Genomic DNA, 112228 nt, shown 5'->3' with positions numbered 1-112228 from the left:
TACCAGGCGCCTCAGGCCGATTGGTCCGGTGCTTACATCGGTGCCTATGGCGGCTACGGCTGGAACAAGAACAAGACCAGCGCCGGCAAACTTGATGCCGATGGCTTCAAGGGCGGTGCTTACGGCGGCTACAACCTGCAGAACGGCCAGTTCGTGTACGGTGTTGAAGGTGACGTCGGCTATTCCGGTGCCAAGGAACGCAATTTCGGCTACCGGGCGAAGCAGGGCGTTGAAGGTTCGGTTCGTGCCCGTGCCGGTATCGCTCTTGATCCGGTCCTGCTCTACGGTACAGGCGGTGTTGCGATTATGGACAGCAAGCTCTCCGGTCCTCTGGGCAGCGAAAGCAAGACTCACATCGGCTGGACAGCCGGTGCCGGTGCAGAAGCCAAGATCACCCAGAACATCGTTGGTCGCGTTGAATATCGCTACTCCGACTATGGCAAGAAAGACTATGATCTCGGTGGCATCGATAGTGTCTCGAACAAGATCACCACGAACGAAGTTCGCGTTGGTGTCGGTTACAAGTTCTAATCAGAATTTGATCCAGAAAAGAGCCGGACAGGAAACTGTCCGGCTTTTTTGTTGGGTTGGATTCATTTCGGTAAAAGTGCGGCAAGCTCCGGGTGCAGTTCTTCAAAGCGTTTCTGCCAGCGCTTGAGTTTAGAACGGCCCTTTTCCCATTTGCCTTCAAAGCGCAATGTCGCATAGGCAAGGGCAGCAGCCAGCGCAATATGACCGCCATTAAGTTTTTTGCTCAGACGCGGCGGCGCTGCGTTCAGATAATCGAGCACACGAATCGCCTTCGCCCATTGCCAGTCGAGCCATGGCTGATGGATTTTCTCTTCCGGATGGAAACGGCGTTCATAGACATGGGCGAGCAGGACATCGCACAGACCATCCGCAATGGATTCCAGCTGTTCCGCCTCAAGCCGTTTTTCCGCATTGCGCGGAAAAATCTTGTTGCCGGAAATGCGGTTGAAATACTGGGTGATGACGCGGCTATCATAAATCGATCGGCCATCGTCGAGAATCAGTGTTGGAATCTTGCCCAGCGGATTGGCATTGATCAGGTCGGCTGGGGCGGCATTGGTGTCTACAAGAATACTTTCAACCGGTATGCCAGCATAATGAGCCGCCATGCGCACCTTGGTGCTGTAGGGCGAGGCGGGGGAATAAAGAACTTTCGTCACAATGACGCTCCAGAGTTGGCGATTCGATGATTGACGGTAAACCTGTGTCGGTTTTTAGCAAAGCGTTCAGAGCGCTATGTTCAGTGTGGCGGAGCTGTGGTTCGTGGTTCGACAAGCTCACCATGAGGGAGAGTGAGGATGCAACGCTAATCGCAAAGATTACAGATCGCAAAGGTTGCAGAATTTAGCGCCCCTCATCTTGAGCCTGTTGAAGGGCCTCATGGTTGTTATGTCGAACCACGAACCACGAACCACAGCTTCGCCACACTGAACGCAACCTATTGCCCCGGCATATCAACGGATCGTTTGCGGCAGGATGAGCGTTCCACCTCCGGACAGCCTCTGAACTGAAGATCCTTGGTCAGGCAGACACGCACCTCGCGCAGGTAATCCCTATCGCATGTGATCGAAACGGCATCGCTGCTCATACCGGGGTTGGCGGCAATGAAGGCCTGTTCCACCACCTGCGGATTAACTGGTGCCCGCTGGGTCGGCTGACTATAGGCGGAGGGAACGGAAACCCGTGATACCGCCTGTCGCATCACCGAAAAATAATCCTGCTGGCTCAATCCGGTACAACTGCCGTGCTTGCGCCACTCATAGGTGACAAGCCCTGTCGATGGCATGATGTCGGAGAGTTGCTTTGCCCGGCTGAACGGCACATCGCGCTCGGATGTGTCGCAATCCTGCGGATAACCCTGTTCATATTGCGGCCAAAGCCCGTGTACGACAAAACCATAGGGGCGGTTGGTCGAACATTGCTGCCGGTTGGCGTTTGACCCTTCCGAAGCGCAATAGCTTGGTGACCAGGAGAGGGCAAGAACGTAAAAATCAAAGCCCTTGCCAATGGGCACGGATGCCGTTGGCGATGCTGGTGTTTGCCGCTCGCTTGTCGCGACCGCCTCGGGCGTTTGCTGGTTAACAGCATTTTCCCGGGGCTGTTGTTCGCGCAGATACGTCAGCACGGACAGGCCAAGAAGGGCCGCAAACAGGGCGTAGCGGGCCAGCCTGCCGATCTGCATCAGTGATCACGGCTCATTTCAGGCTGCGGCAGCTGCCGTTGTAAACATTCCAGCGGTCGAAACCGGCAACGCAGAACTCGACATTGTTGCCGATGGACGCATAGCCCATGCCTTCTTCAACCACATACCAGACCGGACGCTGATTGCCATCGGAGAGATGTGCGGTCGCCTGGCAATAATAGCGTGAGACAGCCGACATTTCCGGATCGCGGCTTGGCTCATAGCGCTGCTGATGGACTTCGCTGAAATCCTGAATGGCTACCTGCTGCAGGCCGGGAACATGATGGACCTGATAGGAGAATCGGCTGGCGATGCGGTTGAGAACGCCTGAGCGGCCACATGTGTCGTCATAGGTCTGGCTGGGTGCGCGTTCGAGATAATCGGCTGATAATGCCGGAACGACGGATGAAACTGCCAGAGCAGCGCCCAGAGCGGTGCTAAAAGCTGTGGCGAGAAGGGTGGAAACGCGTGCCATCGGGGTCACTCTCCATAGGGTATACAAGGTATTAATTTGAGACCAATGTCGAACAGCCGGTGCCTGCGGTCAAGCACCAACTTGCTCGCCGCGGACCCAATCGAGTGTGAAACCCGCATTCTGTCCGTCACTGAGGACTTTCGACAACGCAGGTAAAACAGTTCTAAGCTCGTCGTCCAGTGTGAAAGGCGGGTTGACGATGATCATTCCCGTGCCATCCAGCCGCGGTTCGGGCGAGGGCGCACGAATCATCAATTCCGCGCGCAGGATTTTCGGAATGCCGGTGTCGTACAGGGCTGAGACAAAACGCTTCACCTCCATGCGGTCCTTGACCGGGTACCAGAAAGCATAGGTGCCGCCGGCGAAACGCCGGTGGGCTTTAACAAGGCCTTCAACCAGACGATCAAATTCGCCGCCCACTTCAAAAGGTGGATCAACAAGAATGAGGCCGCGCTTTTCCTTCGGCGGCAGATGCGCACCAAGCGCCAGCCAGCCATCAAGCTCCGTGACACGTACCTGCACATCGCCCTCGAAAAGGGCGGCAAGAGTTTGCGCATCATCAGGATGCAGTTCCAGTGCGGACAGACGGTCCTGCTTGCGCAACAGGTGCCGCACGAGCAGCGGCGATCCGGGATAATGGCGAATTGTGCCGTCGGCATTCTCGGCGCGGACAATATCGAGATAGGGTTTGATCAGATCGGCGACAGTTGCATCAAGCTTGGTGTCAAGCAGGCGGCCGATACCGTTTTGCCATTCACCTGTCTTGCCCGCTTCCGTTCCTTTGAGATCGTAGCGCCCGATACCCGCATGGGTATCAATAACGCGAAAAGCATGGTCTTTGCGCTGCATATACAACACAATCCGTGTCAGGATGATGTGTTTGACAACATCGGCGAAATTGCCGGCATGATAGGCGTGGCGGTAGTTCATGGCTCAGCTTCTGTCATGATGTTGGTGCTATCGCAAGCAACTCGGTTATGCTGATGACCCAAAATGATTCCCACTGCAAGGCCTTTCCATGACAAAGCTTCTCGCTATTTCCGGTAGCCTGCGTACCGTTTCCATGAACACGAGTGTTCTGGAGGCCTGTATGAAACTGGCACCTGCTGATGTGAGCATCGCTCTTTACAAGGGTTTGGCAGGTTTGCCGCCGTTCAATCCCGATCTCGACGGCGATAGTCCGCCTAAAAAGATAGTAGCGCTGCGAAAACAGGTCGGCGCCGCCGATGGCTTGATCATTTCCTGCCCGGAATATGCCCATGGCATTCCCGGCAGTTTCAAGAACATGCTGGACTGGCTGGTTTCATGTGTGGAATTTCCGGAAAAGCCGGTTCTTCTGATCAATACGTCGCCGCAGTCAGAGCGCATCACGCCGCTGCTTATGGAAGTTCTGATGACGATGTCTGCCCGCGTGGTCATCAATGCATCGCTCACCTTGCCGCTCAAAGGCAAGAAACTCGATGCTGACGGCATCGCCAAAAGCAAAGAATTCGGCGGCCAATTGCGCGACAGTCTTGCCGGTTTTGTGGACGCAATCAACGCCGTTTAGAACGACTGATGTTAAACGTCAGATTATCCAATTTGCCATCTGCCCCAGATGTGTCATTGAGCACATGGAACACGCAAATAGCTGGCGTGTCGGGGTTTGATCATGTCTGGAACTGTTGTTCTCATCGTCCTGTTTGCTGCGTTTCTGCATGCAAGCTGGAATGCTGTTGTCAAATCTGAGGGCGATAAGTTTCTCAATACGGTGGTTGTGGTCACCTCAGCTGGGGTGATCGCAGTTGTTTGCCTGCCGTTCCTGCCTGCTCCGGCGCGTGAAAGTTGGCCGTTTCTGGCTGGTTCCGCAGTCGTGCAGCTGGTTTATCTCGCGCTCGTTGCCGCCGCCTATCGCAGTGGAGACATGAGCCAGGCCTATCCGATCATGCGCGGTACTGCACCGCTGTTTGTAGCCATTGCCAGCGGGCCACTGGTTGGCGAGTTTCTGTCCGCGCAAAAATGGTCCGGCATCGCCCTGATTTGCTGCGGCGTGCTGGTGCTTGCTCTGGAGGCACGCAGGCGAGCAGGGGCCAATCGCGCCACAACGGTCTTTGCGCTGATCAATGCCTTGGTCATCGCCACCTATACGTTGATTGATGGTATCGGCGTTCGTCACTCCGGCGCACCAGCGGCCTATACGATGTGGGTTTTCACGCTGAATGCCGTTCCATTGTTCCTCTGGACCATCGTCACGCGCAAGGGGGAACTCTGGCCGCATTTTATCAAGCGCACACGGCTGGCAACCGTCGGCGGTGTGGGTACGCTCGGCTCCTACGGACTTGCCCTGTGGGCGATGACCATGGCGCCGGTCGCGGCCGTCGCTGCACTGCGCGAGACGTCGATCCTTTTCGCCGTGGCCATTTCCGCCTTCATTCTCAAGGAGAATATCGGTGCGAAACGCCTCATCGCCGTGGCTCTGATTGCCGCTGGCGCTGCCGTGATGCGCCTTGCCTGAGAACTATTCCGGCCGCATATCGAAATAGGGCGTTGCCTCTTCAATCGCGCGGGCAAAGGAAGGCCTATGCATCAGGCGTTCCAGATAACCGGTCAAATTTGGATATCCCTCACCAATAGGCACGTCAAAATTGGCATAGAAAAGTGCTGGGGAAGCGGCGCAATCGGCCATGGTGTAGTCATTGCCAATGGCCCATGTTCGGCCCGCCAGATGCTTTTCCAGAATATCATAGGCGGTACGCAGTTTTTGCCTGGCATATTCAACGCCGAGGGTGTCATTCTGGCCTTCAGGGCGAAAATTGTCCGTAACAATCTTCTGCATCGGAACCTGCACATGCAGATCGAAAAAGCGATCATAAAACCGGGTATCGAATGCCAATTCCTGATCCGATGGCAGAAGCTTTACCTTGCCGGGAAAATGCTGTTCCAGATATTCGATGATCAGGCTGGATTCCGGAATGGTCTTCCCCCTGGCTTCATCGCGTAGCACCGGAAACTGCCTGACGGGCCAGATCTTGGCAAAGTCGGCGCTTTCCTTTTCGTCCATGAAGTTGACAATGCTTGGCTCAAACGGTGTGTCGTTTTCATAAAGTGCGGTCAGCACCTTCATGCAAAAAGATGACAATGGGTGAAAATACAGTTTGAGTGACATGTCGGACCTCCCATCCAGCGTCGAATAAAAATACTAAAGTGATTGCTTAACTATCAATTCAACAGCCGGTCGTCAAGCGCTGTCGCGACATTTCGCGCGTCCTGACAGGGACAAGAAGGACAATGCAGGCCATTTCAGCGGCGTTCAAACTGCGCTATGCATAAAGCATGAACAAAGCTGTCATCCTTCGCACTGGCCATTCAGCCTGTCCTCACGATTGCCCGTCCACCTGCGCACTGGATGTCGAAATGCTCGACTCAGGCCAGATTGGGCGTGTGCGCGGTGCCAAGGAAAACACCTATACGGCGGGCGTCATCTGCGCCAAGGTTGCCCGCTATGCCGAGCGTATCCATCACGCGGACCGGCTGTTGAAGCCGCTTATCCGTGGCGGTTCCAAGGGTGAGGGCGTCTGGAAAGAGGCAAGCTGGGATGCGGCGCTCGATCTCGTCGCCGAGCGTTTCCTGAAAGCGGAAGCCGAATACGGCTCACAAAGCATCTGGCCCTATATTTATGCGGGGACAATGGGATTGGTGCAGCGCGACTCCATGCATCGCCTACGCCATGCAAAAAAATATTCCAACCAGTTCGACAGTTTTTGCACCAATATGGCGTGGACCGGCTTTTTCGCTGGTACGGGCAAGCTTGGCGGTGTCGATCCGCGCGAAATGGCCAAATCCGATTGCGTGGTTATCTGGGGCACCAATGCGGCGGCAACACAGGTCAATGTGATGACCCACGCGGTACGCGCCCGCAAGGATCGTGGTGCCAAGATCGTCGCCATCGATATTTATGAGAACGCCACCGTTCGTCAGGCTGATCTCGGGCTGGTGCTGAAGCCGGGAACAGATGGAGCGCTTGCCTGTGCCATCATGCATGTGCTGTTCCGCGATGGTCTTGCCGACTGGGATTATCTCAACCGTTACACGGACGATCCCAAAGGATTGGAGGCGCATCTTCGCGATCGCACACCCGAATGGGCCGCTGCTCTGACCGGTCTTTCGATTGCGGAAATCGAAGAGTTCGCCCGCCTTGTCGGTACGACGAAAAAGACATTCTTCCGGCTTGGCTATGGCTTTACCCGCCAGCGCAATGGTGCGGTTAACATGCACGCAGCACTGTCGATTGCGGCTGTGACAGGCGCGTGGAAGCACGAAGGCGGCGGCGCATTTCACTCCAATTCAGGCATTTTCCGCATGGATAAGCGGGAAATCGAGGGACAGGCGTTCAAAGACACCTCTGTTCGCCATATTGACCAGTCGAAAATCGGCCTTGCTTTGACCGGCGACAAGGAGACGCTTTATGGCGGCCCGCCCGTTATGGCGATGCTGATCCAGAACACCAATCCGGCCAATGTCGCGCCGCAACAGCGTCTGATCAAGCAGGGCATGGCGCGCGAAGATCTGTTCATGGTCGTCCACGAACAGTTCATGACTGATACGGCAAAGATGGCTGATGTGGTGCTCCCGGCCACCATGTTCATGGAACATGACGATATTTATCGCGGTGGTGGCCAGCAGCATATTGTGCTTGGCCCCAAGCTCATCGACGGCCCCGGCGAAACCCGCCCCAATCTTTATGTCATTAACGAACTGGCCAAACGCCTTGGCGTAGGCGATCTGCCGGGCTTTGATCTTGATGCCAAGACGCTGATCGACAACATGATGGCTTCCAGCAATCTGCCGGGTTATGACGTGCTGAAAGAAATGCGCTGGCTCGACGTTCAGCCGGATTATGAAACTGCCCATTACGAAAAGGGCTTTAACTGGCCCGACGGCAAGTTCCGCTTCAAGCCCGATTGGACCGGCAGTCCATCGCCAAACCGTCCGCCGCAATCCATGGGCACGCAAGGACCATTCGAATCCCTGCCGCAGTTCCCCGATTATTGGGGAGCCATCGAGGTAGCGGATGCAAAACATCCATTCCGCTTGGGCACTTCACCTGCCCACAATTTCCTCAATTCAACCTTTGCCGAAACGCCGACTTCGGTTCTGAAGGAAGGGCGTCCGGAACTGCTGATCCATCCTGATGATGCTGCTACGCTTGGCATTGAGGAAGGCGCACGTGTGGAAGTGGGCAATGAGCGCGGCGAGGTGGTGGTTCACGCCCGTCTGCACACGGGCCTCAAGCGCGGTGTCGTGATCTCCGAAGGCCTGTTCCGCAACTCCGCTTTCGAGCGCGGTGAAGGGATCAACGTGCTCACCGGCTCCGATGCATCAGCGCCCTATGGCGGCTCTGCCTTCCATGACAGCAAGGTATGGGTGCGCCCCGCAGTGAATTGATTTTATTGATATATTTTATATTTTTCTGAAATTGAAATTTTAAGTACCTATACATTTTGACAACTGTGGTTTACACTTTCTATGAGATTGATTGAGAAGACGGACACTTTTTTAAGCTGGATTGATGGCTTGAGAGACCAAAGAGCCAGAGCCAGAATTGCGATGCGACTTGATCGCTTGATCGACGGCAATCCCGGCGACATCAAACTTGTCGGCGACGGCGTCAGTGAACTTCGAATTGATTATGGTCCCGGTTACCGCGTCTATTTCATCGAGCGAAACGACGTCTTGATTATCCTGTTGTGTGGTGGAGACAAGAGCACTCAGGATCGCGATATCAGAAAGGCAAAGACAATGGCTGCTGCTTTAAGGAAAGTAAGATCATGATAAAGTTGAGCCCATACGATACTGCCCAGCACCTCGATTCCGAAGAAATGATCGAAGAGTATCTGTTGGCAACGTGCGAAGATGGTACTCCGTCGGAAATAGCCCGCGCTTTGGGTAACATTGCGCGCGCACGCGGTATCACCGAGCTTGCCCAAAAAACCGGCCTTACCCGTCAAGCGCTATACAAAGCTTTGAGCGGTGAAGGTAATCCTGGATTGGCAACGATTACTAAGGTGGCTGACGCATTGGGACTCAAGCTGTCTTTGGTGCCTGTGGCGACCAAAAAGCAGGATGCTGCTTGAACTCTATCAATCGCTGAAAATGGTGCGTCCGCCTTGCATCGTAGCCTTGCCTGAAGCAACCAGCGCAAGGGCACCGGCATAGGTTTCGTGCTCCACGGATAGCACCCGTAATGCAAGGCTATCAGCCGTATCGCCATTAAGCACCGGTACGGCAGTCTGGGCTATGATTGGACCTTCATCCATGCCCGCCGTGACAAAATGCACGGTGCAGCCATGAACGCGAACGCCCGCTTCCAGAGCCTGCTCATGGGTGTGCAGACCCTTGAATAGCGGCAGCAGGGAAGGGTGAATATTGATCATCCGGCCTTCCCACGCCTGAACAAATTCCGCTGACATCAGCCGCATGTAACCGGCAAGGCAGACGATTTCCGCACCAGCCACGTGCAGCGCTTCAGAAACAGCTGCTTCGTGTGCCTGTTTTGTCGGATAGTCGCGATGGGGGATGGCATGGGCGGCAATGCCGTGTGCTCTGGCCGTATCCAGCCCGCCGGCATCCGCCTTGTTGGCGATGACAGCGACGATCTCTGCCGGATAGTCGGCTGCTTTGGCCGCTTCAATCAAAGCCGTCATGTTGGAACCGCGACCCGAAATCAGAACCGCGACACGCTTCTTTGGAGTTTTGTTGCTCACAGCGCCAGATTGCCCTGATAGACGACGCCCGTGTCAGTGCGGGCGACCATGGTGCCAAGCCGCACCGCATCTTCACCCTGAGCCTTTAGCGCTATCAGTACGGCGTCGGCATGTTCAGGCGCGACAACGGCGATCATGCCGATGCCGCAATTGAATGTGCGCAGCATCTCGTCGCGTTCGACGCCGCCGACCTTTGCCAGCCATGAAAACACTGGCGGCACCTTGATGGCCGAAAGATCAACGCTGGCTGTCAGGTCTTTTGGCAGCACGCGGGGAATATTGTCAGGAAAACCGCCACCGGTGATATGGGCCAGCGCCTTGATCGCGTTGGTCTCGCGGATTGCCGCCAGCAACTGCTTCACATAGATGCGGGTGGGGGTGAGCAATGCCTGTCCGAGTGTTGTACCGGGTTTGAACGGCGCATCCGCATCCCAGCCAAGGCCTGATAGTTCAACAATGCGGCGAACCAGTGAAAAGCCGTTGGAATGAACGCCTGACGAGGCGAGACCCAGAATGACATCACCCTCGGCAATATCGCCTGATGGCAGCAACTGGTTGCGTTCCGCTGCACCAACAGCAAAACCAGCAAGATCATAATCGCCATCGCGGTACATGCCGGGCATTTCTGCGGTTTCGCCGCCGATCAATGCGCATCCGGCCTGCAGGCAGCCTTCGGCGATGCCAGTGACGATGGCCGCGCCCTGATCCGGATCAAGCTTGCCGGTGGCAAAATAATCAAGGAAGAACAGCGGTTCGGCACCCTGAACCACCAGATCGTTGACGCACATGGCAACGAGGTCGATGCCGACAGTGTCGTGTACGCCCGCATCGATGGCGATTTTGAGCTTTGTGCCGACGCCATCATTGGCGGCGACGAGAACCGGATCGGTAAAACCCGCCGCTTTCAGATCGAACAGACCGCCAAAGCCGCCAATCTCGCCATCGGCGCCGGGACGGCGCGTCGAGCGCACGATCGGCTTGATCTTTTCGACAAGCAGATTGCCAGCATCGATATCGACGCCTGCCTGCGCATAGGTGAGGCCATTTTTGATCGTCATTGTCAGCTCCGGATTATTGCTGGCGAAATGCCACGACTCCGCCGCCGCTGCAAGCTCTGAGTGCCTCATGCCGGATGAAAACACCAGATATCGACAGTTTGGCAGCCTGAAAAGGGTGTGTGTGTGTGGTTCGTGGTTCGACAAGCTCACCATGAGGGAGAGTGAGGATGCAACGATAATCGTAGGAATCGCAGATCACAAAGGTTGCAGAGTTTAGCTCCCTTTCATCACCAATCCCCCTCATGGTGAGCTTGTCGAGCCACGAACCATATTGATGCAACTTCTATTTTATAGAGTGTGCAGAACCATACGGCGTGGTTCGACAAGCTCATTATGAGAGGATGGATAGGTTGCAGGGCGCTCTATTCTGCAATGCTGGCGATTAGCCTTGCATCCACACTCTCCCTCATGGTGAGCTTGTCGAACCACGAACCACGAACCACACACTACCAACCAGACCCATAAACAGAAGAAAATGCCAGGAAGCCGATAGCGTGACAATTCCCAATTACATCACCATCTTTCGCTTTATCCTCGTTCCCTTCATCGTCATGGCTCTGCTTTCCGGTTATGTCGGCGCGGCGCTGATCGGTTTTGTGATGGTGTCGATGGCTATATTGCCCGTCGCTATAACCAGCGCACGGAGCTTGGTGCCTATCTTGATCCCATCGCTGATAAATTGCTGCTGGTGACGCTGTTTGTCGTTCTCGGTTTCCTCAATGAATTGCCGGTCTGGCTGGTTGTCATCGTTGTTTCGCGCGATATCCTCATTATAGGTGCCGTGCTGCTCTCGACGGTGATGGCCAATCCGGTGGAAATGCGTCCGCTTCTCGTCTCCAAGGCGAATACGGCCCTGCAGATCATACTGGTGGCCTTCACACTGGCAGACATGACGTTTGAATTTTCGTTCGGCGCAGGCCGGATGATTCTGGTATGGGTGGTTGCACTCTTGACCGCAGCGTCCTCCACTGCCTATCTCGTGGCATGGACAAAACATATGGCAGGCTATGAGCAAATCCGTAAGTAAGACGAAGACGATCACACCGGCCGAGCATGACATCCACGTCGATGTGCAGGTGAACACGCTTGCCACCAGTGTGCGCCGTCAGGCGGTTTTCTGGACCGGCGCTGTCGTGTTCCTCGCCCTGTTCCTCTACATCTTCTCATCCATCCTGCTGCCATTCGTGGCAGGGCTTGTGCTTGCCTACTTCCTTGATCCTGTCGCTGACCGGCTGGAACGCCTCGGGATGTCGCGCCTTGTCGCAACCATCGTCATCCTGATCCTGTTTGTGGTCACGTTCGCGCTGCTGCTGATGATCCTCGTGCCGATACTCGCCTCGCAGATGACCGATTTTATCGCCCGTCTGCCAAGCTATGTGGCGCGCTTGCAGGAATTGATCGCCAACCGCGATTCGCAATGGCTGAAGGATTTCATCGGCGTTGATGCTTCCGTCATCCGCAACAGCCTCGATTCCCTGTTGCAGCAGGGCGCGGGCTTCCTTTCCACTCTGCTCCAGTCGATCTGGAGTTCGGGCAAGACGCTGATTGACGTTGCCGCACTCTTTGTCGTGACCCCGGTTGTGGCTTTCTACATGCTGCTTGACTGGGACCGCATGGTCCAAAGCATCGATAATCTTACGCCGCGCGATCATGTCCAGACCGTGCGCGATATCGCCAATGACATGAACAAGGCGATAGCCGGGTTTGTGCGCGGGCAGGGCACTGTGTGCCTGCTGCTTGGCATGATCTATGCCGTGGGCCTCACCATAGTTGGTCTGAATTTCGGACTGCTCATCGGCCTTTTCGCTGGTCTCATCAGCTTCATTCCCTATGTCGGTTCGCTTGTTGGACTGGTGCTGGCGATTGGCGTGGCGCTGGTGCAGTTCTGGCCTGATTATTTTTATGTGGGCGCTGTCGCTGTCGTGTTCTTCGTCGGCCAGTTCTTCGAAGGTAACATTCTTCAGCCGAAACTCGTTGGCTCCTCGGTCGGGTTGCATCCGGTCTGGTTGATGTTTGCGCTGTTTGCCTTCGGTTCGCTTCTGGGCTTTACCGGGATGCTGATTGCGGTGCCAACAGCTGCGGCCATGGGTGTTCTCGTGCGCTTTGTTATCAGTCGCTACCGGCAATCCCCGCTCTACACAGGCGATCCCCGCAAAATCGAGCAATCCAAAGAAATCCGGTGACATCAGGGCGGTATTGACTGTATTTCACTGGCCATGACCGATACACCGCGACAACTGCCGCTCGATCTTGGCCATGAGCCCGGATATTCGCGCGACGACCTGATTGTCACCGCCTCCAACATGGCAGCGGTGGATATTGTTGATCGCTGGCCGGAGTGGATTTCCCCGGTCGTTATTCTCGCCGGACCGACGGGATCGGGCAAAACCCATCTGGCCGCTGTCTGGAAGGCCGAATCGGATGCCACAGTCATTGACGCCGCGCATATCGGTGACGCGTCGGGCAAAAGCGGGCCATTTCTCATCGATAACATCGGCGATGGCCCCATTGATGAGGCTGGCCTGTTCCATCTCATCAACACCGTGCGCCAGAGTGGCTCAAGCTTGCTCATGACCTCGCGCCGTTGGCCTGCCAACTGGCCGGTGAAACTGCCTGATCTTGCGTCGCGCCTGAAGGCGGCAACGACGATGGAGATAGGTGAGCCGGACGATATGCTGCTATCAGGGGTGCTCTACAAGCTCTTTGCCGACCGGCAGATCGCCGTTGACCCCAATGTCATCAGCTTCCTTGTCAGCCATATTGAGCGTTCGCTTTCCACAGCCAGCCGCATTGTCGATAAGCTGGATCGTGCGGCGCTGGAGAAAAAATCAAAAATCACCCGTGCGCTGGCTGCCAGTGTTGTGACCGCCATTGATGAGGGGCAGGCGACATTCGATCTATGAGGAGAGGAGATATAAGCCGGCAGCCGCAGCGGAGTATGAAAATTCGGGCCTGAGTCGCAACAATACTTACAATTTGGTGTGCGATTTCAAGGCAAAGGGCAAATCAGCAGGATTTTGCATGCGGCTTTTCGGCCCTATTTCACGCCTGCACAGCAATTATGCGATTTTCATAAGTTTTCCTATTTCTGGCTATTGCTTTCCCGGTTCCGACTCTCTATTGCACACAACGTTCAAGTTGGAACGGAGCGTAGCGCAGCCTGGTAGCGCATCTGGTTTGGGACCAGAGGGTCGCAGGTTCAAATCCTGCCGCTCCGACCACTTTGACCGATGATGCTGCTGGTACTGAACCGAAGCCTGTACTATATCGGGATTTCAGACAAAGGGATTTTTTCTGATGGCAGCACGTATTTACAGCCCCGCAAAAACAGCAATGCAATCAGGCAAGGCCAAAACCGATGGCTGGATGCTTGAGTTTGAGCCGGAACAGCCACGTAAGGTTGAGCCGCTGATGGGCTACACGTCATCGGGCGATATGAAGAGCCAGATTCGCCTGTCCTTCGAAACGAAGGAAGAGGCAATCGCCTACGCGCAGAAGAACGGCATTGCCTATTCGGTGCAGGAACCCAAGGAAACCAGACGGCGTGTTGTTTCCTATTCGGAAAACTTCCGCTTTGATCGCAAGCAGCCCTGGACTCACTGACTGTTTGCATTTTGTTCGGATTTGCCGGCGATACTATGATCGCCGGTTAAAAAGCTGGTCCCGTAGCTCAGCTGGATAGAGCACCGGCCTTCTAAGCCGACGGTCGCTGGTTCGAATCCAGCCGGGATCGCCACTCTCTTTCAAGCGCTCAACTGTGTTTTCAGAATCAGTTCGAACCACCCGCCATAGCCAGACATCAAAACCTGCTGAGTTCCGGCACAGCTTTAGCGAAAGAGACCGAGGTCGACCGCTTCCGCCATTGCTTTGTAGCCGGCGGCGTTTGGATGCAGATGGTCGCCAACATCGAAATCGGCGCGAAGACGCGTCGGATTCGCCTGATCGCGCACGGTTGCATCAAAGTCGATCACCGCATCACAATTGTCCGGAGTGCGTATCCAGCTGTTAACTGCCTGACGTTTTGTCTCGCCCTCCGGAGTGTAATAATGCGCGAAGACCGTGCCCTCATAGGGCGTCAGGGTGGCGCAATAGGCTTTCACGCCATGCGCACGCGTGCGGGCAACAATCTGTTTCAGTCCGCCAATGAGATCTTCAGGCGTTACTGTCTGTTCGGACAGACCTGCCGATGTTGAATGGCCAATATCGTTGATACCCTCCATGACAACCACCCAGCGCAGCCCGGGAACCGAGAGCACGTCCCGATCCAGCCGGGAGAGGGCGCTGGGGCCGAACATTGCCTCCGGTAAATCGTGCAGCACACGGTTGCCACTGATTCCGGCATTCACGACACCGACCGCCGGACCACCTGATTTGGCCAGCCGTTCAGCCAGAATATCAGGCCAGCGCTGATTGGTGTCAGTGCCCGAGCCATAACCGTCGGTAATTGAATCCCCAAGCGTAACCAAGGTGCCGCCTTCGGCCATCACTTCGACCCGTGAAAGCATGAACCGCATGGTTTGCGTGGTCGCTTCCGGTAGTGCAGGCGTATCCGTGCTGTCACCGGACATGGACAGATAAGCAGTTTGCTCCGCCAATGGATGCACCACGGAAGGTCCGGTCCAGCGTGGTAAAAACAAGCTGACCGCCAAAGTGTCCAGAGCCGATACTTTCAGATCAATCGGGTCCGAGACTGCCGGGGCACCCGGCGGAACAGTGATGGAATTTGCGCCGCCAAATGTTACCGTCAGGCTGCTGGCAGGATCGATGGAACCGGGTGCATTGCCGGGACGGGCGATGCGGGCCGCGCCGATAACCAATGGCTGCGTGCTGGTTTCATTGGAGAAACGCAAACGAACCTTTGATCCGCCTGCGCTGATGCGGACAAACTGCCGTATCGTGGCATTGCTGAGTTCAGGGCCGATTGGGAATGCCGGGCTGGCGCCCCAACTTCCCTGCCATGCTTCTTGCGCACTGGCGCCAGATGTTCCTGCAAACAACGTTATGAGGCATGCCGCAGCTATGCTTGCCCGCAAAGATTTTCTGTATCGATTCATGGGGTTTTTCCTCGGATCGGCCATTGTTTCATAACGACGTCTTATTGGAGGCGTGCCGGATTATAAGCAGAACAGAGATCGCGCAGCAACCGGCTTTGGCGGCGAAGTAATTGGGCCCGGCAGTTTGACCATGACTGCCGCGGCGCAGTTTCGCTATCGGATGGCAATGCCGACGATTGATGAGTGGTCAGAGTGACGAAATCTTGTCCGTGAGAGCGACCCAGCCGCCCGGCTCCATAATCAAGGCCAGAACATCGTAATGTCCGTAAGCGGCCAGTGCCGATCTTCGGGTGAAAAGTTCATTGACTATTTTGGTTGCATTACCCGCGTCCCGGTCGAAGTAGAAGTTTTGACGCGCCTTTCTGACGGTCGTCTCGAATTCGGATGACGGCTTTCGGTTGGATGGCGGGGAATGCTCGTCCAATGCTTGTCTGGCTGCTGCCAATCCCATCCCGGTCAAGCGTGGGGGGCGGGCTGCATTTGCCAGCGTCTCATTGGCAGCTTTAAGACCCATACCTGTCAGGCGGGGAGGCCGCGGATGGGCCAGATAATCCTCACGCGCAAAATATTCCTCGGTCAGACCATTCCTGCGGCAATACGAACGAAACTGCTCCTTGTAAGCGAGCCAATGAAGCATCATCGCAAGTCTTGCACAACTCTTGGCATGATAGGCTTTGTCAAACGTCTTCACTGCCGACGATGTCGCGTTGATCCCCGCGTTTACGCCCGCCGTAACGATCTCACCGAGCACAGGAATGGCGCTGGTTACAAGCTTTGATCCCTCAATTCCTGCCTTGTGCGCCTTCAGTTTAATGACTTGATTGATTAATGTGGAAATTCCTGCACTTTCCTGCTCGGCGGTCTGCCGGGTCTGCGGCCTCTCTGCTTCCAGCGAGGCTATTTCCTTTGCCAGCTGTTTCAGTTTTGTCAAATGCACTGACGTTGCGCCAACCGTGTTGGATTGCTTCAAAATGGATACGGGATTGACTGGCAGGTATCCGAGCGATCCTATCGAGGCCGCAGAACCTGCGATGCCGACGCCCGTTCCTGCAAGTTCTTTGTATTTTCGCCGTTGCAGGTATTTGAGGGTGGCGGGACTTTCGATTGTCAGATCACCGGTGCTGTGGCCATGGCTGACAAACAGGGGATTCGGGCGAACGTCGATTTTCCCGGTCTTTGCGCCGTGCGCCTTTTGCCCCGCATCAGCCCCGGAGTTTACCAAGGCTGCAAACCCATTATCGTGGCCGCCATTTGCCGAACCGAAAGCGACATCAAGACAAATGGCAGCAATCTCCGTTACGGAGAGCGGCGCATTCTTCCAGTCGTACTTCCCTTTCTTCTGGGCTTCTTGCTCTATTTTTGTATCTGTTGATGATCGACTGCGGAGGGGATTTGAAAATGAAAGTCTGTCGAAAAGATTCCGCATTTCCGCAACTCCAATTAAGACCAGCTAATCTGAGGGGAATGTAATAGTGATGGAACAGGCACCAATGGAACATAGGTGGCTCCTTCAATCAAGGTTTCTTGGCATCACTCAATAGTGTATTGCCGCAATACCACTCATGCCGTGCGAGAATTTCCAATGGACCAGTCATCCGTCGTAACGATATCACCTGTCACACCAGAGAATATCATCAGCTTTCACCAGGCGCTTGATATGGTGTCTCGTGAGCGGCGATATCTGACATTTCTTGAAGCTCCTCCATTGGATCGCTTCCGTGAATTCGTGACAACCATGATCGCGGACGGAAATCCTCAATATGTTGCACTGGCAGACCAAAGGGTCGTCGGCTGGTGTGATATTCGCCGGCATTTTCATGCCGCGCATGCACATCGGGGAACTCTCGGCATGGGAATCATTGCGTCATATCGCGGGCAGGGCCTCGGCTTCCGGCTGATTGATGCAGCCATGAAGCAAGCAAGAAAGGCGGGTTTCGTTAGGATTGAACTCGGTGTGCATGCTGACAATGAACGAGCCATCGCTCTTTATGAAAAGGTTGGTTTCATAAGGGAAGGGGTTGCGCGCGACGCAGTGTTTATTGATGGCAGATATGTGGATACCGTCAACATGGCCGTAATCTACAGGTAGATTCCGTTTCTTGGAACTTGAGATGCCTATTCAGGGTGAAATGTCAGTTCGACATTGCTCCACAGATCATATTTCTCCGGATCAAGCTTGAACGGTTGGGAACGGAGCACCGCTTGGAGTGCCCGTTCTTTGGCTTTCGCGACCACTTCGCTATTGCTGCCCTGACCGGAAACAACAGGTGAGCCCTCTATCGCCCCATCTCGGGTCAGTTTGAACCTTATAACGACGATCACGTCACGATTATCCTTAAGTTCCTCGTCTGTGAGTATGCGAACTTTGGTTCTCTCCATAGGCGAGGTATCCAAGGCAGTTCCGGCATTTTCCGCCATTGACGGCAAGGCCGCCAGCCCGAAGCACAGTGCGGCAGAAATAGCGATTCCCAGACGTTTGATTGACTTGGTTTGCATCGGTTTCCCCTCCAATTTACCCAAGTCCAGATAAGCAAAAGAACAAGCGGGAGTCGATGGGTTAGCCACCGCGACCGACAAGGTCGCGGATAATGTCCCGAACGTCGACAGTCCCGTGCAAGATCTCGCTTTTCGGATTTTCGAACCGAATCCAGCCTTCGTTAAAACCGTCGAGCATTTGTATTCTTGGCTCCGGGTTGCGCATGCCCTGTGCTCTGAACATCGCTTCCCACGTCTCCCGCGGCACGGTCTCGACCCGAACCGGCTGTGACAGTACCTCCGACATCGCATCGGCGATATCAACAGGCGAAACCCGCTCCGGTCCTTCGATCTCGACAATGCGCCGCCCGGTCCAATTCTCCTGAATGAGTTCCGCCGCGAAGTGGCCGACATCCACCGTTGAAATCATCGGAAACTTGTGGTCGGCAGGCTGAAGAAATGAATGGATGACGCCTTCTTCCCTTGCGGAAGCCACATCCCAGACGAGATTATCGAGAAACCAGGCAGGCCGCAGGATTGTCAGCGGGATCGACAGAGTGCTGAGCGCCTGTTCAAGAATGGTGCGCTGGCTCAGAAGGTTACTTTGCGTTACCTGACCACCAATGGTCGACAGGCAGACGATTTTATCAGGCTTGGCGGATTGCAACGCGTTGCGGATAATCGCGGCTTCCGCCTGGGCTTCGGGAAATCCGGGCAGGGGATCAAAATTCGAAGGCGGAAGGATGAACACACCCTCCACGCCGCTGAAAGCCTTAGTCAAAGCTGCTTCATCGCCCATGTCTGCGATGGCGAGTTCGCAACCAAGGCGCAGCCATTCCCCCGATTTGTCAGGGTTCCTCACGACAGCGCGCACCGGTTTGCCCGCCGCGAGAAGCGCGCGGGCCATCGCCCCACCGACCTTGCCGGTGATTCCTGATATTGCATACATATTATTGTTCCTTTGCGGTGAAGCCGATGGTCACGGCCATCCGGTCATTGCCATGGCGCAAAGGTACTGATTGAACGATGTTGACTGAAGTGCAAATTGATCACATCAGCAGTGACTGAAAATCACTGATCATTGCTGTTCACGCGGTTTGTCTGACAAACGCGTCTTTGCCCGGCGGAAGCTGCCCTACTAAGACGGTCAACATCCCCTTGTCAGGCATAAACCATCAAAGGATGCGCTTTACCTCCACCCAATCATTCATGTCGTTGATTTTCAGCTTTCCGACACCTTCAGCCGTGTCGAGCAATACTTCAGGCATGAACTGATGGACATATTCGTCATCATCACTTGTCTGCTCCCAGACCTGACCATTGGTCAGTTCGAATTTTGTCCCCAGCGAATAGCCATCGGTCGAGCCCTTGATTGTCTCCTTGTCATATTCCATTGGCTTCCCTTTCAACGTGAAAGACCCACTCTCAGCCAAGCCGGAGAGTTCGTCAATCGATTGGGGGCAAACCGCAGGCCGCAACATTGTGTGTTCAGAGGTGGAAACTGAATGGCCATTTTTGTTACGAATTGCGGCTGGCGCGCTGTCAGCAAATCATGCCCGCCAGCGAAGACAACCTTGTTTGCACGATCCGTGGAACCAGTTCCTTCCTCATGCATTTGGTCCTTATGGAGACAAATTTCTTTACCCATGTCACCATCAAATCACCTCGCAGCGGACGTATCCTTATTGTGCGCAACGTGCAGGATGCTTTGGCGGTGCTGACCCAGTCCTGGTTACGGCGGCAGAGTGAAAAACACGCTATTGCCTGTCAGGTCTGCCGGGATGCTCTGGGTGACACGCGATCACCAGACGAAGCGCGCGCGGCATTTGTGGAAGCGTCGCGTGAGGCAGGCATTTATGTCACCGAGCGCACGGGATCGCTGCTGGGCACTGCACCCGGTATTCTCGCCGACACACCCGAAAAACCCGTTGGCACCGCGTAGGACTTGCGGACGGCGCTTTGCGCCATCGGTTCCATAAATTTGGAATTCAATTTTAATTCTTTGTGATCGAACTTTTTCTTGCGCTCAAACGTATCTGTCCGGGCAAGGGGACCTCGACGATATGAATAACAGGTTTTTCAGACTGGAACCGTCAGTTGATTTTATGGGGCATGTGATTTGGGAAAGATCGAAAATACGCGAAACCTGCTGGGTACGGGCATCAAGTGAGCAGGACGCACGGCTGATTGCGTCCATCAAACTCAACAGTTCTGGTTCAGCCGGTAAATCCGCATCGGAGAGCCCATGGTTGAACGGTCTGCTGGTGCAATGCAATCAGGACGTTCCGCCATTGGATTTTGGCAACCGCAGTTTGATGACAGTCAGCGGTAAAACTTATTTATGAATGTCGGCCTCGGCGGCCTCAATCATCTTGAATAAGGGTGCTTCAAAATTATGAATTCAGGAAAGCAACAAAGGTCATTCAGGCCATGGATGAACACAGCTGGCTAATCAGCACGGCCAGAGCAAGTGCAAAGCCAAAGACGAGCAGATGACACCACGCCGGTGTGGTATAGTGCAGGTGCTGTTCTTCCTCATCATCTTCATACATTCGAATGTTCCCCTAATTCGTCTGCAGGTGCCTATTCCATCAACATGAAAGTAAAATGTCAAAGCATGTGCGTGAAAATAATTCAGAAAATGCACTGAAAAGCGACTGTAAGGGCAAATTGGGCCTTGAAACAGGCCATACAAACGTGATGGCGAGGCGTTAAGAACAATGATTCTCTCACGCGGCGCGTTTAGAGGTAGGTAAATATCCATTGTCCCGGCCAGTACGATGCGCATACGTGGTCAGGGCAAATGATCGTCGGTTGAAATCAAAATGGCACAACTTTAGGTTGTTATGCGAAGGCGCGCCCAAGCATCCAGATTCCCGCCAGAACAATGAGCATGATAATAGCGAGTCGCCACGAACCTGCGAATACGCCGGGTTGTTTATTATCGTCAGACATTGAAAGTTCCAGAGCACATATTTGTTTTGTAAAATAAATACAACTATTGCGCGAATAAGCAACGAGAACTTGTGTAATAATAAAAGGTGAAATGTTGCATGCCGTATTTGACGACAATCATTTCATGCCGATTCATCCAGACAATTGATCAGAAGAACTCAGAAAAATATATAAGACGATTGCACTAAGACGTAGGGCTATGATGCTAAAGTGCTTATCAGTTATTGCGAGATAACGATAAGTCGTGCTGACCACGGCTTTTCTTAGGCTTGGTGGTCAGTCGATCTTCGCAATGAAATGCCTATTTGGCCAGCATCTTGACTTTAAGCTTGCGAACCATGTTGCGCGACTTCAGCTTTTTCAGAAGCCGGTCTTCAAGCTTGACGCTCCGGGCGATAAGTTGGTCCCAGTTGGTCTTTGCAACGACTTTGGCTGGTTTGGCTTTCTTGATCTTTGTGTTTGGTTTTGAGTTTTCTGGGCGATGTGTCGCCATTGCGGTCTCGTGATTTGAATGGCCCGGATTACGATAGTCTTCCAAAAAGTACAGAGTAAGCACTCAGGTGGCCCCTTTCCGAATATCACCTGCCAGCGCAGTCGCAGGTTCCTCATCAGCAAATTGGAGGAGGGGGTGGAACACAAGACGATAACCGCCAAAAAAAGCCAATCAGCGACATCAAATAGAACTTTAGTTGTAATTCTCAATGCTCTCGCTGCTGCAACAGCTGTAAACGCGGCTCAATATCACAAAACCACATGATATCCGATAGATACAGCCTTTCATGACAGTGTGGTTTTTACCGATTGTGCGTAAATTACCGCGGTTTTTCCAACGCACAGAACTGCGGTCCGGACAATATGGTCCTTCAGGACAACAGGCCAGCAAACATGCGGATTGCCGGGAATTGGCCACGCTTGATAACGCGTTGTTCCATCCAGACGTATTGATCCTAAGGCGCTGATCGAAGAAGATTGTCGTTATATTTTCATTGTCGGTGGCAGGGCGATTGCAATCGTCAGGTAAATAAATTCTACTTAATCGGGAAATATTGGGAGTTTGTTCTACGAACTTGCGCCCACGGATTGCTAGCATGCGAAATGAACAAAGAAACCAGTGGGATAGATTAAATCCTACGTCAGCTCGCAGGGTATATCATGATTTTCAAAAGCGTCGCCTCCATGGGCATGGGGGTAATATTGGCATTGGCAGCGGCAACGCCGGGCTTTGCGCAAGCCGTCAAGATTGGCAGCAAGAATTTTACCGAACAGTTTGTGGTCGCTGAAATCTACGCGCAGGCTCTGGAAAAGGCTGGCGTCGAGGTGGAACGGCGTACGAATCTCGGTGCAACACTGATCGCTCATTCGGCACTGCTGAATGGCGAAATTGACCTTTATCCTGAATATACAGGCACAGCGCTTGCGGCCGTGGTGAAGGGCGATCTTTCCGGTTCCGCTGAAAAAATCTACGGCGAAGTCAAGGATTACTACGAGAAGAACCTGAAGCTGACCTTGCTCCAGCCGACGAACATCAACAATGGCTATGCGATCATCACGCTCCCGGAAACCGCCGAAAAATACAAACTCAAGACGCTCACGGATCTGGGCCCCGTTTCCAAAGATCTGAGTTTTGGTGCGGAAGGCGGTTTTGGCGAGCGCAAGGACGGCTTGCCCGGTCTCAAACAGACCTATGGCATCGTGTTCAAGGATTTCCGCATTTTTGCCAAGCTTGGTATTCGCTACAGCGCGCTGACCAGCAAGAACATTGATGTGTCCTATGGTTTTGCCACCGATTGGCAGATTGCCGACAACAAGCTGGTTGTTCTTGCTGACGATAAGAACCTGTTCCCGCCCTATTATCTCGTGCCGGTCGTGCGTCAGGATGCCTTGGCAAAGAATCCCAAGATCGCGGAAGTTCTGAACAAGGTCAGCCCGCTCCTGAACAATGAAAACATGCGCGAGCTTAATGCCGCCGTTGAACGCGACAAGAAGGAACCCAAGGAAGTTGCCGAAGCCTTCCTGAAGGAAAAGGGCATCTGACATCAGGGCTTACTGGGTTTCACGCACATATACAGGAAGCGGCGGAGATGAGGTCGTCTCCGCTGTTTCAATTCTGACCGATATGGAACGACGCATTTGAACTGGGCCCCCAAAAACATCCCTGAGATACTTACGGCAACCTGGCAGCATCTGATGTTGTCGGTTTCATCCGTTTTGATCGGGCTGGTCATCGCCTTGATCCTTGGGATCATCTGCGCGCGCCGTCCGCGCCTTTACGCGGTGGTTCTGACGATCACCGGCATCATCTTCGTCATTCCGAGCCTTGCACTGTTTGCGCTGCTCATTCCGTGGCTTGGTCTTGGCACCAAGCCGGCGCTGGTTGGCCTTTCCTCCTATTGCCTGCTTATTCTCCTGCGCAATGTCGTAACCGGCCTGCGCGGCGTCCCCGCCGATGTACTCGATGCTGCTGACGGCATGGGCTACAGCGCATGGCAGCGGCTGGCGCGTATTGAACTGCCGCTGGCCTTGCCGCTTATTGTTTCCGGCATTCGCATTGCCTTGGTCACGGTCATCGGCATTGCCACCGTTGCCGCCTTCATCGATGGGGGTGGGCTTGGGACCATTATCCTCATGGGTATCGACCAGAGCTATACGGAAAAAATCCTCGTCGGCGGTATTCTTACGGCGCTGATGGCCACGTTCTTTGATCTTGTTTTGAGCCAGGCTGAAAAAGCTCTGGTCCGCTGGCGGTGAGGGGCTGATAATGCTGATCACCGCTTTCAACTGGATCATTAATAATCAGCCGGAGTTTTTGCGGGCGCTTGGCCAGCATCTGGTGATGTCGGGCGTCTCGCTTGTGTTTGCGCTGGCCATAGGCCTGCCGCTTGCCATTCTCATCATCAATCGCGGCGGACTGGCCTTCACGGTCATCAACGCCATCAATGCGCTGCGCACCATTCCAAGCCTTGCCATTCTTGCCATCATGATGCCGCTGCTCGGTATTGGCCTATGGCCATCCATCGTGGCGCTCACAATCCTCGCTCTGCCGCCCATTCTGCTCAACGCCTTTATCGGCCTGCGTGATGTTGATCCTGATGCGGTGGAAGCGGCCATCGGCATGGGCATGAACAGGGGGCAGGTCTTGCGCAAGATACGCATTCCGCTGGCTGCCCCCGCCATGTTCGCTGGCGCGCGCACAGCCGCCGTGCAGGTGCTTGCCGGTGCAACATTGGCGCCTTTCATTGGCGGCGGTGGGCTCGGTGATTTTATCGCCGTCGGCATCAGCATGATGGATATGTCGCGGCTTCTGGTCGGCGCAGTGCCCATCGCCTTGCTGGCACTGGCCACGGAATTCACACTCGGCTTTGCCGAAAAATTCTTCTTCGCAGAAAGAACATCCTGATGATCAATATGCAGCATGTCACCAAGCGCTACACGGAAGGTAGTGCAGCTTCGGTTGACGATCTCAGCCTCATTGTCCCGGAGGGATCAACGGTCGCGCTGATCGGCCCATCAGGCTGCGGCAAGACAACCACCATGCGCATGATCAACCGGTTGATCGATCCAACCGAGGGCACGATTATTGTCAATGGCGAGGACGTTACCAAGGTTGATCCGGTGATCCTGCGTCGCCATATCGGTTATGTGATCCAGCAGGTAGGTCTGTTCCCGCATATGACCATCGCCCAGAATATCGCCGCCGTGCCAAAGCTTCTCGGCTGGGACGACGCCAAGATCAGGAATCGCACTGACGAGCTTCTGCATCTCGTTGGGCTTGATCCGGCTGAGATGCTGAAACGCTATCCGCGCCAGCTATCGGGCGGCCAGCGCCAGCGCATCGGCGTGGCGCGCGCCTTGGCGGCTGATCCGCCCGTTCTGTTGTTGGATGAGCCATTTGGCGCCATCGATCCGATTGCACGCGCACGCTTGCAGGACGAGTTCCGCCAGATATTGCAGCGCGTGCGCAAGACTGTCGTATTGGTGACGCATGATCTCGACGAAGCTATTCGTCTGGGCGACCGTATCGCCCTCATGAAAAGCGGCAAGATTGTCCAGTATGATACGCCGGATGCCATCCTGTCTCATCCGGCTGACGCATTTGTCGAAAACTTCGTCGGCATAGACCGTGCAATCAAGCGCCTGAGCCTGTTTACTGTCGATGATGCCATGACAACGGATAAGCCACGACAAGGGGCACACATGGTTGCTTCAACAAGCAATCTTCGCGATGCGCTGGCATTGATGGTGGCAGCCAATAGCGACGTGCTTGCTGTGACCGATGCATCAGGCGCCGTGAAGGGCCAACTGACCCGCGATGCGATTTTTTCCGTCTGATTGCGCTATGCGTTCGATCAGACATGTCGATAGAAACTCACCTTTGGAGAGTGCTTATGTCCATCAGCTATCGTTCCAATGAAATCCCCGCCATTCTGATTGAGCCGACCTATCGCCGCATCCGCCTCAAGCTCGGCGAAGAGGTGATTGCCGACAGTGCCAAGGCGATTGTCGTCTACGAGAACGGCGGCCATCCGGTTTACTACCTGCCGAAATCTGATTTCCGCGAAGACGCTCTTGAGCCCTCATCAAAGACCGGTGCGTCGCCGGTGCTGGGACCAAGGCGCTACTGGTCGCTTGCGGGTGAAGACAGCGCATGGAGCTACGAAAACGCACCCGATGGCGTGCCCAATCTCGCCGATTATGTAACCGTTGCATGGAGTGCGGTGCGCTGGTTTGAAGAGGATGAGGAAATCTTTGGCCATCCGCGCAATGTCCACTGGCGCATCGACACCATCAACAGTTCGCGCCTTGTCGAAGTCTTTGTGGATGGCAAGCTTGTTGCCCGGACAAACCGTGCGATTTTCCTGTTCGAAACCAGTCTTATCACACGATATTACTTCCCGGTGGAGGATCTGATCGCCGGAACATTGGTGCAAAGCCCGCTGCATAGCTATTGCCCCTATAAGGGCAAGGCCTCCTACTATCATTTCGAACTCGACGGAAAACGCCACGAAAATATCGTCTGGTACTATCCAGAGCCGCTTTATGAGGCTGGCAGGATCAAGGGATTCATCTCGTTCTACAATGAGAAGATCGACAATATCCGCGTCAGCGCCGGGGATGCGGAATAATGCATATCGGGCTATCGCTGACCCCGTTCGGACATCACCCCGCTGCATGGCGCAGAAGCAGCGCCGCCCGGGGCGCGCTTGAGTTTAGTCATCTGGCGGCGCAGGTGAAAAAGGCCGAAGAGGGCGGGCTGGATTTCGTCCTGCTCGCGGATCGCCTTGGTCAGAGACCCGAAAATGACCTGTCGCCTCTCACGGTGCCGTTTGAGCCAACGACGCTGGTCGCGGCTCTTGCAACGGCAACGGGCAAGATCGGCTTCATTGCCACCGCTGCCACGCACCAGCATGAACCTTATAATCTTGCCCGCCGTTTTGCCTCGCTGGATTCGATCAGCAAAGGTCGTACCGGCTGGAATGTCGTGGGCTCGGAAAAGCTTGAGCGCGATCAGGAGTATCTCGATGTGGTCTCGGGGCTTTGGGATAGCTGGGCGGACGACGCCTTTGTCTATGACAAGGCACTGGGCCGCTTTTTCGAACCGGATAAAATGCATGTGCTCAATCATAAAGGCACGCATTTCACCGTTCGCGGACCTTTGAACGTCAATCGTTCGCCGCAAGGCAGGCCCGTGATCAGCCATGTGTTGACAGCCAGTACATTTGAGATCGCAGCGCGCTTTGCCGATGTGGTTTTTCTGCCGTCTTCCTCATCCGAGGAAGTAAAGACCTTCTCGGCGCGTTTAAACAGCAGCCTTTCCGCCTTTGGCCGTCGCCGGAAAGATGTACGGGTTCTGGCGAATATTATCCCTATGGTCGGCAATTCATCGTCAGACGAACTGAATGCCATTCCCGATGCACTTGAGATTGTTGGCACACCTGCCGGGATTGCCGAGCGCATGCAGTCTTTGGCGGAAACGGCTGATCTTGATGGCTTTGTTATTCTGCCGCCCGTTGCCCCCGAAGGTGTGACCGGTTTCGTTGATCTGGTCATACCCGAATTGCGCCAGCGCGGACTTTTCCGGAATGCCTATGAGGAAATGACCTTGCGTGGCCATCTAGGGCTTGCTCATCCGGATCGTCTGGAGCGCGCATCATGAGCACGAAGCAGATGAAACTCGGTGCCTTTCTCATGGCTGGCGGGCACCATATCGCCGCGTGGCGTCATCCGGATGCCCACGCCAATGCCGGTATTGATATCGGCCATTTCATCGGATTGGCGCAGATGGCCGAGCGGGCCAGGTTCGATATGGTGTTCATCGAAGACGCTGCCGCGATCCGCGAGCGTAACCCTGAAATAGCCAGTCAGGCGGCGCGCTCCACCAGCTTCGAGCCGCTCAGCCTGCTGGCGGCGCTTGCGGTCAATACCACCCATATCGGTCTCGTTGCCACCGCTTCGACCACCTATAACGAGCCCTATGGTCTGGCGCGCACATTTGCTTCACTCGATCAGCTCAGTGGTGGCCGAGCCGGATGGAATCTGGTGACTTCGGCCAGTGATCTGGAGGCGGAGAATTTCGTTTCCAGTGGGTTGCGCCCGCATGGCCAGCGCTATGAGCGGGCGGAGGAGTTTGCCGAGGCTGCTGTTGCGGTCTGGGATAGTGTGGACGAGGGCGCCTACATTCTCGACGGTGCAAAGGGCATCTATGCCGATCCGGCAAAACTCCATCCTGTGGATCATCACGGCACGCATTTTTCCGTCAAGGGATTGCTTGATAGCCAGAGATCACCGCAGGGCAGACCGGTTATGGTACAGGCCGGGGCGTCGGATGTTGGCAAGGATCTCGCCGCGCGCACCGCCGATGTGGTTTTCTCCGCTGCCCAGACTTTGCAGGAAGCGCAGGCCTTTTATGCGGATGTAAAGGCACGACTGCCAAAATTTGGCAGGAGTGCCGATGATCTCAAGATCATGCCCGGTGTTTCACCCATTGTCGGTGAAACGGAGAGCGAAGCGCGGGCCAAATATGATGCCCTGCAGGAACTGATCCCCGATCAGGTCGGAGTGGCGCTGTTGGCGAGCTATCTCAGTATCAAAGACCTGTCCAACCACCCGCTGGACGGGCCATTGCCTGACATGCCGCAAACCGATGGTATCCAGAGCAGACAGCAGCTGATCATCGACCTTGGAAAACGCGAAAACCTGTCGATCCGCCAATTGGCCCGGCATTTCGCCGGTGCGCGCGGCCACTGGCAACTGATCGGAACGCCCGTTCAGATTGCCGATGCATTGGAGGAGCGGTTTTGCGGCGGAGCAGCCGACGGGTTCAATGTCATGCCGCCGCTGTTTCCCACCGGCCTTCAGGATTTTACCACCCTAGTGGTGCCGGAACTGCGCCGTCGCGGTCTTTTTCGCGAGAATTATGAAGGGCGCACATTGCGCGAAAATCTGGGTGTCAAAAAACCGGCGCGCCTATCATGAGCAGAGAGAACCGTATGAAACCGATCTATATCGACTATCTGAATGCCTTCGACATCGACGCTCTCGCTTTGACCGATGCGGAAATTCTCAGCGCCATTGAAACCTCGCTTAAAGCACAGGGCAATGGCGAGACCGTGATCGAGCCGCGTGTGCATCTGGAGCCGGATGAAACGTTTCATGGCCATTTTAACGTGCTGCGCGGCTATGTGGCACCACTCAATCTGGCCGGAGTAAAGATTGTTGGCGACTTCGTTGACAACTACAAGCTGAACTACCCTTCTGAATTCGGCGTCCTCAACCTGTTCGATCCGCGCACCGGCGCACCGAAAGCCATTCTTGATGCGACCGTTATCACGGATATGCGCACTGGAGCCATCACCGCGCTTGGTGCCAAACATCTGGCGCGCAAGAACTCAAAAGTGCTTGGCCATATCGGCGCGCGCGGCACCGCCTACTGGAATGTGCGGCTGCTCGATCATCTCTATGATTTCGATGAAATCCGCGTGCATTCGCGCCGCCCGGAAAGCCGCAATGCCTTTGCCGAAAAGCTCTCCAATGATCTCGGCAAGACAATAACCGTTGTCGATAACTGGCAGGCCTGCGTCGAAGGCGCGGATATTGTGGTTGAGGCATCGCGCCTGCCGGAACCAACGCCGATGCTGAAAACCGAATGGATCAAACCCGGAGCCTTTGTGGTGCCTTACGGGACCATGAGCGCTGTTGAACTGTCACTCACCGATATCATGGACAAGCTGGTGGTTGATGATTGGGGGCAGTGCAAGGGTGGCAAGTTTGGCTCGCTACGTGCCCATGTCGAGGCGGGAAAACTGTCCGAACAGACGCTGCATGCGGAACTCGGTCAGATCGTTGCCGGTCACAAAACGGGGCGTGAGAACGATAGCGAGACAATCCTGTTCTGGCATCGCGGCCTTTCGCTCAGCGACATCGCGCTTGGCTATGCCATGCTCGAGAAGGCCAAGGCGAACAATATCGGCCAAAGGCTGCGGTTTGCATGAGCACGCTTATTCTCCAAGGGGCAGGCGTCACGGTTGCCGATATCGAAGCCGTGGCGCGCAGGAACATTGCCGTTGAGGCTACGCCAGAGGTTTCGGCCAAACTTGTAAAAGCGAGAAGCGTTCTAGATCAGGTGGCGGCAACTGGGCAACAAATCTATGGCCTGAATACCGGTCTTGGTGCCAATCTGAAAACTTCAGTGGGCGATGAAACGTTTCATTTTCAGCAGCAACTGGTGCGTGGGCGCGGCGTCGGTGTTGGCCCATCCTTGCCGCGGGATGTGACCCGTGCGGTGATGGCCGCCCGGCTGTCCATGCTGGCGGTTGGCGGCTCCGGCATATCGCCTGATGTTTTTAATGATTTGCTGGCACTCCTGAACAGCAAAGTGCATCCCGTGGTGCCATCCATTGGTTCCATCGGTGCGGGTGATCTGGTGCTCCTTTCGGCTATCGCGCAGACCATGATCGGCGAGGGGTATGCAGAGTATGAAGGCGAGGTACTTGCCTCCACAGAAGCCCTATCGAGGGCGGGCCTTGAGCCTTCAACGCTTGGCCCCAAGGATGGCTTGTCGCTGCTCAATGCTTCTGCAGTTTCAGTCGGCAAGGGGGCACTTGCTGTTGTCGATACAACCGCCTTGTTTGAGTGGCAGCGGGATGCTGCGGCACTCAGCTTTGAGGGGCTCGGCGGCAATCCGCTGATCCTCGCGCCAGCCATCCAGCAGGCACGCCCTGCCGCAGGACAGGCGCAGGAAGCGGAAAAGCTTCTTAAACGGCTTGAGGGCTCGTCGCTGCATGAAGCGCGAGCCGTCATTCAGGACCCGCTCAGCCTGCGCTGTGTCGCGTCGATCCACGGTGCGCTGGCACAGGCCCTCGCAGCGGCTACGGAAGCGGTCGAGATTGAACTCAATGCAGCGGCAGACAATCCCTTGGTGATCGTTGATGAGAACAGGGTGCTATCAACAGGCAATTTTCACACGCCCTCTCTGGCACTGGCCTTTGAAACCCTTGGGCTTGCCGTTGCGCAGACCGCGCTTGCCAGTGCTGCCAGGTTCATTCAGCTGACCGGTTCAGGCCGCAATGGCCTGCCACGCTATCTTTCGCCCGTGGGCGGTGCATCGGCAGGGCTTGTCCCGTTACAGAAAACCGTTACGGCCCTCATGGGTGCGATCCGCCACAGGACCAATCCTGTTTTGCTGGATTTCATGCCCGTTTCGGAAGGTGTTGAAGACCACGCAACCCAGACGCTTCTGGCAGTGACAAAATGCGCTGAGATGCTGGATCTTTGGCGCCATGTCGTGGCGTGCGAAATGCTGGCGGCAGCACAGGCGGTTGATCTGCGAGCCGGGCATCATTGTGGTGACGGCACGCGCCAGACCTATGATCTGGTTCGCGCCATTTCCGAGACCCTGCAAGAAGATCGGTCGCTGGGCGAAGATGTTTCATGCCTCGTGCAGCGCCTGCAAATGGGGTAGCTCATCGGCCAAACTTGCGGCCGAGAACGAGAACAATAGGTATAATAATCATAAAAACAAAGAGATAGCCCCAGACTGGAGTCATGTAGGGCGCGTAATCATCTTTCTCTCTTCTCTCGTCGTCGTCCTCATCCATTGCCTTCTCCTGCATGGGCCGGGCCAAGCAACAGTCAACGGATTTGAGCCTGCAATCGGGGTGAGGACCAATTCACGTTCGACCGGCGTGGCAATTCGAGAACAATTCAGCAGGCTTATAATAACACTGACCCGAGCGGTGCGGGAGAGCTAATATTTCAGTTTTTTGAAGCAACATTCCGGCACCCGCACATTGGATGCCGGTACTGGTTTACACCAAGACGGGGCCGGAGCCGTCTGGCTACCATTCAATTAATCGGATTCAACCTCAACCTCGATGTAATCCTCATAGATGTCGATATGAATCAGCGGTGTGCCATTGATGATGGCACGCCGGGCTCCCGGCGTGAATCTGCCACGATTGAGCATGCTTTCAAGACGGGCGCGATTTTCTTTGCTGCGAAAGAAGCTGTCCCCGTGATCTTCGGCATCCCGATCGCCATAAACGTAATAATTGGCACGGTCCTGACGGATAATCGCCGCGGCGCTGTCCAGCCTTTGGCCGTTGGAATTGAAATGGTCGGTTGAACTAAGCCTTGCGGTGTAGCTGTCGATTGGCTGCGCGTGGCTCACGGTTTGCATGGCGAGCAAAAACGCCGCCGAAAGATAGATCGATTTCATAAAGAACTCCCCCAAAATTGCGGCCAAGATTTAATCGGTCTTTATGCCGCTGTCGAGCGTTTGGGGGAGTTTTGCACTACCGGATAATGGGATGGAAGCGGCGAAGCGATGCAAATCCGGCAATGATGAACAGAACAAACACAATCCCTTGAGCAATGGCGAAAGGTGGCTCCGTTCCGGTAGGGGCGAGTGCGTTGAGTGGGGGTATTTTCTGAAAGGATTGGGCGACCAGCACGAACACGTTGAGGTAAAGTGAGATGATTGCAGTCACAACATAAATCCAGCGCGCTGCGCCCACAAGGCGGTAGGGATAGCGTGCTGCAATCGCGGCGGCGAGAAAGACGATGGAAATGATCCCGACGCCAATGGCAGGCGTAAATCCATTATAGGGAAATCCAAATCCGGTCAGGCTGGTTGCAACGGTGGTAACGAGAAAGATCAGTGTCCAGCCATCCTTCCTATCGGAATTGAACAGGCCAGTGAGAACAACAAGTCCCGATATGATGCCGATAAGGCTGATAAGTACGTGGAAGAAAGTATAATAGGTCATGCCAAAGATCATGATGCCGTCCCCCAATCGGTTTTGTTCAGAGTTATTCTGAATTAAAACGGACAAACGAAACAAGCTTTTGTATCAATTGTAAATATTGATCTGTAAACAATATACTTGAGTAAAAATATCAATATTGTCTTGGGCTGCCCGCTTGGCAGGCAGCCCCAGATGCATGCTTATGGAACAGTTGCGCCGTCGAGCTTAGTGCTCAGTTTGGTGAACAATCCGTTGAGGCTCGTACCGAGCGAAGTAGCGCCAGCAATAATGCCGACGGAGATGAGGGCAGCAATCAGACCGTATTCGATCGCGGTTGCGCCGGATTCATCTTTGAGAAAACGTGTAAGAAGAGTTGTCATGATTTGTATCTCTGTTAAAGCGTTGCATCTATATGGTTCGTTGAACCGTTGTGAGCGATGCTCAAAGGGAAACGGGGCTGCCCACTTGGCAGACAACCCCGGATAAATGCTTATTTGACTACGGTAGCGTCGAGCTTAGTGCTGAGTTTGGTGAACAATCCGCTGAGGCTCGTGCCGAGCGAAGTAGCGCCAGCAATGATGCCGACGGAGATGAGGGCAGCAATCAGACCGTATTCAATCGCGGTTGCGCCGGACTCATCCTTGAGAAAGCGTGTGAAAAGAGTTGTCATGTTTATATCCCTGTTGAAGCGTTGCGTTTGACGCGGTTTCGTTGAACCGTCGTGAAATTAGGCTTTCAACAATTGCGGCTGACTTAAAGAAACTGGTTAGCAAATAGTCACCAGTCTTCTTGCTTAATCTCTGGTTACATTGTCTTGAAGATTTTATTAAAAATAGAATTTCAAATGTAATGTGCATAACTATTGCTGCTTCTGCCTTGCTATAGACCAAGCAATCGTCACTCTTTACCGGTGGTGACCAGAAAGAGCCTAGCAAGCTATTTTGCGAACACCCTCGTCACCGCACTGGTTCGACGTTATTGTTGGTCAAGTCTTCCGCTGGAGATATAAAGATATAGCTGCAGTAACGCGTCTTCAAGGCAAATATAATTTTCGTCGATTTTATGTACGTAATTGGTTTTATCGTTAAACAAAGCTTTGAATAGAAAATTCCATATAAATGAAACTAAGAAAATAAAAAACTCGTACCTGTTTCCTGAAGGCGACTGCCAGTCTCTGGTGTGCGTCGGATTCAGGAGGTGATCGCAATAACATAAGTATATATTGTCGATATAAGTACGAAATTTTGTTTATTTTTGCAATCTGCATTCGGCAGCTAAGGGTTTTTGTTCGATTTTTATTTAAAAGAAAATTGAAAATACAAAATGTAAACTACAGTTACAATAATTATATTGAAAAATATCAAATAATAATGCATATAGAAATATTCTAAGCTTCAGTTTTAATGCTTGGACAACATAAGAAAATGGGTAGGGAGGTTGTAATGAGTAAATTTTATAAAAAGACGAGCTGCATCGTCGCTAGCTCCTTAATACTTGCAGTTATTTCCACGTCAGCCCTCGCCGGAGGATTATCAGTAGGCGGTGTTTCGGTGGGAGGCTCGCAGAATGGCGGTCTTGGTGTTGGCGTTGGTGCTAACATCGGTGGCATCAAGGCGGGCGCGGATGCATCCATAGGTGGATCAAAAGGTATTGCAGCAGGAGCAGGAGCTTCGGTTGGTGGTGCAAATGGCATTAATGCCGGTGCAGGCGCGCAAGTTGGTAACGGCGTCAAGGCGGGCGTTGGCGCGAATGTGGGCGGTGCCAATGGTGTGACGGCCGGTGCTGGTGCAAGCGTTGCATCAACAGGCATCGGCGCTGGAGCAGGTGCCAATGTTGGTGGTACCAACGGTGTATCCGCAGGTCTGGGTGCTGGTATCGGTTCGAACGGTATTGGGGCAGGTGTGGGTGCCAATGTTGGTGGAACTGGCGGTATCGGCGTCGGTGTCGGCGTTGGTATTGGCGGCGGAACTAAGCCAGGCGGCACAAATCCCGGCGGCACAAATCCCGGTGGTACGAATCCGGGTGGTACAAATCCTGGAGGAACTAATCCCGGCGGTGGAATTATCGGTGGAGGCACAATGCCAGGCGGTGGTATCAAACCAGGCACTGGTGTGAAATCCAGTGTCATTTCAGCGAGGTTGGCAGGCCTTACTGCACAGGACCGTATGAAGTTGAGAATCCGTTGTGCTGAGATTTCATCCAATTCGATGAGCTACGACAGTTCTCTCGTTGCGCTATGCAAGATGCTTCGCGGCACATGAGGTCAAACGGATAAGACAGAAATGGCCCCGCAAGGGGCCATTTTTATAAACGGAACAGCGCCGTGCCTTCAGCCAGCGCATTTTCTTCTGGCGATCGAACGGGTCATGGAATCAACCTGACCTTGCAGCGCACCGGCCTTCTTCTGGTTGGCTGTGCGATAATCCGGGAGAATTGGCCCAAAACCGGTGATGACATCAGGGTCCTGATAACCCTTGCCATTGGTCAACTGGTTAATCTGTGCCATTGCCGCATTCTTCTGGGAAATCAGGGCAGGGCACTCGGTCGTGTCATAGTGCAACGACGAAATTTTTTCGCGGTCAAGCTGCCCCTGTATGTTGCCACAACCGGCAAGCAGTACCGCAAGAATAATCACCGGAAGGTGTTTTGTCGTCATGTGCCAATATCCTCGATCACGAATAGCGGGACATGAATGGGCCAATGACGCGGTTTTGGCAAGATGTCAGCTCGAATCTGTTGTTGCCGAACTGTCGCAAGCCCTGTGGTCGCGCCAGAGGCAGGGGAACGGCGAACGTTTCCAGCCAGACTTTAAACCGTTTGAATCATAAATAAATACTATCAATAGTTTGCAGGGTTTTTCATAATAAAGATATCAAGATTGATACTTAAAACTGTAGTGAAAACTCGATTTAATCAGAAATGTCGAGTTAATCGGTCTTGTATTAAAGTTTTGTCTTGCTGATCGAGCCTACTCACCCTTATGATTCTGTTTCCGGGAGCCCCCGGCAGTGCAACACAAGAGTGAGGAGACAGGAATGCCTGGTTTGCTGCACCCACTTCACGAGGGCCATGCGCCCTTCATATTGCATAGTGCCTTTCAGGACGCCATTGATGCTTTGGAGGACTGGGAGCTCGGGAGTGATGAGCCTCAGATTGAGGTCAATGACAGGCAGGTTGTAATCAGCGCCGTGTTCCGGCGTCTTTGGACCTGTACGGATATTCTTCCAGCCAGAACATTGGCCGTCGTGGAAGATTTGCTGCCATTGCGCTCAGCCGAATTCAGAGCTGGCACATCAACCTATGCCGATGCCGCCCATAGCCTATGGGAACTCAGCATGCAAAAACGCGCTGCCTCCTTCGAGATGCAGCATCACAACGCCTCCTGAGAATTATTGGAAGCTTTTAAATTACCCGCCGGACTGACCCGGCGGGTAATTTATTTGACGGTTAGTTGCCGTGCTTGGCGAGCCACGCTTTCATCTGCTTGATCTCGCCTTCCTGCGCGGCAATGATATCTGTTGCCAGCTTGCGGATTTCTTCATCCTTCCCGTATTTCAACTCCACCTTGGCCATGTCGATCGCGCCCTGATGGTGGGCAATCATGCCGCGGACGAAATCCTTGTCGGCTTCGCCGGTGAACTTGATGGTCATGTCTTTGTGCATTTTGGCATTTGCTTCAGCAAAGGCCTTCGATGACGGACCCTGATCGCCGGTTGGCTGCATGGCCATGGCATCGTGTTTCATCATCTTGTGGTCCTGTGCCAATGCAGGGGAGGCAATAGCCAGAAGCCCAGCGAGGATGGTAGCGGAGAAAGTAGTCATTTTCATTGGATTGATCTTTCCTTGGGTCAGACAGACAAGCACAGGCTATGACCCGTTCGCCTCTGCGTTAAATGGAAATGGAAGCGATCAATTTTGGTTTGGGAGGGGGTGACAGGGGCGCGCTGGCCTGTGCCACAAGCGGCAACTCCGTACCATGCGGAACCACCATTCGTGTGGATGGCGTCGTAATGGTGACGAGTGTGATAGCAGGAATGGCGATACAGGCGGAACAAAGGGCGGGATGGGGAACTTTGGCCATGCCCATGCAGTGTTTTTGTTCACCGGCGCAGGCGTGGGCATGGCCTGCCATCGGCTTTTGGTCTGTAACCTGTGCCGTCATTTCCGTTGCCAGCCGGACAGGCGCCGCAAATACGGGCACCCAACCGACGGAGAACGCCGTGAGGAAGGTCAGAAGAATGGCAAGCCTGCTCATGGCTTTGTCATAGCAAGAACGATCCCAAACGCGAAATCACCTTCTGTTTATTGTTATTGCGCCGCTTTGGCTGCCGCGAGAGCTTTTTCGAGATCAGCGATGAGATCTTTCGTATCTTCGAGACCGATCTGCAGGCGGATAAGCGCTCCCGCATATTTCTTGCCAGTCAGAACCCGGTCCGAAAGATTGACCTGAAGCGCAAGACTTGCATAGCCGCCCCACGAATAGCCGAGCGCAAAAATATCAAGCGCGTTGAGAAAGGCTCTGGCCTGTTTTGTTTCGCCCTTGATAACGATGGAGAAGACGCCCGCAGCACCGGAAAAATCCCGTTTCCACAAGGCGTGCCCGGCATGGCTCTCAAGAGCCGGGTGCAGGACTTCAATGACACCGGGCTGCCGTTCAAGCCAGCACGCTATTTCAAGCGCATTCTTGCCATGCTGATCCAGACGCAGCTTCATTGTACGCAAGCCGCGCAAAACATCATAAGCATCATCGCCAGCAACGCATAGGCCGATGGCCGTATAGGCGTCATCAAGCCGCTTGAAGCATTTTTCATTGGCTGAGATCGTGCCCATGAGAATGTCCGAATGGCCTGACGGATATTTTGTCGCCGCATGGATGGAGATATCGACGCCAAAATCCAGCGGCTTCAGATAAAGAGGTGTCGCCCAGGTATTGTCCATCATGACAATGGCCTCTGCCGCATGGACTTTTTCGACAATCGCCGGAATGTCCTGAATTTCAAATGTGTTGGAGCCCGGCGATTCAGTGAAGACAACTTTTGTATTGGGGCGGATGAGCTTTTCAATGTCTGCGCCAACAAGCGGGTCATAATACTCGACCTCGATACCCAAGCGTTTCAGCATCGTATTGCAGAAATAACGTGTGTTGCCGTAGACGCTGTCGACCATCAGCAAATGATCGCCGGGTGACAGGAACGCGAGAAGCGGAACGGTTACGGCTGCAAGGCCTGATGGGACGAGCAGGGTGCCGAATGAGCCTTCCAACTCGTCAATTGCCTGACACAGCGCATCGGTTGTGGGCGTGCCATGCGTTGCATAACCATATCTCTGCTTATGGCTCGCCATGGTTTCCGCATCAGGGAAAAGAACGGTCGAAGCGTGAACAACCGGCGGATTAACAAAACCGTGATAATCACGGGGATCATAGCCGCCATGGGCCAGACGCGTGTTGATCCCGAATTTTGCCATCTTATCAGACTCTTTGCCCATGGATATTCTCCGCATTGCGATGCATGACAATTGTAAGTGCTGCGAGAAGTCGATAATGCCACGACGTTCCCGTTGCAACAGTCGAGTAATGCCAGATGAGGAACAGTTAGCCTGTTTAGGTTCAGGCAATTGGAGAAACAATGACGGATGCCGCCAATTCACAATCCCTGTCAGGCATAAGACGCGCGGGCCGGTCGATCGTCAATTTTTTGCGACGCATGCGAGCGCCTGCCCATCCGAACACACCTGCCGTATGGACCGGTGGCATGTCGATGGCGGCGGTGCTGATATTTTTCTTCATTCTCCTGTTGCATCCCTTCGATGAACTCCTCTCACGCGAGTTGTCTTCCCATGAGGGGCCATTGAGTTCCATGCGGCTGCTGACCGATATCGGTCTGTCCCAGTGGTATCTGATCCCGGCGTTCTTCATTGCGGTGTGCCTGATTGGCATTAACTGGCGCAATCTGCCCCATGGGCGGCGCGTGCGTCTGGGCTTGATTTATTCACAGGCAACATTTGCTTTCTGGGCTGTGGCCCTGTCAGGAATCCTGACCAATATTGCCAAATTCTGTATCGGGCGTGCCCGGCCGAAATTTATCGATACTCTTGGCGCCAATGGGTTTTCACCGTTTCAGGCCGGTTATGATTTTGCGAGTTTTCCGTCGGGACATTCAACCACAATGGGTGCTGTCGGAGCCGTTCTCGCGCTATGGTTTCCGCGCTGGCGGGTACCGATCATTCTGGCAACCATGTTTATTGCCTTCACGCGCATCATCGCGCGGGCCCACTATCCGACGGATGTGGTTGCCGGTTATTCGGTCGGCTTCCTCTTCACCATTGCGCTCGCCAGATTCCTTGCCGGGCGCCGTGCCGCCTTTTTGTTCGACGGCACTCGATTCTTCCCGATTTTGCGTTTTCGCGACCGGTTTTGGCGCTGATTTGAGTTTTTGAACAAGAAATAATCGAAAACTTCAACAAGAAGCAGCTATTCGGCTGTTTCTGCAAAAATATTGGGCAAAGATTATCCCTTGACCAAACTCACAGAATGCCCTTCGATACAGGGGTGAATGGGAGACATGTTGGAGCCTTGAAAGGGCACGGGGGGAACCCGCCAATATGGAAGATTCCTCTCTGGGAACCACGGGCAACAATTAAAGGGTTTGGTAGTTATGAAAAATCTTGTTTTGAAGGGCGTATTGGGGGCATCTGCGTTGGTCCTGCTGGCTTCCGCTGCTTCCGCTGGCACGCTTGATGACGTTAAGAAAAAAGGCTTCGTGCAATGCGGCGTAAACACAGGTCTTGCTGGTTTCGGCGCACCAAACGACAAGGGTGAGTGGTCCGGTTTCGACGTTGACTATTGCCGTGCGGTTGCCGCCGCCGTTTTTGGCGATGGAACCAAGGTAAAGTTTACACCGCTTTCCGCCAAGGATCGTCTTCCTGCTTTGCAGTCGGGTGAAATTGACGTTCTGATTCGCAACACCACATGGACACTGAGCCGCGACACGCAGGGCTTTGATTTCCCCGGTGTCAATTATTACGACGGTCAGGGCTTTATGATCAACGCCAAGAAGCTGTCGGGTATCAATTCCGCATTGCAGCTTTCGGGTGCATCGGTTTGCGTTCAGGCCGGCACAACGACCGAACTCAATCTCGCCGACTACTTCAAGGCGAACAAGATGGAATACAATCCTGTCGTGTTCGAGAAGCTTGAAGAGGTCAACGCCGCCTATGATGCCGGCCGTTGCGACGTCTATACCACCGACCAGTCGGGCCTTTATGCCATCCGTCTGACACTTTCTGCGCCGGATGATCACGTTGTTCTGCCTGAAATCATTTCGAAGGAGCCTCTCGGCCCCGTCGTTCGTCAGGGCGACAGCCAGTGGGCTGACGTTATCCGCTGGACACATTATGCCCTGCTGACCGCTGAAGAACTTGGCATCACCAAGGCCAATGTTGACGAACTGACGAAGAGCGACAGCCCTGAAATCAAGCGCGTGCTTGGTCAGGAAGCCAACACCAAGCTTGGAACGGACCTTGGTCTGACCAATGACTGGGTTGTCAAGATCGTCAAGGCGGTCGGCAACTATGGCGAACTGTTCGAGTCCAATGTCGGTTCCGGCAGCAAGCTCAAGATTGCACGCGGCATCAATGCTCAGTGGAGCAAGGGTGGCCTGCAATACGCAATGCCGATCCGCTGATTTTTTAACTGATCGATTTGAAATCCGGGAAGGGGGCTCTGCCTCCTTTCCGGGAAAACAATTACAAAAATAATAAAAATAAAAAACGAACTAAAGAAATGAGGGGTCAATGGCATCGCAGGATATTACGCCTGTCGGTACAGATAGTGCCAAAGCATCACTTTTAAACGATCCGAAAATTCGCGGCTACATTTATCAGGTCGTGGTTCTGGTTGTACTGGTGGGATTGGTCTACTGGGTCGTCAACAATACAATCGCCAATCTGCAGCGCGCCCACCTGGCAACAGGTTTCGGTTTTCTCGACGGTCGCTCCGGGTTTGATATCAGTTCTCATCCGTTCACCAGCTATTCGAGCGACTCCACCTACATAAACGCGCTTTATGTCGGTTTTTTGAATACATTGCTGGTCGCCGTTGTCGGTATCATTACCGCCACCATTATCGGTTTTATTATTGGCGTCGGGCGGCTCTCGCACAATTGGCTTATTCGCAAGCTCTGTACGGTTTACGTCGAGGTTTTCCGTAATATCCCGCCGCTGCTGGTTATTTTCTTCTGGTACTCCGGTGTTTTGGCTGTTTTGCCGCAAGCACGACAGAGCATTGCATTGCCGTTCAGCACGTTTCTCAACAATCGCGGATTCTATTTTCCGGTTCCGATTTTTGGTGAAGGTGCCTGGCTGGCAGGTGCCGCATTTATCCTTGCCATCATAGGCACATTTTTTGTCCGCCGCTGGGCCTATAAACGGCAAATGGCGACGGGACAGCAGTTCCCTGTTCTCCTGACCGGCTTGGCCTTGATTGTCGGACTGCCGCTTCTGGCTTTTGCTCTCAAAGGTTTTCCGCTGACCTTCAACCGTCCTGTGCTCGGCTCATTTAATCTGAGCGGCGGTTCGCTTGTCGGCCCCGAATTCATGTCGCTCTATCTTGCGCTTTCCTTCTATACGGCATCCTTCATTGCCGAGATTGTGCGCTCCGGTATTCGCGGTGTGGGCAAGGGGCAGAGCGAGGCGGCCCATGCCCTCGGGCTGCGCGCCGGTACAACCACACGGCTGGTCGTCGTGCCACAGGCCCTGCGCATCATCATTCCACCACTGAGCAGTCAATTTCTGAATCTGACCAAGAATTCGTCTTTGGCCGTGGCGGTAGGATATCCTGATCTTTTTGCCGTCGGCGGAACGATCCTCAACCAGACTGGCCGTTCCATCGAAGTCGTAACCATCTTTATCATCGTATATCTCAGTCTGAGTGTGCTGACATCGCTCTTCATGAACTGGTTTAACGCGAAGATGGCATTGGTGGAGCGCTGATCATGGCTGATAGCAACAATCTGAGTTTCGTTCGTACCGAAATGCTGCAGGGCCAGACACCGCCTCTGGGTGAGCGGGGCGTCGTCCGCTGGATCAGGCTCAACCTCATGGCAACGCCCATTGATGCCATATTGACGGTCTTTGCCATTTTCCTTCTGGCGTGGTTCGTACCGCCGATGATCAACTGGCTGTTTATTCAGGCCTCATGGTCCGGTGCGGACCGGGCAGTCTGCTCGACTGTCGCGCAGGGCGGTGTCATGCCCGATGGCTGGTCGGGTGCATGCTGGGCTTACGTGAACGCCAATTTCAACCAGTTCATGTATGGCCGTTATCCGCTGGAAGAGCATTGGCGTGTCAATCTTGTTGGCATTATCTTTTCTTTGCTGTTGATTGCGTTGCTGACGCCAAAAGCTCCGTTCAAGACCGCCAATGCGATCGTGTTTTTCTTCATTTTCCCCATCTTCGCCTTCTTCCTGCTGGTTGGTGGCTGGTTCGGTCTTCCCTACATTGAAACGGCGACCTGGGGTGGCTTGCTTGTCACGCTGGTGCTTTCCTTTGTGGGTATTGCCGTGTCATTGCCGCTCGGTATTGTTCTGGCCTTGGGCCGGCGCTCGAAAATGCCTGTTATCAAGATGCTCTGCGTCATTTTCATTGAAATGGTGCGCGGCATTCCGCTGGTGACGGTGCTGTTTATGGCCAGCTATATGCTGCCACTGTTCCTGCCGCCGGGCGTATCCTTTGACAAGTTTCTGCGCGCACTGATTGGTGTGGCACTCTTTGCTTCGGCCTATATGGCTGAGGTGGTGCGCGGTGGTCTGCAGGCAATCCCGAAAGGACAATATGAAGGTGCTGACTCGCTCGGATTGAGCTACTGGCAGAAAACCGGCCTCATCATTCTGCCGCAGGCGTTGAAGATGGTGATCCCGGGAATCGTCAACACCTTCATCGGTCTGTTCAAGGATACATCGCTGGTTTCCATTATCAGTATGTTCGATCTGCTCGGAACCGTGCGCCAGCACTTTAACGATGCAAATTGGGCATCACCACAAACCCCCATCTCCGGCCTGATTTTCGCCGGTTTCGTCTTCTGGATTTTCTGTTTCGGCATGTCGCGATATTCCATCTTCATGGAACGCAGGCTGGACACAGGACATAAACACTAAGGAGTACCTTGCATGACCACTGAAAACGTCGTCGATCCATCTGAACTTCATGTCGACCGCTCCTTGATGCAGGTCTCCAAGACCGATGTTGCCGTTGAGATCACCAACATGAACAAATGGTATGGTGATTTCCACGTCCTCAAGGACATCAACCTCAAGGTGATGCGCGGTGAGCGCATCGTCATCGCCGGTCCTTCGGGGTCGGGCAAGTCCACCATGATCCGCTGTATCAACCGGCTTGAAGAACATCAGAGCGGCAAGATCCTCGTTGATGGTATTGAACTCACCAACGATCTGAAAAAGATCGATGAAGTGCGGCGCGAAGTTGGCATGGTGTTCCAGCATTTCAACCTGTTTCCGCACCTGACAATTCTGGAGAACTGCACACTGGCCCCAATCTGGGTGCGCAAAATGCCGAAGAAGAAGGCGGACGAGATTGCCATGCATTATCTCGAACGCGTCAAAATCCCCGAGCAGGCCAATAAATATCCCGGTCAGCTTTCCGGTGGTCAGCAGCAGCGTGTGGCGATTGCCCGCTCGCTGTGCATGAATCCGCGCATTATGCTGTTCGATGAGCCAACGTCGGCGCTCGATCCTGAGATGATCAAGGAAGTGCTGGATACGATGGTTCAGCTTGCCGAAGAAGGCATGACCATGGTTTGCGTGACCCACGAGATGGGCTTTGCCCGTCAGGTGGCAAACCGCGTTATCTTCATGGATCAGGGCCAGATCGTCGAGCAGAACGAACCAGCTGCGTTCTTTGATAATCCGCAGCATGAACGGACAAAGCTGTTCCTGAGCCAGATTCTTCATTGAGACTTCTGCGTCTCATCCTGAAATCCATTGCAGCGGTCCTTGTGGCCGCTGCTTTGGTTTTTGTGGCTGGCGCATTGATACCCCGCCCGTTCTTTCAGACAGGCCAAACGTCGCAGATCCCACGCACAGTCCTCCTCCTGTCCAATCCCATTCATACGGACATTGCGTTTCCCGCCGATCCGGATGTGCTGGCACGATTGTCTTTTCTAAGGAATGAGAACTTTCAGCTCACCGATCCCCGTATCGCCTGGATTGTTGTGGGTTGGGGAGGGCGCAGCTTTTATCTGGAGACACCCACTTGGGCGGAACTCAAATTCATGCCTTTGATGCGCGGGTTGACCTATGATGCATCCGCCATGCATGTGGAGCCCATCGGCACCATCGATACGAACCAGCCCGCGATCAAACGCTTATTGGTCAGCCCGGAGGCTTTCGACGCCATGCTTGCCAATATGTTGGCCTCCTTCCAGCGGGACGCAGAAGGAAAAGCGGTGGTGATCGACGGCGCTGGCTATGGGCCGAATGATCGCTTTTTTGAAGCCAAAGGCACATTCACCGCGCTTCTTGGTTGCAACACGTGGACGGGTGCCATTTTGCGGGCCGGTGGTCTGCGCACGGGAGTATGGAATCCGTTGCCCCAGAGCCTTGTCTGGTCGCTCAAACATTATAATAATTTGTAGAGCGGGTGTTTTTTACCGCGCTTCTTTTTAAATAAATCATTGATTTTATTGAATTTATATTGGGGTTTTTATGAGTGATGATCTTCAGGGGCTGACTAGTAAACAGATAGACGCGGCAGAATTATTGCGTAAGAGCCGCAACAATGAAGTGCTGAAATATACGGTTGCCGCATATGACCGCCTCTCCACGGCAATCTTCATCACGGGGTTTCTTGGACCGATTTTTGGTTCGGTTTTGAATCCGGCTCTATTGAGCAATTACAACAGGATAGGCAAGTTTCTGATCGTTTGTGGATTGTTGCAAGCGTTGATGATATCCTGCGGCCTGCATCTTTATGGAAAGATTAAACTAAGAGATGGTTGGCAATGACAATTGATTCAAACATGCTCATTTATGCAATTTTCATGATTAATCTTATTGGAATAGGCGGTTTTTTTGCCGCTCGATACGAGTTCAATCAGCTTGAAAAAGAAACCGAGCGGTCCAAGCAACAGATCGCACGGGCAAGGCAACGTTTGCGTGAACAAGCATTACCCGCAGAATAGTCTCTCCGGCATTCACGAGCCCACGGACAGACAAGGTGGCGAATGCGAAGGTGCCACGCTTGGACGAGCGCTATTTTGCGGGCCGGTCGTCTGCGCACCGGCGTTTGGAACCCTCTGCCGCGATGCCTTGTCTGGTCGCTCGAATATTATAATGATTTGTAGCTGCGGACGTTTCGTCCATACTGATTTCCAGTTAACTAATTGATTAATTTAATTTTTATTTGAAGTATTGTTCATTCGGAGTTTTTAATGACGGAGAACTTTGAGGAAATAACCAGCGAGCGATTGCGTGAAATCGCTGCAACAGAGCAAATGTGGAATAACGAGTTACGCAAGTATGTCGCTTCGGCGCTCGATCGGCTGTCTACGGCGCTCATTGTGGTTGGTATCCTGGCGCCGATAGTTGGGATCATGGCGAATCCCTCAGTTTTGCAGCAGGGCAACACCTTCTGGTTGATAATGAAGTTTATTGCGATGGTATTCGGCGGCGTGTTATCTTTTGGTCTGCATATTTGCGGCAGATGGGTTCTGAAAAGAGGGTTGTCCTGATGCTCACCTATGAGATGGTCTGGATCGGCACGTGGGCTTTCATGGTCTTAGCTATGGTGGTTGGTGCGATTGTGTATGGCCTGCATGAAGTGGACCAAAGCCAGAAAAAGACGGATATTCGACTTGCTGCGATCGCTCGCGAATTGGAGCGCCGTGCCACGGCAGCCGAATAATCGGTACTATTTGGACTCCGCATCAAATCCATAAAGCCAGTCAAAACCTGCGACAAACTTTTCCACGGGGCGATTGCGCATGAGCAGATTGCGGGCAAGGGCAACCGGTCCTTTCGCGTGATAGGCCAGTTGATTGAGTGCGCCGCGGCGTATGACCGATTCAATGCGTCGTGTTCGGCTTTTGGCATAGGCCGCTAGTTCTCTCGGCCAGTTTTCCTTCTGCTCACCAAGCGTTGCGGCGAGGGCGCAGGCGTCCTCGATCGCCATGGCTGCACCTTGCGCCGCATAGGGCGTCATTGCATGGGCAGCATCGCCGATCAGCACAAGCCTGTTGTCCTGCAGAAAGTGACAGCGCTTCATCTCGAACAGCCGCCACGGCGTCCATGGACCGACGGACAGGACCAGATCGCGAATACCCGGATGCCACGCGTAGAAATCCTTGGCAAAGTTCTGACTTGGTGCATCGGGGCTGATTTCGACATCCCAACGGCCACCGCTTTTCCGGTCGCGGGCTACGGCCACGAAATTCATCATCTCGCCTGAACGCATGGGGTAGGCGATCAGATGCGCGTTGCTGCCGGTCCAGGCGACCACATTTTTTCCTTCGGGCAGAAGGGCGGTGAACGATGCGGGCAAGCGGCTAATTGGAACTGAGGCACGCCAGGCGATAGAACCGGTATAGCGCGCCTGATCATGATCAGATGCTGCATTACGCAAAATCGACCAGACACCATCAGCCCCGACCAGCAAGGCACCGTGATGTTCCTCGATACGGTCATTATATTGGACACGCACCATCACACCCTGCGAATCGCTTCGATGATGAGTTACAGAGGATTCCAATTGCATGGCAATATTATCGCGGCTGCGGACCTCGGCGAGCAATGCGCGTTGCAGGTCCGCGCGATGACAGACAATGTAGGGGGAATGCCAGCGTTCTTCCGCGCCTTTGCCCATGGGTAGATGCAGAAGCGTGTTGCCGCTTATCCCGTCCTGCAGACAAACGGCATCTGGCTGTACCGATGCGGGCATCAGGCGGTCAAGCACACCGAGGCGTTGCAGGAGACGCGTTGCATTGGGCGAAAGCTGTATACCAGCCCCGGCTTCGGCAAGAACGGCGCTCTTCTCGAATATCTGGACTGCAAATCCTCTGGCGCTGAGCGCCAGCGCCAAAGTCAGACCGGCAATACCGGCGCCGGCAATAATGATCTGATCAGGGTTGGGGGTTCGCCTGTTGCGGGCCGTCTTCAGGTCGATGACGGGCGTTTGCAATCAGGCGGCCTTGTTGTCCACATAGGTGCAACCCGCAGGAATAGTCTCTTCCGCGCCGAGTGATGCGTCATAACGATAGAGCGTCGAGCAGTAGGGGCAGACTTTTTCGTTATCGTCGCCAAGATCGAGGAAAACATGCGGATGATCGAAAGGTGGATTGGCACCGACGCACATGAATTCCTTCACGCCAATGCTGATGGCGGCGTGGCCAGCGCTGTTCTGGAAGTGGGGAATGCTGTGTCCAGCCATGTGTCGCTCCTGAGCTTTCGGTCAATACGCATTAGTATTGCCTCCCTCATAGAGCAATTCTGCCATTATGAAAATCGCTTCTGTTGCCTCAAAGCGAGGCAATCTGACACAAGTGCGGTTCATCCCGTGACAAATGCCGCTTTGGTGGGTCTGTTACTATTCATCCGGCTTAGAATTTCGTCGCGAAACGCTGCAATTCCGGTGTAAGCTCTTTGGCGCGTTGATATTTTATCGGGCGAACGAGAATTTGCGGCGACTGCTATAAAAGCTTCAAGAGACTTCTCTATTGTGGCCTGTGATTCCGCGTTTGACGGGACTATTCTAATCGGAGAATGACAATGAACGATCAGTCACCCGCCATAACGAATGCAGTCGAGGCCATCGATCTGCCGGATCTGCATAGCAGTGTCGATCGCTTCGTCAATCGCGAGTTTTCCTGGTTGCAGTTCAATCGCCGTGTGCTGGAAGAAGCCCATAATCTGCATCAGCCGCTGCTGGAGCGTTTGCGCTTCCTGTCAATCTCCGCTGCCAATCTGGACGAGTTCTTTATGGTGCGTATCGCTGGCCTTGCGGGCCAGGTGCGTGCAGGCGTTTCCAACCGCAGCCCTGACGGGCGCACGCCGCAGGAACAGCTGGAATTTGTCCTTGATGAAGTCGGCAAGCTGCAGGCGGCCCAACAGCTTCGCTTCAACGAACTGCGCGTGGAGATGCTGGCCGAGAACATCGAGATTGTCCGTCCTGATAAGCTGACTAGAACCGAGCGGCTCTGGCTTGAGGATCACTTCCTTGAAACCATCTATCCAGTGCTCACGCCACTCTCCATTGATCCGGCACATCCGTTTCCATTCATTCCCAATCTCGGTTTCACCATTGCGATGCTCTTGAGCCGGAGCACGGATAATCGCCCGATGACCGCGCTTTTGCGTCTGCCGCAGGCTTTGAAACGTTTCATCCAGATTCCTGATGATGCTGGCCGTTTCCGCTTCCTGACACTTGAGGATGCCATCAGCCTGTTCACCGGACGCCTGTTCCCCGGCTATGAGGTGAAGGGAGCCGGTACATTCCGCATCATCCGTGACAGCGATATTGAAGTGGAAGAAGAGGCTGAGGATCTGGTGCGCCTGTTCGAAAGCGCGCTAAAGCGCCGTCGGCGCGGTCAGGTGATCCGCATCGAGTTCGACGATGAAATGCCTGAATCCCTGCGCGCTTTTGTGGCGACCGAACTCGGCGTTCCTGACAACCGTATCAGCGTTCTCGAAGGTCTTCTGGCGCTGAACACGATCTCCGAAATCGTCAGCATTCCACGCGGCGATCTGAAATTCGTGCCTTACAATCCACGTTTCCCCGAGCGCGTGCGCGAGCATGGCGGTGATTGTTTTGCTGCGATCCGCGAAAAGGACATCGTGGTTCATCACCCCTACGAATCCTTCGATGTTGTTGTGCAGTTCCTGCGTCAGGCCGCTGCCGATCCGGAAGTGGTTGCCATCAAGCAGACGCTGTACCGCACTTCCAATGACAGCCCGATTGTCCGTGCGCTGATCGATGCAGCCGATGCGGGCAAGTCGGTCACAGCGCTGGTGGAATTGAAGGCGCGCTTTGACGAAGAAGCCAATATCCGCTGGGCACGCGATCTGGAACGCGCTGGTGTTCAGGTCGTTTTCGGCTTTATCGAGCTGAAAACTCACGCGAAAATGTCGCTGGTCGTGCGGCGTGAGGAACAGAAGCTGCGCAGCTATGTGCATCTTGGCACGGGCAATTATCACCCGATCACCGCCAAGATTTACACCGACCTGTCATTCTTCACCTGCGAGCCATCCATTGGCCGTGACGTTGCCCAGATTTTCAACTTCATCACTGGCTACACCCAGCCGTCGGGCGAGATGGGCATTGCCGTATCGCCAACGACATTGCGGCCGCGCATTCTCCAGCATATTGAGGAAGAAATCGCCCACGCCAAAGCTGGCCGCCCGGCTGCCATCTGGATGAAGATGAATTCGCTGGTTGATCCGCAGATCATTGATGCTCTGTATAAAGCCAGCTCGAACGGCGTGGATATTGATCTCATCGTGCGCGGTATCTGCTGCTTGCGACCGCAGGTTCCGGGCCTTTCCGATACGATCCGCGCCAAATCCATCGTTGGTCGTTTCCTCGAACACAGCCGAATCTTCTGCTTCGGCAATGGCGAAGGGCTGCCTTCGGAAAAAGCGCTCGTTTATATTGGTTCTGCCGATATGATGACGCGCAATCTCGACCGGCGTGTTGAAACCTTGGTTCCGATCACCAATCCAACTGTGCATCAACAGCTTCTTTCACAGATTATGCTGGCAAACCTTCTCGACAACCAGCAGAGTTACGAGTTACTAGCAGACGGTACGTCGCGTCGGATCAGTCCGGCAGATGGAGAAGATGCTTTTAACGCGCAGGAATATTTCATGACAAATCCCAGCCTGTCTGGCCGCGGCAAGTCGCTGAAGTCTTCAGCACCACGCTTGATCGCCCACCGTAAGCGATCCAAAGCAGCGAAAAACAAGACTGCATGATTTCCGCAGCACAGGGACGCGTGCAGGGGCGTCATCCGGCTGGTGTCATCGACATCGGCTCGAACTCTGTACGTCTGGTCGTTTATGAAGGTGTTACCCGCTCGCCCACAGTGCTTTTCAATGAGAAGATTCTGTGTGGTTTGGGCAAAGGATTGGTCAAAACCGGCAAGCTGAATGAAAAAGCCGTGCAGAGCGCCTTGCGCGCACTGCGCCGCTTCCGTGCCTTGGCTGATCAGGCCGGTGCCCGTTCGCTTGATGTGCTGGCGACAGCCGCCGCGCGCGAAGCCGAAAATGGTCCTGATTTTATCGCACAGGCTGAAATCGTTCTGGGTGAGCCAATCAAGGTTCTGTCTGGCCGTGAGGAGGCCTATTACTCCGCACTTGGTGTTATCTCGGGTTTTCACGATCCGGATGGCATTGCGGGCGATCTTGGTGGTGGCAGTCTTGAACTGGTTGATGTCAAGGGCCGCACGATCGGCGATGGCATAACGCTGCCGCTTGGCGGCCTGCGTTTGCAGGATATGTCGAACGGTGATCTGTCCCAAGCGTCCGAGATCGCCAAGAAGACATTGGAATCGGCAAAGCTGCTGGCCAAGGGCAAGGGCCGCGCATTTTATGCGGTTGGCGGCACATGGCGAAACCTCGCCAAGCTGCATATGAGCGCCGAACACTATCCTTTGCATGTCATGCATCACTACGAGATACCGTTTGAGGAAGCCCAGCGTTTTCTCAAACGTGTCGCCGACGGCAATCTCGACAATATGCGCGGAATTGAAGATGTGTCGAAAAACCGTCGCGCGCTCCTGTCCTACGGTGCCATCGCCTTGCTGGAAACAATCCGCAAGATGCGCCCGTCAAAGGTTGTGTTCTCTGCACTTGGCGTGCGTGAAGGTTTTCTCTTCTCGTTGCTGTCGGAATCCGAACGTCTTGAAGATCCACTGATATCAGCTGCCGATGAGCTTGCTGTTTTGCGTGCCCGCTCACCGGCCTATGCGCGCGAGCTGGCAGACTGGAGCGGCGAAGCCTTTGCCGCTCTCGGCTATAATGAAACAGAGGATGAGAAACGTTATCGCCGTGCTGCCTGCCTGATTGCCGATATCAGCTGGCGCGCCCATCCTGATTATCGCGGTTCGCAAGCACTGAACATGATCTCCAATGCGGCGTTTGTCGGTATTGATCATCCGGGCCGGGCCTATATCGCGCTTGCCAATTTCTTCCGGCACGAGGGCGTTGCCAACAGTTCGGCCGATCCAGAGCTGGCCTCGCTCGCCAGCCCGCGACTGCTGGAGTATTCCAAGGTGTTGGCCGCGATCATGCGGATTGTCTATCCGTTCTCTGCATCCATGGCCGGGGTTGTTCCGAACCTTTCATGGAAACAGGCTTCCGATGGCCTTTATCTGGAAGTGGCGGCGAAGAATGCTGATCTGATCGGCGATGTTCCCGAGGGACGTTTGCAGCAATTGGCAAAACTGACAGGCAAGACCTTGAAAATGGCCATCGGCAAATAACCGGCTTTCTCATTTCTGGATGGAGATTGATGCAGTGACACAAATCACGAAGGATCAGCTTTTTCTTCTTCGTCCTGATTTTGAGGACCCCGCCTATCCGGGCAAGCGCTTTTACTGCTGGCATTGCGCGCTGATGGAAGGGGTTCTCGCATCCTTTCCCGCGCTTGCCAAAGGCCTTGATGTGCATCGGATTGCTTGGCCAAGGCCGCGTCAGGACGTTGTGGCACTGCTTGGAAGCGAGAACCAGTCGCTTCCATTGCTTGTGCTGGCAAACGGAGAAACATCCGCCTTTCAGACAGGCGTCTATAACGGCCATGCTTTCATTTCAGACAAGGACGCCATTTTGAAAGCATTGACTGAGCGGCACGGTTTTCCCGAAGCACATCCTTAAGCAGGGACAGTTGCCCGCTTGCGCGCTGGCAAGGTCATAGCTGCAACGCCTGCGATAACGCAGACGAGGCCAATCCATGCTGTTGACGTCAGGCTTTCGCCGAGAAACAGGACGCCGATGCCGACGCCAATTGGCACACGCAGATAGGCCTGCGATGTCGCGCCAACGGTACCAAGCGTATTGATCAGCCGGAAATAGATCACAAAGGCGAGGGCGGTCGAAAACACGGATAGGCCAAGCAGTGCCAGCAAGGAATGCGCTGAGGGTGCCAAGGTCCAAGGCTGGTCGACCACGAGGCTGACTGGAATGAGAATGACGGCACCGCAGATCATCGATCCAGCCGCTGGCATCATCGGGTCAAGCCCTTTAAAACCTTTGCCGAAGATCGCTGCGACCGCATAGGAAATCGTTGCGGCAACGATGGCAAGTTGCGCCACCAGTTCCTTGCCAATCCCGTTGAATGCTTCAAGCCCGATAATCAGCGAAATGCCGACAACACCTGCCGCAACGCCAAAAACCTTGCGGGTGGTCACAGGCTCATGCCGGGTGATCAGCGCGGTCAGCAGGAAAGCAAAGATGGGCGTTGTTGAATTCAAAATGGTGGCAAGCCCGGCATTCACAGTCTGTTCGGCCCAGGCGACCAAAGTAAACGGAACGACACTGTTGATACAGGCCTGAATGAAAAAGCGCTTCCACACCGCAGGGTCGCGGGGCAGCGAAAGACCGCGCATCTTGATGATGGCAAGCAGCAATCCACCGGCAATCAAAGTCCGCGCGGCAATGAAAGTGACGGGCGGGATCGTTTCCACCCCGATCTTGATGAAGGTGTAGGAGGCACCCCAGAGCGTCGCAAGAACGGCAAGCAGGACCAATTCTCTCGTCAACGAAAAGTCTTGAGTGGGGGTATCAGACATTATTGCCTCGCATCAGCATGGTTTCAATGGGCCGATGCTAGCTGGTTTGAACGGGCCGATACTTCGGCCCGCACCGAACTATAGGTCTGCGCAGGGCACAGCCCGGATTCGCTTGTTCTCAAATTTCAGGCAAAGCTCGCCATTGATCAGCTGCAGCGCCTTTTCGCCGAAAACTTCGCGGCGCCAGCCTTGCAGAGCCGGAATATCGTCGGCATCGCCTTCCGCAGCAATCCGGTCGATTTCATCCGATGTCGCCACAACTTTGGCGGCAACGCCATGTTCTTCCGTTACCAGACGCAGCAGAACTTTCAAAAGCTCCGCAGCGGCACCGGCACCTTCAGGCGACTGCACGGATTTCGGCAGGCGCGGCATGTCTTCCTTTGGCAGGTCGAGCGCAATGTTGACCGCATTGAGCAGGCCGGTTGCGATACTGGAGCGCTCCCAACCCTTGGGGATCGTGCGAAGGCGGCCCATCGCTTCCACATCGCGTGGCTGCTGCTGGGCAATTTCGTAAATGGCATCGTCCTTGAGAACACGGCCGCGCGGCACATTGCGCTCGCGCGCTTCCCGTTCCCGCCATGCGGCAACGCTGCGCAATACGGCCAGTTCCTGCGGCTTGCGCAGGCGCATTTTCAGGCGCTTCCATGCATCGTCAGGGTGCATGTCATAGGTTTCGCGGGCGGTCAGCACCTTCATCTCATCGAGAACCCAGTCCGTGCGGCCTTCTTCCTCAAGCTTCTTGTTGAGATAGAGATAAACATCACGCAGGTGCGTTACGTCAGCCAATGCGTAATCCAGCTGCTTGTCGGAGAGCGGGCGACGACGCCAGTCGGTAAAGCGCGAGGATTTGTCGATCTGCGCCCCATTGACCCGCTGCACCAGCTGGTCATAGGCAATCGCATCGCCAAAGCCGCAAACCATCGCCGCAACCTGCGTATCGAAAACAGGGTGAGGGATCAGATTGCCGAGATGGAAAATAATCTCGATGTCCTGCCGCGCGGCGTGAAACACCTTGACGATGGTTTCATCGGCCATCAGCCGGAAAAACGGCGCAAGATCGAGACCCGGCGCGAGAGCGTCGACAATGGCAGTATGATCAGGGGATGCAAGCTGGATAACGCAAAGCTCCGGCCAGAACGTGGTCTCCCGGATGAACTCCGTATCGACGGTTACGAAATCGGATTGCGAAAGGGCGGCTACAGCCTGGTCTAGCTGATCTGTGGTTGTAATCATGGTCATGAAATTTCTATAGCGAATGGAAATGCATTTGTCTCGTCTGTCTGAGTTTCTTCGTTACCAGAGCGCTGTCATTGCTTGCATATAGCTGTTTGGGGCTCACAAATGCCCCATCGGGCAATTCGCAATCTTGACAAATCATCATCAAAATGCGCTTGTCCGCGCAAATTCCAGATTATATCCGGGGCTTTCTTCACGCCTTCCGGCAACAAGCATCAAGCATCTCAGAGGCACATATCATGCACCGTTACCGCAGCCATACCTGCGCCGCCCTGCGGAAATCCGACGTTGGTTCGACAGTTCGTCTTTCCGGTTGGGTTCATCGCGTCCGCGACCATGGCGGTATTCTCTTTATCGATATCCGCGATCATTACGGTCTGACCCAGATCGTTGCCAGCCCCGACTCGCCCGCATTCAAGGTGGCCGAGACCGTGCGCGGCGAATGGGTTATCCGCGTGGATGGTGAAGTGAAGGCCCGCACGGATGATACTGTCAATGCGAACATGCCCACCGGCGAGATCGAAGTCTTTGCCCGCGAGATCGAGATTCTCTCGGCTGCCAAGGAATTGCCGCTGCCGGTGTTCGGCGAACTCGACTATCCTGAGGATATTCGCCTGAAATACCGCTTCCTTGATCTGCGCCGCGATACGCTGCACAAGAACATCATGTCGCGCACCAAGATCATTGCCGCCATGCGCCGCCGTATGACCGATATCGGCTTCACGGAATTCTCAACGCCTATCCTGACGGCTTCCTCGCCGGAAGGTGCGCGCGACTTCCTCGTGCCAAGCCGCATTCATGCCGGCAAGTTCTATGCGCTGCCGCAGGCGCCGCAGCAGTACAAGCAGCTGATCATGATGTCCGGTTTCGACCGTTACTTCCAGATCGCGCCATGCTTCCGCGATGAAGACCCGCGCGCTGACCGTCTGCCGGGTGAATTCTACCAGCTCGACGTTGAAATGAGCTTTGTCGAGCAGGAAGATGTTCTGGCGACCATGGAACCCGTTCTGCGCGGCGTTTTCGAAGAGTTTGCCGAGGGCAAGCCTGTTACGCAGGAATTCCCGCGCATCGCCTATGACGTTTCCATGCGCAAATATGGCTCCGACAAGCCTGACCTGCGCAACCCGATCGAAATGCAGGCCGTGACCGAGCATTTCGCTGGTTCCGGCTTCAAGGTTTTCGCCAACATGATCGCCAACGACCCGAAGGTCGAAGTCTGGGCCATTCCGGCCAAGACGGGCGGTTCGCGTGCATTCTGCGACCGCATGAATTCCTGGGCGCAGGGTGAGGGACAGCCGGGCCTCGGCTATATCTTCTGGCGCAAGGAAGGCGAAGCGCTTGAGGGCGCTGGCCCGCTTGCCAAGAACATCGGACCGGAGCGTACCGAAGCATTGCGCGTGCAGCTTGGTCTTGACGATGGCGATGCGGCATTCTTCGTTGCTGGCGATCCGAAGAAATTCGTTTCCTTTGCCGGTGCCGCACGTACCCGCGCTGGCGAGGAACTGAACCTCGTTGACCGCGACCAGTTCAAGCTGTGCTGGATTGTCGATTTCCCATTCTTCGAGTGGCTGGAAGAAGAAAAGAAGATCGATTTTGCCCACAACCCGTTCTCCATGCCGCAGGGTGGCATTGATGCACTGGAAAATCAGGACCCGCTGACGATCAAGGCGTTCCAGTACGATCTCGTCTGCAACGGCTTTGAGATTTCCTCTGGCGGTATCCGCAACCATCTGCCTGAGACCATGGTCAAGGCATTTGAAGCGGTTGGCCATTCGCGTGAAACGGTGGAAGAGCGCTTTGGTGGTCTTTATCGTGCGTTCCAGTATGGCGCACCGCCCCATGGCGGTATGGCTGCCGGTATCGACCGTATCGTGATGCTGCTCGTGGGTGCGAAGAACCTGCGCGAAATCACCATGTTCCCGATGAACCAGCAGGCCTATGACCTTCTGATGAACGCACCATCCGATGTGTCGCCAGCCCAGCTGCGCGATCTCAACATCCGTCTCGCGCCGATGAAGAAAGAGGATTAAAAACTCTTTCTAACCGACTCCAGATAAACAAAAAGCCCGGCATCGCTGCCGGGCTTTTTCGTTGTTATCCGTGTGGATTACTGATTGGCGTTAACAGTGACGCCAAGTGTCTTGATCAGCGACTTCGGATCAGCCATGCCGCCAGCTGCGATAATCGCAAATGGAACAGACTTGGCTGGAGCAGCCTTGATCTCGATGTTCTTCGGGCTATCGAGATAGGCACTGACAGCTGTTCCCAATGCCTGTGCAAATTCGGCGTTGCCGAGCTGTGCCGCCATCATCGGCAGAATTGCCTTGCCCTGATTGACCAGATCATCGCGCTTCATACCCTGCTGCTTGGCAGCATAATCGAGCGCTTTATTTGTAACCGAACCATCGTCAAAGCGGATCGACGCACCGGTGAAGCTCAACTGCTGCATCAGGCCAAGCATGGCCATGCCCTGTGCTTCATCAGTTTTGCCTTCGCCTTTCTTGACGGCTTCCTGCATACCCTTGATGAAATCGAGCGTGTAACCGGAGATATCAAGCTTGAAGCCAAGGGTGCCCGCATTGTCAGCAATGAAATCAAACTTGTCGAGGTTCAGGCGACCATCAGGAACATTCCACGAGCCGTTGAAGTCGATTTTGCCTGAAACAGTTTCATAACCGAGTGCCTTGAGCGCGTCCTTGGTTTTCGGATCTTCCACGCCTGTAAGATCAGCCTTGAAGCTTTCGACATTGGATGTGAATACGACGGGAGCAGACGCAGTGAGCGGTGAGATCTTAACGGTCAGATTGCTGGCGGAGAATACGTCTTTGCCCTTGGCATTGACGTTGATCTGCTTCACGCCGCCCTTTTCATATTGCATCATCTTTGCCAGAGGGTCGGTTGCTCCTTCGGCGGGAAGGGTGATGCCTTCCAGCTTGATACCTTCAACGGCAACCTTGCTGTCAGCTTCGCCTTCTGGGTTGAAGCTGATGTCCGGTACGGTCAAGGAGCCGATCTTGAAACCACCGCCGGAGATATCATTGACGTCGGTCAATGTTACGTCACCGGCTTTGAAGCTTTCCTTGACGCCGGTCGCCGAAATCTTGGTGTCCTTGAGAACAATTGTCGAGCCATTGGTTTCGACATTCCCGAACTCCAGGGTGCCACCCTGTTCACCATAGACAGCCTTCAAACGGGCAGCCACGGCATTACCGTCCACCGCATAGGCTGAACCGGCAAAGACAACGACGAGGGCAGTGGTCGCAGCCATAAGGTGCAAGCCGGATTTCAGAGAGGTGGTTGGACGCATAGTGGATTCCTTGTTTTGGTCAGTAGGTAGTTCTATCGCATGTCGCGCGGCAAAACTATGACGGTCATGCGGCATGAATTTTGGCAAATTCGGCGGTAGAAAGTCAGATTTGGCGGACGGAAGCAAGCCCCGCCTATTTTTTAGCCGTCACGAAGCGCAACAGGCTGTGATCTTGGCGAATCATTGCTTGCTCGCGATTCAGTGAGTTGATAACCCATTGACATGGGAAAAAGCCTGATTCCGCCAGACAATGGCGACGATAATGTTGAACCGGTTGATCTGAAGGCAGCGCTTGAACAGCGCTATCTTGCCTATGCGCTTTCGACGATCACAAACCGTGCCTTGCCTGACGTGCGTGACGGGCTGAAACCCGTTCATCGCAGAATTATGCATGCGATGCGTCTGCTGAGGCTTTCGCCTGATCAGTCCTATGCAAAATGCGCCCGTATCGTCGGTGAAGTGATGGGTAAATTCCATCCGCATGGCGACCAGTCGATCTATGATGCGCTGGTGCGCCTGTCGCAGGATTTTGCCGTGCGCTATCCTGTGGTCGACGGGCAGGGCAATTTCGGCAATATTGACGGCGATAACCCGGCCGCCATGCGTTACACCGAAGCGCGCATGACCGATGTCGCCATGCTGCTTCTGGAGGGGATCACCGAAGACGCGGTTGATTTTCGCCCGACCTATAATGATGAAGATGAAGAGCCGATTGTTCTTCCCGGCGCATTTCCAAATCTGCTGGCCAATGGCTCATCCGGCATTGCTGTTGGCATGGCCACATCGATCCCGCCGCACAATGTCTCGGAACTCTGCGCCGCCGCGTTGTATCTGATCAAGCATCCCGACGCGACGGTTGAAGATCTTGTTTCACTCGAAGAAGATGCGGCTGATCATACCAGGACCATGGTGCGCGGCCCGGATTTTCCGACTGGCGGCGTACTGGTCGAAAGCGCCGATGCCATTCTCGATGCCTACAAGACCGGACGGGGCGGGTTTCGCCTGCGTGCGCGCTGGGAGGTGGAGGATCAGGGACGCGGCACCTGGATCATCGTCATCACCGAAATTCCCTATCAGGTGCAAAAGTCGCGGCTGATCGAAAAAATCGCCGAATTGCTGATCGCCAAGAAGCTGCCGCTGCTTGACGATGTGCGCGACGAATCCACCGAAGACGTGCGCATCGTGCTCGAACCCAAGAGCCGCAGCGTCAATCCTGATATTCTGATGGAATCCCTGTTCAAGCTCTCCGAGCTTGAAACGCGCTTCCCGCTGAACATGAATGTGCTGACCAATGGCAAGGTGCCAAATGTCCTGTCCTTGAAGGACGTGCTCCAGCAATGGCTTGAGCACCGCAAGGACGTGCTCATTCGCCGTTCACGCCACCGGCTGGCGGAAATCGAGCGGCGTCTGGAAATTCTTGGCGGCTTTCTCATTGCCTATCTTAATCTCGATGAGGTGATCCGCATCATCCGCGAGGAGGATGAGCCGAAGCAGGAAATGATGGCCCGCTTCGGACTGACGGATGTTCAGGCTGAAGCTGTTCTCAATATGCGCCTGCGTTCACTGCGCAAGCTTGAGGAATTCGAAATCCGCAAGGAATTCGACGGGTTGACCGCCGAAAAGGGCGAAATCGAGCAATTGCTGGCCTCCGACACCAAGCAGTGGCAGACCATTTCCTGGCAGATCGCTGAAATGCAGAAGAAATATGCGGCAGATACGCCTCTGGGCAAGCGTCGCACGACCTTTGCCGATGCGCCGCAGCATGATCTGACCGACATGCACCACGCCATGATCGAGAAGGAGCCGGTTACGGTTGTCGTCTCGGAAAAAGGCTGGTTGCGCGCCATGAAGGGCCATCTGCCTGATTTTGCGGCCCTGACCTTCAAGGAAGGCGACAAGCTGAAACTGGCGTTCCATGCGGAAACCACCGACAGGATTCTTGTCCTGACCACCGGCGGCAAGTTCTACACCATTGGCGCGAACAGCCTGCCGGGCGGGCGCGGTCATGGCGAGCCTATCCGTATCATCGTCGATATGGAGAACGATCAGGATATCGTCACGGCCTTCGTCCACAATCCCGGACGCCAATTGCTCCTGTCATCCCATGACGGTAATGGCTTCCTTGTGCCAGAGGCTGATGTCATGGCCAATACCCGCAAGGGCAGGCAGGTGATGAACGTCAAGGCGCCGGATGAGGCACGCCATTGTGTTCCCGTGACCGGTGATAGCGTCGCCATTGTTGGTGAAAACCGCAAGATGCTGGTGTTCCCGCTGTCGGAAATCCCGGAGCTTGGCCGTGGCAAGGGCGTACGCCTGCAGCGCTACAAGGATGGCGGTGTATCCGACATCCGGGTTTTTGCCATGGAGCAGGGGCTGACATGGCAGGATGCAGCTGACCGTACCTTCACGCGCAGCAAGGATGAACTGATCGAGTGGATCGGTCCGCGTGCTTCCGCTGGCCGTATGGTGCCGAAGGGTTTCCCGCGCTCGGGCAAGTTCTCCTGACACGCAATTTGCCGGTTGATTGAAAATATAAACGAGAACGTTCATTCTCGTATTGACGATGATTGCGTTTCGCTATAAACGAGAACGAACATTCGCTCTTTTTTGTGGTGCCGCATGGTTGATGACATTCTCCCAAGACCGACCGGGCGCCTTGCCGATGAGAAATCGGACAGGGAGAGCGGCTGTTTTGTCACCAAACTCTTCGGCAAACGGGCGCAGAACCGCGAAGTTCAGGAAGCGCGCATTCTGGAAGCGGCGACTACCTGTTTTGTTCGGGCAGGGTTTCACGGCGCGTCCATGAATGACATCTGCTCCGAAGCGGGCATGAGCCCCGGCGCGCTTTACCGTTACTTCCCTTCGAAAGAGTCGATTATCGAGACCATTGTCGCGGCCCACCGCAAGGCTAGCGCCGAAATTCTCGATCGTATGAGCGCATACGACAACATCATCGACGCCTTGGTGATGGTTGGAATGGAACATATCCACCAAAAATCGGCGACCAGCACCGGCGATGGTGTTGGTGATGCAAATGCCCGGATTTTCGCGGAAATACGGGCCGAGGCCATCCGCAACGAAGCCGTTGCTGCCCAGTGCGAGCTTTATGAAGGGCAGATGCGCGAACAGCTTCTGTCGGCCATCAGCGCTGCCAAGAATCGCGGCGAGATTGATCCCATTGGCGATCTTGGCCTCGTTGCAGCAACGCTTGCTGCCATGGGCGAGGGCGTGATCATGCGGAATTTTCCGGCACAGGGTGTGCCTGTCGAAGCGCTGGAACCGATGTTCCGGGCGCTCGCCGTGGCGATTTTGCGCCCGGTAAAAGCATAAAACATACGCATAAAATTACTGAACTACCGATCCCGGCAAATACCTCTTTTGATCAGGTCATCCGATGCGCAACCGCCGCAACAAAGTTCTGACACCTATCGTTCTGGCCCTTGGCCTGTCGTCCATGCTCGTCTCAGGCGCTTTCGCCGATGATGCATTGGTGCAGAGGGTCAAGCCGCCTGTCATCAATGTCATCCCGGCCGCCGAGGGCGAGATGGTCGCAAGCATCACCGTCACGGGCACAATCGTTCCCCGGCAGGAAGTTGCCGTTGGAACCGATGTCGCCGGGCTGATCGTGCTTGAGCTTGGCGCCGATCAGGGCGACTTTGTAAAGGAGGGCGAGATCATTGCCCGCCTCGACAAGTCATCCCTCGAAATCCAGTTGGCACAGATTGAGGCGCAGCGGGCACAGGCTGAGGCATCCATTGCCCAGTCTGAAGCGCAGATTGTTGACGCGCAGATCGCTGTCCGGCAGGCGCAGGAGGCGCTGGACCGTGCCCGCGCGCTATCTGCCAAGGGGATCACCTCCAAGGCCGACTTCGACAACGCCACCAATGCCCATGACAGCGCCAATGCCCGGCTCAACACCTCCCGGCAGGCGCTGGTTGCCAGCCAGTCGCAGCTGCAACTGGTGGCTGCACAAAAACGCGATGTCCTGCTGCGGATTGAGAAAGCTGATGTAAAAGCGCCAACCTCAGGCGTGGTCCTCAGCCGCAATGCATTGCTCGGCGGTATCGTGTCGATGAATGCCGGTCCCTTGTTCCGCATTGCCCGCGACAATGAATTTGAGCTTTCCGCCAACATTCCTGAAGTTGACCTGCCGCGCCTCAAGCCTGACATGCCCGTATCCGTGCGCGTTTCCGGCATGGAGCAGCCAGTCAGCGGTCATGTGCGTTTGATCTCACCCGAAATCACGGCCAGTTCGCGTCTTGGCGCAGTCAAGATTTCACTTGAGCGCAATGAAGCAATCCGCCCCGGCAATTTTGCCCGCGCTGTCATTGAATTGACCCGGCGCAACGGCGTCAATGTTCCGCTTTCCGCAGTGGTATATCGTGGCTCCACATCATTCGTACAGGTGGTGAAGGACGATGTTGTCGATACGCGCAAGGTGACGCTCGGTATCCGCAGTGATCGCGCGGTTGAAGTGCTTGACGGTCTTGCCCGTGGCGAAGATGTGGTGGCGCGTGCCGGCACCTTTGTTGCCAATGGCGACCGCGTCACCCCGGTTCGTATCACCAATGAAACGACGGGGGCGGTCAAATGAACTGGAACATTTCCGCCTGGTCGATCCGTAATCCGGTTCCGTCAATCCTGCTTTTCGTTGTGCTGATGGTTCTGGGGCTGATGAGCTTTGCCAAGCTGCCCATTACCCGCTTTCCCAATATCGATGTGCCGCTGATTTCCGTGGCCGTCACCGATCCCGGCGTTGCGCCGAGCGAGCTTGAAACCCAGATCGCCAAGCGGGTTGAAGACTCTGTTGCCAATATCACCGGCGTGAAGAATGTTATCACCACGCTGACCGAGGGCAGTTCCACCACACTGGTCGAGTTCCGCCTTGAAGTGGATACGCAAAAGGCATTGAACGACGTCAAGGACGCCGTCACCCGCATCCGCAGCGATCTGCCTGCGACGATCAAGGAGCCTATTGTCAGCTCCGTGGATGTGGAAGGTTCCGCCATTCTGACCTATGCGGTTTCTGCGCCGACCATGACATCGGAAGAATTATCCTGGTTCGTGGATGACAAGATTCTGCGCGACATTCAGGGTGTAAAAGGTGTTGGCCGTGTAGAACGCTATGGTGGTGTGACGCGCGAAATCCGTGTCTCGCTTGATCCTGATCGCCTGACAGCGCTGGGTGTAACAGCCTCCGATGTCAACCGCGCCTTGAAATCCATGAATGCCGATCTGACAGGCGGGCGCGGTGATCTCGGCTCAACACAGCAGACCATCCGCACGCTTGGCGCCTCCCGCTCACTTGATGATCTGCGCGCCGTGGAAATACCTCTTGCCGGTGGCCGTTCCGTGCGGCTTGATGCCATCGGTACTGTTACCGATGCGTTTCAGGAGCCCAAATCTTTTGCCCGTATGAACAACCAGACCGTTGTGTCGCTTGGCGTGTTCCGCGCCAAGGGTGCCAGCGATGCTGACGTCTTCAAGCGGGTTCAGGATCGTATGGACCTGTTGAAGCAGAAATATCCCGATACGCGCTTCAACATCATCGATAATGCGGTCAATTATACCTATGGCAATTATGAAGCGGCGATGAGTTCGCTTGTCGAAGGTGCGCTTCTGTCGATTGTCGTGGTGTTCCTGTTCCTGCGTAATATCCGCGCCACGCTGATTGCGGCGGTCGCGCTGCCGCTATCTGCCATTCCCACATTCTGGGCTATCGATATGCTCGGGTTCTCGCTGAACCTGATCAGCCTGCTCGGTATCACGCTGGTGACGGGTATTCTCGTCGATGATGCCATCGTGGAGATCGAGAACATTGTCCGGCACATGCGTTCAGGCAAATCGCCCTATCGCGCGTCGCTTGAGGCGGCGGATGAAATCGGGCTTGCGGTTATCGCGATTTCCGTAACGATCATCGCCGTCTTTGCACCCGTCAGCTTCATGAGCGGTATTGCCGGGCAATATTTCAAACAGTTTGGCCTGACTGTTGCTGTCGCCGTGTTTTTCTCGCTGCTAGTGGCGCGTCTGATTACACCCATGATGACGGCCTATCTCCTGCGCGACGGCAAAAATCTGCATCATGAGGAAAACACCGGCGGCTGGGTTGGTGCCTATACCCGCTTCCTTGGTGTGACGCTGCGTTATCGCTGGTTAACGCTGATCAGCGGTGTGCTGCTGTTCGCCACGGCCATCTGGGCTATGGGCTTCCTGCCATCGGGTTTCGTGCCACCACAGGATGAAGCACGCGTTGCCGTCAATCTGGAATTGACACCGGGCTCTCCCATCGATGAGACGCGCCGCGTCACCGACGAAGCCGCAAACCGCGTCCGGGAAATTCCCGAGGTTCAACAGACCTACGTCGTTGGTGGATCGTCACCAAAAGGTGAGGTGGATACCCGCCGCGCCACGATGATCGTCAAGCTTAGTCACAAGAGCGAGCGCAGCCGTACCCAGAAGCAGATTGAAGTTGATATCTTCAACAAGCTTTCGGAAGTTCCTGATTTGCGTGCCAATTTCGTCAATGATCGCGGCGAGCGGGAGTTTGCTATCGGCGTTATCGGCACGGATGGTCAAAAGGTCAGTGAACAGGCGCGCGCCATGCAGAGCGCCATGATGGCAACCGGGAGCTTTCAGGCCGTGTCATCAAGTGCAGCACTGGATCGCCCCGAAATTATTGTTACGCCGCGCATGGACAAGCTGGCCGAACTTGGCCTGTCTACATCAGGCGTTTCCGATGCCCTTCGGGTGGCAACACTCGGTGATCTCGATGCCAATCTGGCGAAATATACGGTTGGCGACCGGCAGATCCCGATCCGGGTTCAGCTGACGGAAGAGTCGCGGCGTGACCTTACCGTGCTGAACACGCTTACAGTCACCGCTCCATCGGGTGTCGTGGTGCCGCTGGCCTCTATTGCGCAGGTCAGTTTTGGCCAGGGACCGTCGTCGATTGAGCGCTTCAACCGTGAACGCCGTGTCGTTGTCGGTGCCAATATGGCTGGAGGCAAGGAGATCGGCGAGGGGCTTTCCATCGTCAAAAGCCTACCGCCGGTCAAAACCATGCCGGACGGTGTGCGCATTCAGGAAACCGGTGACGCGGAAGTCATGGGCGAAGTCTTTGCCGGGTTCCGCGATGCCATGATCATGGGGCTGATGCTGGTGTTTGTGGTGCTGATCCTGCTGTTCGGCAGTATCTTCCACGCCTTCACCATTCTGATGTCGCTGCCGCTATCGATTGCCGGTGTGGCCGCCGCCTTGCTGCTCACCAATAACTCTGTCTCCATGGCTGTTGTCATCGGTATTCTGATGCTGATGGGTATTGTCACCAAGAACGCCATCATGCTCGTGGATTTTGCTATTGAAGAGGTGAAACACGGTATCCCGCGCAATGAGGCTATCATCGATGCCGGTCGCAAGCGTGTCCGTCCGATTGTCATGACGACGATTGCCATGTCCGCTGGCATGATCCCGGCAGCACTGGCCTTTGGTGATGGCGGTGAATTCCGTGCGCCGATGGCTATCGCGGTGATCGGCGGTCTCTTGATCTCTACCGTGCTGTCGCTGGTGTTCGTGCCGTCCTTCTATACGATCATGGATGATCTCAGCCGTTGGATGGCCCGCGCGTTCCATTGGGGCTTCCGTCCGAACAAGCCGGATGAACCCGCAACCGCTGCACCCCATGGCGTGCGTACGGTGCCAGCCTATCCGGCACCGGGCTTTGCCAGTGAAGCCGCTGAATAGGCTTAAGTCAGATCGGGTGGCGGATTGCCGCCATCCGTGACCGCTTGCGGGCGCTGCGCATCTGCCAGATCGAATGGCTGACAAGCGCGGTAATGATAATGATGCCACCCAGCAGGGTAGGATCACTGGGCCGCTCGGCAAAAACCAGCCAGACCCAGATCGGCGCAAGCACCGTTTCCAGAAGATAGAACATCGCCACTTCAGGTCCGGACAGGTATCGCGGCCCCGTGGCAAGGCAGGCAAAGGCGATGGTCGTTACCACCGCACCGTTGAAGATGATCCATCCGGGTGCGGCAACGGAAAACCCATGCTGGGACACCATGAAAATCGCAACAGACATCGGTAGGATGGTGCCGATGATCGCGGCAAAGCTCATATCCTTCTTCGAAGCGCGGGTGACGGTAATGGCCGAGGCAAGGAAGAAGGTCGAAAGCAGCGCGATGATGTTGCCGAAAAGATGTCCCGATGACAGGCCTTCACGCACGATGATCCCGACACCGATCAGCATGAAAAACATGGCGACGAAGGTCGCGGTTTTCGGGCGTTCTTTCAGGAATATCCAGGAGAGCAGCGCGGCGAACACCGTATTGAACGCCAGAATAAACACGAGATTGGCGGTCGATGTGTTGTAAACGGCGATCATGAAAAAGATGGAGCCCATACCGTAAAGCCCGGCAACCGCAACGCCGATGCGCCCCGGAATGAGCGTTCTGACCTTGCCGGTGGCAATGCTCCACACCGCCCAGATGATCATGGCGCAGAGGAAGGTCGTACCGCTGCGCAGGAGCAGCGTCGACCAGGTTTCACCCTGACCAAGACGCAGAAGCGGTATATCGACGGAGAGTATTAACCCGCCAATACCCGTAATCAGCAGGCCCTTGCGGTGATCAAGATGCGGTTGGGACATTTCCTCAGGGCTTTCCAAGTCTTTTTATTGTTCTAAGCCGCAGGGTTTAGCTGGAAGAACAATCTTATTCCAGCGCGCGCATTTATAAATCTGATTGCGTGTTGAGGGATGTGTGCATTTCCGTGGTTCGACAAGCTCACCATGAGGGAGAGTGGTGCGTGCAGGGAGTCTAGTTCTGCAACTTTGGAGATTATCGTTGCATCCACACTCTCCCTCATGGTGAGCTTGTCGAACCACGAACCACGAAGTTGCAAGCTTAACGCGTGGAGCAACACACAATCAGAAACCCCGATTATTCACGGCGTTCCCAGCCTTTTGGCCCGAGATGCTCCTGCGGCTTATAGCGGATCTTGTATTGCATCTTGCGCGAGCCCTCGACCCAATAACCGAGATAGACGTGCGGCAGGCCCGCGGCGGCAGCGCGCTGGATGTGATCGAGAATCATGAACGTGCCAAGCGAGCGGTCGGCGTAGTCAGGGTTAAAGAACGAATAGACCATGGACAATCCGTCGCCCATAATGTCGGTCAGCGCCACGGCAATCAGTTCGCCTTCACCCTTCTTGGTGATGAAGGAATCCGGTCCACGGCGGCGATATTCGATGATCTGGGTCGGAACATGTGTATCCTCGACCATCATCGCATAGTCGAGCACGGTCATCTCTGACATGCCGCCCTTGTTGTGGCGTGCGTCAAGATAACGGCGGAACAGCGTATATTGCTCGGTGGAAGGTTCTGCCTGATGAATATTGCCGATCAGGTCCCGGTTATGATTCCAGACGCGGCGCATCGACTTTTCCTGCTTGAACTCTCCAGCAAGGATTCGCACCGAAACACAGGCCCGGCAATTCTCGCATGCCGGACGATAGGCAATGTTCTGGGAACGGCGAAAACCACCCTGAGTCAGGAGATCATTCAGCTCACTCGCGCGTCCGCCCACCAGATGCGTAAAAACCTTGCGCTCCAGTTGCCCTTCCAGATACGGACAGGGCGAGGGTGCTGTCAGGAAAAACTGCGGTGATTGCTGCGGTTGATGCGTCATTCGTTATCCTGGACCAGTCTGCAACTCCTATAGAATCGTAAGACCACCAAAAACGTCAATTCAATTATATTGTATTCAAGTGTGAATGTCGCGGGTTTCGGTGCAAAGCACACTGGTTGGTCGTTGATGGTTCGTGGTTCGTGGTTCGACAAGCTCACCATGAGGGAGAGGGGTGATGCAAGGGAGTCAAGTTCTGCAACTTTGGTGATCTGTAACCTTTATGATCAGCAATTGTTGGCGATTAGCCTTGCATCCACCCAAGCCCCTCATGGTGAGCTTCCTGAGCTTGTCGAAGGGCGAACCACGAACCAAGCAGCGGTGGTGCTCACCCCCCTCTGCCCTGTCGGGCATCTCCCCCACAAGGGGGGAGATCACATTGGCATCAACGCCTTTGCACAGCCGGAAATGTTTCAGATTGTGCAAAGGCGTCAATACAGCTGATCTCCCCCCTTGTGGGGGAGATGTCCGACAGGACAGAGGGGGGTGATGAACTCGGGTGCAGAACTACCGCGCAACACATCCCCTGTTATCAATCGCGCTCATCGTCGGCATGATAGCATGGCTCGCCATTCCACGAATGGCTTGGGGCATCATCCTTGCCGTCCACCTGATTGCCCCAGCGCGCCCTGAAGGAACGGTAATCATTGGAAAAATGGACGGCCAGCAGACCGGAGCCATATTTATCGGTCCAGATAAGATTATGGACGGTTCCGGGTGTGACAATCTTCTCGGTGAGCGTTCCGATGAACAGGCCATCGGGTGCCTCGATCTGATATGTTCCGGAAACACGGCCGTCGCGATCAACATTCAGAACGGTGATAACGTCCCGATAGTCGCCATTGGAAATGACCTCGCCGCAAAACCGTCCAGCGGGTGATGCGGCCAGGCTGGTGGCGATACCAAAACCATAGAATAGGAACGCCATTGCGGCGAAGGCGGTGAGCCTGAGATGTGTCATTGATATGGCCGGTAAATGAAGAGGGCTCCCTGTCAGGAGCCCTCAAGATCAATTATATGCGCGTACGACAACCGTACCGAGAAGAAGGTCGTGGACCGTACGTTTACGGTCCAGAACGAATGTTGCAAGCAGAATGAGCGGTGTCAGCACCACATTCAGACCCCAGAACAGAACCGTATGGACAATGGCAAACAGGCCGTCGACCTTCTGGCCGTCGAGGCGCTCCAGTTTCAGGCCCATCATCTGCATGCCCTTGGTTGCCTGACGTGGTCCGCCAAGCGTCGTCGCCACATAGGCGAGCGCCACGGCGGGGAACATGATGCCGTAGAGCATCCATCCAAGGCCAAGCGTTGCAACACCGAGAATGGCGATGACGATCGCCACGGGGATGCAGAGGAAAAACACGATAACATAATCCATCAGGAACGCGAAAACGCGGCTGGACCGCACGCCCTGATACATCCGCCAGTCATCCAGGCGGTTGGTGATTATTTCGCCGTCAAGCGCGCTCGTATTCATTTTGTTTCCTGTTTCAAACACACGGACATAGTGCCGTGCTGCTCAACGTGGGAACTCTAGAATAGAAATTCAAGGAACATTTTTGATGTTTTCAATCAGAAACCACCCACAACCAATGAACCGCCCGCAACAGAACGCAATCTAAAGTCCGGCCTTCAAACGCTCCGCAACGATGGGTGCGAAATAGGTCAGGATGCCGTCACAACCGGCGCGTTTGAACGCCAGCAGGGTTTCCATCATCACCCGTTCCTCATCGATCCAGCCATTGGCACCGGCTGCCTTGATCATCGCGTATTCGCCCGACACCTGATAGGCGAATGTCGGCACGGAGAACGTTTCCTTCAGGCGATGAATGATATCGAGATAGGGCAGGCCCGGCTTGACCATCAGCGAATCCGCGCCCTCAGCCAGATCCTGCTCTGCCTCGCGGATGGCCTCATCCGTGTTGGCAGGATCAATGTAATAGGTCTTCTTGTCGCCCTTCAAGCGCCCTGACGTACCGATGGCTTCCCGGTAAGGGCCATAAAAGGCCGAAGCGAATTTCGTGGCGTAAGCCATAACAGCCACATCCTGAAAACCATTCTGATCAAGCGCTTCGCGGATAGCACCGATGCGGCCATCCATCATATCGGATGGAGCAATAATGTCGGCGCCCGCTGCTGCCTGCAACACTGCGCCGCGGGTGATCTGAGCCACCGTCTCGTCATTGACGATGATGCCGTCGCGCAAAATGCCGTCATGGCCGTGACTGGTGAACGGATCAAGCGCCACATCGGTGATCATGCCAATCTCCGGCACCGCATCCTTGATGGCGCGGGTGGCGCGATTGATCAGGTTATCGGCATCGAGAATACCGGAACCCGTTTCATCGCGTAGGGCAGGATCAATATTGGCAAAGGTTGCGATAGCCGGAATACCGAGCTTGGCAGCCCGTTCTGCTTCACGCGCGGCCATATCCACAGAAAAACGCTGCACGCCGGGCATGGCGGCAATGTCTTCGCGGCGGTTTGTTCCCTCACACAGGAAGATCGGCCAGATCAGGTCATTCACCGTCAGCTGGTTTTCCTGCACCAGACGGCGCGACCAATCAGCCTTGCGCATACGGCGCAAACGCCGGCTTTGCGTGATTTCATCAACTGTCCGGCCTGTACTGGCGTGAAAAGGAGAAACTTTATTCATGATGGCTGCCTTATCCGCAGGTGCGGAGCTTCTTCTGTTGTTTGGAATAGTTTTAATCAGAATGGTTTTAACAGGCTTCACTCCGTGGACCAAGATGTCTGGCACAAGATGTGATCCATTGACGCGGTATGCAGGAGTTTCCTAACGTCAAACAATGAATAAGGAGGGGCGCATGGAAATCGATTTTGGCGGCAAAGGCGAGATAGCGTTCGAAATCCGGGGGAAGGCTGGCCTAGTCAGGTTGACGCGCCCTAAGGCACTCAATGCGCTTACGCCCATTATGGTCAGGGCGCTGTCCCGCGCCTTGCATGCCTGGGCCGTTGATCCTGATATTGCCTGTGTCATTCTTGAAGGCGAGGGCCGCGCCTTTTGCGCAGGCGGCGATATTCTCGCCGTCTATCATGCGGGCAAGGCCGGAAAGCCGCTCTATGAGTTCTTTTATGACGAATACCGGCTCAACGCCTTTATCCGGCACTTTCCAAAACCCTATATTTCGCTGATAGACGGTATTGTCATGGGTGGAGGGGTTGGTATTTCCGTGCATGGATCGCACCGGATCGTCACCGAAAATGTCATGTTTGCCATGCCGGAAGTCGGAATCGGTTTCTTTCCCGATGTTGGCGGCAGCGCCTTCCTTCCGCATCTGCCTGAACATTTCGGCACCTATCTTGCTCTGACAGGCAACCGCATCCGGCAGGGGGATTGCCTGCAAAGCGGCATTGCCACCCACGCGATCCACGCCGCCGACAAGGAGGCTGTTCGCCATGCCTTGATCGAAACCGGCGACCCGGCGGAGGCCCTGCGCGATAAAACTATCAATCCGGACTATGAAACCAGCGAGAAAATACGCGATATGATCGGCGTTCTGTTCGATTCGCAAACGCTTGGCGGCTGTCTTATCCGTCTTGCCGCCGCCGGGGTGAACGGAAACGAGGATGCGCAACGGGTTCTGGATATCGTCAAGGCACGTTCTCCCACCAGCCTGCATGTGACGTTCAGGCAGATCGAAGAAGGACGTGATCTCGATATGGATCAATGTATGCAGATGGAATACCGGATTCTTTCGCGAATGCTTGAGAGTAATGATTTCTATGAAGGTATCCGCGCCCTGCTTGTAGACAAGGACAATGCGCCTGTCTGGCAGCCTGCAACGCTTGAAGATGTCACCCCTGAGATGATTGACGCCTATTTTGCGCCGCTGGGCGAGCGGGAACTGCAGCTTACATGATCGAAAAGCCGACGCATCTGCCATTCGATTCGACCTTGGCGCAAACAGGCTTTGTCTGGTTGCTGCGGCTGGTTTCGATCTATTGCCTCGTGGCAGGGGTTGGCTACTGGGTGCAGATCATGGGCTATTATGAGGGGCTGCTCTGGCGCTTTGATCTGATGCCGTGGCAGTGGAAGGTCGCGTCGGTATCGCTGGCCATGCTGTTCCCGGTTGCCTCGACAGGTCTGTGGATGATGGTTTCCTGGGGCCCGGTCATCTGGTTCGTGGCTGCTGCTGGCGAAACATTGATGTTCACCGTCTTCTGGGAATATTTTTATTACAAGCCTGCGATCGCGGTCATTCATTGCAGCGTGGCCGTGCTTTATATCGCCTTTCGCATCGTGCTTTTCCTGCAAAAACGCCAGCAGGCCAAACCCCAGCGCTGAGGCGCGGGTAAGTCTTCATTAAGCCTGAAATTGCATTGGTCGCGGTAAGGTACTGTTAAGTCTGAGTTTTAATTCGAATTTTATGCGTATTCGATAGTGTTGCCTCAACGGTGAGAAAAATACACCGAAACAACAGTGAGGCACGTATTATGAACAACATACAGAGAAAGTCTGGCACGACCACGCATGCCACCGTCAATGACACAGCATTGCGGACTCTTTATCTTGAAGCACTTCAGTTGGTCGAACGTTTGCATCGTCGTTTACTTGACGTTGTGAAAGATGAATTCGACCGCAACGGGCGCAGCGACATCAACGCCATTCAGGCATTGCTGCTTTTCAACATCGGCAATGCTGAATTGACTGCCGGTGAACTGCGCAGCCGTGGTTACTATCTGGGTTCGAACGTTTCCTACAATCTGAAGAAACTGGTCGAACTCGGCTTTATCTCCCATGAGCGTTCACGCACCGACCGTCGTTCGGTCCGCGTCAGCCTGACGGAGAAGGGCAATGAGGTGGCGGAACTCGTCGCAGGTCTTTATGAGCGTCATGTGGCTTCGATCGAACATGTCGGTGGCATCAAGGCAGAAGAATTCCAGTCGATGAACAAGGCGTTACAGCGTCTTGATCGCTTCTGGAACGATACAATCGCCTACCGCATGTAATATCGACTGCAATCTGCAAGACAAAAGCCCGGCTTCGCTCTTTGAGCAGTTTCAAAACTGCTCTGGCGAAGGCGGGCTTTGCTGCGTTGGGCCTTGCCAAACGGCCCAAAAGTCATCAATCCGCCATAATGCCGTGGAAAGGCGTTTGAAGTATTCCATAATTCAGTGAAGCTTAAATATTGGCTCCGCATGGGCTGATTAGCGTTTGAACCATCACGATTACGCTATCGGTGCGAAAGTTGCTGTTTGTTAAGGGTGTTCCTGATAATTTTGGAAACCATAATCTGCTTTCTGCGTTATTGGGCGGCAGGTTGGCTGCGACGTTTTCAATTGGGTTGGGCAATACTATGAAGAAACTAGGATCATCAGGGCTTGATCGCCGCACATTCCTCACCGGAGTGGCAACTGCTGGTTTGGCTGCTATCTCATCATCTGCATGGGCGGATGATCCGGCAATCAATGATATTCTGGCTTCTCCACGCCGCGGCAATTGGGATGATCAGTTTGATGCGCGCTCCAGCGCCCATGCCAAGGTTGCAAGTTTCCAGCCGATCGCCAGCCCCGAGACGGTTTCCTTCATTGAATCCGCTATCAACACCTACAGTCAGATTGTCGCCAATGGCGGCTGGCCGAATGTGCCAATTACCACCAAGCTGCAACTTGGCGTAGTCGATCCGACAGTTCCTGCCTTGCGCAAGCGCCTGATGGTATCGGGCGATCTTTCCGAAAGCGCTGGTCTTTCCACATCATTCGACACCTATGTCGATGCGGCGGTAAAGCGGTTCCAGGCTCGTCATGGTCTGCCTGCCGATGGTGTCATGGGCCAGTTCACCATTGCCGCCCTGAACATTCCGGCCAATATCCGCCTTGGCCAGTTGCAGACCAATCTGGAGCGCGTGCGCACCTTGGCCGCTGCAAATCAGGGCAGCCGCTATGTCATGGTCAATATTCCGGCAGCGCAGATCGAAGCCGTTGAAGGCGGCCGCGTCGTGCAGCGCCATACGGCCATCGTCGGCAAGATCGACCGCCAGACGCCGATTCTCGACTCCAAGATTTCCGAAGTCATTCTTAATCCTTACTGGACGGCGCCAAAGTCGATCATTCAGAAGGATATTATCCCGCTGATGCGCAAGGACCCGACTTATCTGACGCGCAACAAGATCCGCCTGTTCAACGAGCAGCGTCAGGAAGTGCCACCGGAAAGCGTCGACTGGAATACGGATGATGCGGTCAAGCTGATGTTCCGTCAGGACCCAGGCAAGATCAACGCCATGTCCTCGACGAAAATCAACTTCGCCAACCCTTACGCTGTCTACATGCACGACACGCCGCAGCAGGGCAATTTCAACAAGCTCATGCGTTTCGATTCGTCGGGCTGTGTGCGCGTGCAGAACGTGCGTGACCTCAATGTCTGGCTGTTGCGCAGCACGCCGGGCTGGGATCGTCAGACCATGGATGCGACAATCAAGTCAGGCGTCAACACGCCGATTGCCGTTGCCGATCCGGTTCCGCTGCACTTCGTTTATGTCAGCGCCTGGTCAACCGGCGATGGTGTTGTCCAGCTGCGCGATGATATTTATGAGCGCGATGGCCAGCAGGCACTGTCGATCGGCACGAATACCTGATCGTTCACGTCAGATCGCAGGATTTCGAAAAGGCCGCCTTCGGGCGGTCTTTTTGCATTTGAATGGTGGATGGCGGTTTCGGGCTAATGCTTTTCGTCCACCGGCCATTGGCCTTGACCGTTTAAGTATGATAATGCGCCGGAATACCTACTCACTTAAGACAAATGAGGGTCCAGGCACCATGTCGAATGCAAGCGCTTCCGTTGCTGATACATTTTTCAACGCATCACTCGAAGACATTGATCCGGAAATTTTTGGCTCCATCCGCAAGGAGCTTGGTCGCCAGCGTCATGAGATCGAACTGATCGCTTCGGAAAACATCGTATCGCGTGCCGTGCTCGAAGCACAGGGCTCGATCATGACCAACAAATATGCCGAGGGCTATCCGGGCAAGCGCTATTACGGCGGCTGCCAGTTTGTTGATATTGCTGAGGAATTGGCAATCGAACGCGCCAAGAAACTGTTCAATTGTGAATACGCCAATGTGCAGCCGAATTCCGGCAGTCAGATGAATCAGGCCGTGTTCCTCGCGCTGCTGCAGCCCGGCGATACATTCATGGGTCTTGACCTTAATTCCGGCGGCCACCTGACCCACGGTTCGCCCGTCAACATGTCCGGCAAGTGGTTCAATGTTGTGTCCTACGGCGTGCGTCAGGACGACAATTTGCTCGATATGGCAGAAATCGAACGTCTGGCACATCAGCATAAGCCAAAGCTGATCATCGCTGGCGGTACTGCTTATTCGCGCGTTTGGGATTTCGAACGTTTCCGCCAGATCGCCGATGCAGTTGGCGCCTATCTGATGGTTGATATGGCCCATATCGCTGGTCTCGTAGCTGCCGGTGTGCATCCGTCACCGCTGCCGCATGCCCATGTCACCACCACCACGACACATAAGTCACTGCGCGGCCCGCGCGGTGGCATGATCCTGACCAACGATGCCGAGATCGCCAAGAAGATCAATTCTGCCGTATTTCCCGGCCTGCAGGGTGGCCCTTTGATGCATGTGATCGCTGCAAAGGCAGTGGCTTTCGGTGAAGCGCTGAAGCCTGAGTTCAAGACTTACGGCCAGAACGTGGTCAACAATGCCCGCACTCTGGCGGAATCGCTGAAGAAGAACGGTCTTAACATCGTTTCCGGCGGCACTGACAACCACCTGATGCTGGTTGACCTGCGTCCCAAGAACGCCACCGGCAAGCGCGCGGAAGCTGCTCTTGGCCGCGCCAACATCACCTGCAACAAGAACGGCATTCCTTTCGATCCGGAAAAGCCGTTTGTAACCTCAGGCGTGCGCCTTGGCACACCAGCCGGAACAACACGCGGTTTTGGCGCTGCGGAATTCACCGAAATCGGCAACCTGATTTCGGAAGTTCTCGATGGTTTGAAGGTTGCCAATTCCGATGAAGGCAATGCTGCGGTCGAAAAGGCAGTGCAGAACAAGGTTGTCGAACTGACTGACCGCTTCCCGCTTTATCCCTATCTCGGCCAGTAAGTTCGGGGTGATTGCAATGAAATGGCGGTGCGCAAGCGCCGCCATTTTTGTTTGTGCGGTTGCAGGGCGATAGTGCGTGGTTCGTGGTTCGACGGGCTCACCATGAGGGAGAGTGTAGATGTAACGATAATCGCCGACGTTGCAGAATAGAGTTCCTTGCAACCCACCACTCTCCCTCATGGTGAGCCCGTCGAACCACGGACTATGGGTTTCTGCGAAGTTTCATCCCACTTGTGGGGGATCCGAAGGACGGGCGAGACCCGTGGCTCGCCCCGGTAGTCCGACAGGACAGAGGGGGTTGAAATGGCTATATAATGCCAAACCAAATATACCGCGAGGTTACAATGCGATTGAATCAGGTGACAATAACTGCTCCCGATCTCGACAAGGCCTGGGATTTTTATTGCGGTATCGGTCTCATTCCCATCGTAGATTCCCGTCCGCGCTATATCCGGTTTCTGTGCTCTGATGGCGGCAGCACGTTCTCCATTCATCAAGGCGCAACGCCCGGCAGTGGAACGACTGTTTATTTCGAACTTGATAATCTTGATGAGCGTGTAGGGCAGCTCAAAGCAGCGGGCTTTATTTTCACGTCTGACCCTGAGGATAAAAGATGGCTTTGGCGCGAGGCAGAGTTGTTCGATCCTGCCGGAAACAGGATTATTCTCTATTTTGCTGGCAGTAACCGCCTCGATCCTCCGTGGCGGGTTTAGTGGTTATGGTTGCATCAGCATTGTGCGTGGTTCGTGGTTCGTGGTTCGACGGGCTCACCATGAGGGAGAGTGTAGATGTAACGATAATCGCCGACGTTGCAAAATAGAGTTTCTTGCAACCACCACTCTCCCTCATGGTGAGCCCGTCGAACCACGGACTATGCGTAAAACTTGGCCGTTCCTTTGACACATCGTCGCGATGAGGGTGCTTTTATATCGTACCGAAAGACACTATCTTCGCTTACGATTTCAGAATCATCTCCGGAAAGCCAAACGATGCGTTGTCCCTATTGCCAGTCTGAGGATACTCAGGTGAAAGATTCCCGCCCAGCTGAAGATGGGGCGGTGATCCGCAGACGGCGCATCTGTACCGTGTGTGGCGGGCGTTTTACCACCTTTGAGCGTGTCCAACTGCGTGATCTGAGCGTGGTGAAAAAGAGCGGTCGCAAAGTGGCTTTCGACCGCGATAAGCTCATGCGTTCTGTGGAAGTGGCGCTGCGTAAGCGGCAGGTGGACCCGGAACGCGTGGAGCGCGCGGTTTCAGGCATTGTCCGGCAACTGGAAAGCTCGGGCGAACCGGAAGTCAGTTCCGATGAAATCGGCAGGCTCGTCATGGATGCGCTGAAAGGTATCGATGATATCGCCTATATCCGCTTTGCCTCGGTCTATCGCAATTTCCGCGAGGCCAAGGATTTCCACAATGTGATCGATGAAATCACCGCCGGTGATGTCGCATCCGATCCGGTGGAGGATGATTGAACCCTATGAACTCATCGGTGCAGAGTGCGCTTGACCGGCGCTATATGGCTGCGGCCATTCGTCTGTCGCGCAGCCATCAGGGGCTGACAGGCACAAACCCCTCCGTCGCAACGCTGATTGTCGACAAGGAGGGCGTTATTGTCGGGCGCGGTGTCACGGCCATTGGCGGACGCCCGCATGCGGAAACGCAGGCGTTGGCGGAAGCTGGCGACAAAGCGAGAGGCGCAACCGCCTATGTGACGCTTGAGCCATGCGCCCACCATGGCAAAACCCCGCCTTGCGCCGATGCGCTGGTAACATCAGGCGTGACCCGGGTGGTTTCCGCTGCCAATGATCCCGATGACCGGGTAGCGGGCAAGGGCTATGCCATTCTGCGCAATGCGGGCATCGAGGTTATCACTGGCGTCATGGCCAATGAGGCCGCTGATTATCTCGCCGGATATTTGATTCGATCTTCGAAAAAACGACCGGAAGTGACTCTGAAACTTGCACTTTCCGCCGATGGTTATATCGGCAGGCATGGCACCGGCCAGATCGCTATAACCGGTCCGGTTGCGCGGGCGCAGGTGCATCTGATGCGAGCTGAATCCGATGCCATTCTGGTTGGGATCGGCACTGCGCTCGCCGATGATCCTGTCCTGACCTGCCGTCTGCCGGGGCTTGAAAACCGTTCGCCGGTGCGCATTGTGCTTGACAGTCAGTTGCGCTTGCCGGTGGACAGCAAGCTGGTGCAAAGCGCGGGCAGTGTTCCCCTGTGGATCGCCGCCAATGCACAGGCCAATCCGGCAAAACGGCAAGCACTTGTCGCTGCCGGTTGCCGCATGCTCGCTACGGAAACCGATTGCGGTGCAACGGCTCTGCCGGAACTGCTGGATGATCTTGCCGCACAGGGCATTGCGACACTGATGGTCGAGGGCGGCGCGTCGGTTGCTTCCGCACTGTTGCAGGACGGTCTGGTGGATCGTGTAGCGCTTTTCGAGGGGCCACTGGCAATCGGATCAGAGGGCGGTCTTGCAGTACCGGAACTTTCTTCCCATATCGCTCGTGACTTCACATTATCGCGCGATGATCGTTTTGGTGACGATCATTACCGCGAATATATAAGACCCATCTGAGGAAACAGCATGTTCACGGGAATTGTAACGGATATCGGCAAGGTCGGTCAGGTAAAGCCACTCAATGAAGGCGTGCTTCTGCGCGTGGAAACAAATTACGACCCAGAAACGATCGAGATTGGTGCCTCCATTTCCTGTTCGGGCGTGTGCCTGACTGTCGTGACATTGCCGGAAAAGGGGTCAAATGCCCGCTGGTTCGAGGTGGAGGCCTGGGAAGAGGCGCTGCGCCTGACCAGCATTGCCAACTGGAAGAATGGCACGCGTATCAATCTTGAGCGTTCGCTCAAACTCGGCGACGAAATGGGCGGTCATCTTGTCTCCGGCCATATCGACGCCATGGCAGAACTGATCAAGCGTGAGGAAGAGGGCGATGCCGTTCGCTTCACGCTGCGTGTCCCGGAAGAATTGGCACGGTTTATCGCCCCCAAAGGCTCTGTAGCGCTGGATGGGACGTCACTGACCGTCAACGCCGTCAATGGCAACGAGTTCGATGTCCTGTTGATCCGCCACTCGCTTGAAGTCACCACTTGGGGCGACCGCAAGGTGGGTGACAAGGTCAATATCGAGATCGATCAGATGGCGAGATACGCTGCACGGCTTGCAGAATATCCGAAATCAGCCTAGGACCACACTCAAAGGCGAAGCGGCTTCGCCAACCCCATTTGAGTTCCGGAGTTTTCCATGTCCAAAAAAAAGGCGCATGCGCCACATCTGTTGATCGTGGAAGCGCGATTCTATGACGATTTGTCAGATGCCCTGCTGAACGGTGCCAAGCTGGCGCTTGATGAAGGCAAGGCAACCTATGATGTTGTGACTGTTCCCGGCGCGCTTGAGGTTCCTGCGGCCATTTCCTTTGCATTGGATGCAGCGGAAGAGGGCGGAACGGAGTATGATGGCTTCGTGGCGCTTGGCACAGTTATTCGCGGCGAGACCTACCATTTTGATATTGTCGCCAATGAATCCTGCCGCGCTCTGATGGAGCTTGCCGTGGATGAAAGCATTGCCATCGGCAATGGCATTCTCACCGTCGAGAATGAAGAGCAGGCATGGGCCCGTGCCCGCCGCGAGGACAAGGACAAGGGTGGCTTTGCAGCGCGCGCTGCACTGACTATGATCGCCCTCAAGGAAAAGCTTGGAGCCTGACCGGATGCCTTCTTCCAAAGATGGGGAAAGTCCCGCTGTAAAGACCGCGAATAAGCGCGGCGTCGCGCGTCTGGCCGCTGTGCAGGCGTTGTACCAGATGGATGTTGCCGGTACCGGCGTTATCGAGGTTGTTGCGGAATACGAAGCGCACCGCCTTGGCAAGGAAGTGGACGGAAACCAGTATCTGGACGCCGACCCGCAGTGGTTCCGCGCCATTGTTGCTGGCGTGGTTTCAGAACAGACTTCGCTTGATCCGATGATCCGTCAGGCGTTGACGGAGGATTGGCCATTGTCGCGGCTCGATTCAACGCTGCGGGCTATTTTACGCGCCGGTATCTGGGAATTGAGAAACCGCCCGGATGTGCCGACAGCCGTTATCGTTTCCGAATATATTGATATCGCCAAGGCCTTCTACACGGAAGAAGAGCCCAAATTGGTGAATGCTGTGCTGGATCGTCTGGCTTTTGAGCTTCGCGGTGAAAGCCGGGGTGCAAAAAACCCTCGGAGTTGATTCTGCATGTCCTGTGGTTCGTGGTTCGACAAGCTCACCATGAGGGAGAGGGTGGATGCAACGCTAGTCAGCAGCTTTGCACAACTTGACTCCCCCGACACTTCATCCACCTCCGTCATCCTCGGGCTTGACCCGAGGACCTATACTTAAAAGTGCGAAATATTCAGGTGCGTTAAATCTCATCAGCCGTGGGTCCTCGGGTCAAGCCCGAGGATGACGGAGATGGGTGGGGGTTCGGGAGGCAAGTTCTGCTCCCTTTGCACTGCAATCTCTGCGGTTAGCGTTGCAACCCAATTCTCCCAATGGTTGTTATATCGAACCACGAACCATGGATAATGTGCCCTGCCACGCATACGCGCAAAACCCCCTCAAACGCGCTCAATCAGATTAATGGTATCAACCCTAAGCCGCCTCAGCGAAAGGCCTTGACCTTTTCGCATGGGCTTGGCTACTCCTAGTGCATACGGTCGCGTTTCTGCCGGCCTGGCAGATTTTGTGTGCCGTACCGAACCTGACCCGGGGAGGGGTATTTTTCGGGTCAAAATCTGAGGGAGTGGCATGACTATACTGTTTCTCGTCATCGCCTGCGGTTTGCTGTCTATCGTCTATGCTTTTTGGGCCACCCAATCGGTGCTCGCAGCGGACCAGGGCAATGCACGCATGCAAGAAATCGCCGGTGCTATCCGCGAGGGAGCACAGGCCTATCTCACACGTCAGTATACCACGATCGCCATTGTTGGCGTCGTTGTCTTTCTAGCAGTCTGGTACCTCTTGTCATCAACCGCCGCAATCGGCTTCCTGATCGGTGCTGTGCTGTCAGGTCTTGCCGGTTTCATCGGCATGCACGTCTCTGTTCGTGCCAATGTGCGCACGGCACAGGCTTCGTCCCGCAGTCTGGCTGCCGGTCTTGAAATCGCGTTCAAGTCAGGCGCGATTACCGGCATGCTTGTCGCCGGTCTCGCCCTGCTTGGCGTTGCTGTTTATTATTACATTCTGACCGGCCCGCTTGGCCATCTGCCTGCGGACCGTGTTGTCATTGACGCTCTTGTCTCCCTCGGGTTCGGTGCGTCACTCATCTCAATCTTTGCCCGTCTTGGCGGCGGCATCTTCACCAAAGGTGCTGACGTGGGCGGCGATCTCGTCGGCAAGGTCGAAGCCGGAATCCCTGAAGATGATCCACGCAATCCGGCAACCATTGCCGATAATGTGGGCGACAATGTCGGCGACTGCGCCGGTATGGCTGCCGACCTTTTTGAAACCTATGCGGTGACCATCGTCGCCACCATGGTTCTGGGTGCCATCTTCTTTGCTGCAACGCCTGTTTTGAGCAATATCATGCTCTATCCGCTGGCAATCTGCGGCGCCTGTATCATCACCTCGATTGCCGGTACGTTCTTCGTCAAGCTCGGCGCGAACAATTCGATCATGGGCGCTCTTTACAAGGGCCTCATTGTGACGGGCCTGCTGTCGATTGCCGGTCTTGCTGCAGCCACATCGATGACCATTGGCTGGGGTGAGGTGGGTATTGTCGCGGGCAAGTCGATCACCGGTTCCAATCTCTTCATCTGCGGCCTCGTCGGGCTGGTGGTGACAGGATTGATCGTGGTGATCACTGAATACTACACGGGCACCAACAAGCGCCCTGTTAATTCAATTGCTCAGGCTTCAGTGACCGGCCACGGCACCAATGTCATTCAGGGTCTTGCGGTTTCGCTTGAATCAACAGCGCTTCCGGCTCTGGTGATTGTCGGCGGTATCATCTCGACCTACCAGCTGGCAGGGCTTTTCGGCACCGGTATCGCCGTAACAGCCATGCTTGGTATTGCCGGCATGATCGTTGCGCTTGATGCCTTCGGTCCTGTGACCGACAATGCTGGTGGTATTGCTGAAATGGCTGGACTTGATCCGGAAGTACGCAAATCCACCGACGCGCTCGATGCCGTTGGCAACACGACCAAAGCCGTCACCAAGGGCTATGCCATTGGTTCGGCCGGTCTTGGTGCTCTGGTGCTGTTTGCTGCCTATTCCAACGATCTGCAGTTCTTCATCAGCGAAGCCAACAAGGATGGCTCGACGGTCTTCTCCTATTTCAAGGGAATGGGCGCCGTATCGTTCGAACTCTCCAATCCTTACGTTGTCGCCGGTTTGATCTTCGGTGGTCTCATTCCCTACCTCTTCGGCGGTATTGCAATGACAGCTGTTGGCCGCGCTGCGGGCTCTGTGGTGGAAGAGGTGCGCAGGCAGTTCCGTGAAAAGCCGGGTATCATGGCCGGTACGGAGCGTCCTGATTATGCCCGTGCGGTGGATATTCTCACCCGTGCGGCCATCAAGGAAATGGTTGTGCCCTCGCTTCTGCCTGTTTTGGCACCGCTCGTCGTCTATTTTGGCGTGCTGCTGATTTCGGGTTCCAAAGCATCGGCTTTTGCCGCGCTCGGCGCTTCGCTTCTGGGTGTTATCATCAATGGTATTTTTGTTGCCATCTCGATGACCTCAGGCGGCGGTGCCTGGGACAATGCCAAGAAATCCTTTGAAGATGGTTTTGTCGACAAGGATGGAACGCGGCATTTGAAGGGTTCCGAAGCCCACAAAGCCTCGGTAACAGGCGATACGGTCGGCGATCCCTACAAGGATACCGCCGGTCCGGCGGTCAATCCTGCCATCAAGATCACCAATATTGTGGCCTTGCTCCTGCTTGCGGTGCTTGCGCACGGATAACCAGGCACCAGACCAACGAAAAACCCGCGAAATCTGATTTCGCGGGTTTTTGCATTTTCGTCCGGACGATTATTGGCCGGGAGCAGGGCCAGCGCCGGTCAGAGAGCCGGGAGCCTTGCCAACACCCGCGAGCAACTGGCCGAGGAATGAAAGATCCTTGCCGCCTGTCGGCGTGGTGCGCGAGATGAAATCGAAGACCTTGCCGTCCTGCAAACCGTAATTGGAAATGCTGGCGACTTTGCCCTTCTGGTCGAAATAAACCGCGAGAATGCGGCGATCCACGACTTTCGGCTGCATGAATGCAACGCTGCGATGGCGCTTCTGCGAGATATAATAGAAAACTTCATTGTCAAAGGTTGCTGTCGAGGATGGGCTGCCAAGCGACAGGATGACCTGTTCGCGGCTGGAACCAACCGGAACGAACTCCAGTGCCTTCTCGTCGAGAATGTAGCCTTCCGACAAAGTTTCTGATGGATTGAGATTGGCGGTGTTACAGCCGGCAAGTCCCACGACAAAAAACAGAGTCCCCGCGAGAAGGTATTCCCGTGAACGATCGGCCTTGAAAATCCGCTGCAGCAACGACATCTCCATTTCAATAGTGGGCGCAAGTCTTTCGCTGCCCGCAGAACTTCGGTAAACCACCTTGAAGTCTGATGCAACAGCGACTCGTGTTGCGGCCTGACCCAAGTGAAAGCACATATATGATTCTCAGTTTATTCAGCCGTAAGGCCAAAGCAAATGAGGCTGTTACCACCGCCCTTTACGATGCGATCGTGGCAGCGGCGCGGCAGCCATACTTCTATTCTGACATTGATGTGCCGGATTCGCCGTTAGGGCGCTATGAAATGCTGTCTTTGCACGTTTTTCTTTTCATGCGCCGGATAAAAGGTCGAACGCCAGCCCTCAAGATGATCGGGCAGGAAGTGACCGATGAGTTCTTCCGGGATGTCGACCATTCCCTGCGCGAGCTTGGTATCGGTGATTCCGGCATTCCAAAGCGCATGAAAAAACTGGCTCGCATGTTTTATGGACGTATCGAATCCTACGACAAGGCGCTTCAGGCCAATGATTATCCGGCGCTGGCGGCCGCACTGGCTCGCAATGTCCGTCCTGATAGCAAGGAATGGCCACAAGCAGCGGCACTGGCGAAGTACACAGTTGAGGCGGCGCTTTATCTGGAAACACAACCGGATGACGACTTTGCTGGCGGGCACCTGCTGTTTCCTGATGCTGGCGATGTTGAAGCCCAACAAAATTGAGAAGGGGAGCAAAATGACAAGAAATCTCGATGGCGCACTGAGTTTCCCGGTTTCGGTCAAGCGACTGCCACAGAAGGGGCTGACAGTCAAAATTGAAGCGGATGAGCGCGAGCGGATTGCACTGCGTGATTTTCACGACCTGCAGGATGTCGTCTCTTTCAAGGCTGATCTGCAGATCGTTCCGTGGAAAAAGGACGGCATACGTGTGCGTGGCGTCGTCAAGGCGAACATCGTGCAATCCTGCGTTGTCACATCGGAACCCGTGGACGCGGTTATTGATGCCGAAATTGATACGCTCTTTGTTCCTGAAAATTCCAAGCTGGCACGGCTGCCGCTCGATGAGAATGGTGAACTGATTGTCAGTGCAGATGGGCCTGACATACCCGAGACGTTTTCCGGCGATACTCTGGATGCAGGAGCGATAGCAGAAGAGTTCTTTGAACTTGCAATTGATCCTTACCCTCGCAAGGAAGGTGTGTCGGATGCGCCTATTGAGGTTGTCTTTGGTGAAGATGAGGCAACGGAAAAGCCTGTTAATCCTTTTGCCAGCCTCAAGGATTGGAAACAGAAGCCTTGATTGTGACGATTTCCTGCGGCTGACTATCCGAATGCTGCCCAGATGGGCTATAAGAACAGAAAATTCCAAGGGCAGGTGCAGCGTTTTTCACAATGATTACAGTCCATGTGCCAGCCAGCTGGCAGATTCCGGTTGTGCAGCGAGGGAAATTGACTATTTTCGCCGAGTCTTTGAGCCATTGATGAACCCAGCAAGCATACTCACTGAACAGGACAATCGAGAGTGATCAGAATTTCCATTGATGCCATGGGCGGTGATTTCGGTCCTGAGATCGTTATTCCCGGTCTGGCAACGGCGCTGGAGCGCCATCCTGATATCCGGTTTGTGATCTTCGGTCGTGAGGAAGAGGTAAGGCCGGTCCTTGATCGCCACCCGACGCTTGCCAGCTCGACATTCCATCATTGCGATGTGTCTGTGCGCATGGACGAGAAGCCCAGCCAGGCCTTGCGGAATGGCCGCTGGAAGTCATCCATGTGGCGGTCCATCGAAGCAGTAAAAACCGGCGAGGCCGATGTATGCGTCTCCGCTGGTAATACCGGCGCGCTGATGGCGATGTCAAAATTCTGTCTGCGGACAATGGCCAATGTCGAACGGCCTGCTATTGCGGGTATCTGGCCCACCTTGCGGGGTGAAAGCATTGTGCTCGATATTGGTGCCACCATTGGCGCTGACGCCCAGCAGCTGGTCGATTATGCCGTCATGGGCGCTGCCATGGCCCGTTCACTGTTCGAGATCGAGCGCCCGACAATTGGCCTGCTCAATGTCGGCGTTGAGGAAATCAAAGGTCAGGACGATGTGAAGGATGCGGCACGCATTCTGCGGGAAATTCCGCTACCAAGTCTTGAATATTTTGGTTTCGTCGAGGGTGACGATATCGGCAAGGGTACGGTTGATGTCGTGGTCACCGAAGGTTTTACCGGAAATATCGCGCTGAAAGCAGCCGAAGGCACGGCCAAGCAGTTCGCGCAATATCTGCGCGATGCCATGAACCGTACATGGATGGCCAAGATCGGCTATTTGTTCGCCAAGGGCGCATTTGACCGCCTGCGCGAGAAGATGGACCCGCGTAAGACCAATGGCGGCGTATTTCTTGGGCTGAACGGTGTTGTCATCAAGAGTCACGGAGGAACCGACGCACTTGGCTTCGCTTCTGCCGTTGATGTCGGCTATGATATGGCCCGCAACAAGCTTTTGGATAAGATTGCCTCGGATCTGAGTCATTTCCACAAGAGCCCGGTCGGTGTCGCTTTTCAGAGCGAGGCCGAGAATGATTCAGAAGCTGAGATAGAACCACAGGCGTAGGAAAGATAAATGATCCGGTCCGTTGTCAAAGGTGTAGGGGCGGCCAAACCGGCGCGTCTGGTTAAGAACGCCGATCTGGAAGGTATCGTTGAAACAAGCGACGAGTGGATCGTCCAGCGCACGGGTATTCGCCAGCGCTACATCGCGGGTGAGGGTGAAACAACCGCCTCTCTCGGTGAAGCGGCAGCACGCGCGGCGCTCGACAATGCCGGTATGACGCCCGATGATATTGATCTGATCATTCTGGCCACCTCCACGCCTGATAACACATTTCCCGCCTCTGCGGTCGACATTCAGGCGCGTCTTGGCATGACCCATGGCTTTGCCTTCGATATGCAGGCCGTGTGCTCCGGCTTTGTCTATGCCATTACGACAGCTGATCTTTATATTCGCGGCGGCATGGCCAAGCGCGTTCTGGTGATTGGTTCTGAAACTTTTTCACGGCTTCTTGACTGGAATGACCGTACAACCTGCGTGCTGTTTGGCGATGGTGCCGGTGCCGTTGTCCTTGAGGGCAGTGAAGGGCGCGGACTGACCTCCGATCGCGGTATCCTGACGGCTAATCTGCGTTCCGATGGTTCGCACAAGCAAAAATTGTATGTGGATGGCGGCCCTTCCACGACCCAGACAGTCGGGCATTTGCGTATGGAAGGCCGCGAGGTCTTCAAGCATGCTGTGGGCATGATCACGGATGTGATTGAGGCCTCTTTCTCGGAGGCAGGTATCACTGCCGAAGATGTCGACTGGTTCGTGCCGCATCAGGCCAACAAGCGCATTATCGACGCCTCCGCCAAGAAACTGAACCTTGCGGAAGAAAAAGTCGTCATCACCGTTGACCAGCATGGCAATACCTCGGCGGCTTCCGTCCCTCTTGCTCTGGCAACCGCTGTTGCCGATGGGCGTATCAAGCAGGGCGATCTTGTCCTTCTCGAAGCCATGGGCGGGGGCTTTACGTGGGGTGCAGTTCTGCTACGGTGGTAATGCTCCGGTTGGGTCAGTGGTTTGTTTTATCAACTGTTTTTACCCGCTTGCCCTATCGGATTTGATCCTATAACGTCCGCTTCCACCTGATAGTTTTGCAACAAACGAGAGCTTAGAGATCGTATGGGGGGTAAGACCATTACGCGCGCTGATCTGGCCGAAGCAGTCTATCGTAAGGTAGGGCTTTCGCGCACAGAGTCAGCTTCACTCGTCGAAACAATCCTCGATGAAGTATGTGATGCCATTGTTCGTGGCGAGACGGTCAAACTGTCGTCATTCGCCACGTTTCAGGTAAGAGACAAGAATGAACGCATTGGCCGAAACCCGAAAACGGGTGAGGAAGTGCCGATTTTGCCTCGCCGGGTGATGACGTTCAAGGCATCCAATGTGCTCAAGCAGCGCATCTTGCGCTCACATCAGGCGCGAAAGAAAAAATCGGCCTAAATTAGCCGGTTCAGCGCATTCGGAGCGAGATTGCTGTGGGGCAGTCTCGCCTTGTACTTGAAAATTACATCATAAACCGCTGAAATAGACGTCGAATCAGATTTTCTCCTGAAAGGGTGAAAACATGGACAAGAGTCCCGACGCTTTTAGAACCATCAGTGAAGTTGCAGAAGATCTTGATCTTCCCCAACATGTTCTACGTTTTTGGGAAACGCGTTTTACCCATATCAAGCCTATGAAGCGTGGTGGTGGGCGCCGATATTATCGCCCGCTCGATGTGGATTTGCTCAAGGGCATCCGCCATCTGCTCTATGATCAGGGCTATACGATCAAGGGCGTCCAGCGGCTTTTACGCGAAAATGGCGCACAGTTCATTATTGCTCTGGGTAGCGGCGACACTGCTGCGGCTGAAGCTATCAGCCAACAGAAGCAGGCCGCCGTTCGCGAAGAGGAAGCAATTTCCGCCGAACAGGAACGCGCTGATGCCGCCGAAGAGGCTGCCGTCATGGGGTCGCAGAAATCGGCTCATCATGGCAGGCGCCTGTTTGGATTGATTAAGGGCGATGATGAGGGCCCGGTTGCGGCTGATGGCAAGCGCCTGTCCAAGGACAACCGGACTTTGCTGCAGGAAACACTGTTCGATCTTCTGGAATGCAAGCGTTTGCTGGATCAAGTCCGATAAACTGCTCTGACATATGCATGATTGTTTATGAAGTGTGCCTGTGTGGATAGGGTCCGTGGTCCGTGGTTCGACAAGCTCACCATGAGGCCCTTCGACAGGCTCAGGGTGAGGGGAGTTTTATTCAGCAACATTTGTGATCTGCAATTTCTGCGATTAGCGTTGCATCCTCACTCTCCCTCATGGTGAGCTTGTCGAACTACACGCCATCACCCCAATCCCCAACAAAAAACCCAGCTTTCACGGGGAGCGAAAGCTGGGATTTGGGGTTGGCTGTGGGGTTCAGCCTAGCTGGTTGGGGGACCAGTACAAAGGAAACGAAACTGGCGGCAGATAGTTCCAAAGAATTTTGAAAAAAATCCGGAACTGAATTTACCGGGCCAGCATGCCGATCACGATCCCAAGACCCGCAATAACCATCAGCGTCGATACCGTGTTCTGTGTCTGAATACCGCCGATTTTCTGGGCTTGATGTCCAACCACGCGCGCGGCACGGCGTCCGCCATTTTTGATGGCTTCTAAAGTCGAGCCATCATCATTACCGTCAAGATCGTCCAGCAGCTGGACACCCCTGTCGGTAAGGGTTTTCGTCAGCGCAGCCAGATCGCGCTTTAAATCCGCGATTTCACGCTGCAGACGTTCCCGGTCTTCCTCATCGCGCATTGGTTCGGCACTATCCATATCCATCACCCTCCATTTAGCGTCTGGAAATCAGCCCGATCAGCAGCGCCGCGCCTGCCACGATGGCAAGTGTTGCCAGCGGATTTTCCTTGGCTGCATCGGCAGCATAGTTAACCTGCTTGGTTGCAGCCCGTTTCACATGGTCGAGCTTTTCGCCGCCCATGTCGGAGAGGCTGGATGTGAGCCTTGATACTTCCTTGCGCAAAGCTGCAATTTGAGCTTCAACATCATCCTGAATATCATCGGTCGTTTTTGAGAATATTGCCATTCTTTATGCTCCTGTGCATGACAGGCCTATAACGGCTGCGGGCCGCTTATGTTCCCTCCCGAAAAGGTCAAAGGCCAAGATGGGCGCAGAATAATAAATTCGCTCGCAGGAAACTTTCCAGTTGAACGCTTCGTACTTGTTTGCATTCCCCGGCAAAGGGGAGGCAAACATGGAGCAATAAAATGGGTAAATTGACTGCAGGAATTTTCGCCGGATTTTTGGCTGTTACAGCACTGAGTGGAGCAGCCTTGGCCAAGGACAACCCGATGGTTGGCGGCGCGCCAATGTATGCCAACAAGAACATTATCGAGAATGCGGTCAACTCGAAGGACCACACGACGCTTGTTGCAGCGGTCAAGGCCGCCGGCCTTGTCGAGACACTTCAGGGTGAGGGTCCATTCACAGTTTTCGCACCGACCAATGAAGCCTTTGCAGCCTTGCCCAAGGGCACCGTTGAGACGCTGCTCAAGCCAGAGAACAAGGCAACCCTCACCAAGGTACTTACCTGCCATGTGGTGGCCGCAGACGCCATGTCGGCGACAATCAAGAAGATGATCAAGGATGATGGCGGCGCCCACAAGGTCAAGACCGTTGGCGGCTGTGTACTTGTGGTCAGCGAGAAAGCTGGCAAAATCTCCATCAAGGATGAAAAGGGTAATGTTGCCCATGTCACGATTGCTGACGTGCAGCAGTCAAACGGCGTCATTCATGTGATCGACAAGGTTCTTCTGCCCAAATAACAAGACAGCGACAAGCGCTGCGGCAGACACCCCAAAATGCCCGTTACCGGTTTCCCGGTAGCGGGCCTTTGTTCTAATGCAGGTTATTTGCCTTCGTGTTTAAACCGCCGGTGGCTGAAGCCGCCCTTGGCCAATCGCAGGATTGAAGACAGTTTCGTCGGATCGCACGTAACTTTGGGAATTTGTCCGCGCGCTTGCTTCAGCGTATTTGGCGAGGCAGGCTTGGCATGATGAGGCGTATGAAGAATTGCTTCTCCCATTCTTGTCACTCCCTGACAACGTTCTGCTCCCGGCCTTTGCCGGAAAGCCGAATGCTATGGGTATACGGACATTCCTCAGTTCTATGACTGTTGATCCTTGCCTGGATCATTCGATACATGTGTCAGTAAATTCTTGCGGTTCCAGGTCCGGTGTGAGGGTTTCGACTGGTATGCCAGCAAGATAACCACAATGACTGCAAGCAAGATATCAAGATCACGCATATCCGTAACCTCCTGCATTCTCGCGGTAACTATAGCGCGGAACCGGCGGGCTTCCAAATCACAACATGTCGATCAAAAGATTTGCACAGGGCAGCAAACGTAAAAAACGGTGAGCCGCGAAGCTCACCGTTTCAAAAAATGACGTGACTGGAGATCTCATCATCGCAGTTTGGCAATACAGTCCTTCTCCATTGCCAAACACAATTCGAATGTTTGTTGGGCCAAGGCCTGATGATCCGGGGGCGAGCCCCCGGATACGTCTTCAAATCCGTCAGGATTAGAAGTTGCGCTGGAAGCGGATCATGCCACCGAATGCATCGTCGCCACCGCCACGACGGCTTTCAGCAAAAGCCTTCCGGTCGCCGTCAAACTTGGTGTAGCTGATTTCTGGTGTGATAACGAAGCCAGGAACGAGTTCGTAAGCGACGTTTGCAGTTGCTGCCCATGTGCCTTCGGATTCGTAAGCAACCTGTGCGTTAACAGTTGCCTTGTCCGAAACCTTGGCGGAGAGACCGCCCCAAGCTGCCCAGTCACCATCCCAAGTGCCGAACCAGTTACGCTGACCGCTGTCGCGGAGGTCATCCCAGTTGGACTGATAGCCACCCATGATGAATGCTGAAACCGTGTCTGTGAACTTTACGTCCAAACGCAGCTTGCCAGCGAATTCTTCGGCCTTGGAGTCGTAACCGACTACGCCGGAAATACCGCCCCAAGCCTGTTCGAACTTAGCACCGGCGATAACATGTGGCATGTAATCGTCGATACGGTAGTCGTAGCTGAAGTAGTTAGCAGTTTGTACCTGGCCCTGTTCAGCAGCGATAATTGCCGAGAAGCCGTTGCCACCGGTAAAGGTGTAGCTAACCTGATTGGATGTGCCGGACTGATAGTTGATCACGTCGTCGTTGATGACTTTGCCTGCATAGCCAGTCCACGAACCGAAGATTTCGTCAGACACGCCGATGCGGAAACCACCGAGGTCGATGTAAGCCTGAGGAATGAGGCCGCCGCTGTTTTCACCGTTCGTATACTGGAAACGTGTTTCGATGTAAGAACGCAGTGTGCCGAGTTCTGTTTCCGAACGGGCGTCGAAACGAACAGTCGCGCGCGAACGCTTCCACCAAGTGCCGTATTCGCCGCCAGTGTAGACATTATCGCCTCCCTTGGCGTCGTAACGCAAGTAGCCGCTAATCTTCAGGCAGGTTTCGGTACCAGGAATGTAGAAGAAGCCCTTGCCGTAAGCATCGCAAACGCGAACGTATTCGACAGCTTCTGGTTCAGCGACGACAACTGCATCAGCAGCGCGTGCGCCTGTGACTGCAACCAGGGCTGCAGCGGAGCCGAGTAGAAGGCTCTTAATGTTCATTGTTGCTCTCCATGAGATTGGTAGTGACAATTTCGTATTCTGCGACTTTAGTCGTAGAGTCAAATGTCAAATTACAAATCTGTAATGCCGACAACGAACGAATTTCTATTGTTGCTGATTTGCAACTATAAGTTTACAATTAGTAAACTCAATGTATAAATAATGGAAATACTGCAAATATAAAGCATATCACGTTTTTGTAACAAAAATGTGATAAGTTTTTGAAATATAGCAAGATTATTTGGGTGTATTCCTCTCTGGTGGGCGAGGCCGCGGAATCGCCCACGGCGGGTTCTGTCCTTAAACGGCCTTCTCGAATTTAGAACGAATTTTTTGGGGATTCACAGGGTCTTCCAATGGAAATCGACTGGTGGGTGAGATTCACCTAGCTGAAAACGTCAAACAGAGAGAAAAGCATCAGTTCCACTAATGTTAAGGTCCATAGGGCGATGACGAGTTTGTCAGTTAAATTTCTTTGATGGGAATTGCTACGCTTCACAATGAATAACCAGTCCAGATGATTTATCGGACCTCACTTCGCAAAGGAAGATTGCCTGTCAATGACGGCTTGGGTTTTTGCCAATGGCTAAATTCTGCCGCTGCACCAAATTATAGGCGGCCACGTTCTTTCGTGGCAGCGGGTGAGACGTCAATCAGCCCGCCCGACCCTATCCTAAAGTTGATAGCAGTCGCGCCGTGCCCTTGCGGGCAGGGTGCTTGTGGCAGATTCTGAACAGAAATGATACGCCGCTTAACAATCTTCAAAGGCATGACACAGCAGCCTCCCAACAACAGCTGAATTTATGGTCAAACCATTTGATTGACGAGGCCCGGTAGCCTGCCTTCATCAGTGTCAGTTACCGAGCCTCTCGCTGCATTCGCATGCAGCCAGCTAAATGTGTGCCCTTGACTTGTAACAGTCAAATCACAGTTGCGGGCGGTAAACCGGAATTATCGATTGCATGTCAGAAGTCTAATTCGCTCCTTCCTCCGCATGCGCCGTATCATAGCCAACATATCGGCACCACTGTCTTGAGTATTCAATTGAGCAGTGTCGGTTTGTTCCTTTGCTTGGACGATAATTTTTTCTTTGCAGTTCTGTTGTGACAGAAACTGAATTCTTGTTCGCATGTTCCACCACCCCTCGTGTCTTATGATTTTTTTTGAGAGACGTAATATATGCGATAATTCTGATTAGTTTGGAATACCTCCAATAAATCTTTGCTTGATACAGAGCGCACAAAACGGTGAATAACAGCCAACCCTGCCTATATGAGGGCGACGGGACTGAAATGAGAGGATTGAGCCGTGACGTTTATTGAAAGCAAGATGGCCAATGCCCTTGTGGTTGTGGATGTGCAAAATGCTTTCATTGCAGGAGACGCTGCCGTTCCCGATCACATCCAGCTTCAAGGGGCCATTGAAACGCTTCTTGCCAATGCCCGTGCAGCGGAAGTTCCCGTTATTTTTGTTCAAAATGATGGATCTCCGGGCGCACCCGATGAACCGGAAACGGATGGCTGGCAATTATTCTTTCCGGTGAAAGCTGGTGAGCATGTTGTGCGCAAGGCAGTTGATGACGGTTTTGATGGAACTGAGCTTGAGCACGTACTGACCGCATGCGGCGTTGGATCACTGGCGATCTGTGGCATGCAGTCGGAAATGTGCCTCGCAGCGACGGCACGCACGGCGATGCAAAAGGGATTTTCCGTTATATTGGCCCATGATGCTCACGCAACCTATGACGTGCCGGAAGGGCCGGGTGGTTCAGAACCGGTCCCGGCCAGAATGGCCGCCCGTACTGCTGAATGGTCATTGGGGGACGAAATCATTCTGGTGGGCACTGCAACAGACATTTCGTTTCAAGCGGTCAATCTGGCCTGCTAGCGGAAAATGCGAGAGAAAATATTGCTCACAAGCACACCTGATATACCGCCGGCTGCTTTGAACACGGCATCCAGCAGTCTCGCATGCCGTGTCGGCGCCAGCATCTGGGCGAGCTCAAATCCAAAGGCCGCGCCAACCACCAAAAGCAGGATCAATAACCATCGCTTGGGATAGGCAAGAGCAAAGACAAAGCCAAGCACTGCAAAAGCAAGAAAACGCTCGATATTGACAGGCAGACCGCTCTCCGGTCGCAGATTGATTGGATCAACGGTTATGAAAAGTATGGCGGCGAACAACAGCCACGCAATGATTTGAGCGGGTTTCATCGGTCCCAAATACCCCATTCACCTGTCTGTTCCAATCCCGTTATGTGCAGAGGTGATGTGAATTGCAAAACGACTGTGCAAATGTGTGCTGTACCGGGAGGTGAGGCCCGGCGGGGGCATCGGGGGGGTGATGAAGTGGCCGGGCCTCGCGTTGTCCGAAGGCGACAACGACCGGTTGATACCATCGCAAGCTGAGCAGAGGATTATCTGAACCTGATGCGAAACTGAGGTGGCGATCACAATATTGCAAGTTGCAAAACTTGCGGCGCTCGCCGTTGTGGCCGCGATCAGCTTGGCAAGTTCATCATAAAACCCCGTTCAACGAGATCTGCTGAACCGGAAAATTTCACCGAACCATCATATGCCAGCGTAAAATCTTCTGAAAAATCGGGATGATCAAGAATTGCACCATAATGTGCGCCGCCGTCCGCATGGCCACCCTGGCTGACGATGTTTTTGAACTCATTGATCGACTGGTTGGAGAAGCGATAATGCATCAGGACGGCCGTGATGGGAACAAAATTGCGGCTGCATGGTCCCGGACCATGAATACTGCCCCGCTCGTAGCTCGTGGCTTTATCGACCCAGATGAGGGGGAATTTGGAGAGCCGCATGTCACGGCCAAAGAATCGTTTTCGCGGGCCACCGCGCACGGATGTACCATAGCGCTCCAGTTTGATCGTATAGCTGTCGCCATCGAAATTTGACGATACATCAAATGGCCATCTGCTGCCATCATCGACAAACTCATCGCCATTCAAAGGGCCTTCAGGGTAGAGATCGAGCATCGGCGCATGGCATCGCTGCATTCCGGCCTTCTCCAGTTGCCGAATGAAATCCGGCAACGTCTTGGTCTCGCTATCGGGGAACACAAGAAACTCGTCCGCATCAAGAGACAGATACCACCGGTTTGCGCCGTAGATCTTGAAGAGCGCATCGCGCCATGCTTTTCCGCGTGCCGCTTCCGAATAGCGAATGGGCGAGGTGTAAAGATCCACTTCAGGCGCATTGCGTAATATGTCTGATGTACCGTCGTTTGATTGATCGTCGACAAAGGCAAAGCGCGTGACACCAAGCTTTCGGTAGTATCGCAAAAAAGAATTGATATAGCCGATCGCATTTTTGACGATGCAGATCGCCAAAACATCGTCTTGGACGGGATGAGCAGAAGGTCCAGAAACCTTGGTCAGAAGATTTTTGCGCGGTGCGGTGAACGCAGCTGGATAGGTATAATGATAAAGGCTTGCTTTGGCCCGTCTTAGGAATGACGGTCTATCGAGACGCCGCCAATCCGCCGGGTCGGATATAGGATACTGGATTGGCATGCGGTTTCCCCGGTTTGCCGCATCGGGAAATACACTGCAGACGGCACTTTCCGTGCTCGCCAAGGCTCGCCCGGAACGAAGTTAGGAGACAACTAATTATTAGTCAGAAAATATTCAATAGCGCTGCCGGGTTGCTCGCCCGAATATGTGCGGAAGTTGAAGATTTGTTCGAGGGTCAAATCCCCATAATCCGTGATCAATGGTTTTTGATGACGTTGAGAAAAATTCCGGCAATCTTGCTCAGATGGACATCATCATCTTCGTGATAAGCCTGCCGTCCCGCCGCCGCGATAGCATTGAACAGCTGGTTGTCGGCACTTTCCAGAGTTGTGATATCCGTTACGATCTTTTGGACATCGCTTTGCGGTTGAATCTTACGGTTCAGATAATCGGCTAGAAGCTTTTGACGTCTTTTGCGATCGCTGGTGATGGCACCGAAAATGCCCCAGGCGAACCATGTCTCGCCGATCTGCATTTCCGCATCGCTGATCTGACTGCTAAGCTGTTCCGGCAGTTTCGCTTTTTGCTTGTCGGCGATGTGTGCGGCAAGTTCAAATGCTGCATCATCCGTGATCCCGATCTTATCTGTCATTTGCAAAACTCCAAGCTTTTGAGATGTCACGTCAGTGAATGGAGCGGGACCAAATGAAGTGTGCGTGGCGCACAACTGGCCCCGTCAGAACTCTAGTTCTAACACAATACAAACCGGCGATGGTTTGTTTTGTTCCCCATGCCACGAAAAAATGTCGGGGGCTGGCGAAATGGGGTTGGGATTTATGATTTTCCACGCTTTGAACGGGCGCGCAATTGAGCCCCCATCCGCCTCAAAAAGGAAGGCACTAACGCTTGATACATCGCCTTTAAATTCATAAGAATGTCTATGGATGACAAAACTTCACGATCAAGTGCATCAATTTTGGTTTTCAACGATTCAATGTGCGTTTCCAAGGTGCCTGCGCTATCCGATTGACGCTCAGCAATTGAGCGTAGCTCAGTGAGAACTTCTGATTTCGATTGATCCAGCATTAGCTCAACAGTTTTGGTGTTTGGCATCCAACCCATTTCAGATGCTATACGAAACCAAAGTCGTTTTTCTGCCGTTGCGACCAACTCCTGAGCCCATCGGCCATTGGCAGAGCCAAGTGCTGATATATTGGCTGATCCTGCTTTAATAGCGGAACGATAAAGTTTTTCGTATTGGGAGATATATTTGTCTGCCGGAGCATGCAGGCGTACATAATTGGTGACGTTTGCCGCATCGTTTGCGTCGTAGCGTTTGATAGATTCTTGCAAAAGATCGTAAGTTGTCGGGCGAGTTAATAACCGCACACCAAAGTTGTTCTTGCGCCAAAGCGCAACGTTCTTGGAGGTTATGAGCCCAGCAAAGCCTCTGGCATCACATACAATCACGGCACATCCGACAAAGGCGGCTTCCAGAGCCATGCGAGCCGTCGCAAACACGATGTCGTATTTAGGCAGTTCTTTTTCAAGTTCATTGGAGAACCTGTTCGTGCCTCGACCAAGTTCGTCTAGAGCAATGTTCATTTCCGCGCATGCACGCTTTACCGGTTCAGCAACCCCGGTCAATTTGGTGAGCAAGAGTGCATGTTTGGGTCGATCGGGAAGGGGAGGCCTAGAGATATAACGTAAAGCATCGACCGCATTGTGGATGACAGTCAATCGGTCTGCAGGAACGCCTCTTGAAAGGCATCTATCTTTGCAAGCTTCGTCGACCGCTACATAGTGTTTGATTTGCGGGTGTAACAAAGGCGCTTCAAGTTCGAACGTCGAGCTATGGCATGTGTACACGACCGGTACATCGGGAAAGCGCAGCATCGCGATAAAGCATGGGGAAACATGATGCGCATGAATAACATCCGGTCGATAGGGTATATGGTCTATGTCATTATAGATCAAATGTCCTGTATGAAGCATCCAGTGAGCATCGTCGACTAAAGTGGGAGCAAAAATCATCACGTCGTGGCCAGCAATTCTAAGTGAATCAGCCAAAAGTTCAGCGACATTTTCTGTCCCGGATCGCGTTCCGAAAATAAAATTAGTTATAAGAATACGCACTTATATTTTCCACCATTACTGCTGCGAACCCGGGATCTGACTAAATCATGAAAAGCAAAGAAACGCTAAGTATCCTGCTTCTGGCTCATCCTGGACATGAGCTACGAATTTATCATTGGATGGAATTGAACCAACCTCTTGTTTTCTTTCTTACCGACGGTTCTGGGAGCAAGGAAAAGTCGCGGATACATTATTCCCGTGAGATTATCGCAAATACCGGATCGTCCGTTGGGTCAGTCTTCGGAGAACTCTCTGACAGGCATTGGTATAAGGCATTAGCCCACCGTGACCATGAGTTTTTTGCTTCTGTAATTTCGTCGATTGAAATTTGCATCGGAGTACGCGAATCTTACAGAATTATCGCGGATGCGAGTGATGGTTACAATCCTGTCCACGACTTAGCCTCGGCTATGGGGGCGGTACTTCAAAAGCGCTTGTCAGTTCACGGCGAACCAGCGGAATTATCTTATTCGGCCGCGACGGCAGGAGGAAAGGGCGATCTCGTCTATGAGCTTGTTTTGGATGAACAAGCTCGAGCAAGAAAACGAGCTGCGGTGGCCAGCTATCTGCCTCTTGCCGATGAGGCGAACTTAATTTTGAAACAAAATCCTACAGCAATGGATAGGGAGTTTTTGATTTCTCAGAACAACGATTGGCGTCAATTGAAACATCCTCAATGGGAAGAGATTGGTCGGGGAAGAGTTTTGGCCGGTGTTTATGAGTCTTGCTTGACGTATGAGGATCATTTTCTGCCCGTTGTTTCCAAGATGTTCGAAGAGTTCTCAGAATAGGGAAGTGACACGTAAAGCGGAATTCTTGGGCCGAAAACTCCCACGCAATGCATTTGTGTGCAGTTTGTTCTTTTTCTGCCAAATCGCCTCTTGCACTCAAACGTCCAGTATTCTAGGGGTTCCGCACCGGCAGAGAAATGACGGAGCGTAGCGCAGCCCGGTAGCGCACTTGACTGGGGGTCAAGGGGTCGTCGGTTCGAATCCGGCCGCTCCGAGATTTAGCCTAATGTTTTCAGTAACATGGCTTATATTCTCTGTTTTCTGAAAGCCAGGTTCTCAAGGAACCTGGCTTTTTTGTTTCCCAAACTGATTTACAGGCGAATGAATATCCGGCGCGAAATGCCGGAATCATCGCCTATCTGCGACAGAACCGCACTCAAAGCCAAAGCCGAAAAACCGCACGCGCTCACTCTGCATACGACCAGAAAGAGGAACGCTCCGGGCTTCAATAATCACCTGTTTGCGTGCCTGCTGACACCAGACAATTGGGTTGACATGTCACATGCCGTTCACAGGCGAGGGCTTACTATGACAGACCCTTAACCGAACCGGACTGAAACGTCACAGCGACAGGAGAGGCGTGTCACATGTCGAAAATCAACGCACAGATCAACCATTCCACAGCCGTTCGAGCCAATGCGGGTACGGCAGATTCTGAAACCGTCAAGGCATGGGATCAGGCTCAGAATGCGGCAAAGGACGCGGGCATCCTCTGGAATCGACCAAAAGGTGACAATCGCTCGACGCAGGATATTATCGATAGTGATCCTCTGCTGCGCAATCTCGGAAATCAGAGTGGCGTCAAGGACATGCTGAAAGAACGGGTCGGCGATTTCGAAAAGGATGCTGACGCCGCATTCAGGGCGGTGCAGGTTCTTGGTCATGTCGAGAAGTTTGACGAAAACGGAAACCGGATTGCCGGTAATGATGTGAACAACGGCCGCGTTGATGGCTTTACCAAGGGTGGCGATGCAAGGCATGGCACGGAGGCCGGCCGCCTGCAGGACTTTGGCAAATATGGTTTTTCCAACCTCAAGGGAAAACTCAATGATGTGACCAATGCTGGCGGCGATGAACAGGCGCGGGCGCAGGCCGAGAAAGCGGGCGTCAAATGGGAGCTGCCTGATAGCGATAAACGCTCGGCACAGGCCATCATCAATGACTCGCCGCTGCTCAAGAATCTGGGCAACCAGAGCGGCATCAAGGACATGCTGAAGGAACGCGTTGGTGATTTTGAAAAGGACGCCAATGCTGCCTATAGGGCAAGTCAGATCCTTGATCGCATAACGATGTATGACGAGAACGGTAATGCGCTATCGGGAGATGACGTCGCCAATAGCAGTGTCGATGGGTTCACCAAGAGCGGTGAAGCAAAGCATGGCACAGAGGCTGGCCGTCTTCAGGATTTTGGGAAATATGGCTTTGAGGTCATCAAAGAGCTGAAGAAACCCGAGGATATCAGCAGTTACAAGGATTTCATAAAAGCCAATCCAGATGCTGACGAAACATCAAAAACAATTGCCAAATATGCCGCCATCCTTGGCGAAAACTATGATGCGATCAGGGGAAAGACCGGTTCAGGCGAACATCTGACGGCTGAAGCCTTGAAGAAATACAAAGAGAAGAACCCGCAAATCAGCCAGGAATTCAAGGAAGCGCTCAATTTTTGGTCACAGCCGGGGGCTTTCAGCAAGCTTGAAACGGCGAACGATCCAACATTGCTCAAGGCCGACGGGAAACTCAGCAAGGACGATCTGAAGAGCTGGATGGAAAAGCAGAATCCGAAGGATGCCGGTTCGGCAATCACGCTGCTATCCAGTGTCACCGATGGAAATGTCGTTGCAGGCACCGATACGAGCAAGCTGGACAAGGATATTTTTGAACATCCCGAAAAGCATTCGACAGAAGAAAAAGCCGCCGCGCTTCAGGAATTGCTGAAAGCGCAGCAGCTGATCATCGGCGGAGCGAGCGCGGGCATGTGGAAGGACGATTATTCCATCGTCAGCATAGCCAACCGTGTTCGCAGTCATCCAAATCCCGAGAAGCTGCTCCAGGACGTCAACGACCACATTAAAACGCTTGAGGGCGACCCGGACGTTGTGAAGTACATGAATGAGAACAGCTCCAAGCAGATGTCCAAGCTGTTGGAAGAGAATAAGGGCCTCAAGGACGCGCTGCAGAAAACCTATGATGACGATATCAAGTCCGGCAAGGCACTCAATAGCCTATGGGACACGAAGATGAAGGATGGCAAGACGGACCAGCAGGCGGTTCTTGCCGAGTTCTACGGATCAGCGCAGACGTTCCAGAGCACTCTTGGTATCAAGAACGCGGCTGAAATCCAGAACGCCGTTAAAAATTCCAAACATGCGGGCGAACTGAACGATTTCTATGAGAAGTCGCTTGCCTCAGGCGACCGGCTGAAAGAGCTGATGAAGACCAATTCGTTCGAAAAGGCAGCCAGTGCCTTCAGCATGGAAGTCGCGCTCTATAATGCAGCGCTCAGCCCTGAATTTACGGGGAAATTTGACAAGCAGATCAACGACAATTTCACCAAGACCGTGCAGGAAAACGCCTTCAATGATGCCTCTTTCAAAGATCTCAGAAAGGCATTCGGCATCAATGGCGGCGATGACCTCGATGAGGAAAAGGTAAAAGCCCTTATCGCTCAGATCAGCAAGGACAATCCCGCGTTCTTCACCAATCCGAATGGGACGGTCACAAGGCCAGACCAGATATTGTCAGCCTTCAGGGGCGACTGGGATCTTCTGCGTCAGGGGGCGAAGACGCTCAACGAGCTTAAGGTTTTCAGCCCGGATTCATCGGTTAAGGGCGCTGCGGACAAGGGGGTTCTTCATGGCGTCAGCGGTCTTTTCCTGGCCGGTGTTACGATCGCCAAAGGTGCGAGTGGTTCGGGCAAACTCACCGACCGGCAAATCGTCGATATCACCACCGGGTCGATCCAGACCGCCACGATTATGACAGAAGGCGGCATGAAGGGTTTGCAGGATTACCTGAAAGACGTGAAAGGCGTGGTCGATGACGAACTCGTCGACGCTATGACGTCCAACCTGAAGAAGTTCGAAAATGCCGCGAAGGGGCTTGGTGGCATCGTCGGTATTGCTGCTGGTGCCTACGGCATCTTTGACGGTGTGCAAGCAATCCGCAAGGGCGATACGGTCACTGGTGGTATCAGTATCACGGCAGGTTCCCTCAGTGTCATGGCAGGCCTGGCTTCCACCGTCGAAGGCGGAATGGCGCTGTTTGCTCCCACCATGGCGCGTTTGATCCCGGCGCTGGCCGCCGGTGGTCTTGGGTTGGTTGCAGCGGGCGTCGGTGCATTGGCGATGCTGATTCCGGGCTTGATTGCGGAAGGCAAGCAGCAAAAGAGAGCCGACGATTTTGGCGATCTGCTCAGCAGCTATCTGACCAAGTACGAGATCGACGGCGTGAAGGATGGCGGTATTATGGACGTCCCGGATAATGAGTGGCCGCAATCCGGCAGCGGTACATCCTGATCTGGTGCCTGTTGCTAGAAGCTGGCAACGTCTGGATCAATCCTGACGGGAAACGCAGACATAAAAGCCAGACATCAGGTCTGGCTTTTATCTGGATTTTACGGGTGATCAGACTTTGACGATCCGCTTACCGCGGTTTTCGCCAGCCAGAAGTCCGATCAACGCAGCCGGTGTGTTCTCCAGCCCGTCAATAATGTCTTCCTCCACCTTCAATTGGCCAGAGGCAACCCAGGTCTGGAGATCGGCGAAAGCACGGTCGCGCTGGCTAAAATAGTCCATGACGATGAAGCCCTGCATGACAAGGCGCTTGATGGTGATCAATCCGGGAATGCCGCGCGGTCCGGCTGTCGGCGCACCGTCATACTGGGAAACGGCACCGCAACAGGCAATGCGCCCGTGCGTGTTCATGAGTGCAAGGCAGGCTTCCAGCGTATCGCCGCCGACATTGTCGAAATAGACATCGATCCCATTGGGGACTAGCGCGCGCAGGTCTTTGAAGAGATTGCCCGCCTTGTAGTCCACTGCTGCATCAAAACCGAGATGCGATACCAGCCACGCGCATTTCTCGGCACCCCCCGCAATGCCGACGACACGGCAGCCCTTGATCTTGGCAATCTGGCCGACGAGCGAGCCAACAGAACCCGCCGCTGCCGAAACGACAACCGTTTCGCCCGGCTGCACCTTGCCCACATCAAGCAGGCCGAAATAGGCTGTCAGGCCCGCAATGCCATAAACGCTGAGCAGGTGGGTGAGGGGCTCGATATGCGGCATCTTGATGAGGTGCTTGGCTGACAGCACGGTATAGTCCTGCCAGCCCGTATCAGCGAAAACCAGATCGCCGGGCGCAAAACCGGGCGCTTTTGAGGTGACAACCTCTGCAATACCGCCGCCGGCCATGACAGAATTTGGCTCAACCGCAGCGCGGTAGGTGGCGCCCTGCATCCATGCACGGTTGGCAGCATCAAGCGAGATATAGCGCACGCGGATCAACACCTCGCCATCAGCAGGTTGCGGAATGGTGTTTTCAGTCATGGCGAAATGGTTCGGTTGGAGCTTACCAACGGGCTTTTCACGCAGGATAATCTGGCGGTTGACGTCTAAGCTCACGGGCTTTGCCTCCATAGATGATTGTCCCGGGTCGCCGTGGTCTGGCAAGCCGGATTGGGCGTAAATCTAATATCGCCTATGGTATAAATCATATGATCAGTTCTAATGTCTGCCCATGAACAGCTTTGATAACCGTCTCGATCTCAACCTGTTTCGCGTTCTGGATGCTATTCACGCCAATGGCAGCATTTCCGGCGCGGCCAGAGCCTTGCATCTGACCCAGCCCGCAATCAGCCATTCGCTGGCCCGCTTGCGTGAAATCTTCAGCGATCCGTTATTCGTGCGTCAGGGCAACCGGATGGTCGCGACCGAACGGGTACGTATCATCATCGCCGATGTAAGGCGCAATCTGGAGGGGCTCTATGCGGCGGTTGAGACGTCTTCGGAGTTTTCACCATCCCGTCTCACGATGGATTTCAAAGTTGCGCTGCGCGATGTGCTTGAGTCGGCAACCTTTTCGCCATTGATGCGCCAGCTTGCAACGGAGGCGCCGGGTGTCTGTGTTGTCAGCCGCCGCGTTGCGCGCGAAACTTTTGAGAAGGAACTGACAGCGGGAGGGCTTGATCTTGCCATTGACCGCAAGATCAAGGTCGGCCCACATATTCGACAAAAGACATTGCTGCGCGAACCCAATGCCGTTGTTGTGCGCAAAGGTCATCCACTCGCGGGAAAAAAGCTCACACAGGCGGATTATGTGGCTGCCAAGCATGTGCTGGTTACTCATATCGAAGGCATGGAGCCGATTGACTATATTCTGGCGGAGCAGGGGCTTGGCCGCAATATCGGCTTGCGCTGCCAGCATTTCTTCGCGGCGTGCAAGGTTATCGCCGAGACCGACTGGATTTTGACGATGCCGCGCACCTATGCGCTTGAATTATCTGACGTGCTCAATCTTGATGTGCTCGTGGCACCGCTGGCCATCCCGGCGATTGACGTTGTCATGTATTGGCACGCGGTGCGGGAGGATGATCAGGGCCATCGCTGGATGCGTGAACTCTTTGCCGAGGTGATGACAAAGTATGGCGGCGGTGGGCCGCCAGTGACCATAGGTCATAAATACAACTCATAGTCGATCATAAGAACATATAATTTGTTTGATATGCCCCGAGTCGTTAGTCTTCATCCATCAGAAGACAGGACGGCCAATCGATGCATTTTATGCCTAGCCCCAAAACGCAGGATTTCGTCAAGCGTGTGAAGTCTTTTATGCGCATGCATATTCAGCCGATCGAGAAGCAATATTGGGCTGGCATCGCTGCGGCTGATCATGGCAGCGACTGGAAGCAGTGGCAGATTTCACCTGTTGTCGAGGAGTTAAAAGCCAAGGCGAAGGCCGATGGCTTGTGGAACATGTTTCTGCCGGATGAAGCGCTGGGGGCCGGGCTGTCAACGCTGGAATATGCGCTGGTTGCGGAAGAAACCGGCCGCAGCTTCATGGCTCCGGAAATCTTCAACTGCAATGCGCCCGATACGGGCAATATGGAGGTGCTTTGGAAATATGGCTCCGAGCACCAGCAGGAAGAATGGCTAAAACCGCTGCTGGCAGGCGAAATACGCTCGGTGTTCAGCATGACGGAACCCGATGTTGCCAGCAGCGATGCCACGAATATGGAAGCGACAGCACTGGTCGATGGTAATTCCATTGTCGTCAACGGCAAAAAACACTGGTCGAGCGGCCTCGGTGATCCGCGCGCGAAGATCGCTATTGTTATGGCACGCACGCCAGATGAAGGAAAAAGCCGCCATCAACAACATTCCATGGTCCTGGTACCCTTGGACAGTCCGGGCGTCGAGATCATCCGTATGCAGTCGGTGTTCGGCGAATATGATGAACCGCATGGCCATGGCGAGGTGCATTACAATAATGTCCGTGTACCCCTGACCAATGTGGTCAAAGATATTGGTGCGGGTTTTGAGATCGCACAGGGACGTCTGGGACCGGGCCGCATTCACCATTGCATGCGCTGCATTGGCGCGGCGGAAGCGGCACTGGAGCTGACCATTGCGCACGGCATGTCACGCGTGGCGTTCGGCAAGCCCATTCTCAATCTTGGCGGCAATCGCGAGCGTCTCGCTGAAGCGCGCATTGCCATTGATCAGGCTCGTCTTTTGACCCTGCATGCGGCTTGGAAGCTCGACACGTTGGGAGCCATGGGCGCAATGGCTGAGATTTCTGCCATTAAGGTTGTCGCGCCGCAGATGTTGCAGGCAGTTGTCGACAACGCCATTCAGATTCACGGTGGAATGGGTCTGTCGCGGGATACACCGCTCACGCAGTTCTTCATTCAGGCCCGTTCGCTTCGTCTTGCCGATGGCCCCGACGAGGTCCACAAAGGACTGATCGCGCGCATTGAACTGGCCAAGCATGGCCATGCAAAGTGAATGAAATGACTGAAGCCAAGGGGATTGATCGCGCAGGCAAGGTGCGGGCCGGTGAGGAACTGAATGCGGAAGCAGTCAGCCAATGGCTGCACGCGCTTGGTGTGCCGGTGGAGGGGATACCCGATGTAACCCAGTTTTCCGGCGGCGCTTCAAATTGGACCTACCGGCTGCAATATTCGCAGCACGATCTTATTTTGCGTCGCCCGCCAGCCGGTACCAAGGCCAAATCCGCCCATGATATGGGGCGGGAATATAATGTTCAGAAGGCATTAAAGCCGTTCTATCCTGCTGTCCCCACAATGATGGGCCTGTGCGAGGATGAGACGTTGATCGGTGCGCAGTTTTACGTCATGGAGCGCATTGCTGGCATCATCCCGCGCAGACGCCTGCCGCAAGGCGTGACGCTCAGCGCCGGGGACACACGCCGCCTCTGTGAGACCATGCTGGACAAACTGGTCGAGTTGCACAGGATCGATGTTGCGGAAGCAGGATTGGAATCACTCGGTAAGGGTGCAGGCTATGTGCAGAGGCAGGTTTCTGGCTGGTCGGACCGCTATGGCAAGGCGCGCACCTGGAACACGCCGACGTTCAAATTTGTGCGTGAATGGCTCGCCGCGAACATCCCCAATGATGCGCGCACATGTCTGATCCACAATGACTGGCGTTTCGATAATCTGGTGCTCGATCCAAAAGATTTGACCAACATTATCGGTGTGCTGGATTGGGAAATGGCGACACTGGGTGATCCACTGATGGATCTCGGCAGTATGCTTGCCTATTGGGTGGAGGCTGGCGATCCCTATCTGATGAAGTTGACCCAGCGCCAGCCGACGACACTGCCCGGCATGATGAAACGCAGGGAGGTTGTTGATTATTATCTGCAAAAGAGCGGTCTACAGGTCGATAATTTTGCCTTTTACGAGGTGTTCGGCCTGTTCAGGCTCGCGGCCATCGCCCAGCAGATTTATTACCGTTACTATCACCGGCAGACCCGCAATCCGGCGTTCAAGAACCTCTGGATCATGGTGAACTATTTCGATTGGCGATGCCGGCGCATTATCCGGCAAAGTGGAAAATAGGGGCAGCCATGGCAACCATACGCAAGACGATATTGATAACGGGCGCAAGCTCCGGCCTTGGTGAGGGTATGGCCCGCGAATTTGCCGCCATGGGCCGCGATCTTGCTTTGTGCGCCCGGCGGACCGAACGGCTCGACACATTGAAGGCCGAGCTGGAACGCAAGCACCCCCGCATCAAAGTCATCGTCAAGGCGCTCGACGTCAATGATTATCCCGCAGTGTTCCGCGTGTTTCGCGAGGTGCAGCAGGAGTTCGGCACTGTTGACCGCATTATCGTTAATGCCGGGGTCGGGCAGGGCAAGCGCATCGGCACCGGCCATTTCGCGCAGAACGTCCAGACAGCCCACACAAATTTCGTTGCAGCACTTGCCCAGTGCGAGGCCGCCGTTGAGATTTTCCGCGAGCAGAACGCAGGCCATCTGGTGACGATTTCCTCCATGAGCGCGGTGCGTGGTTTACCAAAGCATCTGACCACCTATGCCGCGACGAAAGCGGGACTGGCTTCATTGTCCGAGGGTATCCGTGCGGAACTTATGGCGACCCCGATCAAGGTCAGCACCATTTTCCCCGGCTATATCCGCACGGAAATCAATGAAGGCGCACCGAAACTGCCGTTTGAAGTTGATGGGCCGACAGGCTCGCGGCTGCTTGCGAAGGCAATTGAACGGGAACCGGTCAAGGCGTCTGTGCCTTGGTGGCCGTGGGGACCCATGGGGTTTCTTATGCGCATTCTCCCGCTCAAAGCTGTGCTTCGTCTCGCCTGATAATAAGGAATAGCCTGATGAAAAAGCGTATCTTTGTTACTGGCGGTGCTTCCGGTCTTGGGCGGGAAATTGCCCTGCGCTGGGCCCGCGACGGTGCGCTCATCTGCATTGGCGATCTCAATGACACGCGCGGGCAGGAGACGCTTGATCTTATCAAAGCCGCCGGAGGCCAAGGCATCTATCGTCATTGCGACGTGACCAAGCTTGAGGATTTGCAGGCGGTTGCCGGGGAGTTGCTGCGGGAATGGGGCGGCGTTGATATCGTCTTCAACAATGCGGGCGTAGGAACAGCCGGTGCGCTTGGCAGCGAATCCATTGAACAGTGGCAATGGGTGCTCGACATCAATCTTCTGGGCGTCGTGCGCGGTTGTCAGGCCTTTGCACCGATTTTCAAGGCGCAAGGCAAGGGCCATTTCGTCAATACCGCGTCCATGGCAGGTCTCGTTCACCCGCCAATGATGGGAAGCTACAACGCGGTGAAAGCTGCGGTGGTGGCGTTTTCTGAAACTCTGCGCGTGGAACTGGCACCAAGCAATATAGGTGTGACCGTGGTCTGCCCGTCATTCTTTCGCACCAATCTGACGGAATCCCTGCGCAGTCCTGCGGCAGCAGCCAAGATTGAACGGCTGTTTGAAAAGGCACCCATTACCGCCGCAGAAATCGCCGACCGTATTTATCGTGCTGTCGAGACAAACCAGTATCTTGTCCTGCCGCATGCCGGGGATAGAAAGGCATATTTCTTCAAACGGTTCATGCCTGTTAATGCCTATCTGAATTTCATGACCAGAAAGACCCGCAGCTTTCATAAGCTTGGCCAGTCCCAGAGCGGCAAGGCGGCCAAGTAGCGTCAGAGTTTGTCGGGCGTTGCACCGGTTCGCGATTCCAGCCGGTAGCGATTGCCGGGATAAACCAGATGTACCAGCGACACCACTGACTTGCCCGACCATGTGCGGCGGCGGATAGCAAGGCAGGGTTCCTTGCGCAAAATACCAAGCAACTTGCACTCGCGCGCTGACGGCATGGCCGCTTCGACAATATGTTCCGAGCCACTAAGCGGCGCATTGGCGCTGAGATAGGCGTTGGGCGTAAGGGCCGTGAAATCTTGAGAAAGATAGTCCGGAGCAGCAGCCGGATTAACGAACCGGTCTTCGATCTGGACGGGAACGCCGTTTTCGCTATGCACGATCAGCGAGTGAAACACTGCGGCACCAGAAGACAGGTCAAGTGCTTCCGCCACGGCGCAGGATGCTTTCTCCCGTGCCAGACGAATGACGGCGGCGCTGTGGGTATGGCCGCGTTCGACAATTTCATCGGCAATATTGCGCACTTCAAACAGGGTTGAATGGCCCTTGCGCGCTGCGACAAACGAACCGACGCCGCGAATGCGCACCAGTTCGCCCTCATTGGCAAGTTCCCGCAAGGCGCGGTTGGCGGTCATTTTGCTGACCCCAAGCCCCGCCACAAGTTCGTTTTCCGAGGGCACGCGATGTTCGGGCGGCCACTCTCCGCTATGAATGCGGCCAAGGATCATCCGCTTCACATTGGCATAGAGAGGGGAGCGAACGCGTGTGTCAGGTTGTATCTTGAGCATGGAATTGGTCATCTCAGGCCCTTCATTGCTCATTCCTTGTGCAGGATCAGATTTTGCCTCTCACCGCGACTTTTCCTCTTGCGCGGCACGGGGGATGTCATAAGGTACCATATACAACTTGCGAAAAGACAAAAGCTCAAAAGCCACCGCAGCGTGGTACGGGAACACAGGTTCAACACTTGCCAACCTCAAGAGGAGAAGGCTAATGAAATTACACAAGCTCTTGCTGTCAGGAGCGATAGCGCTTTCTGCGCTGTCCATGTCCGCAGCCCATGCGAAAGAATGGAAAACAGTCACCATTACGCTAGAGGGTGCCTATGCCCCGTGGAATGTGACCAACCCCGATGGAACGCTCGGCGGTTTTGAGCCTGAACTGGCTGCTTATCTCTGCAAGGAAATGAAGGTTGAGTGCAAGCTGGTCGCCTCCGATTGGGACGGTATGATTCCAGCCCTCAATGCAGGCAAGTTCGATGTCATCATGGATGCGCTGTCGATCACTGACGAGCGCAAACAGGTTATCGATTTCTCGATCCCCTACGCCAATACCCATGCGGGCTTTGCCACCCAAAAAGACAGCCCATTGGCCAATGCTGCCGGTACAGGCTCGGTTCTGAAGCTCACACCCGGTCAAACAGGCGTGGCAGAAATTGAAGCGATGAAAACAGCCTTCAAGGGCAAAACCATCGGCATTCAGGCTGCAACCGTTTACGCCAAGTTTATCTATGACAATTTCGGCAGCATCGCCACCGTACGCGAATACAAAACCGGCGCGGAACGCGATCTTGATCTTGAATCCGGCCGTATTGATCTCGCTTTCGATGATGCCGTGTATTTCGGCACGACATTCGAAAAGGCCAATGGTGCGCTGGTTTTCACCGGCCCTGAATTCGGCGGTACGCTTTTCGGCATCGGCGAAGGTCTGGGCATTCGCAAGGCTGACACAGACCTGAAGGCGATGTTCGACAAGGCCATCACCGCAGCGCTGGCGGACGGGACTGTAAAAACCCTTTCAATGAAGTGGTTCAAGACCGACGTTAGCCCGTAACTATTCCCACAAGGCGGTAATGTCTTTTGGATGAATAAGGCATTGCCGGACAATGTGAAGCATTTACACTGTCCGGCAATGCCCCCCTATACTCGAGAAACCGGATCAACCGGGCGGAGCGGGAACACAGCTGATGTGGCTAATCGAAGTGCTCGGATTTGGACAGAAGGGTTGGGGTGGTCTGCTGATCGCCGGTGCCCTGATGACCCTTTGCGTGACCATTGTTGCTCTGCTTATCGGCGCGGTGGTCGGCACGCTGGTTGCATGGGCCAAACTTTCCGGCGGCGGGGTTCTGCGCACACTTGGCAATGCCTATACAACTGTATTTCGCGGTGTTCCCGAACTTCTGATCATCTATCTCGTTTATTTCGGCGGCTCCGGTGCTGTTACAGCCATCGGGCGTTATCTTGGTTATGAAGGCTTTCTCGGCCTGCCATCCTTTGCCGCGGGTGCCCTGGCGGTCGGCATTATCTCAGGTGCCTATCAGGCGGAAGTCTATCGCGGCGCATTTCTCGCCATCCCCAAAGGTGAGCTGGAAGCGGCGGAGGCCATTGGCATGCATCGTGGCTTGCGCTTCCGGCGGATTATCGCCCCGCAAGTGCTTCGTTTCGCCATTCCGGGTATCGGCAATGTATGGCAGCTCAGCCTCAAAGATTCGGCACTGGTATCCGTCACCGGCTTGGCGGACCTGATGCGCACCAGTCAGGTTGCGGCGGGGTCCACACGGCAATATTTCCTGTTCTTTATCGCGGGTGGTTGCCTCTATCTGATTTTAACAAGCCTTTCGGATCGGCTGTTTACACGGGCGGAGCGGCGCGCCAATCGCTCCATGCCATCTTCCTTCGGTCAGGCTTGAGGGAGCGGTTATGGATTTTGCCTTCATTTTCCAGACCATGAAAACACTGCTGGCAGCCGTGCCGATGACGCTTGGCCTGTTCTTCCTGTCCGTTTCTTTTGGTGGTTTGCTCGCACTCCTCATCGTTTGGATGCGTGTCGCCAAAAACCCGATCCTCAGTAATTTCGCCAAGGGTTACATCTTTGTGTTTCGCGGCTCGCCGCTGCTGATCCAGATGTTTCTGGTCTTCTACGGGCTCGGGCAGTTCGGTTTCATTCGCTATAGTTTTCTCTGGCCGTTCCTGCGTGAACCCTTTGTCTGTGCCGTTCTTTCTCTTGCCTTGTGTACTGCTGGTTATTCCGCCGAGATTTTTCGCGGCGGTCTGCGGGCAGTTCCGGCCCGTGAAATCGAAGCGGCGCGCTCCATCGGCATGTCGGGTTTTCTGCTGGTACGCCGCATCATCGGACCGATCGCGTTCCGCCATGCGCTTCCTGCCTATTCGACAGAAATCGTCATGATGGTGAAATCAACAGCGCTCGCCAGCCTTGTGACAGTCTGGGAAGTAACCGGCGTAGCGCAGCGGCTGATCTCGCAGACCTATCGCACCATGGAAGTGTTTCTATGTGCGGCGGTCATCTATCTCGTTCTCAATTTCCTGATCCTGCAAGCCATGGCGCTGCTGGAATACAGGCTTTCCCACCATCGGCGCGCTGCCGTTTCGCGTTTGCCGTAAGGAATATCAGCAATGGTGCATGAACACTCCAGCAACCCGAGCACAGCAACCGTCAACCGGCTCTCGGTGCGTAACATCCGCAAGAAATTTGGTTCACTGGAAGTCCTGCGCGGTATTTCTCTGGAAGCCCATGATGGTGATGTCATCTCCATTCTCGGTTCGAGTGGTTCGGGCAAATCCACCTTCCTTCGCTGCATCAATCTGCTTGAAATTGCTGACGAAGGCGAAATCTGGGTTGATGGCGAACATATCAACATGGTCAAGAAGCACGGCAAGAACATGCCTGCGAGTTCGAAGCAGGTGGATCATATCCGCGCGGAACTCGGCATGGTGTTTCAATCCTTCAATCTGTGGTCGCATATGACGATCCTGCAGAATGTCATTGAGGGGCCTGTTCACGTGCTGAAACGCCCAAGAGCCGAATGTATTGCCGAAGCTGAAGCGCTTCTGGAAAAAGTCGGCATTGCAGAAAAGCGGCATGCCTATCCGGCCCATCTCTCCGGTGGTCAGCAGCAACGTGCTGCCATAGCGCGCGCTCTGGCGATGAGACCAAAGGTTATGTTGTTTGACGAGCCCACTTCCGCGCTTGATCCGGAGCTTGTGGGTGAAGTGCTGCGCGTCATGCGTGCTTTGGCTGAAGAGGGCATGACTATGCTCGTCGTCACCCATGAAATGAATTTTGCCCGGGATGTTTCGAACCGCGTCGTTTTCATGCGGGAAGGGCAGATTGACAGTACCGGCACACCCGCAGAGATGTTTAGCGGCGAATCCTCACCCGCGTTTCGCCAGTTTATCGGTAATTTCCGAGGCTAGAACGACTTGTGCTTTCGGCCGCTCGGCGCCGCACAAGCACTGCGTCCACCGCAAATCCAGCCATCGCTTCGGTATCCCGGTTGCCGATGAGGAATGCGGCACGGATAAACCGCGCCAGAACTTTGCGTTCCGGGTCATTGTCGTCCTCGATCCTTAGCTTGCGTGCAGCTTCCTCCAGTGCCTGCTGCATGAGTTGGCCGTCGGCTTTCGAGTAATTCGGATTATCAGTATCTAAAAACGTCAACGACCTTTTCCACCCATTCTTTTTAAGTGCATTGACTCAACTTATAGAATAGAAATCCTTCTCATATGAGAAATTCGAAATAATCGCATGATCTTACATGCAGAATGGCTTCTTTTCAATGTGAGTATGGGATTTGTATTGTGTATATATTCTGAAATATTTTTTGGTTATTTCGTGATTTTCATTTGTTGAGGATGATTGTATCGAATGGAATATTAATAACGAAATGCACTCAAGTAGAGCATATTACGGCAATATCTATACCATTACTTTCAGAATTACTTATTGGCAGGAGACAATGAGGAATGACGCGCTTCAAGCGCAGCGCAGCCCCAGATGATTCCAACCAGAATATAGAAATGGCGCCAGTGATCCGTATCGATGACATTACCGACAACCACATGCGAGACATAGGTGAGATACGCGCAGAGCAGGAAGGGTTGCCACGGGCGATCCCGGAAGAGAATACGCAGCCCCAGACCCAGTGTGAGCATGGTCAGTGTCAGATAACTGATGAAGCCGACCCAGCCATAGTCGAGTGCTGCTTTTAGCCAGATATTATGGGTATCTTCGCCATAGATGGGACCGAACTCCAGAGGTCCGATGCCGAAGGGATGATCAACGGACATCAACAGGCCATACCAATGGCGGGCAAAACGTCCGAACTGCGCATCGTCGTAGTCTTGCACCAGTTGTGCCCGCGCAAAGAACAGCTCCGAGACGCTGGGGATTTGCAGGGCGATGAGGATGGCGATGAGAAGCACAACCACCGCCAGACCGGCGAGGAAGACAATCCGGAGCCGGAAAAGATGGCTTGGGCTTCGAATGAAAAGCGCTAGGGCAAGGCCGGCAATCACCAGAACCGCCATGCCCCAGGCAGCGCGGGAAAAGGAGAGGAAAACACCAAGCGTGAGAATAAGTGTAGGGACGAGGCGCAGTGGCAGGCTTCGCAAATTGCCGACCAATATGCCATGCACCAGCCAGGCAATCGGCAGAATGAGGAATGGCCCAAAAACATTCGGGTCCTTGAACGCACCCATGGCGCGGCCATAACGGGTAAACACATCAGCGCCGGGAAAGGCGTCAAAATAGCCTAAAATACCGAGCATGGAGGTACAGACTGCGGCAATGAGATAGCCATTGAATATAGCTGACAGGATGCGGTGATTGCCTTCGATGATCGCGGCGAAGAAAACCGATGTGAAGGCAAGAAACAGCGAAACGGCCATATACATGGGTGCTGTCTTGAGGTCCGGCATCTGCGCCACGGATAGCCAGCCGCCGAGATTGAAGATGACCAGCAGGGCGAGCAGAACAACGACACTGCGGGAAAAGCGCAAGCCAAACAGTGCCCAGACCACGATCAGCACCGCCATATAGAGTTCATAGGGCGCGGGCTCGTTGATGACGAAACCACTGAGAAAGACGCCGAATCCGACCGCCAGCGTTGAGAGCAGCTTGATCAGAAAGCGGTTTCTGGCGGCTCTGTCGACGCTGGCAAAATCAACGGGGTTGACGGTGGTGCTCAATAGGCGTTGTCCGTGTTGAGCAGACGGACCGGCGTCAGAAACAGAATCTTCAGATCAAACCACAAGGACCAGTTTTCGATGTAATAGAGATCGAATTCTGTGCGCATTTTGATCTTGTCTTCCG

The 112228-nt window shown here is 54.3% G+C and carries 119 protein-coding genes and 3 tRNA genes (1 of these 122 cut by a window edge); 76 read left to right on the top strand and 46 right to left on the bottom strand.

Annotated features, from left to right (window positions below):
• Positions 1–531, top strand: partial view of an outer membrane protein gene (locus FHW17_RS09725; RefSeq protein ID WP_112524226.1) — the 3' portion only. Its footprint begins 111 nt before the window's first position; 531 of the gene's 642 nt are visible here — the last part of the coding sequence; the start codon falls outside the window, past its left edge; it ends in the stop codon at positions 529–531.
• Positions 532–593: 62 nt separating this feature from the next.
• On the opposite strand, the gene FHW17_RS09720 is transcribed toward FHW17_RS09725, so the two are convergent.
• The 4 genes from FHW17_RS09720 to FHW17_RS09705 all read right to left on the bottom strand — a co-directional run bounded on the left by FHW17_RS09720 (position 594) and on the right by FHW17_RS09705 (position 3617).
• Positions 594–1190, bottom strand: coding sequence for a glutathione S-transferase (locus FHW17_RS09720; protein WP_112524223.1), 597 nt, complete (start codon positions 1188–1190; stop codon positions 594–596).
• 278 nt (positions 1191–1468) lie between these two features.
• Positions 1469–2212, bottom strand: a complete 744-nt coding sequence (locus tag FHW17_RS09715) for a ribonuclease (protein ID WP_112524220.1) — start codon at positions 2210–2212, stop codon at positions 1469–1471.
• 13 nt (positions 2213–2225) lie between these two features.
• Positions 2226–2687, bottom strand: coding sequence for a hypothetical protein (locus FHW17_RS09710; RefSeq protein ID WP_112524217.1), 462 nt, complete (start codon positions 2685–2687; stop codon positions 2226–2228).
• Positions 2688–2756: 69 nt separating this feature from the next.
• Positions 2757–3617: a 23S rRNA (adenine(2030)-N(6))-methyltransferase RlmJ gene (locus tag FHW17_RS09705; protein ID WP_182509723.1), complete on the bottom strand. Its 861-nt coding sequence runs from the start codon at positions 3615–3617 to the stop codon at positions 2757–2759.
• Between the two features lie 88 nt (positions 3618–3705).
• On the opposite strand from FHW17_RS09705, the gene FHW17_RS09700 reads away from it, so the two are divergent.
• Together FHW17_RS09700 and FHW17_RS09695 are read left to right on the top strand one after the other, a co-directional pair.
• Positions 3706–4236, top strand: a complete 531-nt coding sequence (locus FHW17_RS09700; protein ID WP_112524211.1) for an NADPH-dependent FMN reductase — start codon at positions 3706–3708, stop codon at positions 4234–4236.
• Positions 4237–4338: 102 nt separating this feature from the next.
• Complete coding sequence (locus FHW17_RS09695) at positions 4339–5181, top strand: EamA family transporter (RefSeq protein ID WP_112524208.1); 843 nt, start codon at positions 4339–4341, stop codon at positions 5179–5181.
• A 3-nt stretch (positions 5182–5184) separates the two neighbouring features.
• Here FHW17_RS09695 and FHW17_RS09690 read toward each other — a convergent pair whose 3' ends face one another.
• A complete protein-coding gene (locus FHW17_RS09690; protein WP_112524205.1) occupies positions 5185–5832 on the bottom strand; it encodes a glutathione S-transferase family protein in 648 nt (215 codons plus the stop codon).
• 167 nt (positions 5833–5999) lie between these two features.
• Here FHW17_RS09690 and FHW17_RS09685 point away from each other — a divergent pair, with 167 nt between their 5' ends.
• The 3 genes from FHW17_RS09685 (at position 6000) to FHW17_RS09675 (ending at position 8800) form a co-directional block, all read left to right on the top strand.
• Positions 6000–8111: a molybdopterin oxidoreductase family protein gene (locus FHW17_RS09685; RefSeq protein WP_182509722.1), complete on the top strand. Its 2112-nt coding sequence runs from the start codon at positions 6000–6002 to the stop codon at positions 8109–8111.
• A gap of 81 nt (positions 8112–8192) precedes the next feature.
• On the top strand, positions 8193–8498 hold the full coding sequence (locus FHW17_RS09680; protein WP_182509721.1) for a type II toxin-antitoxin system RelE/ParE family toxin: 306 nt from the start codon (positions 8193–8195) through the stop codon (positions 8496–8498).
• The gene (locus tag FHW17_RS09675) at positions 8495–8800 is read left to right on the top strand and encodes an addiction module antidote protein (RefSeq protein WP_112524196.1); all 306 of its coding nucleotides are present in this window, start codon (positions 8495–8497) and stop codon (positions 8798–8800) included. The genes FHW17_RS09680 and FHW17_RS09675 overlap by 4 nt, the downstream gene beginning before the upstream one ends.
• A gap of 6 nt (positions 8801–8806) precedes the next feature.
• Here FHW17_RS09675 and purN read toward each other — a convergent pair whose 3' ends face one another.
• Positions 8807–9430: a phosphoribosylglycinamide formyltransferase gene (purN, locus tag FHW17_RS09670; RefSeq protein WP_182509720.1), complete on the bottom strand. Its 624-nt coding sequence runs from the start codon at positions 9428–9430 to the stop codon at positions 8807–8809.
• The gene (gene purM, locus FHW17_RS09665) at positions 9427–10494 is read right to left on the bottom strand and encodes a phosphoribosylformylglycinamidine cyclo-ligase (protein WP_182509971.1); all 1068 of its coding nucleotides are present in this window, start codon (positions 10492–10494) and stop codon (positions 9427–9429) included. Before purM ends, purN begins: the two co-directional genes overlap by 4 nt.
• 488 nt (positions 10495–10982) lie before the next feature.
• Between purM and FHW17_RS25440 the strand changes: the two genes are divergently transcribed.
• From FHW17_RS25440 to FHW17_RS09635, 7 genes are all read left to right on the top strand, one after another.
• Positions 10983–11180: a CDP-alcohol phosphatidyltransferase family protein gene (locus tag FHW17_RS25440; protein WP_348643721.1), complete on the top strand. Its 198-nt coding sequence runs from the start codon at positions 10983–10985 to the stop codon at positions 11178–11180.
• A complete protein-coding gene (locus tag FHW17_RS09660) occupies positions 11105–11515 on the top strand; it encodes a CDP-alcohol phosphatidyltransferase family protein (protein ID WP_348643729.1) in 411 nt (136 codons plus the stop codon). Before FHW17_RS25440 ends, FHW17_RS09660 begins: the two co-directional genes overlap by 76 nt.
• Positions 11516–11558: 43 nt before the next feature.
• Complete coding sequence (locus tag FHW17_RS09655; protein WP_112524494.1) at positions 11559–12671, top strand: AI-2E family transporter; 1113 nt, start codon at positions 11559–11561, stop codon at positions 12669–12671.
• Positions 12672–12692: 21 nt separating this feature from the next.
• The gene (hdaA, locus tag FHW17_RS09650) at positions 12693–13391 is read left to right on the top strand and encodes a DnaA regulatory inactivator HdaA (RefSeq protein ID WP_182509970.1); all 699 of its coding nucleotides are present in this window, start codon (positions 12693–12695) and stop codon (positions 13389–13391) included.
• A gap of 241 nt (positions 13392–13632) precedes the next feature.
• Positions 13633–13709, top strand: a tRNA-Pro gene (locus FHW17_RS09645).
• Positions 13710–13785: 76 nt separating this feature from the next.
• Positions 13786–14091 (top strand): ETC complex I subunit, encoded by a 306-nt coding sequence (locus tag FHW17_RS09640; protein ID WP_091880282.1) that lies wholly within the window; start codon positions 13786–13788, stop codon positions 14089–14091.
• A 56-nt stretch (positions 14092–14147) separates the two neighbouring features.
• Positions 14148–14224, top strand: a tRNA-Arg gene (locus FHW17_RS09635).
• A gap of 91 nt (positions 14225–14315) precedes the next feature.
• Here the strand turns inward: FHW17_RS09635 and FHW17_RS09630 are convergent.
• Positions 14316–15542 (bottom strand): SGNH/GDSL hydrolase family protein, encoded by a 1227-nt coding sequence (locus FHW17_RS09630; protein ID WP_182509718.1) that lies wholly within the window; start codon positions 15540–15542, stop codon positions 14316–14318.
• A 187-nt stretch (positions 15543–15729) separates the two neighbouring features.
• The gene (locus FHW17_RS09625) at positions 15730–16968 is read right to left on the bottom strand and encodes a hypothetical protein (RefSeq protein ID WP_182509717.1); all 1239 of its coding nucleotides are present in this window, start codon (positions 16966–16968) and stop codon (positions 15730–15732) included.
• A gap of 156 nt (positions 16969–17124) precedes the next feature.
• Between FHW17_RS09625 and FHW17_RS09620 the strand changes: the two genes are divergently transcribed.
• Positions 17125–17631, top strand: a complete 507-nt coding sequence (locus tag FHW17_RS09620) for a GNAT family protein (RefSeq protein ID WP_112524177.1) — start codon at positions 17125–17127, stop codon at positions 17629–17631.
• Positions 17632–17657: 26 nt separating this feature from the next.
• Here the strand turns inward: FHW17_RS09620 and FHW17_RS09615 are convergent, their stop codons facing one another.
• The 3 genes from FHW17_RS09615 to FHW17_RS09605 all read right to left on the bottom strand — a co-directional run bounded on the left by FHW17_RS09615 (position 17658) and on the right by FHW17_RS09605 (position 19411).
• Positions 17658–18038 (bottom strand): hypothetical protein, encoded by a 381-nt coding sequence (locus tag FHW17_RS09615; RefSeq protein WP_182509716.1) that lies wholly within the window; start codon positions 18036–18038, stop codon positions 17658–17660.
• A 61-nt stretch (positions 18039–18099) separates the two neighbouring features.
• The gene (locus tag FHW17_RS09610; RefSeq protein ID WP_182509715.1) at positions 18100–18966 is read right to left on the bottom strand and encodes an NmrA family NAD(P)-binding protein; all 867 of its coding nucleotides are present in this window, start codon (positions 18964–18966) and stop codon (positions 18100–18102) included.
• Positions 18967–19192: 226 nt separating this feature from the next.
• A complete protein-coding gene (locus tag FHW17_RS09605; protein ID WP_091884048.1) occupies positions 19193–19411 on the bottom strand; it encodes a hypothetical protein in 219 nt (72 codons plus the stop codon).
• A gap of 215 nt (positions 19412–19626) precedes the next feature.
• On the opposite strand from FHW17_RS09605, the gene FHW17_RS09600 reads away from it, so the two are divergent.
• Positions 19627–19959 (top strand): DUF982 domain-containing protein, encoded by a 333-nt coding sequence (locus FHW17_RS09600; protein ID WP_162730215.1) that lies wholly within the window; start codon positions 19627–19629, stop codon positions 19957–19959.
• 481 nt (positions 19960–20440) lie between these two features.
• Here the strand turns inward: FHW17_RS09600 and FHW17_RS25350 are convergent, their stop codons facing one another.
• Entirely contained in the window at positions 20441–20569 is a 129-nt protein-coding gene (locus FHW17_RS25350) for a hypothetical protein (RefSeq protein WP_255784424.1), read from the bottom strand.
• Between the two features lie 704 nt (positions 20570–21273).
• Positions 21274–21465, bottom strand: coding sequence for a hypothetical protein (locus tag FHW17_RS09595; protein WP_182509714.1), 192 nt, complete (start codon positions 21463–21465; stop codon positions 21274–21276).
• Positions 21466–22124: 659 nt separating this feature from the next.
• Between FHW17_RS09595 and FHW17_RS09590 the strand changes: the two genes are divergently transcribed.
• The 9 genes from FHW17_RS09590 to hutH all read left to right on the top strand — a co-directional run bounded on the left by FHW17_RS09590 (position 22125) and on the right by hutH (position 30930).
• Entirely contained in the window at positions 22125–23006 is an 882-nt protein-coding gene (locus FHW17_RS09590; protein ID WP_112524158.1) for a glycine betaine ABC transporter substrate-binding protein, read from the top strand.
• Between the two features lie 96 nt (positions 23007–23102).
• On the top strand, positions 23103–23720 hold the full coding sequence (locus FHW17_RS09585) for an ABC transporter permease (protein ID WP_182509713.1): 618 nt from the start codon (positions 23103–23105) through the stop codon (positions 23718–23720).
• Between the two features lie 10 nt (positions 23721–23730).
• Positions 23731–24369 carry an ABC transporter permease gene (locus tag FHW17_RS09580; RefSeq protein WP_091884031.1) on the top strand — a complete coding sequence of 213 codons (639 nt, stop codon included), beginning with the start codon at positions 23731–23733 and terminating at the stop codon, positions 24367–24369.
• Positions 24369–25301 carry an ABC transporter ATP-binding protein gene (locus FHW17_RS09575; RefSeq protein ID WP_182509712.1) on the top strand — a complete coding sequence of 311 codons (933 nt, stop codon included), beginning with the start codon at positions 24369–24371 and terminating at the stop codon, positions 25299–25301. Before FHW17_RS09580 ends, FHW17_RS09575 begins: the two co-directional genes overlap by 1 nt.
• 56 nt (positions 25302–25357) lie before the next feature.
• Positions 25358–26095, top strand: a complete 738-nt coding sequence (locus FHW17_RS09570; RefSeq protein WP_182509711.1) for a DUF427 domain-containing protein — start codon at positions 25358–25360, stop codon at positions 26093–26095.
• Positions 26095–27126, top strand: a complete 1032-nt coding sequence (locus FHW17_RS09565) for an LLM class flavin-dependent oxidoreductase (protein WP_182509710.1) — start codon at positions 26095–26097, stop codon at positions 27124–27126. The genes FHW17_RS09570 and FHW17_RS09565 overlap by 1 nt, the downstream gene beginning before the upstream one ends.
• Positions 27123–28445 (top strand): LLM class flavin-dependent oxidoreductase, encoded by a 1323-nt coding sequence (locus FHW17_RS09560; protein ID WP_182509709.1) that lies wholly within the window; start codon positions 27123–27125, stop codon positions 28443–28445. Before FHW17_RS09565 ends, FHW17_RS09560 begins: the two co-directional genes overlap by 4 nt.
• Before the next feature lie 14 nt (positions 28446–28459).
• Positions 28460–29461: an ornithine cyclodeaminase family protein gene (locus FHW17_RS09555; protein WP_182509708.1), complete on the top strand. Its 1002-nt coding sequence runs from the start codon at positions 28460–28462 to the stop codon at positions 29459–29461.
• Complete coding sequence (hutH, locus tag FHW17_RS09550) at positions 29458–30930, top strand: histidine ammonia-lyase (RefSeq protein WP_182509707.1); 1473 nt, start codon at positions 29458–29460, stop codon at positions 30928–30930. Before FHW17_RS09555 ends, hutH begins: the two co-directional genes overlap by 4 nt.
• A 1-nt stretch (position 30931) precedes the next feature.
• Here hutH and FHW17_RS25345 read toward each other — a convergent pair whose 3' ends face one another.
• The 5 genes from FHW17_RS25345 to FHW17_RS09530 all read right to left on the bottom strand — a co-directional run bounded on the left by FHW17_RS25345 (position 30932) and on the right by FHW17_RS09530 (position 32885).
• Complete coding sequence (locus FHW17_RS25345) at positions 30932–31066, bottom strand: hypothetical protein (RefSeq protein ID WP_255784423.1); 135 nt, start codon at positions 31064–31066, stop codon at positions 30932–30934.
• A 251-nt stretch (positions 31067–31317) separates the two neighbouring features.
• Positions 31318–31686 carry a hypothetical protein gene (locus FHW17_RS09545; protein WP_182509706.1) on the bottom strand — a complete coding sequence of 123 codons (369 nt, stop codon included), beginning with the start codon at positions 31684–31686 and terminating at the stop codon, positions 31318–31320.
• A gap of 76 nt (positions 31687–31762) precedes the next feature.
• On the bottom strand, positions 31763–32236 hold the full coding sequence (locus FHW17_RS09540; protein WP_246706783.1) for a hypothetical protein: 474 nt from the start codon (positions 32234–32236) through the stop codon (positions 31763–31765).
• Positions 32237–32415: 179 nt separating this feature from the next.
• A complete protein-coding gene (locus FHW17_RS09535; protein ID WP_112524128.1) occupies positions 32416–32595 on the bottom strand; it encodes a Flp family type IVb pilin in 180 nt (59 codons plus the stop codon).
• 110 nt (positions 32596–32705) lie between these two features.
• A complete protein-coding gene (locus FHW17_RS09530) occupies positions 32706–32885 on the bottom strand; it encodes a Flp family type IVb pilin (RefSeq protein WP_091884006.1) in 180 nt (59 codons plus the stop codon).
• Positions 32886–33657: 772 nt separating this feature from the next.
• On the opposite strand from FHW17_RS09530, the gene FHW17_RS09525 reads away from it, so the two are divergent.
• Positions 33658–34476, top strand: coding sequence for a hypothetical protein (locus FHW17_RS09525; RefSeq protein ID WP_182509704.1), 819 nt, complete (start codon positions 33658–33660; stop codon positions 34474–34476).
• Positions 34477–34544: 68 nt separating this feature from the next.
• On the opposite strand, the gene FHW17_RS09520 is transcribed toward FHW17_RS09525, so the two are convergent.
• Positions 34545–34871 (bottom strand): hypothetical protein, encoded by a 327-nt coding sequence (locus tag FHW17_RS09520; protein ID WP_112524121.1) that lies wholly within the window; start codon positions 34869–34871, stop codon positions 34545–34547.
• Between the two features lie 379 nt (positions 34872–35250).
• On the opposite strand from FHW17_RS09520, the gene FHW17_RS09515 reads away from it, so the two are divergent.
• The gene (locus tag FHW17_RS09515; protein WP_227986882.1) at positions 35251–35601 is read left to right on the top strand and encodes a hypothetical protein; all 351 of its coding nucleotides are present in this window, start codon (positions 35251–35253) and stop codon (positions 35599–35601) included.
• Positions 35602–35662: 61 nt separating this feature from the next.
• On the opposite strand, the gene FHW17_RS09510 is transcribed toward FHW17_RS09515, so the two are convergent.
• The 3 genes from FHW17_RS09510 to FHW17_RS09500 all read right to left on the bottom strand — a co-directional run bounded on the left by FHW17_RS09510 (position 35663) and on the right by FHW17_RS09500 (position 37702).
• Positions 35663–36043 (bottom strand): DUF305 domain-containing protein, encoded by a 381-nt coding sequence (locus tag FHW17_RS09510; protein ID WP_182509703.1) that lies wholly within the window; start codon positions 36041–36043, stop codon positions 35663–35665.
• Positions 36044–36104: 61 nt separating this feature from the next.
• A complete protein-coding gene (locus tag FHW17_RS09505) occupies positions 36105–36470 on the bottom strand; it encodes a hypothetical protein (protein WP_182509702.1) in 366 nt (121 codons plus the stop codon).
• A 53-nt stretch (positions 36471–36523) separates the two neighbouring features.
• A complete protein-coding gene (locus FHW17_RS09500) occupies positions 36524–37702 on the bottom strand; it encodes a cystathionine beta-lyase (protein WP_182509701.1) in 1179 nt (392 codons plus the stop codon).
• Between the two features lie 140 nt (positions 37703–37842).
• Between FHW17_RS09500 and FHW17_RS09495 the strand changes: the two genes are divergently transcribed.
• The 10 genes from FHW17_RS09495 (at position 37843) to FHW17_RS09450 (ending at position 45133) form a co-directional block, all read left to right on the top strand.
• Complete coding sequence (locus tag FHW17_RS09495; protein ID WP_182509700.1) at positions 37843–38640, top strand: phosphatase PAP2 family protein; 798 nt, start codon at positions 37843–37845, stop codon at positions 38638–38640.
• A 231-nt stretch (positions 38641–38871) separates the two neighbouring features.
• Positions 38872–39900, top strand: a complete 1029-nt coding sequence (locus tag FHW17_RS09490; protein WP_112524106.1) for an amino acid ABC transporter substrate-binding protein — start codon at positions 38872–38874, stop codon at positions 39898–39900.
• A 109-nt stretch (positions 39901–40009) separates the two neighbouring features.
• Positions 40010–41206 carry an amino acid ABC transporter permease gene (locus tag FHW17_RS09485; protein ID WP_112524103.1) on the top strand — a complete coding sequence of 399 codons (1197 nt, stop codon included), beginning with the start codon at positions 40010–40012 and terminating at the stop codon, positions 41204–41206.
• A gap of 2 nt (positions 41207–41208) precedes the next feature.
• Positions 41209–42369: an amino acid ABC transporter permease gene (locus FHW17_RS09480; protein WP_112524100.1), complete on the top strand. Its 1161-nt coding sequence runs from the start codon at positions 41209–41211 to the stop codon at positions 42367–42369.
• A 12-nt stretch (positions 42370–42381) separates the two neighbouring features.
• On the top strand, positions 42382–43185 hold the full coding sequence (locus FHW17_RS09475) for an amino acid ABC transporter ATP-binding protein (protein WP_112524097.1): 804 nt from the start codon (positions 42382–42384) through the stop codon (positions 43183–43185).
• The gene (locus FHW17_RS09470; protein ID WP_112524094.1) at positions 43182–43865 is read left to right on the top strand and encodes a TIGR02117 family protein; all 684 of its coding nucleotides are present in this window, start codon (positions 43182–43184) and stop codon (positions 43863–43865) included. Before FHW17_RS09475 ends, FHW17_RS09470 begins: the two co-directional genes overlap by 4 nt.
• A 70-nt stretch (positions 43866–43935) precedes the next feature.
• Positions 43936–44235 (top strand): hypothetical protein, encoded by a 300-nt coding sequence (locus FHW17_RS09465; RefSeq protein WP_112524091.1) that lies wholly within the window; start codon positions 43936–43938, stop codon positions 44233–44235.
• Positions 44232–44411: a hypothetical protein gene (locus FHW17_RS09460; RefSeq protein ID WP_112524088.1), complete on the top strand. Its 180-nt coding sequence runs from the start codon at positions 44232–44234 to the stop codon at positions 44409–44411. Before FHW17_RS09465 ends, FHW17_RS09460 begins: the two co-directional genes overlap by 4 nt.
• A 249-nt stretch (positions 44412–44660) precedes the next feature.
• Positions 44661–44960, top strand: a complete 300-nt coding sequence (locus FHW17_RS09455; RefSeq protein WP_112524085.1) for a hypothetical protein — start codon at positions 44661–44663, stop codon at positions 44958–44960.
• Entirely contained in the window at positions 44960–45133 is a 174-nt protein-coding gene (locus tag FHW17_RS09450) for a hypothetical protein (RefSeq protein ID WP_162700427.1), read from the top strand. Before FHW17_RS09455 ends, FHW17_RS09450 begins: the two co-directional genes overlap by 1 nt.
• Before the next feature lie 6 nt (positions 45134–45139).
• Here the strand turns inward: FHW17_RS09450 and FHW17_RS09445 are convergent, their stop codons facing one another.
• Positions 45140–46405 (bottom strand): FAD-dependent monooxygenase, encoded by a 1266-nt coding sequence (locus FHW17_RS09445; protein WP_112524082.1) that lies wholly within the window; start codon positions 46403–46405, stop codon positions 45140–45142.
• A complete protein-coding gene (locus FHW17_RS09440; protein ID WP_112524078.1) occupies positions 46406–46654 on the bottom strand; it encodes a zinc-finger domain-containing protein in 249 nt (82 codons plus the stop codon). It lies immediately after the preceding gene.
• 332 nt (positions 46655–46986) lie between these two features.
• Between FHW17_RS09440 and FHW17_RS09435 the strand changes: the two genes are divergently transcribed.
• Genes FHW17_RS09435 through FHW17_RS09425 form a run of 3 tightly spaced genes read left to right on the top strand, consistent with a single transcriptional unit; the run spans position 46987 to position 51093 of the window.
• The gene (locus FHW17_RS09435; protein WP_162730214.1) at positions 46987–49194 is read left to right on the top strand and encodes an RNA degradosome polyphosphate kinase; all 2208 of its coding nucleotides are present in this window, start codon (positions 46987–46989) and stop codon (positions 49192–49194) included.
• Positions 49191–50702: an exopolyphosphatase gene (gene ppx / locus FHW17_RS09430; RefSeq protein ID WP_113096064.1), complete on the top strand. Its 1512-nt coding sequence runs from the start codon at positions 49191–49193 to the stop codon at positions 50700–50702. Before FHW17_RS09435 ends, ppx begins: the two co-directional genes overlap by 4 nt.
• Positions 50703–50745: 43 nt before the next feature.
• A complete protein-coding gene (locus FHW17_RS09425; RefSeq protein ID WP_182509969.1) occupies positions 50746–51093 on the top strand; it encodes a DUF3088 domain-containing protein in 348 nt (115 codons plus the stop codon).
• Here FHW17_RS09425 and FHW17_RS09420 read toward each other — a convergent pair.
• Both FHW17_RS09420 and rnd read right to left on the bottom strand, forming a co-directional pair.
• Positions 51090–52007 (bottom strand): EamA family transporter, encoded by a 918-nt coding sequence (locus FHW17_RS09420; RefSeq protein ID WP_182509699.1) that lies wholly within the window; start codon positions 52005–52007, stop codon positions 51090–51092. The genes FHW17_RS09425 and FHW17_RS09420 overlap by 4 nt on opposite strands.
• A 78-nt stretch (positions 52008–52085) precedes the next feature.
• Positions 52086–53246, bottom strand: a complete 1161-nt coding sequence (gene rnd / locus FHW17_RS09415; RefSeq protein WP_112524066.1) for a ribonuclease D — start codon at positions 53244–53246, stop codon at positions 52086–52088.
• Positions 53247–53482: 236 nt separating this feature from the next.
• Between rnd and aspS the strand changes: the two genes are divergently transcribed.
• Complete coding sequence (gene aspS, locus FHW17_RS09410; protein WP_112524488.1) at positions 53483–55273, top strand: aspartate--tRNA ligase; 1791 nt, start codon at positions 53483–53485, stop codon at positions 55271–55273.
• A 77-nt stretch (positions 55274–55350) separates the two neighbouring features.
• On the opposite strand, the gene FHW17_RS09405 is transcribed toward aspS, so the two are convergent.
• Positions 55351–56550 (bottom strand): hypothetical protein, encoded by a 1200-nt coding sequence (locus tag FHW17_RS09405; protein ID WP_113096062.1) that lies wholly within the window; start codon positions 56548–56550, stop codon positions 55351–55353.
• A 222-nt stretch (positions 56551–56772) separates the two neighbouring features.
• Here FHW17_RS09405 and parC point away from each other — a divergent pair, with 222 nt between their 5' ends.
• The 4 genes from parC (at position 56773) to FHW17_RS09385 (ending at position 64290) form a co-directional block, all read left to right on the top strand.
• A complete protein-coding gene (parC, locus tag FHW17_RS09400) occupies positions 56773–59055 on the top strand; it encodes a DNA topoisomerase IV subunit A (RefSeq protein ID WP_182509698.1) in 2283 nt (760 codons plus the stop codon).
• A 114-nt stretch (positions 59056–59169) separates the two neighbouring features.
• Positions 59170–59880: a TetR/AcrR family transcriptional regulator gene (locus FHW17_RS09395; RefSeq protein ID WP_113096060.1), complete on the top strand. Its 711-nt coding sequence runs from the start codon at positions 59170–59172 to the stop codon at positions 59878–59880.
• 64 nt (positions 59881–59944) lie between these two features.
• A complete protein-coding gene (locus FHW17_RS09390; protein ID WP_182509697.1) occupies positions 59945–61144 on the top strand; it encodes an efflux RND transporter periplasmic adaptor subunit in 1200 nt (399 codons plus the stop codon).
• Entirely contained in the window at positions 61141–64290 is a 3150-nt protein-coding gene (locus FHW17_RS09385) for an efflux RND transporter permease subunit (RefSeq protein ID WP_182509696.1), read from the top strand. Before FHW17_RS09390 ends, FHW17_RS09385 begins: the two co-directional genes overlap by 4 nt.
• A 7-nt stretch (positions 64291–64297) precedes the next feature.
• Here FHW17_RS09385 and FHW17_RS09380 read toward each other — a convergent pair whose 3' ends face one another.
• From FHW17_RS09380 to hemB, 5 genes are all read right to left on the bottom strand, one after another.
• The gene (locus FHW17_RS09380; protein ID WP_091883943.1) at positions 64298–65197 is read right to left on the bottom strand and encodes a DMT family transporter; all 900 of its coding nucleotides are present in this window, start codon (positions 65195–65197) and stop codon (positions 64298–64300) included.
• Positions 65198–65489: 292 nt separating this feature from the next.
• On the bottom strand, positions 65490–66236 hold the full coding sequence (locus tag FHW17_RS09375; RefSeq protein WP_112524052.1) for an arginyltransferase: 747 nt from the start codon (positions 66234–66236) through the stop codon (positions 65490–65492).
• A gap of 529 nt (positions 66237–66765) precedes the next feature.
• The gene (locus tag FHW17_RS09370; RefSeq protein WP_112530067.1) at positions 66766–67194 is read right to left on the bottom strand and encodes a hypothetical protein; all 429 of its coding nucleotides are present in this window, start codon (positions 67192–67194) and stop codon (positions 66766–66768) included.
• Between the two features lie 48 nt (positions 67195–67242).
• Positions 67243–67713 (bottom strand): RDD family protein, encoded by a 471-nt coding sequence (locus FHW17_RS09365; RefSeq protein WP_113096056.1) that lies wholly within the window; start codon positions 67711–67713, stop codon positions 67243–67245.
• 141 nt (positions 67714–67854) lie between these two features.
• Positions 67855–68892, bottom strand: coding sequence for a porphobilinogen synthase (gene hemB / locus FHW17_RS09360; RefSeq protein ID WP_113096055.1), 1038 nt, complete (start codon positions 68890–68892; stop codon positions 67855–67857).
• Between the two features lie 172 nt (positions 68893–69064).
• Between hemB and FHW17_RS09355 the strand changes: the two genes are divergently transcribed.
• The 12 genes from FHW17_RS09355 (at position 69065) to FHW17_RS09300 (ending at position 81283) form a co-directional block, all read left to right on the top strand.
• Positions 69065–70120: an enoyl-CoA hydratase/isomerase family protein gene (locus FHW17_RS09355; protein ID WP_113096054.1), complete on the top strand. Its 1056-nt coding sequence runs from the start codon at positions 69065–69067 to the stop codon at positions 70118–70120.
• On the top strand, positions 70117–70545 hold the full coding sequence (locus FHW17_RS09350) for a DUF6163 family protein (protein ID WP_112530075.1): 429 nt from the start codon (positions 70117–70119) through the stop codon (positions 70543–70545). Before FHW17_RS09355 ends, FHW17_RS09350 begins: the two co-directional genes overlap by 4 nt.
• A gap of 149 nt (positions 70546–70694) precedes the next feature.
• Positions 70695–71210: a winged helix DNA-binding protein gene (locus FHW17_RS09345; RefSeq protein WP_091883923.1), complete on the top strand. Its 516-nt coding sequence runs from the start codon at positions 70695–70697 to the stop codon at positions 71208–71210.
• A gap of 347 nt (positions 71211–71557) precedes the next feature.
• Positions 71558–72835, top strand: coding sequence for a L,D-transpeptidase family protein (locus tag FHW17_RS09340; protein ID WP_112530077.1), 1278 nt, complete (start codon positions 71558–71560; stop codon positions 72833–72835).
• Positions 72836–73016: 181 nt separating this feature from the next.
• The gene (gene glyA, locus FHW17_RS09335) at positions 73017–74327 is read left to right on the top strand and encodes a serine hydroxymethyltransferase (RefSeq protein ID WP_113096052.1); all 1311 of its coding nucleotides are present in this window, start codon (positions 73017–73019) and stop codon (positions 74325–74327) included.
• Positions 74328–74671: 344 nt separating this feature from the next.
• On the top strand, positions 74672–75040 hold the full coding sequence (locus FHW17_RS09330) for a VOC family protein (protein WP_182509695.1): 369 nt from the start codon (positions 74672–74674) through the stop codon (positions 75038–75040).
• Positions 75041–75316: 276 nt separating this feature from the next.
• Positions 75317–75799 (top strand): transcriptional regulator NrdR, encoded by a 483-nt coding sequence (gene nrdR, locus FHW17_RS09325; protein ID WP_112530081.1) that lies wholly within the window; start codon positions 75317–75319, stop codon positions 75797–75799.
• 5 nt (positions 75800–75804) lie between these two features.
• Entirely contained in the window at positions 75805–76914 is a 1110-nt protein-coding gene (ribD, locus tag FHW17_RS09320) for a bifunctional diaminohydroxyphosphoribosylaminopyrimidine deaminase/5-amino-6-(5-phosphoribosylamino)uracil reductase RibD (RefSeq protein WP_182509968.1), read from the top strand.
• Between the two features lie 9 nt (positions 76915–76923).
• Positions 76924–77538, top strand: a complete 615-nt coding sequence (locus FHW17_RS09315) for a riboflavin synthase (protein ID WP_112530085.1) — start codon at positions 76924–76926, stop codon at positions 77536–77538.
• A 57-nt stretch (positions 77539–77595) separates the two neighbouring features.
• Positions 77596–78057, top strand: coding sequence for a 6,7-dimethyl-8-ribityllumazine synthase (gene ribH, locus FHW17_RS09310; protein ID WP_112530087.1), 462 nt, complete (start codon positions 77596–77598; stop codon positions 78055–78057).
• Between the two features lie 4 nt (positions 78058–78061).
• Positions 78062–78568, top strand: a complete 507-nt coding sequence (gene nusB / locus FHW17_RS09305) for a transcription antitermination factor NusB (RefSeq protein WP_182509694.1) — start codon at positions 78062–78064, stop codon at positions 78566–78568.
• A gap of 558 nt (positions 78569–79126) precedes the next feature.
• Positions 79127–81283, top strand: coding sequence for a sodium-translocating pyrophosphatase (locus FHW17_RS09300; protein ID WP_112530091.1), 2157 nt, complete (start codon positions 79127–79129; stop codon positions 81281–81283).
• 69 nt (positions 81284–81352) lie between these two features.
• Here the strand turns inward: FHW17_RS09300 and FHW17_RS09295 are convergent, their stop codons facing one another.
• Positions 81353–81862 (bottom strand): outer membrane protein assembly factor BamE, encoded by a 510-nt coding sequence (locus FHW17_RS09295; RefSeq protein WP_113096153.1) that lies wholly within the window; start codon positions 81860–81862, stop codon positions 81353–81355.
• A gap of 122 nt (positions 81863–81984) precedes the next feature.
• Between FHW17_RS09295 and FHW17_RS09290 the strand changes: the two genes are divergently transcribed.
• The 6 genes from FHW17_RS09290 (at position 81985) to FHW17_RS09265 (ending at position 86528) form a co-directional block, all read left to right on the top strand.
• Complete coding sequence (locus FHW17_RS09290; RefSeq protein WP_182509693.1) at positions 81985–82542, top strand: ubiquinol-cytochrome C chaperone family protein; 558 nt, start codon at positions 81985–81987, stop codon at positions 82540–82542.
• Between the two features lie 13 nt (positions 82543–82555).
• A complete protein-coding gene (locus tag FHW17_RS09285; protein WP_182509692.1) occupies positions 82556–83119 on the top strand; it encodes a DUF177 domain-containing protein in 564 nt (187 codons plus the stop codon).
• Positions 83120–83341: 222 nt separating this feature from the next.
• Positions 83342–84421, top strand: coding sequence for a phosphate acyltransferase PlsX (plsX, locus tag FHW17_RS09280; RefSeq protein WP_112530095.1), 1080 nt, complete (start codon positions 83342–83344; stop codon positions 84419–84421).
• 9 nt (positions 84422–84430) lie between these two features.
• Positions 84431–85402, top strand: a complete 972-nt coding sequence (locus FHW17_RS09275; protein ID WP_112530097.1) for a beta-ketoacyl-ACP synthase III — start codon at positions 84431–84433, stop codon at positions 85400–85402.
• A gap of 123 nt (positions 85403–85525) precedes the next feature.
• The gene (locus FHW17_RS09270; protein ID WP_091883889.1) at positions 85526–85846 is read left to right on the top strand and encodes an integration host factor subunit alpha; all 321 of its coding nucleotides are present in this window, start codon (positions 85526–85528) and stop codon (positions 85844–85846) included.
• Positions 85847–85970: 124 nt separating this feature from the next.
• Positions 85971–86528 carry a MerR family transcriptional regulator gene (locus tag FHW17_RS09265; protein ID WP_091883887.1) on the top strand — a complete coding sequence of 186 codons (558 nt, stop codon included), beginning with the start codon at positions 85971–85973 and terminating at the stop codon, positions 86526–86528.
• A gap of 369 nt (positions 86529–86897) precedes the next feature.
• Here the strand turns inward: FHW17_RS09265 and FHW17_RS09260 are convergent, their stop codons facing one another.
• Positions 86898–87206 (bottom strand): hypothetical protein, encoded by a 309-nt coding sequence (locus tag FHW17_RS09260; RefSeq protein WP_182509691.1) that lies wholly within the window; start codon positions 87204–87206, stop codon positions 86898–86900.
• Between the two features lie 16 nt (positions 87207–87222).
• The gene (locus tag FHW17_RS09255; protein WP_112530101.1) at positions 87223–87474 is read right to left on the bottom strand and encodes a DUF883 C-terminal domain-containing protein; all 252 of its coding nucleotides are present in this window, start codon (positions 87472–87474) and stop codon (positions 87223–87225) included.
• Positions 87475–87656: 182 nt separating this feature from the next.
• On the opposite strand from FHW17_RS09255, the gene FHW17_RS09250 reads away from it, so the two are divergent.
• On the top strand, positions 87657–88214 hold the full coding sequence (locus FHW17_RS09250) for a fasciclin domain-containing protein (protein ID WP_112530103.1): 558 nt from the start codon (positions 87657–87659) through the stop codon (positions 88212–88214).
• Positions 88215–88973: 759 nt separating this feature from the next.
• Here FHW17_RS09250 and FHW17_RS09245 read toward each other — a convergent pair.
• Entirely contained in the window at positions 88974–90059 is a 1086-nt protein-coding gene (locus FHW17_RS09245; RefSeq protein WP_112530106.1) for a porin, read from the bottom strand.
• A gap of 1308 nt (positions 90060–91367) precedes the next feature.
• Here FHW17_RS09245 and FHW17_RS09240 point away from each other — a divergent pair.
• The gene (locus FHW17_RS09240; protein WP_348643720.1) at positions 91368–91946 is read left to right on the top strand and encodes an isochorismatase family protein; all 579 of its coding nucleotides are present in this window, start codon (positions 91368–91370) and stop codon (positions 91944–91946) included.
• Here FHW17_RS09240 and FHW17_RS09235 read toward each other — a convergent pair.
• The 4 genes from FHW17_RS09235 to FHW17_RS09220 all read right to left on the bottom strand — a co-directional run bounded on the left by FHW17_RS09235 (position 91943) and on the right by FHW17_RS09220 (position 95673).
• A complete protein-coding gene (locus FHW17_RS09235) occupies positions 91943–92272 on the bottom strand; it encodes a VanZ family protein (RefSeq protein WP_112530111.1) in 330 nt (109 codons plus the stop codon). The genes FHW17_RS09240 and FHW17_RS09235 overlap by 4 nt on opposite strands.
• Positions 92273–92559: 287 nt before the next feature.
• Positions 92560–93597, bottom strand: coding sequence for a glycosyltransferase family 2 protein (locus FHW17_RS09230; protein WP_112530113.1), 1038 nt, complete (start codon positions 93595–93597; stop codon positions 92560–92562).
• A gap of 196 nt (positions 93598–93793) precedes the next feature.
• The gene (locus tag FHW17_RS09225) at positions 93794–94189 is read right to left on the bottom strand and encodes a hypothetical protein (protein WP_112530115.1); all 396 of its coding nucleotides are present in this window, start codon (positions 94187–94189) and stop codon (positions 93794–93796) included.
• A gap of 182 nt (positions 94190–94371) precedes the next feature.
• Positions 94372–95673, bottom strand: a complete 1302-nt coding sequence (locus tag FHW17_RS09220) for a glycosyltransferase (protein WP_112530117.1) — start codon at positions 95671–95673, stop codon at positions 94372–94374.
• Between the two features lie 47 nt (positions 95674–95720).
• Between FHW17_RS09220 and FHW17_RS09215 the strand changes: the two genes are divergently transcribed.
• From FHW17_RS09215 to FHW17_RS09205, 3 genes are all read left to right on the top strand, one after another.
• Positions 95721–96464 (top strand): hypothetical protein, encoded by a 744-nt coding sequence (locus FHW17_RS09215; RefSeq protein ID WP_112530119.1) that lies wholly within the window; start codon positions 95721–95723, stop codon positions 96462–96464.
• A 141-nt stretch (positions 96465–96605) separates the two neighbouring features.
• A tRNA-Pro gene (locus tag FHW17_RS09210) sits at positions 96606–96679 on the top strand.
• A 372-nt stretch (positions 96680–97051) separates the two neighbouring features.
• Positions 97052–99982 carry a type III effector HrpK domain-containing protein gene (locus FHW17_RS09205; protein ID WP_182509690.1) on the top strand — a complete coding sequence of 977 codons (2931 nt, stop codon included), beginning with the start codon at positions 97052–97054 and terminating at the stop codon, positions 99980–99982.
• 108 nt (positions 99983–100090) lie between these two features.
• On the opposite strand, the gene FHW17_RS09200 is transcribed toward FHW17_RS09205, so the two are convergent.
• On the bottom strand, positions 100091–101089 hold the full coding sequence (locus FHW17_RS09200; RefSeq protein WP_112530151.1) for an NADP-dependent oxidoreductase: 999 nt from the start codon (positions 101087–101089) through the stop codon (positions 100091–100093).
• 115 nt (positions 101090–101204) lie between these two features.
• Between FHW17_RS09200 and FHW17_RS09195 the strand changes: the two genes are divergently transcribed.
• The 5 genes from FHW17_RS09195 (at position 101205) to FHW17_RS09175 (ending at position 106159) form a co-directional block, all read left to right on the top strand.
• Entirely contained in the window at positions 101205–102158 is a 954-nt protein-coding gene (locus tag FHW17_RS09195) for a LysR family transcriptional regulator (protein ID WP_182509689.1), read from the top strand.
• An 80-nt stretch (positions 102159–102238) separates the two neighbouring features.
• Positions 102239–103471: an acyl-CoA dehydrogenase family protein gene (locus FHW17_RS09190; RefSeq protein ID WP_182509688.1), complete on the top strand. Its 1233-nt coding sequence runs from the start codon at positions 102239–102241 to the stop codon at positions 103469–103471.
• Between the two features lie 5 nt (positions 103472–103476).
• On the top strand, positions 103477–104550 hold the full coding sequence (locus FHW17_RS09185; protein ID WP_182509687.1) for a phosphotransferase family protein: 1074 nt from the start codon (positions 103477–103479) through the stop codon (positions 104548–104550).
• Between the two features lie 17 nt (positions 104551–104567).
• Entirely contained in the window at positions 104568–105314 is a 747-nt protein-coding gene (locus tag FHW17_RS09180; protein WP_182509967.1) for an SDR family oxidoreductase, read from the top strand.
• 17 nt (positions 105315–105331) lie between these two features.
• On the top strand, positions 105332–106159 hold the full coding sequence (locus FHW17_RS09175; RefSeq protein ID WP_182509686.1) for an SDR family oxidoreductase: 828 nt from the start codon (positions 105332–105334) through the stop codon (positions 106157–106159).
• Positions 106160–106161: 2 nt separating this feature from the next.
• On the opposite strand, the gene hutC is transcribed toward FHW17_RS09175, so the two are convergent.
• On the bottom strand, positions 106162–106917 hold the full coding sequence (gene hutC / locus FHW17_RS09170; protein WP_210275849.1) for a histidine utilization repressor: 756 nt from the start codon (positions 106915–106917) through the stop codon (positions 106162–106164).
• 193 nt (positions 106918–107110) lie between these two features.
• Between hutC and FHW17_RS09165 the strand changes: the two genes are divergently transcribed.
• From FHW17_RS09165 to FHW17_RS09150, 4 genes are all read left to right on the top strand, one after another.
• Complete coding sequence (locus FHW17_RS09165) at positions 107111–107950, top strand: transporter substrate-binding domain-containing protein (protein WP_112530135.1); 840 nt, start codon at positions 107111–107113, stop codon at positions 107948–107950.
• 133 nt (positions 107951–108083) lie between these two features.
• Positions 108084–108806, top strand: coding sequence for an ABC transporter permease subunit (locus FHW17_RS09160; RefSeq protein WP_112530137.1), 723 nt, complete (start codon positions 108084–108086; stop codon positions 108804–108806).
• A 10-nt stretch (positions 108807–108816) separates the two neighbouring features.
• Positions 108817–109518, top strand: coding sequence for an ABC transporter permease subunit (locus tag FHW17_RS09155; protein WP_112530139.1), 702 nt, complete (start codon positions 108817–108819; stop codon positions 109516–109518).
• Positions 109519–109530: 12 nt separating this feature from the next.
• On the top strand, positions 109531–110331 hold the full coding sequence (locus tag FHW17_RS09150; protein ID WP_113096031.1) for an ATP-binding cassette domain-containing protein: 801 nt from the start codon (positions 109531–109533) through the stop codon (positions 110329–110331).
• Here the strand turns inward: FHW17_RS09150 and FHW17_RS09145 are convergent.
• The 3 genes from FHW17_RS09145 to FHW17_RS09135 all read right to left on the bottom strand — a co-directional run.
• Entirely contained in the window at positions 110309–110575 is a 267-nt protein-coding gene (locus tag FHW17_RS09145) for a hypothetical protein (protein WP_112530143.1), read from the bottom strand. The two genes, FHW17_RS09150 and FHW17_RS09145, sit on opposite strands and share 23 nt — an antisense overlap.
• Before the next feature lie 278 nt (positions 110576–110853).
• Positions 110854–112104, bottom strand: a complete 1251-nt coding sequence (locus tag FHW17_RS09140; RefSeq protein ID WP_182509684.1) for an O-antigen ligase family protein — start codon at positions 112102–112104, stop codon at positions 110854–110856.
• The coding region (locus FHW17_RS09135) for a sugar transferase (RefSeq protein ID WP_182509683.1) at positions 112101–112228 on the bottom strand (128 nt) is incomplete at its 5' end. The genes FHW17_RS09135 and FHW17_RS09140, both read right to left, overlap by 4 nt.

Origin of the sequence: Phyllobacterium sp. P30BS-XVII (assembly GCF_014138335.1) — a bacterium.
GTDB lineage: Bacteria > Pseudomonadota > Alphaproteobacteria > Rhizobiales > Rhizobiaceae > Phyllobacterium > Phyllobacterium meliloti.
This window is presented reverse-complemented; position numbering and strand designations above follow the sequence as displayed.

Excerpts from the sequence above, each read along its gene's own strand:
- FHW17_RS09715 (WP_112524220.1), bottom strand. The coding sequence starts at position 2,212 with ATGCAGATCGGCAGGCTGGCCCGCTACGCCCTGTTTGCGGCCCTTCTT.
- FHW17_RS09710 (WP_112524217.1), bottom strand. The coding sequence starts at position 2,687 with ATGGCACGCGTTTCCACCCTTCTCGCCACAGCTTTTAGCACCGCTCTG.
- FHW17_RS09705 (WP_182509723.1), bottom strand. The coding sequence starts at position 3,617 with ATGAACTACCGCCACGCCTATCATGCCGGCAATTTCGCCGATGTTGTC.
- FHW17_RS09700 (WP_112524211.1), top strand. The coding sequence starts at position 3,706 with ATGACAAAGCTTCTCGCTATTTCCGGTAGCCTGCGTACCGTTTCCATG.
- FHW17_RS09695 (WP_112524208.1), top strand. The coding sequence starts at position 4,339 with ATGTCTGGAACTGTTGTTCTCATCGTCCTGTTTGCTGCGTTTCTGCAT.
- FHW17_RS09690 (WP_112524205.1), bottom strand. The coding sequence starts at position 5,832 with ATGTCACTCAAACTGTATTTTCACCCATTGTCATCTTTTTGCATGAAG.
- FHW17_RS09685 (WP_182509722.1), top strand. The coding sequence starts at position 6,000 with ATGAACAAAGCTGTCATCCTTCGCACTGGCCATTCAGCCTGTCCTCAC.
- FHW17_RS09680 (WP_182509721.1), top strand. The coding sequence starts at position 8,193 with ATGAGATTGATTGAGAAGACGGACACTTTTTTAAGCTGGATTGATGGC.
- FHW17_RS09675 (WP_112524196.1), top strand. The coding sequence starts at position 8,495 with ATGATAAAGTTGAGCCCATACGATACTGCCCAGCACCTCGATTCCGAA.
- FHW17_RS09640 (WP_091880282.1), top strand. The coding sequence starts at position 13,786 with ATGGCAGCACGTATTTACAGCCCCGCAAAAACAGCAATGCAATCAGGC.
- FHW17_RS09630 (WP_182509718.1), bottom strand. The coding sequence starts at position 15,542 with ATGAATCGATACAGAAAATCTTTGCGGGCAAGCATAGCTGCGGCATGC.
- FHW17_RS09625 (WP_182509717.1), bottom strand. The coding sequence starts at position 16,968 with ATGCGGAATCTTTTCGACAGACTTTCATTTTCAAATCCCCTCCGCAGT.
- FHW17_RS09620 (WP_112524177.1), top strand. The coding sequence starts at position 17,125 with ATGGACCAGTCATCCGTCGTAACGATATCACCTGTCACACCAGAGAAT.
- FHW17_RS09615 (WP_182509716.1), bottom strand. The coding sequence starts at position 18,038 with ATGCAAACCAAGTCAATCAAACGTCTGGGAATCGCTATTTCTGCCGCA.
- FHW17_RS09610 (WP_182509715.1), bottom strand. The coding sequence starts at position 18,966 with ATGTATGCAATATCAGGAATCACCGGCAAGGTCGGTGGGGCGATGGCC.
- FHW17_RS09605 (WP_091884048.1), bottom strand. The coding sequence starts at position 19,411 with ATGGAATATGACAAGGAGACAATCAAGGGCTCGACCGATGGCTATTCG.
- FHW17_RS09600 (WP_162730215.1), top strand. The coding sequence starts at position 19,627 with ATGCATTTGGTCCTTATGGAGACAAATTTCTTTACCCATGTCACCATC.
- FHW17_RS25350 (WP_255784424.1), bottom strand. The coding sequence starts at position 20,569 with ATGTATGAAGATGATGAGGAAGAACAGCACCTGCACTATACCACACCG.
- FHW17_RS09595 (WP_182509714.1), bottom strand. The coding sequence starts at position 21,465 with ATGGCGACACATCGCCCAGAAAACTCAAAACCAAACACAAAGATCAAG.
- FHW17_RS09590 (WP_112524158.1), top strand. The coding sequence starts at position 22,125 with ATGATTTTCAAAAGCGTCGCCTCCATGGGCATGGGGGTAATATTGGCA.
- FHW17_RS09580 (WP_091884031.1), top strand. The coding sequence starts at position 23,731 with ATGCTGATCACCGCTTTCAACTGGATCATTAATAATCAGCCGGAGTTT.
- FHW17_RS09575 (WP_182509712.1), top strand. The coding sequence starts at position 24,369 with ATGATCAATATGCAGCATGTCACCAAGCGCTACACGGAAGGTAGTGCA.
- FHW17_RS09570 (WP_182509711.1), top strand. The coding sequence starts at position 25,358 with ATGTCCATCAGCTATCGTTCCAATGAAATCCCCGCCATTCTGATTGAG.
- FHW17_RS09565 (WP_182509710.1), top strand. The coding sequence starts at position 26,095 with ATGCATATCGGGCTATCGCTGACCCCGTTCGGACATCACCCCGCTGCA.
- FHW17_RS09560 (WP_182509709.1), top strand. The coding sequence starts at position 27,123 with ATGAGCACGAAGCAGATGAAACTCGGTGCCTTTCTCATGGCTGGCGGG.
- FHW17_RS09555 (WP_182509708.1), top strand. The coding sequence starts at position 28,460 with ATGAAACCGATCTATATCGACTATCTGAATGCCTTCGACATCGACGCT.
- hutH (WP_182509707.1), top strand. The coding sequence starts at position 29,458 with ATGAGCACGCTTATTCTCCAAGGGGCAGGCGTCACGGTTGCCGATATC.
- FHW17_RS25345 (WP_255784423.1), bottom strand. The coding sequence starts at position 31,066 with ATGGATGAGGACGACGACGAGAGAAGAGAGAAAGATGATTACGCGCCC.
- FHW17_RS09545 (WP_182509706.1), bottom strand. The coding sequence starts at position 31,686 with ATGAAATCGATCTATCTTTCGGCGGCGTTTTTGCTCGCCATGCAAACC.
- FHW17_RS09540 (WP_246706783.1), bottom strand. The coding sequence starts at position 32,236 with ATGACCTATTATACTTTCTTCCACGTACTTATCAGCCTTATCGGCATC.
- FHW17_RS09535 (WP_112524128.1), bottom strand. The coding sequence starts at position 32,595 with ATGACAACTCTTCTTACACGTTTTCTCAAAGATGAATCCGGCGCAACC.
- FHW17_RS09530 (WP_091884006.1), bottom strand. The coding sequence starts at position 32,885 with ATGACAACTCTTTTCACACGCTTTCTCAAGGATGAGTCCGGCGCAACC.
- FHW17_RS09525 (WP_182509704.1), top strand. The coding sequence starts at position 33,658 with ATGAGTAAATTTTATAAAAAGACGAGCTGCATCGTCGCTAGCTCCTTA.
- FHW17_RS09520 (WP_112524121.1), bottom strand. The coding sequence starts at position 34,871 with ATGACGACAAAACACCTTCCGGTGATTATTCTTGCGGTACTGCTTGCC.
- FHW17_RS09515 (WP_227986882.1), top strand. The coding sequence starts at position 35,251 with ATGCCTGGTTTGCTGCACCCACTTCACGAGGGCCATGCGCCCTTCATA.
- FHW17_RS09510 (WP_182509703.1), bottom strand. The coding sequence starts at position 36,043 with ATGAAAATGACTACTTTCTCCGCTACCATCCTCGCTGGGCTTCTGGCT.
- FHW17_RS09505 (WP_182509702.1), bottom strand. The coding sequence starts at position 36,470 with ATGAGCAGGCTTGCCATTCTTCTGACCTTCCTCACGGCGTTCTCCGTC.
- FHW17_RS09500 (WP_182509701.1), bottom strand. The coding sequence starts at position 37,702 with ATGGGCAAAGAGTCTGATAAGATGGCAAAATTCGGGATCAACACGCGT.
- FHW17_RS09495 (WP_182509700.1), top strand. The coding sequence starts at position 37,843 with ATGACGGATGCCGCCAATTCACAATCCCTGTCAGGCATAAGACGCGCG.
- FHW17_RS09490 (WP_112524106.1), top strand. The coding sequence starts at position 38,872 with ATGAAAAATCTTGTTTTGAAGGGCGTATTGGGGGCATCTGCGTTGGTC.
- FHW17_RS09485 (WP_112524103.1), top strand. The coding sequence starts at position 40,010 with ATGGCATCGCAGGATATTACGCCTGTCGGTACAGATAGTGCCAAAGCA.
- FHW17_RS09480 (WP_112524100.1), top strand. The coding sequence starts at position 41,209 with ATGGCTGATAGCAACAATCTGAGTTTCGTTCGTACCGAAATGCTGCAG.
- FHW17_RS09475 (WP_112524097.1), top strand. The coding sequence starts at position 42,382 with ATGACCACTGAAAACGTCGTCGATCCATCTGAACTTCATGTCGACCGC.
- FHW17_RS09465 (WP_112524091.1), top strand. The coding sequence starts at position 43,936 with ATGAGTGATGATCTTCAGGGGCTGACTAGTAAACAGATAGACGCGGCA.
- FHW17_RS09460 (WP_112524088.1), top strand. The coding sequence starts at position 44,232 with ATGACAATTGATTCAAACATGCTCATTTATGCAATTTTCATGATTAAT.
- FHW17_RS09455 (WP_112524085.1), top strand. The coding sequence starts at position 44,661 with ATGACGGAGAACTTTGAGGAAATAACCAGCGAGCGATTGCGTGAAATC.
- FHW17_RS09450 (WP_162700427.1), top strand. The coding sequence starts at position 44,960 with ATGCTCACCTATGAGATGGTCTGGATCGGCACGTGGGCTTTCATGGTC.
- FHW17_RS09440 (WP_112524078.1), bottom strand. The coding sequence starts at position 46,654 with ATGGCTGGACACAGCATTCCCCACTTCCAGAACAGCGCTGGCCACGCC.
- FHW17_RS09435 (WP_162730214.1), top strand. The coding sequence starts at position 46,987 with ATGACAATGAACGATCAGTCACCCGCCATAACGAATGCAGTCGAGGCC.
- ppx (WP_113096064.1), top strand. The coding sequence starts at position 49,191 with ATGATTTCCGCAGCACAGGGACGCGTGCAGGGGCGTCATCCGGCTGGT.
- FHW17_RS09420 (WP_182509699.1), bottom strand. The coding sequence starts at position 52,007 with ATGTCTGATACCCCCACTCAAGACTTTTCGTTGACGAGAGAATTGGTC.
- rnd (WP_112524066.1), bottom strand. The coding sequence starts at position 53,246 with ATGACCATGATTACAACCACAGATCAGCTAGACCAGGCTGTAGCCGCC.
- aspS (WP_112524488.1), top strand. The coding sequence starts at position 53,483 with ATGCACCGTTACCGCAGCCATACCTGCGCCGCCCTGCGGAAATCCGAC.
- FHW17_RS09405 (WP_113096062.1), bottom strand. The coding sequence starts at position 56,550 with ATGCGTCCAACCACCTCTCTGAAATCCGGCTTGCACCTTATGGCTGCG.
- parC (WP_182509698.1), top strand. The coding sequence starts at position 56,773 with ATGGGAAAAAGCCTGATTCCGCCAGACAATGGCGACGATAATGTTGAA.
- FHW17_RS09395 (WP_113096060.1), top strand. The coding sequence starts at position 59,170 with ATGGTTGATGACATTCTCCCAAGACCGACCGGGCGCCTTGCCGATGAG.
- FHW17_RS09390 (WP_182509697.1), top strand. The coding sequence starts at position 59,945 with ATGCGCAACCGCCGCAACAAAGTTCTGACACCTATCGTTCTGGCCCTT.
- FHW17_RS09385 (WP_182509696.1), top strand. The coding sequence starts at position 61,141 with ATGAACTGGAACATTTCCGCCTGGTCGATCCGTAATCCGGTTCCGTCA.
- FHW17_RS09380 (WP_091883943.1), bottom strand. The coding sequence starts at position 65,197 with ATGTCCCAACCGCATCTTGATCACCGCAAGGGCCTGCTGATTACGGGT.
- FHW17_RS09375 (WP_112524052.1), bottom strand. The coding sequence starts at position 66,236 with ATGACGCATCAACCGCAGCAATCACCGCAGTTTTTCCTGACAGCACCC.
- FHW17_RS09370 (WP_112530067.1), bottom strand. The coding sequence starts at position 67,194 with ATGACACATCTCAGGCTCACCGCCTTCGCCGCAATGGCGTTCCTATTC.
- FHW17_RS09365 (WP_113096056.1), bottom strand. The coding sequence starts at position 67,713 with ATGAATACGAGCGCGCTTGACGGCGAAATAATCACCAACCGCCTGGAT.
- hemB (WP_113096055.1), bottom strand. The coding sequence starts at position 68,892 with ATGAATAAAGTTTCTCCTTTTCACGCCAGTACAGGCCGGACAGTTGAT.
- FHW17_RS09355 (WP_113096054.1), top strand. The coding sequence starts at position 69,065 with ATGGAAATCGATTTTGGCGGCAAAGGCGAGATAGCGTTCGAAATCCGG.
- FHW17_RS09350 (WP_112530075.1), top strand. The coding sequence starts at position 70,117 with ATGATCGAAAAGCCGACGCATCTGCCATTCGATTCGACCTTGGCGCAA.
- FHW17_RS09345 (WP_091883923.1), top strand. The coding sequence starts at position 70,695 with ATGAACAACATACAGAGAAAGTCTGGCACGACCACGCATGCCACCGTC.
- FHW17_RS09340 (WP_112530077.1), top strand. The coding sequence starts at position 71,558 with ATGAAGAAACTAGGATCATCAGGGCTTGATCGCCGCACATTCCTCACC.
- glyA (WP_113096052.1), top strand. The coding sequence starts at position 73,017 with ATGTCGAATGCAAGCGCTTCCGTTGCTGATACATTTTTCAACGCATCA.
- FHW17_RS09330 (WP_182509695.1), top strand. The coding sequence starts at position 74,672 with ATGCGATTGAATCAGGTGACAATAACTGCTCCCGATCTCGACAAGGCC.
- nrdR (WP_112530081.1), top strand. The coding sequence starts at position 75,317 with ATGCGTTGTCCCTATTGCCAGTCTGAGGATACTCAGGTGAAAGATTCC.
- ribD (WP_182509968.1), top strand. The coding sequence starts at position 75,805 with ATGAACTCATCGGTGCAGAGTGCGCTTGACCGGCGCTATATGGCTGCG.
- FHW17_RS09315 (WP_112530085.1), top strand. The coding sequence starts at position 76,924 with ATGTTCACGGGAATTGTAACGGATATCGGCAAGGTCGGTCAGGTAAAG.
- ribH (WP_112530087.1), top strand. The coding sequence starts at position 77,596 with ATGTCCAAAAAAAAGGCGCATGCGCCACATCTGTTGATCGTGGAAGCG.
- nusB (WP_182509694.1), top strand. The coding sequence starts at position 78,062 with ATGCCTTCTTCCAAAGATGGGGAAAGTCCCGCTGTAAAGACCGCGAAT.
- FHW17_RS09300 (WP_112530091.1), top strand. The coding sequence starts at position 79,127 with ATGACTATACTGTTTCTCGTCATCGCCTGCGGTTTGCTGTCTATCGTC.
- FHW17_RS09290 (WP_182509693.1), top strand. The coding sequence starts at position 81,985 with ATGATTCTCAGTTTATTCAGCCGTAAGGCCAAAGCAAATGAGGCTGTT.
- FHW17_RS09285 (WP_182509692.1), top strand. The coding sequence starts at position 82,556 with ATGACAAGAAATCTCGATGGCGCACTGAGTTTCCCGGTTTCGGTCAAG.
- FHW17_RS09275 (WP_112530097.1), top strand. The coding sequence starts at position 84,431 with ATGATCCGGTCCGTTGTCAAAGGTGTAGGGGCGGCCAAACCGGCGCGT.
- FHW17_RS09270 (WP_091883889.1), top strand. The coding sequence starts at position 85,526 with ATGGGGGGTAAGACCATTACGCGCGCTGATCTGGCCGAAGCAGTCTAT.
- FHW17_RS09265 (WP_091883887.1), top strand. The coding sequence starts at position 85,971 with ATGGACAAGAGTCCCGACGCTTTTAGAACCATCAGTGAAGTTGCAGAA.
- FHW17_RS09260 (WP_182509691.1), bottom strand. The coding sequence starts at position 87,206 with ATGGATAGTGCCGAACCAATGCGCGATGAGGAAGACCGGGAACGTCTG.
- FHW17_RS09255 (WP_112530101.1), bottom strand. The coding sequence starts at position 87,474 with ATGGCAATATTCTCAAAAACGACCGATGATATTCAGGATGATGTTGAA.
- FHW17_RS09250 (WP_112530103.1), top strand. The coding sequence starts at position 87,657 with ATGGGTAAATTGACTGCAGGAATTTTCGCCGGATTTTTGGCTGTTACA.
- FHW17_RS09245 (WP_112530106.1), bottom strand. The coding sequence starts at position 90,059 with ATGAACATTAAGAGCCTTCTACTCGGCTCCGCTGCAGCCCTGGTTGCA.
- FHW17_RS09235 (WP_112530111.1), bottom strand. The coding sequence starts at position 92,272 with ATGAAACCCGCTCAAATCATTGCGTGGCTGTTGTTCGCCGCCATACTT.
- FHW17_RS09230 (WP_112530113.1), bottom strand. The coding sequence starts at position 93,597 with ATGCCAATCCAGTATCCTATATCCGACCCGGCGGATTGGCGGCGTCTC.
- FHW17_RS09225 (WP_112530115.1), bottom strand. The coding sequence starts at position 94,189 with ATGACAGATAAGATCGGGATCACGGATGATGCAGCATTTGAACTTGCC.
- FHW17_RS09215 (WP_112530119.1), top strand. The coding sequence starts at position 95,721 with ATGAAAAGCAAAGAAACGCTAAGTATCCTGCTTCTGGCTCATCCTGGA.
- FHW17_RS09205 (WP_182509690.1), top strand. The coding sequence starts at position 97,052 with ATGTCGAAAATCAACGCACAGATCAACCATTCCACAGCCGTTCGAGCC.
- FHW17_RS09195 (WP_182509689.1), top strand. The coding sequence starts at position 101,205 with ATGAACAGCTTTGATAACCGTCTCGATCTCAACCTGTTTCGCGTTCTG.
- FHW17_RS09190 (WP_182509688.1), top strand. The coding sequence starts at position 102,239 with ATGCATTTTATGCCTAGCCCCAAAACGCAGGATTTCGTCAAGCGTGTG.
- FHW17_RS09185 (WP_182509687.1), top strand. The coding sequence starts at position 103,477 with ATGACTGAAGCCAAGGGGATTGATCGCGCAGGCAAGGTGCGGGCCGGT.
- FHW17_RS09175 (WP_182509686.1), top strand. The coding sequence starts at position 105,332 with ATGAAAAAGCGTATCTTTGTTACTGGCGGTGCTTCCGGTCTTGGGCGG.
- hutC (WP_210275849.1), bottom strand. The coding sequence starts at position 106,917 with ATGACCAATTCCATGCTCAAGATACAACCTGACACACGCGTTCGCTCC.
- FHW17_RS09165 (WP_112530135.1), top strand. The coding sequence starts at position 107,111 with ATGAAATTACACAAGCTCTTGCTGTCAGGAGCGATAGCGCTTTCTGCG.
- FHW17_RS09160 (WP_112530137.1), top strand. The coding sequence starts at position 108,084 with ATGTGGCTAATCGAAGTGCTCGGATTTGGACAGAAGGGTTGGGGTGGT.
- FHW17_RS09155 (WP_112530139.1), top strand. The coding sequence starts at position 108,817 with ATGGATTTTGCCTTCATTTTCCAGACCATGAAAACACTGCTGGCAGCC.
- FHW17_RS09150 (WP_113096031.1), top strand. The coding sequence starts at position 109,531 with ATGGTGCATGAACACTCCAGCAACCCGAGCACAGCAACCGTCAACCGG.